Source organism: Pseudoalteromonas piscicida (assembly GCF_000238315.3).
GTDB lineage: Bacteria > Pseudomonadota > Gammaproteobacteria > Enterobacterales > Alteromonadaceae > Pseudoalteromonas > Pseudoalteromonas piscicida.
In genome coordinates this window covers 2,337,042-2,452,384 of record NZ_CP011924.1, presented here as the reverse complement: position 1 = coordinate 2,452,384, position 115,343 = coordinate 2,337,042, and the positions used below count along the sequence as shown (strand labels likewise).

Here is a 115,343-nt window from a genome sequence, read left to right as displayed (position 1 = left end):
GATTCTGGTCATATCTATAATGTTGGTGAAGGGCTATTAAAGGTTGAAAACAATGCATCAATTAATGCGCTAAAAGAGCAGCAACCTAGCTTACAAACGGTGATCGGTGTACTTGACGAGTTGACTATTGAGCAATTGAGTAGTGGCGTAAATTTAAGTGAAGACGGCTGGTTGGACTTAGATGTTAAAATTACAGGAATTAACAAACTCCAACAACAACCAGTAAACTTTAACTATACACACTCAGAAAATGTGTTTACCTTATTACGAGCCCTACGCTTGAGCGACGAGATCACGCGCGAAGTGGAAAATGCGTTAAATAAAGAGGAGCGTTAGTGAATGAAATGGATGCTAGTGATATCAGCTTTATTGGTATTGAGTGCTTGTACTCATAAGGTGCAAGTAGAAACCAAAGAGCCCATTACGATCAACTTAAATGTAAAAGTAGATCATGAGATCCGCGTGAAGGTGGATAAAGAACTCGACAATTTATTCAGCGAAGACAGCGAGCTATTCTAAGGAGGATTTATGAAGCTAAAAGCAATCTCTACCCTAATTATTGGGCTCAGTATGAGCTTCGCCGCATTCGCAATTTCCATTGACGATGCTAAATCACAGGGTTTAGTTGGTGAGACTACATCGGGCTATCTTGGCATAGTTAAAAATGGCCAGGGTGTACAGCAACTAGTTGATGAAGTGAATGAAAAGCGCAAAGAAAAATACCAACAATTAGCGAAAAAGAACGGTATTACCCTTGAGCAAGTGGAAGCTTTAGCCGCTAAAAAAGCGTATAACAAAACGCATTCAGGCCATTATATTCAAGTCAATGGCAGCTGGGTGAAAAAGTAATACTTCCAAAACCGTACAAGAAAAGGCTGGCTAAACCAGCCTTTTGACTGTTTATCCGAAGCTTAGGTTATTTAGCTCTGTGGCACTGCTGAAGCAAATGCTGCCAAAACGCTTCCCCTTTACGCCTTGTGAGGCGGATATTATTTTCTGGGATCTGTTCAGGATCGTCATACTCAGCTAACGCTTGAGCCATACTTTCTTCGCGGATCAAGTGGAGTGTTGGGTAGGGCGCGCGGTTAGTGTAGTTTGCTGCGTCATGCTCATCGCTATCAGCAAAAACATAATCTGGGTGAAAAGTGGCAATTTGATAGGTGCCTTCAAACCCTTGCGCTACCAATAAAGCGTTTGCTAGGTCGACGAGATCCAAAAAGTCGTCAAAATTGCTAAAACCCTTATCAAATATAACTAGTGTTGTTTCTCGCTCTGGCTCATGGTTTAACTCTGAGCACTGCTCTAACATATCCATCACGGCATCGTCGTGGCTTATCGCTTGAGACACGAAATAATGAATGCTGTTACTTTCAACTTCCTGTCGAGCAAACGGGCAAAAGTTGTATTTTACAATGACTTGGCTAACCCAGTTTTGCATTGTAGAGATGACTGTATTCATGAATTATTCCAAGCTCTTATTGATTAGTTTCATGGTTTTAGCAATAGCCCCGGTATTTTCAACTAGTACCGATTGAGCATTAGCACCGATTTGCGTTCGAAGCGATTTGTCTTCAAATAGCGTAATAATTTGAGCGGCAAGCTTGTCCTCATCATCGACTACGATGGCACCTTGTTGCGCGATAAGTTGAGGGTATATATGCGCAAAATTATAGGTATGTGGGCCGGTTAAAATTGGTACACCATGAGCCGCCGCTTCTAGTGGGTTATGACCGCCGCGCTCAATCAAGCTACCACCAATATAGGCGATATCGGCACTGCCAAATAGCCACTTTAATTCCCCTAAAGTATCCGCTAACAAGACCGAAGCTTCTGCGTTTATACCGTTACTGCTCTTTTTGGTAAAAGCGATCTCTTGCTCGTTGAGGTAGTCAGCAACCGCTTGAAACTGCTCAGGATGGCGAGGTGCGATAATGAGCAACGCATTGCTTACCTGCTTTAATACTCGCTGATGTGCAGCAATGACCTGCTCATGCTCCTTCGGATGCGTAGATCCTGCAAGCCAAATTACCCGCTCTGGGTAATTTTCTTGAAACTGTCTTGCCTTTGCAATTTCTTCTTCAGTGATTGAGATATCAAACTTGATTGAGCCGGTAATGTGAAGCTTAGATTGAACAAGCCCGAGCTTGATGAAACGCTCGCCGTCTTCCTCATTATGGGCTGCAAGCAGATCTATGTTGCTCATCAAGCCTTTGGTTAACCAAGCATGTTTTTTATAACCTTGGTATGACTTTTCAGAGAGTCTGGCATTGACTACCAAAGTTTTACATTGGTTTTGTTTGGCGTAATAAAAAAGATTGGGCCACAGCTCAGTTTCCATCACAATAAGGAGTTTGGGCTTCAGGGTAGTGAAAAATGTTCTGACCGAAAAAGCAAAATCGATAGGTAAATAACAGACATGTACTTGGACATTGCTGTGAAAAGCTTTTGTTATCTCTTCTCTACCTGTCGGGGTGTTACAAGTAACAATGATTGGAGTTGCAGCTTGTTCTTTAAGTACTGATTTGATGAGAGGTGTGGCTGCAAGCACTTCCCCTACGGAGGCGCAATGGATCACAACAGCATGTGGTGGAAGCTTGTTTAGGTTAAAGCCGAGGCGCTCTGTAAAATGAGTTCGATAGTCAGGATTTTTCCTACCTCGAATAAAATACAGATAACTCAATAAAATAGGTGCTAATACTAGCAATAATAAGGAATATAGTCGGCGCGCCATAGGAGTCGCTTAAGCTCAAAAATCAGTATTTTACCTTGTTCCAAGGCGAAATTGAATGAACAACACAATTTTACACAGTTCAACAGATGCCTATGGGCTTTTGGTTTGGTAGTATTTAGCGCATTAAAAAGTAATGGAATAACAAAATGAATTTAGCTCGAGTACTCGCTTGCTGTAGTTTATTGGCTTCGAATCTCGCTTTTGCGAGCCCCACAGCTTATTTACCCATTGGACAAGATCCGCTGTTGGAATATCAAATCGATAAAATGTTTGCTTTGACCGTTGGTACGCCTATGGCAAAGCCTTACCGTATCAGTGAAATCAAGATGCATTTGATGAAACTTAGGCATATTGACGCCACATTACAGCAGAGTATTAGTCAGGGGATTGCACCTTATCTGCAGGACGATGCGTTGACGCAAAGATCAATAACACTTCGTGTTGATAGCGGTGAAGAAAAGCAAATAGCCAACGACAGAGGTAATTACAGTGGTGAATATGCTGAATTGGGGCTCGGTGGTGTTTGGCGTGGAAGCGAATCAACCATTTTACAGATCGGTGCTGAGTATCGAGTAGATGCAAACAAACTTGTTCCATACAATACTTTTTATGGCATGTCCTACGGCAACTTGCAGCTTAATTTAGGATATAAAGAACATTGGTTTTCACCATTTAAGCATTCGGCTCAAGTATATTCTAATAACGCGAGACCTTCATTATCAGCTTCTTTGGGTTTAGTTGTGCCTATTCGAAATTGGTGGAACTTCGATTTTGAACTGTTTTATTCTGAACTTGAGAAAGTCCATGACGGAATTCGTTTTCAAGGCACGCTTCACGATGGAACACCTAAAATAGCGGGTAGTCACTTTAGTATAGAGCCATTAGCAGGATGGAAAATCGGTCTAAACAGAGTCATGCAATTCGGAGGCGGACCTAGGAAAGTAGATTTTAAGGACTTTATTAAGGCATATTTTGACCCTGTTGGAAACGATAATAAGATAGGTGATCTCACTCAAGATGATGAACTGGGCGATCAATGGGCAACTATCACGACCAGCTTTACCACAAATTACGGCACTCAAGCACAATGGTATTTAGAATACGGTGGTGAGGATAGCGATAACCATAAAAACTATTTGTTCGGTAATACGGTTGTTAATGTTGGTGTTTTTCTCCCTCAATTGACTTCAACGACTTCATTACGCTATGAGTTTACTGATATGGAAAGCTTATGGTATGTAAACGAAATTTACGATACTTATGGCAATACAATCGACGGATTTGGCATTGGGCATTTTGCTGCAAACCATCGCCAGTTCGATGATGGTGCACCGACGCAAATTCACGTTTTAGAAGGTACTTACCAATCAGATTACCGTTCTTTATGGCGAGCTAAGCTTTCAGTTATCGATAATGAGAGTAATTATTTGAATGAACTTGGAGAGCTTGGCGCTGAGTACGAACGTGGCTACGAGTTTGAGCTGGCACATATTGGTGAAGCCTATAGCAAGCAAGTCGAAACTAAATTAACCTTGGGTAAAGATGTCTTCGGTGAGAATTACACTTGGTTATCAGTCCATGTATACTGGTAGGTATCACGCGGGACAAGCATAGAATAGTTTAGGAACAAATATGTCATTGAATGAACAAGTAGCACAAAGCTACTTCGCAAGCTTACAGCGCCATGTTGATGTTTTTGAAACAATGGCAAACTATCACCAAGAATGTGTTGAGCTACTTGAAGCATGCCAAAGCACGTTAGCAGCTGGTGGTAAGGTCATTTGGTTTGGTAATGGTGGCAGCGCGGCAGATGCGCAGCACCTCGCTGCAGAATTTGTGGTGCGTTACAAATTAGAGCGTGGTCCTTTGGCTTCGATTGCATTAACTACCGACACCTCAATTTTGACCGCACACAGCAATGACTATCACTTTGACTCCGTATTTGAGCGTCAGGTTCAGGCTCTGTGTAAACCGGAAGATATGGTGATTGGTTTAACCACATCAGGTACGAGCCCTAATATCAATTTGGCACTTCAAGCCGCAAATGAAATTGGTGCCTTTACCGTGGCATTGACTGGTAGAACTGGTGGCAAAGTGAAGGACATTGCTAAATTACCGATTATTATCGCAAACGACGAGACAGCGCGTATTCAAGAAGCGCATATGTTTATTGGTCACTGGCTATGCGAAGCGGTCGATATGCTTGTTGCGGCGGAGCAAGAGGCATGAAGCTAGCGGCACTTCAACAGCTAAATCAAGCCAAGGTATTGGTGGTTGGCGATGTGATGTTGGATAGATACTGGCATGGAGATACCGGGCGTATTTCTCCTGAGGCTCCAGTACCTGTGGTGAAAGTCAGCGCGTTGGAAGACAAAGCTGGTGGTGCGGCGAACGTTGCCAAAAACATCGCTCACCTAGATGGTAAAGTGGGTTTGCTTGGGCTTATCGGCGAAGATGACAATGGTAAAACGCTTGAGGCTATCCTTACCAAGGAAAACATTGAATCTAGCTTAGTTAACGTCGTTGAGTTGCCGACTATCGCAAAAATGCGAGTGATCAGCCGTCATCAGCAAGTAGTCCGACTCGATTTAGAAGAGCCTTTTCAGTTATCTCACAGTCAACTACTGCTTGAGCGTCTAAAGCAAGAAGTTGATAAGTATGACTTTGTGTTGTTTAGCGACTACAACAAAGGCGCTTTGTGCGCCATTTCAGAAATGATTGCGGTGGCTAAAGCAGCTGGTAAAACGGTACTAATTGACCCTAAAAATAGTGACTTGAGCCTCTATCAAGGTGCTGATTTTATTACGCCTAACTTAAACGAATTTAAACTCGCTGGTGGAGACACAAGTAGCGAAGAGGCACTCACCTCTAGTGCGCGTGAGCTTCTGAAAACGTCAGGGATCGGCGCTATGTTGCTGACGCGCTCCGAGCAAGGCATGTCTTTAATAACCAGTACTGAAAAGTTTGATTTCCCAGCTCAAGTACAGGAAGTAAGTGATGTTACGGGAGCAGGTGATACTGTGATCGCCACACTGACGACTATGTTAGGTGCGGGAATGTCTGCCAAAGATGCAGTTGAAGTTGCAAATATTGCCGCAGGCATTGCCGTGAGTAAGTTAGGTGCTGCAACGGTGTCACCGGAAGAGTTGAGTCGCAAACTGGGTCAATATCTTAGAGAAACGGGCGAGCACTACCAAACGCCGTTTGAAGAAGTGCTTAAGCACATTACTTTTGCCAAGCAAAACGGCGAAACCATTGTGTTTACCAACGGCTGCTTTGATATTCTCCATGCAGGCCATGTGCGTTATTTAGCGCAAGCTAAAGCGATGGGCGACAGACTCGTCGTTGGATTAAATAATGATGAATCGATCTCGCGTCTCAAAGGACCTGAACGTCCAATCAATCCACTAAAAGAGCGGGCGATGGTGTTATCTGCACTTGCTTCTGTGGATTGGGTTATTCCGTTTGGCAGTGTTGAAGAAAGTGATACACCAGCTAAGTTGATAGAAATGGTCAGCCCTGACATTTTGGTCAAAGGTGGTGACTATAAAGTAGAAGAGATCGCAGGTGCAGAGCATGTGCTTAATCAAGGTGGAAAAGTCGAGGTGTTAGCGTTTTTGGATGGCTGCTCGACTTCCAATGTGATTAAAAAGGCACAGCTACAAAAAAGTTAACGTGCGCTGAGATAGGCTTGCATTAACACTTGCCACTGATTTTCATCAAAATAAAAGGTCGGCCATTTGCCGGCCTCTTTTTTAAATGAACGTTGCAAACGCTCCAGGTTTGCGTGCTGCCAACTTGAGTTTGGCTGCATGATTTTGCCCTTATCAAAATCAATTAGAAATACTTTGCCGTCGGCATCAAACAAAATATTGTTGATGTTCAAGTCATCATGATACGCACCGGCTTGATGAAACTGTGCAATGGTGTGGCCGATACTTTCCAGTTCATTTGTACTAAGCGTTCTTGCTTGCAAAATTTCGCAAACACTGGTGGCATCAGACACCGCTTCGGTCAAAATATCTGCACGATAAATACCAAAATGAAGCGATATTCTTGCGCCAAGTGGTGTTGGGACTGGTAAACCTTGTAGTTGTAGTTGCTCTAGCAAAGCAAACTCTTGATATACGCGCGTATTTTCTAGTTTGGTGAAAATATACTGATCACTCAACAGCTTGCCGATTAAGCCTCCACGATAGTAGTGCTTAAGTACCGCGATGCTTTGGTTAAATCGCACGAACCACGCCGTTGCTCGACCTTCTTTCGAGCCGACAATCGCATTATTTTTATGCCAATATTCAGGGTCAAACATTTCTTCTGAAACATCATAATCTAGGGTTGAAGGCGTTAGTAAATAGCTATGCGGTTGTTTGGTGATTTGCACAATATAGGATTCTTAAGAGTCAATTGTGACATTCTAACGATTTTTCATCCTCAGTGAAACTTGCAAACTTGTTTGATTAATTTAAGATCAAGCGCTTGTTACTTTCCATGAGAACTATTGTTTTGAGCAAATCCTTGACCTCTATTTGTATTTTGCGACTTTCAGCGATTGGCGACGTGTGCCATGCAGTAAGTGCTGTACAGGCGATCCAACGCGCACATCCGCAAGCGAAAATAACCTGGGTGATAGGTAAAGTGGAAGCCATGTTGCTGGCTGACTTACCCGGTGTTGAGCTCGTCGTATTTGACAAAAAACAGGGCAAAGCCGCGCTCAAGGCTTTAAAGGCAAAGTTCAAAGGGCAAAAGTTTGACGTATTACTACATATGCAGGTTGCGTTAAGAGCCAACCTTGTTGCGCGAGTTATTCCTGCAAAGCAAAAATTAGGCTTTGATAAAGGGCGCTCAAAAGAGTTACACAGTTTGTTTATTAATAAGCGGATCGCACCTCAAAAGTCGCCACATGTGCTCGAAGGTTTCCAAAACTTTGCCCGTGCAATTGGTGCTGAGTGCGGTGAGCCAACATGGCAGATGCCAGTGACGGCAGCTCATCAAGCTGCGGCAAAATCGCTATTGCCCGAAGGGAAAGTGTTTGTGATATCGCCTGCGGCAAGTAAAGCCGAGCGCAATTGGCTTCCTGAGCGTTATGCTAGGGTTGCAGATCATGCTGCTGCATTGGGGTTTCAGGTGGTGATAACGGGTGGTCCAACGGAGCTTGAGCAAAACTTAGCAGCCGAAATTCAAAAACACAGTCAAGCTGAGTTATTAAACTTAGTGGGAAAAACTGACTTGAAAACCCTACTTTGTGTGTTGGAGCAAGCCGAATTGGTGTTGGCACCTGATACCGGGCCTGCTCATATGGCTGTGACTGTTGGAACGCCGGTGATTGGTTTGTATGCGCACTCCAACCCAACTCGTACAGGGCCATACCTGTATCAAGACTATGTAGTTGAGGTTTATCATCAAAACCTCATTGCGCAAAAGGGTAAAACTGCAGAACAATTACCGTGGGGAACACGCGTAAAGGGTAGTGAACTCATGTCTCAAATTTCCGTTGATGCAGTAATTACGATGTTTGATCGGGTAATAAAAGAGCAGGAGATTGTGACCAATGCATAAGGCAGTATTTTTAGACAGAGACGGCGTTGTTAATAAAGATCACGCCTATGTTCATCAAATCGCGGATTTTGAGTTTATCGACGGGGTATTCAGTGCCTGCCAAGCATTTAGCAAAGCCGGTTATAAAATTGTGGTCGTGACGAATCAGTCGGGCATTGGCCGAGGTTACTATGATGAAGCACAATTTCACGCGTTAAGTGAGTGGATGTGCGCGCAGTTTATGGCGCATGGTGTTGACATCGCTGGTGTTTATTTTTGTCCTCACCACCCTGAAAAGGCACAAGGCCCATATAAAGTAGAGTGTAACTGTCGTAAGCCTGAACCTGGGATGCTGCTGCAAGCGATAGCCGAGCATGACTTGGATCCTGCGCAAAGTATTATGATTGGTGACAAAGTCTCAGACATCAAGGCTGCCCGCGCTGCTGGCGTAAAAACAGCCATTTTAGTTGAGTCTGGGCAGAGTTTTAGTCAAGAGCAACAACAGCTCGCGGATAAAGTATGTGCGTCGTTGGCGGAGGTACCAGCCGCACTATCTTTGTCTGAGTAAAATAAAGTTTGCTGCCAGTTGTCGCAAATCGTGCATTTATTGTGTGAACCTTTTAAAATAAAGATATCTTTTAATGTACCAGGTATGATTGAATTGGTACGTTCCAATTAACTTGAGCTAATTAATATAGAATAAGCGCAAGCGTTAACTTCTGATAGTGAGAATGACAACCGCCTATGGCGATACGTAGCTTACTATCACCGTGCAAAAAATGGAGACTCCCAGATGAGAGCATCGGCCTTCTACAGCCAGCTTCAGCAACAAATTGAAGAAGTAAAAGCTGAAGGATTATATAAAAAAGAGCGTATTATCACTTCTCAGCAGCAAGCTGAAATTGCAGTATCGACTGGCGAAAGTGTAATTAACTTCTGTGCAAACAACTATCTAGGTTTGGCGAATCACCCAGAGCTAATTAAAGCGGCGCAAGGCGGCCTTGATGACCATGGTTTTGGTGTCGCGTCGGTGCGCTTTATCTGTGGTACGCAAGATATTCACAAAACGCTTGAAGCAAAGATCAGTGAATTTCTAGAAACAGAAGATACTATCCTTTACTCTTCATGCTTTGATGCTAATGCAGGTTTATTCGAAACTATATTAGGCCCTGAAGATGCAATTATCTCGGACTCATTAAATCACGCTTCTATCATTGATGGTGTGCGTTTATGTAAAGCTAAGCGTTTCCGCTACGCAAACAACGATATGGCTGATCTTGAGCAGCAGTTAATAGCCGCTGATGAAGCTGGTGTGAAAACCAAGCTTATCGCGACCGATGGCGTATTCTCAATGGATGGCGTTATTTGTAACTTAAAAGCGGTTTGTGATTTAGCGGATAAGTACGACGCATTAGTGATGGTTGATGATTCACACGCAGTAGGTTTTGTTGGTGAAAATGGCCGCGGTACACCGGAATACTGTGGTGTATTAGACCGAGTGGATATCATTACAGGAACACTTGGTAAAGCACTTGGCGGTGCGTCGGGCGGTTATACCTCTGGCAAGAAAGAAATCGTAGAGTGGTTACGTCAGCGTTCACGTCCTTATTTATTCTCAAACTCGCTAGCGCCGTCAATTGTTACTGCTTCAATCAAAGTACTAGACATGATGAAAGAAGGCGATGCCTTACGTGCTAAACTATGGGATAACGCAGCCTACTTCCGTACTAAGATGGAAGCTGTTGGCTTTACTTGTGCGGGTAAAGATCACGCGATTATTCCGGTTATGTTAGGCGATGCCAAAGTGGCCTCAGAAATGGCTGACAGACTGCTGGCTGAAGGTATCTATGTGATCGGTTTCTCTTATCCTGTTGTGCCAAAAGGTCAAGCTAGGATCAGAACACAAATTTCAGCTGCGCATACGACTGAGCAGCTAGACAAAGCAATCGAAGCCTTTACCCGTATTGGTAAAGACCTAGGCGTCATTTAATTTTGCCACCGGCATTAAGCCGGTGCAGCTAACGAGCGAATACTATGAAAGCATTATCCAAGTTGAAAGCTGAAGAAGGAATTTGGATGGCGGATGTGCCAAAACCGGAAGTAGGGCACAACGATCTATTGATCAAAATCCGTAAAACAGCAATTTGTGGTACCGACGTACACATCTACAAATGGGATGAGTGGGCACAAAACACGATCCCAACTCCAATGGTTGTGGGACACGAATACGTAGGTGAAGTGGTCGATATGGGCCAAGAGGTGCGTGGTTTTAGCATTGGCGACCGAGTATCTGGTGAAGGTCATATCACCTGTGGTCACTGTCGTAATTGTCGTGCTGGTCGTGTTCACCTATGCCGCAACACTATTGGGGTAGGCGTTAATCGCGAAGGTTCATTTGCAGAATACCTAGTTATTCCTGCTTATAATGCGTTTAAGATCCCTGACAACATTTCTGACGAACTCGCTTCTATCTTCGACCCATTCGGTAATGCAGTGCACACCGCATTGTCGTTCGACTTAGTTGGTGAAGACGTACTCATTACTGGTGCGGGCCCAATCGGTATTATGGCTGCGGCAGTGGCGAAACACGTTGGTGCGCGTCATGTGGTGATCACAGACGTAAATGAATATCGCCTTGAACTTGCCACTAAAATGGGTGCTACGCGAGCAGTAAATGTTGCCAGTGAAAGCCTAGAAACGGTTATGAAAGATCTTGGTATGACAGAAGGCTTCGATGTTGGACTTGAAATGTCAGGTGTTCCTTCTGCATTTAAAGGCATGTTAAACAGCATGAACCATGGTGGTAAGATTGCAATGCTGGGCATTCCTCCTTCTGACATGGCGGTGGATTGGAACCAAGTGATCTTCAAAGGTTTAGTGATCAAGGGTATTTACGGCCGTGAAATGTTTGAAACTTGGTACAAAATGGCAAGTTTGATCCAGTCAGGCTTAAACCTTGATCCAATCATTACACATCAGTTCCATGTTGATGACTTCCAGACTGGCTTTGATACGATGATTTCAGGGCAATCAGGTAAAGTTATTCTGAATTGGGATTAATGCTCAACTTTGCTTAGTGCATGAATGAGTAGTTATAATAGAAAGACGGCTAGGTCGATAAGGCTTAAGCCGTCTTTTATTTTTTAGTTTTAAATGGGTAACACATGTCTTTTAAACATATTTCAGTAGCAGACACACAAGCGCTTTTAGGCAATGATGATGTTGTGGTAGCAGATATTCGCGATGAAAATACTTTTGCACAAGGGCATATTCCAGGCGCTGAACATTTATCTAATGCTAATCTTGCTCATTTCATGCAGGAGAAAGAGTTTGACCAACCAATCGTGGTTGTGTGTTATCACGGGATCTCCTCACAAGGCGCAGCTAACTACCTAGTTGAGCAAGGCTTTGAAGATGTTTACAGTATGGATGGCGGTTTTACGCAGTGGGCAAGTGAATTGCCAAACGAGATTGAAAAGTGAAGTTAATAGCCCATTATCACAATGCACGACTAGCTCAAGGTGCGGTCGATTATTTTAAGACGCAAGGGATTTATTGTGTTTTGCAAAGTCACGATGGGCAACAAGTTGAAGTTTGGCTAGAGCGTGGTGATGAAGCGCTTGCTATGCGTCTTTGGCAAACGTTTTTGGAGCAACCTGAGGCCGACTTATATCAAGCGGCTTCTTGGCAAACCGGAAGTACACAGGGGTTATTTAGCTATCAAGGCCAAAACTTAAACTTGGTGCGGCGCTTTGCGGGATTAAACTGGTTATTGCAGGGCGTTTTTGGTGTCAGTATTATTATTTTTGTCGCCATGCTGTTTGGTGACGCTAATGGCATCTTTTCTGCACTACGTTTTTCCCTAGATAAACCTTGGACTTGGATAGCACCTACACTCATACATTTTAGCGCCATACATTTGATTTTTAATTTAAGCTGGTGGTTACACCTTGGCGCACAAATTTCAGAGAAACTCGGGCTCTGGGCATTAGTTTGCATCTACTTTGTAACCGGCTTAACTAGTAACTTTATGCAGTTCCTATTCGTTGACGCTAATTTTGGTGGACTAAGTGGCGTGGTCTACGGACTACTAGGTTTCTGCTGGGTTATTGGTCATCGAAATCCCGCCGGAGCCGCTTTGGTCTCTAAACCTGTTATTGGCTTTATGCTGCTTTGGATGCTGTTTGGATTTACGGATATGTTTTTTATTAACATGGCTAACTGGGCGCATTTGTTTGGATTGCTATCAGGTATGTTGGTTGCGGTATTTTGGCCTATCAACAGGCAACTCAAAGAGAGTAGCTAGTTACGTCGAACTCGGGATCTAGTGCTTCCGAGTTCGTGTATGAGTTGATTCGGTTAGTGATATAAATATTTGGTAAAAAGCACATCACGAACAATTTCCTGCCCAGTTTCTTCTTTTAGCAGTGTCTTTAGCTTTTCAGCACAGCGTTTTCTGATTTCTTCTCTGCCAGTTAATGATTTAATGGTTTCTTCGTTTTCTTTACTCAGGATCTGTACGATAGCATCTCTTAGTAAAGGAGTATGGTGTTCAACCACGGCAATATTCGCAACGTCATTTAACATTAGGTCAACGGTAACACGGACATAACCGAGCTTTTTGTTGGACTGGCCTATGTAGTTTGTGATGATATCTGGCTCAAACCCGAAATACCCAATAGTTGAGTCCGCTTTTACAGGGAAAGCCGTGGTTAATGCAATGCATAATGTGAGTACAACAGCCAACAGTCTCATGTTTAATTAGGTATCCTAATACAAATTACTTTTTACTTAGTTTATACATAATTGCGTTGATTTTACAGGTAGCTTCAATACAAACATAAACTTTTTAGAAAGCCGCTGCTCTGCTATTATGACCGCGGATTTTTAAAACGGAAATAGAACGTTGCCTTTGCAATTACCCTTAGAGCTCCCTTGGCTGAAGAACACACAGTTGGTGGATGTTGAGCCAGCACTTTCTCCTTATTTACTAGAGGCTCAATCTCTAACCGCAAAATTGAAAGAAACTTGTGAAAGGTTTTCTGTGACTGTGCTTGCTAATGAGTTCAGGAGCGCTCCTGAAGCGTTACGTACGGATCTTTCTGAACAGGTTTGGTGCCGAGAAGTAACGTTAAATTGTAACGGTAAAGCAGCTGTATTTGGACAAAGTTGGCTCAATGAGGACGCATGTACTGTCGGAATGGATGCAATTGGTGAGACACCTTTGGGTGAGTTACTGTTTACTGATTCAAATTGGCAGCGCGGAACCCTTGAGTTTCTTCGTTTATCTACTGCCGACTATCCGGCGCTGATTGAACTTATTGCACCCACAACTGGCGTCGCCCCAGAGCGTTTATTTGCTAGAAGAAGCTGGTTTAAAAACGGCAAAGCAAAGATTTTAGTTTGTGAAGTCTTTATATCGGAAAGCTTTTATGATTGACCACCAGAAATGGCAGGCTTACAGCCAACTTATGCGATTAGATAAGCCAATCGGGACTTTACTATTATTGTGGCCAACGCTTTGGTCACTGTGGATTGCAGCTGAAGGTGTTCCAAGTATTTGGCTTATTGTTATCTTTGCTCTGGGTGTATTTATAATGCGCAGTGCCGGCTGTGTTATCAATGATTTTGCTGATCGCAAGGTTGATGGAGCTGTAAAGCGTACCGCGACAAGACCGCTTGCAAGAGGCGCTGTAACGAGTAAAGAGGCACTAGGCCTATTTGCTATTTTGGTCGCGGTGGCTTTTATTTTGGTACTTTTTTTAAACTGGCAAACCATTGTATTATCCTTTGGAGCACTAGCGTTAGCCTCTGTTTATCCTTTCATGAAACGTTATACAAACTTACCTCAACTCGTACTTGGGGCTGCCTTTAGCTGGGCAATACCGATGGCTTTTATGGCAGTAAATCAAAATGTGCCAGTGCTTGCTTGGGTATTGTTTGTTGCGAATTTAATATGGACGGTTGCTTATGACACTATGTACGCCATGGTAGATAGGGATGATGATTTGAAGATAGGGGTAAAGTCTACTGCGATTTTATTCGGCAAATGGGACCTCCATATTATTGCACTGCTCAACATCACATTTATCGCGATGATGGCGGCAGTTGGTGTAACGTTTGACTTGAATCTCGCTTTTTGGTGCGGCTTACTAGCAGCCTCTGTGCTGCTGATTAGGCAACAATATGCCATACGCTACAGAGATAGAGACAGATGTTTTTGGGCTTTTTTAAACAATAACTATGTGGGCTTGGCGATTTTTGTCGGGGTCGTGCTGGGCTTTTTACCGCTCTAAAGCGAGTAATTAAAAACGGGCAAGTAATACAGATTATTTGCCCGTCTGTTTAGCAACTAATAAGTTACTGTATGCTTGCTAGACGAAGATGCTGCATCCTCAATTAGCTCAAGCAGGTGATTTATATGTGCATTTGAGCCAACTTGGTGATTGGTTTGTACAATCAATTGTTCTCTATCCAAAGCCTTATTGGTTTTTAAGAAAACTAAGTTAGGATCTTGTGCGATAGTTTTTGAATGTTCGATACTCGCAATTGCAAAGCTATTACTATTCTTCAAACCATCAATTACTTGTTCAATATTGCCAATTTTAACGCTCGTTGATTTGTTTAACGAATCAACGGCTTCATTAAGCATACTTTGTACTTGCTTCGACTGTGAGAAACAGCCATACATAGGGTATTGCGTTAATTCGGCTTTTCTGATGCTGTCTTGATTTGCTAGAGGATGATTTCTCGAAACAAATAAAACTAACTGATCAGGCAGGTGAATATCACTCACTATGCTATTTGCACTTTGTAAATACACGCTGATATCAATCTCACCAAGTTGTAGCTTACGAGTAAGCTCCAACTCATCTTGCAACTGCATTTCGATCTTCACATTAAGGTACTGAGCTAAAAACTGACCGCAAGAAACTGGCACTATGCTGCTAGCTTGAGTCGTATAACCAATAATTAACTTTTGGTTATCACGGCCAAACAAACTTTGCTTAATGGTTTTCTTGGTTAGATCGAGTTCTGATAAGGTTGTTTTGCAATACTTTAAGAACAGCTCACCTTGTTCAGTCAGTTTTACTGAACGTGTTGAGCGTTTAACGAGTTCACAACCTATTTCATCTTCAAGGGTTTGGATGCTTCGAGTAAGCGCTGAAGTACTGATCTGGGTTTGTTCTGCGGCTTGTCTAAAATGTCTTAGATTACCTAATGCTACGAACTGCTCGAGTTGTTCAAATCTCATGTGAAATTCCTTTTAATTTCAACTAAAACACATTTATTACGTCTTTTCCCAATAATAATACACCAATCGGGAAAAAGAAAGTGAAGTTTTTACATTCTGATTACAAAGTTAGTCAGGATACCTGTCACGTATCTCAATAAATTGTTCCAGATTTTTTAGAAAAAGGTCAACCAATTTGGGTTCAAATTGTTTACCACTTTGAGTATTTAGCAAATCTATTACTTTATCTAGTGGCCAAGCGGGCTTATAACATCGCTCACTTCCTAGTGCATCAAAGACATCTGCCAGAGCAGTGATCCTGCCGACAATGTTAATTTGCTCTCCCTTTAAACCCCTAGGATAGCCTGAACCATCCCACTTTTCGTGATGTTGATGTGCGATTAATGCGCCACACTGCAAAATCTCATTTGTTGAATTTTTTAAGATTTCAAACCCTTGCTGCGCATGCGTCTGCATAATTATCCATTCTTCATCAGTGAGTTTTCCGGGTTTATTTAGGATTTGATCTGGAATACTGATTTTGCCAATGTCATGGAGCGGAGAGGCGAGTTTGATGATTTCTGCTTGGTAGTGAGAGAGTCCGTAAAGCTGAGCTAAAAGCATACTATAATGTGCCACGCGTTTTACGTGTGAGCCGGTTTCTTTCGAGCGTTTTTCGACGGCTTCACCCAAAATATAAGAAAGCTCTTTTTGAGAATCTTTGACGGTTTCACGCAACTTCAAGTTGTCGTAGGCTAGTGCAATATTGTTTGCAAAAAATTCAAGTAGCTGGAAGTCCATGCTATGAAGTTCGCTGTCCTTACTCACATAAATCATCGTTTCACTCCCTTCTCGCGAAGGGAAGTAGTCAATATATTCGTTACGGGTCTTTATCGATGCTTTTTTATTATGTGTTTCTATAAACAGATTTTGTACATTCTCGGGCAAGGTAACAATACTAGGTTCTACGCCTGCCCCTGAGGCTGCAAGTAGTTTAAATTTTGTCGGTTCGTTGGCTTGGTGGTTTACCGCAGCTGCACAATATATTTCCGAATCAGATAATCCCATTACTGCGGATACATGGGATAATATGGTTGATGCAAAATCCTGAATATTGCTACACTTCAAAAAGTTAGAGGATGCATCAATAATGCGTTCAAGTCCCATTTTGTACTTTTCGATGGTTTGAATATCCCGGTGAGCCCGTAAAGCAGAATAGAGTAGTGTTTTTAGCTTGACGGCAGTGAGCTCGGTTTTGTTCTTATAGTCATTAATATCGTAATCGCGAATGACCGATTCTTCCGGGGCTTCTCCTGGTTGACCTGTTCGCAATACAAGGCGAATATCAAAGTTTGCTAAGTCATCGCGGATATATCGTACTAAATCAAGCCCTGCATGATTACTTTCCATTACGACATCAATGAGGCCTACAGAGATATTCTGCTCCGTGTCCAAGATGGCTTTTGCTTCTTGTGCAGAGTAGGCGTGATGAAATCTCAGTGCTTTATTCTCAAATTTAAAGCCAGACAACACCAGTTTAGTCACTTGGTGAATGTCTTCTTCATCATCTACAACCAGAATATCCCAGTAGGTTTCGGCCATTTTATTTGTAGGGCTTTCTAGCACTTCATCTGAGAACAAAAATCCGCTCACAGATTGCTCCTCTTTTTATGCTGACTCAACATTAGTATAGTCGGCAGTAACAAGGCCGCTAATCTTGTTGAGGTTTTTTCTCGATATTTTGCAATTCTAGTTCGATTGCATCGCAAGAAATGTGGATTTCATAAAGAGAAAGTAGCAATGACAAGGTTAGGCTACACAGACTCGCACCAAACAATGTGACGCCAAGTAAGGATATTTCAAGAAACAGGGCAAACATTGAAGACGTGCAGAGTAAAAATGCGATTACACCCCATACTTGCATCCGTCTGATCAGTCTAATTCGTTTTCTTAAGTTTTCTATTTGTGCTTTAACCAAAGATCTTATGGTGTCGCCTTCTCGGGCGTTTAATTCACGGATCAATTGTGCGAGTACCAAAAAGCGATTGGTGTAAGCGAGTAGCAATAAAGAAATTGCTGGGAATAATAGGCCCGGTGTTGTTAGAGTCATAGTCGTATTTTAATGGAATAGCTTGATGTTTAAGTGTGATGATAATGAATGATTTTATCAAGAAACAAATGAGCACAATGAGTGCTAATTCAATAGTGAAGATAATGCAATGAGTGAACAGCCTTTTCATTGGGTGCAATTGTGCGCTATCAGTGGCTTTGTTGAAGCACATTTACTCAAAGGTCAACTAGAACAAGCGAATATTCAGGTTCGCTTACAAGGTGAGCATTTGTCAGGGGCTATTGGTGAAATTCCAGCAGAGCAAGCTGCCATTAAGCTCTTTGTTTATGCAATAAAGTTACCCGAGGCTCAGGAAATATTGGTAAACTATAACAAATCACGTCATCGCAGTGCCGCCGAGCTGTCGGATTGGCTATGTAACCACTGTGCAGAATTAAATGGACCAGCGTTTGAATATTGCTGGCAATGTGGAAATAAGCATGAGCAAAGCAAATAACTTTCAAAGAATTAGAGAGTTAAATTATCTTCAAAAGGCAGTCTTAGGCGCTGCTATTATAGAACGTATGTTGCCAAATTATTCACTATTTAGTGAGGCAACGGGTTTTGGCGACGAGCAAGTACTCAGAAATGCGCTGAATTTAATCTGGGAGAAAATATTACTGCCAAAGAGCAAAATTAGCTTAGAAAAGCTGGTTGAAAAGGTAGAACCAAATGTACCTGAGCTCAGTGAGTTTGATATGTTTGGTACCTATCCCGCAATCGACGTAGCGACAGCGTTGTTAGGCATGTTGCAAGGTCTGATGACAAAAGATGAACATGAGTTTGTAAGCGTTGCCAAAATTTCTCAGGCAACGGTAGCTAAATACATCGAGTTTATGTTGATGGCGGAAGATATATCTCCAACGAATGAGCTAGTGCGTGAGCACCCGCAGATGCAGTATGAAATTGAAATCCTCGCTGAGCTTATCGAACATGTGGAAAATATGGGGCGTATTAGCAGCGAATCAGTGAAGTCGCTGAAGGCCTTGGCACTGGCTGACGGCCAAACAAATATTGGTTTGGAACTTGAGTAGCTGATTTCGTATAATCAGCGGCTGCAGTAAAGAGTTTGGAGAAAGTAACTTGCGTATTTTGGGTATAGAATCCTCATGTGATGAGACGGGTATTGCTATTTATGATGATGAGCAAGGGCTGTTGGCACATCAATTATATTCTCAGGTAAAAGTACACGCCGATTATGGTGGGGTAGTGCCTGAACTTGCTTCTCGTGATCATGTACGCAAAACAATTCCTCTGATAGAAGGTGCTTTCGCCCAAGCGGGTTGCGGTCCTGAAGACCTTGATGGCATTGCTTATACCGCAGGGCCGGGTTTGGTCGGTGCTTTGTTGGTTGGCACCTCAATAGGTCGCTCGTTAGCGTTTGGTTGGGGGATCCCAGCTGTTGCCGTACATCATATGGAAGGCCATTTGCTTGCCCCTATGCTTGAAGACGATAAACCAGATTTCCCATTCGTCGCGCTGTTAGTATCTGGTGGCCATACTATGATGGTCAAAGTCTCAGGTATCGGTGAATATGAAGTACTTGGTGAGTCAGTGGATGATGCCGCTGGTGAAGCATTTGATAAAACTGCCAAGCTACTCGGTCTTGATTATCCTGGCGGCCCAATGCTTGCGAAAATGGCGACACAGGGTCAAGCAGGGCGATTTACTTTTCCAAAACCGATGACAGACAGACCTGGTCTGGATTTTAGTTTCAGTGGATTGAAAACCGCAGCGGCAAACACGATCCGTAATGAAGGCGATGATGAGCAAACGAAAGCAGATATTGCTCATGCCTTTCAAACAGCAGTCGTAGAAACGCTAGCGATTAAGTGTAAGCGAGCACTAAAAGAAACCGGCATTAAAAGCCTTGTGATTGCAGGTGGCGTCAGCGCCAATACTGAACTTAGGCAAAAGCTTGAGCGCATGATGCTTGGTATGAAAGGGCGGGTTTATTACCCGCGCACTGAGTTTTGTACAGACAATGGGGCGATGATAGCTTATGCAGGAATGCAGCGCCTAAAAGCAGGTCAGCATGCGCCACTTGATATGAAGACTAAACCGCGTTGGCCGCTGGATAGTCTAGAAAAAGTCTAGACCCTAGTCTTTAGACTTTTTCCCCACCTTGGGCTCTTTACCACTCAAGAGCCTTTTAATATTTGCCCTATGACGAATAATAATCACCACAGTTAAAAAGCTAACCGGCATCGTATAAAGCGGTTTTATCCACCATGTGTAAAGTGGAGCAGCTGCGACTGCGACAATCGCTGCGAGCGAAGAGTAGCGTGTTATCGCTAGCACCACGAGCCACGTACTAATCAATAGCCCACCCAATGACAAGCCGATAGGTAATAGCGCACCAAATGCCGTTGCTACTGCTTTACCACCGTTAAAGTGGAAGAATATAGGATAAATGTGACCTAGGCATGCGCTTACGGCTATTGCACCTAACCATACAGGCTCTATTTTCAGAAAGTAGGCTCCCCACACCGGGATGGTTCCCTTTAGAATATCGAAGACGAGCACCAGCGCAGCTGGGATCTTTCCTCCCAATCTTAATACATTGGTTGCGCCTGGATTATTAGAACCATTAAAGCGTGGATCTGGCAGGTTGAATAACCGACACACCAGAATCGCTGAGGAAATCGATCCCAATAAATAAGCACATACGCACATTAAACTGATTAACACTGTCTTCCTTATTTTTTATTGCGTTGTTTTGGGCTATGATCGGCGGTCTTAAGTCCTGCACAGATCGCGAATTGCGATTAGAAAATGCGGGTGAATTACAGCGATAAACATGTTTGGAGTTTACATGGATAAAGTCTATATCTCACAGCTACACGTCGAAGCCATAATAGGAGTGTACGACTTTGAAAAAGAAAGTAAACAAAGCCTTTACTTTGATGTTGAGATGTTGACCGATATTAGCGCTGCCGCTCGTCATGACGATATTAATTTGGCGGTTGATTATGCCAAAGTGAGTGAGTGTATTATTGCGCATACCCAAGCAAAACCAGTTGAGCTATTAGAAACCTTAGTTGAACAGCTTGCTACAATGATCCTAAATGAATTTAATGTACAACAAGTGCTTATAAAAGTGAGTAAACCTGCTGCCGTGCCACAAGCACAAACGGTTGGTGTAGAAATTGTGCGTAAGAAGTAGAATTATCATGGCACAAATTTTTATCAGTCTCGGCTCAAACATAGAAAAAGAAAAAAATTTGCTGAGTGGCTTGAGGGTATTGATAGAACACTTTCCGGATTTTCAACATTCGAGTGTTTTTGAGAGTGAAGCCGTCGGGTTTGCAGGAAATAACTTCTATAACTCGGTCTTTGCAGCACAAACACAGCTGTCTTTAGACGAAGTGTATAAACTGCTCAAATCGATAGAATACGATCATGGTCGTCGCTGTAGTGAAAAGAAGTTTAGTCCACGTACATTAGATCTCGATATTCTCTTTTATGACCACCTTATTTGTTCATCACCCGCTCAGTTGCCTCGGGATGAAATAACCAAAAATGCCTTCGTGCTTCAGCCATTAGCTGAACTAGCTCCTGATTTTATCCATCCTGTTGAGGGTAAAACCATTGCTCAGTTATGGCAGGAGTATCACAACCCAACTCAAAAATTATGGAAAGTGGAGTTTCCCAAGCAATGAGCTTTATTGAGATTGTCGTCCTTGCAATTATTCAAGGTCTCACTGAATTTTTACCTATTTCGAGTTCTGCCCACTTACTGCTACCTTCTCAGGTACTAGGTTGGCAAGATCAGGGTCTTGCCTTTGATGTTGCTGTTCATGTTGGTACTTTGCTGGCTGTCGTTATTTATTTTCGACAAGACATTGTCAGCCTACTGGCAGGATGGTTCAAGTCATTCTCAGGTACGCACTCAAAAGAAAGCCGGCTGACTTGGTGTATTGTGGTTGCCACTATACCATTCGTGATTTTAGCTCCACTACTTAAAGATATCGTAGAAGTTTATTTACGTAGCGCTTGGGTGATTGCAACATCGACGATAGTATTTGGTTTACTGCTTTGGTATGCCGACGTGAAAGCGAAACAAATCAAGGACGAATTTGCCTTAAACTGGAAAAGCGCATTGATACTGGGGCTTGCGCAAATTACAGCTGTCATTCCCGGCACATCGCGTTCAGGCATTACCATCACCGCAGGTTTATTACTCGGGCTTGATAAGAAAAGTGCGGCGCGCTTTTCGTTTTTAATGTCTATTCCAGTTATTTCGATGATGGGACTGTATTACAGTTTAGAGCTTGCTACCGGCGATGAAGTGGTTGATTGGAATGCGTTATTAAGTGGTGCGGTACTGTCGTTTATCTCAGCTTATGCCTGTATCTTCTTTTTCCTGAAAATCATAGAGCGCATGGGCATGATGCCATTTGTCATTTACCGCTTGTTACTTGGGGTGGGATTAATCGCTTTCTTGAGCCTAAGTTAATCTGAGCTTTGGATAATTCAGCAAGGTTAACAGAAAAGCCAGCTTGATGAAGCTGGCTATAGGGCCTGTTGGCCTTCGCTGTTTGATTTTTGTTCTTCTGAGTGTGTTTTGGTCGCGACGCTCGACTTGCCGCCTAGTAATCTAGGCAAAAGTTGAGCAACAATGAACAAAGCGCACTCAGGTGAACCCAAAGGGCAGCGCTTGATTGGCATTTCTACTATGTTATCGCCAGACTTACATAGAATGACTATGCTACGCAGGCTCTGCCTTGTATAAATACCAATCAAACTGCTGCAAAAACAAACTTGGAAGATCAACAGGCCCTAGACTGCATTAAGCAATTTGCTTTTCCGCAAGGCATAATTCCATGGTCGCCTTCAACAGCCTGTAAAGGTTTATCGACGCATCAATTTCTTCTTTGCGGTTTGTTAAGCTCTCAATATTTAAGCCAAGAGAAATATCTAGATGTGAGCAGCTTTTTAAGATTTGATCCAGATTTTCTCTACAAATACGAATTGACTCACTTAGTGTATTGTCTGCATCTAACATGCGCCATTTGGTTGCTTCTGGTACTGAAATCCCCAGCCATTCCATAAACTGCAAGGTTTTTTCCCCACCACATGGAGTAAAGGTAAGAATAATGCGTTTTGGTGTTTGCCCTTGCTGTTTACAGGTGCGAGCATAGCTCGTGATAAGATCTATGGTTGCTTGAGCATCATACACTGCTTGGGAAACAAAGAATTGGCAGCCTTGCTCTGTTTTATCTATCAGCCTTTCGTGTTCATTACGCTTACTGGCATGGCGCTCTGCAATCGTTACACCACCTAAGAAAAAGTCATCTTGATGATGCTTCAATACTTTATAGGCTTCGGAAAGCGGTAATTTAATATCGCCTTGTGAAGACGGGCTGCCCACTAATACTAGATTGTTTAACCCATATTGCTGTTTGGTGCTGCTTAACCAATCGCCAAAAGCTTCACTATCGCGCTGTGCCACACTTTTATACGTAATTACATCAAGGTGTGACAATTCGCGGATCAACTGGCTATATTCACACGGATCAACGGTGTGCTTAAAAGGAAATGGGCGTGGTACTTGAGTACGGCTGCTTTCATCTTGAATGTCATAGATGATCACGCCGTCGTATTCAATCTCATGTAAACGGCCTAAAAGTTTAGCGGCAATTGATTTTAGCTGCTCTGGGTCGGTGCCAATCTTAGGTGGTGTGGTACCAATTAAATATACCCCTTGGTTAGGGTCAATGATTTTCTCTTGAAGCGTTAAAGCCATAATCCTCATTCCACAAAAGCATTTCTGTATCTCTTTACTAATATAGCAGCCATTTAGACGTCTAGATAGATTTTTTTAATGAAAGAATTTCAATAATTATGAATTAATCTCAAGTGCTCAAATCAAAATTTCATATTTGTTTACACATTAGGGTGGAGCAACAATGAACAAAGCGCACTCAGGTGAACCCAAAGGGCAGCGCTTGATTGGCATTTCTACTATGTTATCGCCAGACTTACATAGAATGACTATGCTACGCAGGCTCTGCCTTGTATAAATACCAATCAAACTGCTGCAAAAACAAACTTGGAAGATCAACAGGCCCTAGACTGCATTAAGCAATTTGCTTTTCCGCAAGGCATAATTCCATGGTCGCCTTCAACAGCCTGTAAAGGTTTATCGACGCATCAATTTCTTCTTTGCGGTTTGTTAAGCTCTCAATATTTAAGCCAAGAGAAATATCTAGATGTGAGCAGCTTTTTAAGATTTGATCCAGATTTTCTCTACAAATACGAATTGACTCACTTAGTGTATTGTCTGCATCTAACATGCGCCATTTGGTTGCTTCTGGTACTGAAATCCCCAGCCATTCCATAAACTGCAAGGTTTTTTCCCCACCACATGGAGTAAAGGTAAGAATAATGCGTTTTGGTGTTTGCCCTTGCTGTTTACAGGTGCGAGCATAGCTCGTGATAAGATCTATGGTTGCTTGAGCATCATACACTGCTTGGGAAACAAAGAATTGGCAGCCTTGCTCTGTTTTATCTATCAGCCTTTCGTGTTCATTACGCTTACTGGCATGGCGCTCTGCAATCGTTACACCACCTAAGAAAAAGTCATCTTGATGATGCTTCAATACTTTATAGGCTTCGGAAAGCGGTAATTTAATATCGCCTTGTGAAGACGGGCTGCCCACTAATACTAGATTGTTTAACCCATATTGCTGTTTGGTGCTGCTTAACCAATCGCCAAAAGCTTCACTATCGCGCTGTGCCACACTTTTATACGTAATTACATCAAGGTGTGACAATTCGCGGATCAACTGGCTATATTCACACGGATCAACGGTGTGCTTAAAAGGAAATGGGCGTGGTACTTGAGTACGGCTGCTTTCATCTTGAATGTCATAGATGATCACGCCGTCGTATTCAATCTCATGTAAACGGCCTAAAAGTTTAGCGGCAATTGATTTTAGCTGCTCTGGGTCGGTGCCAATCTTAGGTGGTGTGGTACCAATTAAATATACCCCTTGGTTAGGGTCAATGATTTTCTCTTGAAGCGTTAAAGCCATAATCCTCATTCCACAAAAGCATTTCTGTATCTCTTTACTAATATAGCAGCCATTTAGACGTCTAGATAGATTTTTTTAATGAAAGAATTTCAATAATTATGAATTAATCTCAAGTGCTCAAATCAAAATTTCATATTTGTTTACACATTAGGGTGGTAAATCACCTTGGAAATTAGCGAATTAGTATGACTTTGGGGCATAATCAGGAGGTTTGCTAACGTAAGTGAACACGACTTACTTAGAATAAAAAATATGATTAGGACCAAATTCATGAAATTCAAATTACTAGCAACCAGCTTTGCCGTAAGCTTAGCGCTTAGTGGCTGCGCAGCGACGAATTCAGACCAAGCTCAACAATCAGCTGAAAGTACTCAAGCTGCCCAATCCAATAAAGTATTCGCCCAAGATTATGTTTTGGAAGAGCTAGAAAATGGCCTTCGCGTCATGGTAGTTAAAACTAACTATCCTGATGTGGTATCGCTTCAAATTCCGGTTTCTGTTGGTTCGCGTAATGAAGTAGAAGCGGGTAAAACCGGCTTTGCTCACTTCTTTGAGCATATGATGTTCAAAGGCTCAGAAAAGTATCCACAAGACGTTTATTCGGACATTTTGAAAAACTCAGGTGTTGATAATCGTGCCTACACGACCAACGACTACACTAACTACCACTTAAATTTCTCAAAGCAGCATTTAGATAAAGTATTAGAAATCGAAGCGGATATCTTTCAAAACCTGACATACAGTGAAGAACAGTTCCGCACCGAAGCACTAACTGTGAAAGGTGAATACCTTAAAAATAATGCCAGTCCGGTTCGAAAACTGCTTTCTGCGGTAAGAAAAGAAGCATTTGATAAACATACCTATAAACACACAACTATGGGCTTTTTTGAAGACATCGAAGCAATGCCAGATCAAATGGCCTATGGTAAAACCTTCTTTGAGCGTTTTTATAAGCCTGAGTATGTATCACTTGTGATCGTAGGTGATGTAGATCCTAAAGCAACTATGGCTATGGTGAAGAAGCATTGGGGTAATTGGAAAAAGGGTGACTACCAAGCCGATATTCCTGTTGAGCCAAAGCAAGATAAAGCGCGTTACGTTCACGAAAAATATGATGGCTTACCGGGTCACTGGTTGCTAGTTTCGTATAAAGGCGCTGCATGGGAGCCGAAGAAAAAAGACCGAGCGGCACTTGATCTGATCTCACAGCTTTATTTCTCTGAAAACTCAGCATTGTATCAAGAGTTAGTGGTAGACAAACAGCTTGCAAGCCAAATGTTTACCTATAACCCTGAAACCAAAGACCCTGGTCTTCTACATGTTTTCGTTAAAGTAGAAGATGAAAAAGATTTGGCGACAGTGCGTGATGCAATCAATAACACTTACGCAAAAGCACGCACAGAGCTGGTAGATGAAAATAAACTTGCTGCACTTAAATCAAACCTAAAGTACAGCTTTATTAACGGCCTTGACTCATCACAATCTATTGCTTCGACACTCGCGAGCTACATGCATTTTGAGCGTGATCCTGAAGTGGTGAATGCGCTATATGCAAGTGCTGATAAAGTCACTGCAAAAGATATTCGTGATATTGCCAATAAATACTTTGTGGACAGCAGCCGCACAACGGTGACTATGTCTGCACTTGAGTCTGTCTCTGGTTTTGATAAGGAAGTTAACTTAGACAAATTAGTGGCAAAAATGGACAAGCCAGTAACGCGTCATTTCAACGTATTAGACAAGACCAATAACTCACCGCTGGTAGATGTGAACTTTCTTTTTTACACAGGTGCTGCTGCCGATCCTGCAGGTAAAAAAGGTCTTGCTGCGCTTACTGCAGCTATGATTGCCAATGGTGGAAGTGAGTCACAATCATACAAAGAAATTCAAAAGGCGCTGTACCCGATTGCTGGTAGCTTTGGCTATCAAATCGATAAAGAAATGATTTCTTTACGTGGTCGTATTCATAAAGACAATGCTGATCAATGGTATGGCATTGTGAGTCAGCAGCTTTTGACCCCGGGGTTCAGAGAAGATGATTTTAAACGTCTGAAAAAAGAGCTAATCGACGGCATTAAGGCTGGTTTGAAAGCGTCAAATGATGAAGAGCTAGGTAAAGAAGTGCTTTATCACGAGCTGTACAAAGGCCACCCATACGAAAGCTATAACTTTGGTGATTTATCAGACTTAGAAGCAATCACTCTTGATGACGTTAAGGCTTTTTACGCTCAGCAATTTACTCAAGCTAAACTAAACGTGGGTATCACAGGTGCACTCGATAAACAGCTAAAAGAAGCGATGTTTAACGACCTTGCGGCTTTACCTAAAGGCGAAGAAGCGCGTTTACAAGTGCCTGATGCCCCTAAACTATCTGGCCATCACGCAACCATCGTAGAAAAGAATGCAAAATCAACAGCGGTCTCTTTTGGTTTCCCAATCGACACGGTTCGTAGCAGTAAAGACTGGGCCGCGCTTTGGTTAGTGCGTTCATACTTTGGTGAGCACCGCAGTTCAAACAGCCACTTGTACCAGCGTATCCGTCAGGTTCGTGGCATGAACTATGGTGATTATGCATATATCGAATACTTCCCTCGTGGTATGTTCCAAACTAAGCCGGATGCAAACTTAGGTCGTAGTGAGCAAATTTTCCAGGTGTGGTTACGCCCACTTCGTTCTAATAACGATGCCCATTTTGCAACGCGCACTGCATTGTTTGAACTCGATAAGCTGATCAAAGAAGGGATGAGCAAAGCAGACTTTGAAGCAACACGTAACTTCTTAATCAACTTTGTGCCGCAAATGGTGGCGAGCCAAGATAGACAGCTAGGTTATGCACTTGATAGCCAGTTCTACAACACCGATGAGTTTGTTGCTTATGTGACAAAGCAGCTAGCGTCGCTGTCTGTTGAAGATATCAATCGCGTTATCAAAGAGAATTTGCAGACCGAAGATATTCACTATGTGTTTATCACTGGTGATGCAAAAGATATGGCGAAGCGCCTAAGTGCTGAGCAGTCATCTCCTATGACTTATAACACGAAAAAGCCTGATATATTACTGGCAGAAGATGCTGAAATTGCTACATACCCGCTCAATATTCCAAGTAAGAATATTAAAACGTTGGATGTAGAAAAAGTGTTTGAATAACGATTATTCAGCTTAATAAAAAATGGCGGCTAAAAATTTAGCCGCCATTTTTTTGTGTCAAAACCACGCGTAATGTTAGGTTATAGTGTTGAACCACTCCACTGCAGCGGCTATCCAAATTAACGAGCTAATTAATAATGTCAGCGTAACGGCCGCTGATGCCATATCTTTTGCACGACCAGATAGTAAGTGGTGTTCGGTACTCACTCTATCTGTCAGCGCTTCGATTGCTGAGTTGATAAGTTCTATAACTAATATCAACAGCACACTACCAACCAATAAGGCCCACTGAGCAATACTTTGCGCCAATATGATTGATAAAGGAAGACTTGCCACCAGTAACCACGTTTCTTGTCTAAATGCCGACTCTTCTTTATAGGCTGCTTTCATTCCTTTCGCTGAGCAATGCGTTGCTTTGATTATCCGCGCAAGCCCTGTGCCATTTGGTTTGTTGGTATCCGTTGTCTTGATCTTTATCGACATATTAGCGATCCCGCGTTGGTAGTATTCAATGGGGCGTTATTATACGAAGATCTACTCAGTTCGACAGTGCTAAATTGTAAGAATCTTTGGTCCAACAGAGGGCATTTAAAACCGTACTAAAATATGTTGGTTGGTTATTAGATATAACCAAGTGTTTGAAGCCTGATTTTTTATAATACATGACACTTAATGACTCTAAGCGTTACACTATGAGAAGTATCAGTATTATCGGAAGTTCGTCACATGAGACATGAGATTTGGAATAAGTTACGCGAAGAGGCCAATGAGTTGGTTGCTCGCGAACCATTGCTTGCTAGTCACGTTTACTCGAGTATTTTAAATCACGAGTGTCTTGGTTCTGCATTAAGCTTTATCGTTGCGAATAAGCTAGCGGATGCGGTGGTGTCAGCATTTACAATTCGCGAGCTGTTCGATCAAGCCTTTGTGCACTGCGATACCATGCTGACTCATGTTGCACATGATATAAAAGCCGTTAAAGATCGCGACCCAGCTGCCGATAGTTATCTCAACGTAATTTTAAATCTGAAAGGTTTTCATGCAATCCAAGCACATCGATTGGCATACTGCTTATGGCGTCAGGATAGAAAAGAGCTGGCTCGCTTTATACAGAGCAGAACCTCTGAAGTATTCGGTGTTGACATCCATCCTGCTTGTAAAGTCGGTCATGGTATTATGTTTGACCATGCGACTGGTATAGTCATTGGTGAAACCGCGGTTATTGAAGATAATGTTTCTATTTTGCAATCAGTCACACTTGGTGGTACGGGTAACGAGCAGGGTGACCGTCACCCGAAAATCCGCGCTGGTGTATTGATTGGTGCGGGTGCCAAAGTACTTGGCAACATTGAAGTAGGAGAGGGCGCTCGAATTGGGGCAGGTTCCGTTGTACTCAGCCCTGTAGCACCGCACACTACTGTAGTGGGGATCCCAGCTAAGGTGGTTGGTAAGCCATCATGCCCATATCCTGCAGAGAGTATGAACCAAAACTTCCTAGAAGACGATGATAGGCTCGAAAATGAGTCTATCACTTCAGCGATGTTGTAAAGTTATTAGATTAAAAATGGGGAAATCGCTTCCCCATTTTTATATCCGCTTACTGGGTTGCTTTTACCATAGACACTACCTCCCCATCAGCCAGTTGCGTAATTATCGGCTTTTCTGGGTCCACATCCGCCACTGACTTAATCACTTTATCTTCCTGCTTGGCAATACTATAGCCCCGAGCTAACACTGCCAGTGGACTGACGCTATCTAGTTTTGCGCTTGATACCGCGAGTTGATGTCTTTGTGTGTTAAGCTTTTGCTCCATTGCATACTGCAACTTATCACCGAGTTGTGCGACCAGTTGTTTGAACTGAGCGATTCTTTGCTCTGGATGTAATCGATCAAATCTATGCTGCAGCAAATGAAATTGCGATTGCTTTTGACGTAAGTGATGGGCTTGAGCACGAATTAATCGCTGCTCTAATTCATCAACTCGCTGTGTTTGCTGCATTAGTTGATTTTTAGGGTGTTGTAACTGCAGTCGGGCTTCAAAATTTGCCAAACGCTGTGATGCACCTTCAAGGCGACGTTTAAAAGCTTGATTGAGATATTGTAGTAACTGCGAAGTACGTTGTTTTAACGCTTCTGAGTCTGGGCTCACTAATTCGGCGGCCGCCGATGGAGTTGGCGCTCTGACATCTGCAACATAGTCGGAAATGGTAGTATCTATTTCATGGCCCACTGCGCTTATCACCGGAATTGAGCTGGCAAAAATAGCCCTTGCGACTGATTCCTCGTTAAAGCTCCATAAGTCTTCTAATGAGCCGCCACCTCTGCCAACGATCAATACGTCTACCTCGCGTCTAGCATTCGCTTGAGCGATTTGTTTGCAAATCTGCTGTTTGGCGTCATCGCCTTGCACTAGGGCCGGATAAATAACGACCTGTAACTGCGGGGCACGGCGTTTGAGTACGGTCAAAATATCCTTGATGGCAGCGCCTGTCGCTGAGGTGACGACCCCCACGCGATTGATGACACTTGGCAAAGGCTTTTTGTGACTAGCTGAAAACAGGCCTTCTGCGGCTAGCTGCATTTTGAGGGCATCAAATTGCTGCTTGAGCAAACCTTCACCGGCAGGGGCCATATGTTCGACTATCAATTGATAGTCGCCTCGCGGTTCATACACTGACACTCTAGCTTGTACCATTACTTGCTGACCATTAGCCGGGCGGTGGTTACAATAACGATTATTACCTCGCCACATGGCCGCTTTTATCTGTGCTTTGTCATCTTTTAGAGAAAAATACCAATGCCCTGAGGCCGGAGCAACAAAGTTTGAAATTTCTCCGGTGAGTTGTACAGAGGCAAAACCTTGCTCTAAGAGCGAGCGTATTTCTCTGTTAAGTCTTGATACAGAATAGGTTTTATTATTATTGGGGTATCCCATGTTGGCCTCCATAAAAAATTCACAGTCACTTTATCACATTTTTTGCTAAATTTTATTTACTCCCATAAGGAACGCTGATAAAATTCGCACGCAATTCCTTATACTCAGTTCACTTGAGAGAAGCCGCGAACATGCTAAGAATTGCAAAAGAAGCCCTTACCTTTGACGACGTACTTTTAGTACCAGCTCATTCAACTGTTCTTCCTCACACAGCAAACCTGAAAACGCGTTTGACTCGTGGGATTGAATTAAACTTACCGCTTGTTTCCGCTTCAATGGATACAGTGACAGAAGCGCGCTTAGCGATCGCTCTGGCACAAGAAGGTGGTATTGGTTTTATCCACAAAAACATGACTATCGAAGAGCAAGCTCGCAACGTGCGTAAAGTTAAGACGTATGAAGCGGGTATTATCTCTTTCCCTGTGACGGTTACTTCTGATCTTACGATTGCAGAAGCTATGGAGCTTGCACAGGACAAAGGGTTTTCAGGTTTCCCGGTTGTTGGTGCAAACAACCAACTTGAAGGCATTGTAACTAGCCGTGATATGCGTTTCGAAACTAAGCTAGAAAAAGCAGTTTCAACGGTCATGACTAAGAAAGATGACTTAGTGACAGTAAAAGAAGGCGCATCTCGTGAAGAGATCCTTGGCCTAATGCACGAACACCGTATCGAAAAAATCTTAGTGGTTGATGATGCATTTGCACTAAAAGGCATGATCACTGTTAAGGATTACCAAAAAGCGCAAGATAAACCAAACGCATGTAAAGATGAACAAGGCCGTCTTCGTGTTGGTGCTGCTGTTGGTGTTGGTGCTGGTACTGATGAGCGTATTGCTGCTTTAGTTGAAGCGGGTGTTGATGTACTACTAATCGATACTTCTCACGGCCATTCTCAAGGTGTTATTGACCGTGTTAAAGCAACACGTGAAGTATATCCAGAACTACAAATCGTTGCAGGTAACGTAGCAACAGCTGAAGGTGCAATTGCATTGGCTGATGCTGGTGCAGATGCCGTTAAAGTGGGGATCGGCCCAGGCTCTATCTGTACTACTCGTATCGTGACGGGTTGTGGTGTACCGCAAATTACTGCTATCTCTGATGCAGTAGAAGGCCTAAAAGGTCGTGATATTCCAGTGATTGCTGACGGTGGTATCCGTTTCTCTGGTGATATCGTAAAAGCGCTAGTTGCTGGTGCTTCATGCGTAATGGTAGGTTCAATGCTGGCGGGTACTGAAGAGTCTCCTGGTGAAGTTGAACTATACCAAGGTCGTTACTACAAGTCTTACCGTGGTATGGGTTCACTTGGTGCGATGAACCAAAAAGAAGGTTCGTCTGACCGTTACTTCCAGAAGAGCGATGCTGCGGACAAACTAGTACCTGAAGGTATCGAAGGTCGCGTAGCATACAAAGGACCAATCGCAACGATTATCCATCAGCAAATCGGTGGTATTCGCAGTGCAATGGGTCTAACTGGATGTGCAACCATCACTGAATTAAATACTAAGCCGCAGTTTGTTCGTGTTACTTCTGCGGGTATGGGTGAGTCTCACGTACATGACGTGCAGATCACCAAAGAGGCGCCTAACTACCGTATGGGTTAAGCCTCAAGGCGTGTTTCTGGGCTAGCAAGTTGCTAGCCCTTATTACTTTTGATAGAGACGCAATGCGGCTTTATCCTGTTTAGTTCCTAACTAACGAGATTATCAATGAGCAAAGATATCCACGATTCCCGAATTTTGATCTTAGACTTTGGTTCGCAATACACTCAGCTAATTGCACGTCGTGTACGTGAAATTGGTGTTTACTGTGAACTTTGGGCTTGGGATGTGACAGAAGAGCAAATCCGTGAGTTCAATCCTCAAGGTATCATTCTATCAGGTGGCCCAGAGTCAACAACGCTTGAAGGTAGCCCAAAAGCACCAGATTACGTATTCGAAGCCGGTGTGCCTGTACTGGGTATCTGTTACGGTATGCAGACGATGGCAATGCAGCTTGGTGGTCAGGTACATAGCTCAGATAAAAAAGAATTCGGCTACGCAAAAGTAGAGAAAGTAGGTGACTGTAAGCTATTCGAAGCGATTGAAGATCACATCGAAGATGGTGCAGGTTTCCTAGACGTGTGGATGAGCCATGGCGATAAAGTTGCTAAAATTCCAGATACGTTCAAAACTTCAGCGAAAACGGATACTTGCCCTCATGCGGCAATGTCTTGGGAAGAAAAGCGTTTCTATGGTGTACAGTTCCATCCAGAAGTAACGCACACTCAGCAAGGTTTGCGTTTACTAGAGCGCTTTGCAATTGATATCTGTGGTTGTGAAAAACTATGGACGCCTGAGCAAATCATTGAAGATGCAATTGAGCGTATCAAAGAGAAAGTAGGGGATGACGAAGTTATCCTTGGCTTATCTGGTGGTGTTGATTCATCAGTGGTTGCAATGCTTATTCACCGTGCGATTGGCGATAAGCTAACCTGTGTATTTGTTGATAATGGCCTGCTGCGCTTGAACGAAGGCCAGCAAGTAATGGATATGTTCGGTGATAAGTTTGGTCTGAACATCATTAAGGTAGAAGCTGAAGAGCGTTTCCTTAACGCGCTTAACGGCTTAAACGACCCAGAAGACAAACGTAAAGCAATCGGTCACACCTTTATTGAAGTGTTCGATGAGCAAGCCAGCCAACGCCTAAATGCGAAATGGCTAGCACAAGGTACGATTTACCCTGATGTTATCGAATCGGCAGCATCAAAAACCGGTAAAGCGCATGTGATCAAATCTCACCACAACGTGGGTGGATTACCTGAAGATATGGAGCTTGGTCTGGTTGAGCCACTACGTGAACTATTTAAAGACGAAGTTCGCAAGATTGGTCTAGAGCTTGGTCTGCCTTATGACATGCTTTATCGTCACCCGTTCCCAGGTCCAGGTCTAGGTGTTCGTGTACTTGGTGAAATCAAGAAAGAATACTGTGACCTACTGCGCCGTGCTGACGCTATCTTCATTGAAGAGCTACATAAAGCGGATCTATACCACAAAGTATCTCAAGCATTCGCCGTGTTCCTACCGGTACGCTCTGTTGGCGTGATGGGCGATGCACGTAAATACGATTGGGTGATCTCACTACGTTGTGTTGAAACTATCGACTTTATGACGGCACGTTGGTCACACTTACCATACGAGCTACTAGGCCACGTTTCAAACCGTATCATCAATGAAATCGATGGTATTTCTCGCGTGGTTTACGATGTATCAGGTAAGCCGCCAGCGACAATCGAGTGGGAATAGGCTTGGTTGTAAAAACCTAACCTAGCTTTCGTTAGATTAATAAAAGGCCAGCCAGTATTTCTGACTGGCCTTTTTTATGAATTTTTACCTTCTTAAAAAACCTTGCGGAGGTATTTGGTTTCTTCGCAGTGATGTTTATAGTGATGCTGGCCTGCTATTTTTGGGGTATTGGCTACACAGCAACTCATTTCACATATATCAAACCGATTATGGTGAAGCTGTAACTTGTTTCTGGACAAAAGTGAGTTACAGAGCTTACTAAATTAGAAAAATACGGATAACAAAACGTACCTCGTTAAACCCATTCATAAATACATTTCAGTATTTATACTTCCCCCAATATTTCCAATACTAGAAACTCCTTCTTGACATAGGTAGAGCGATCCCTCTACCATATTAGGTAAAATAAACGTTCTACCTTGATAGGTTTCATTATGTTAAAAGACCAGATCGCTGCAAGTTTAGAGCAAGCGTTTAGCAAATATGGATTTGCTGAGCCTAGTGTAACTCAACTAAAAGTCGCCTGTGGTGTAAGCCTAAGAACCTTGTATAAACACTACCCGTCTAAGGAAGAGATGATTGTCGGAGCTTTGCAGCATCGCCACCAACGTTACCTAAAGTTTTTGTCAGAGCACTCTCCAGAAGCAGGGTTAGGCTCTATACAACATATATTCACCATGCTTGGGAACTGGATGGCTGAGAACGCGCCAAATGGTTGTATGTCTCTGAATGCTCTTGCTGCATTCCCTGAGAATGAGCTTATCTCTGATACGGTCACAAATCACAAACAGGAGGTTAAGATCTTCTTAGGTGTACAAAGCTTACGCGAAGACTTAGCTATTCCCTTGTATCTACTTCATGAGGGAGTATCTAGCGCGTGGCCGATAATAGGAAATGACGCGATTCAATCAGCACAACACACAATCTTGGCATTAATATCAGAGAACAAAGTATGACTAAAATACCGAAAACAATGAGATCTGTATTACTTAATGGTCACGGTGGTTATAATATGCTGGAATATCGTGACGATATTCCTGTCCCAACACCGAGAGACTTTGAAGTATTAATTCGTGTATCAGCGGCAGGAGTCAATAACACGGATATCAATACTCGTATTGGCTGGTACTCAAAAGGCGACCAAAACAGTGAAGATGCTAGCTGGAGTGGTAACGCACTGAGCTTTCCTAGAATCCAAGGAGCAGATGTTTGCGGTCAAATTGTTGCAGTTGGTCGCTCCGTTGATGTAGGTCGCATCGGAGAACGTGTTCTAGTTGAACCATGTATTGTCGATGTAAACGGTGAGAATAGGAATCCTCCGTGGTATTTTGGGTCTGAATGTGATGGTGGTTTTTCTGAGTATACTGTCGTTTCTTCAAAGCACGCCTATAAAATAAATTCAGAGTTGAATGATATAGAACTCGCATCATTTCCGTGTTCTTATTCTACCGCGGAAAACATGTTGACCCGTTCCAAAGTCAAAGAAGGCGATCATGTCTTGATTTCAGGCGCATCTGGAGGGGTCGGCTCAGCAGCAATTCAGCTTGCTAAAGCTCGTGGCGCGATAGTAATTGCTATCACAAGCTCGAATAAGCGTGAATTAGTTAGAGAGCCTGGCGCTGATATGGTGGTTAACAGAGACAGTAACCTCGTTGATACACTAGGAAAAAATAGTGTAGACGTGGTTATAGATCTAGTCGCTGGCAACCAATGGCATGAATTTTTAGACGTTCTACGCCCCAAAGGTCGCTACGCTGTATCTGGCGCAATAGGCGGGCCTTTGGTAGAGCTAGATGTACGTACACTGTACCTTAAGGATTTAAGCTTTTATGGTTGTACGGTACTTGAACCTAGTGTTTTTAGTAATCTAGTTCATCATATTGAACAAGGTAATATCAAGCCATTAATAGCTAAGACCTTCCCTTTAGAGGAAATCGTTAAAGCACAAATTGAATTTCAAGAAAAACAACATGTTGGGAAAATCATACTCACTATATGATCTTAACATTTTGGTTGTTTGCCCTTCGTAATTTAATTATGAAGGGTTATTACTGATACCACTTTTCTAAGTAGTGAATGAGTTCCTAAATATTATATTTTCTAATGAAAAATTGATTTACGGCGTTTAAATGGACTTCTCGCAAACTCATTTTGGGGCAGAAGCGGGTTTTAGCAACAAGAGTCAGTACCGCTTACACTGACCCGATATTGAGGTTGAGTTACTTGCTTGAGGATTTACTCGGCTTTAGGCCTGGAGTGTTTCCTGGCGTTTTTTTATTGTCACGTCGACGTTGATCTGGCTTGCCAGTCGATTTGGCTTTTGGTTTTGGTCCTGGTTTCAAACCCATGATTTGATCCTTTTATTTAACGAGGTTATTCCTCGTTGTGTGATCTTTGAGCAGTATTGATGGTTTTCAAGGTGTGTATGAAAAATAATCAAAAAAATATCCTCTAAGTTCTCTGCTGGTAATTCTCGTTTTGACGAACCACTTAAAATGTATGGTGACCAGTTGGAGGCACAAGATGCATAGAATTGCTTCGGGTTTGCGACGGCTGAGTATTGAAGAGAAAAAGAGCTTCGTAGTGATATACAAGAATCTTCGGCCTAGGCTAAAGCTAAACTATCAGCAAAAAATCAAAAAAGTTCTGCGCATGGTATAGATGATGCTATCGAGAACAGCTAGCTTTCTAACTAGCTGCTATGTAGATATATTTTTCTTCTGTGATCTTCGAGTGGGAGTCATGACTCTAAAATGAGTTAGCACCCAGGTTAAGAAAAGGGCGAATATGATAAATATTCGCCATTTTGCTTGTTTTAGAAGCAGTTGAATCAAAAAAGTGATTTTTTCACTTTACCTTTCAAAAAAGCGCTTTATAATGCGTCGACATTGCAGGGGCGTAGTTCCAATTGGTAGAACAGCGGTCTCCAAAACCGATGGTTGCGGGTTCGAGTCCTGCCGCCCCTGCCACTTCTTATTTTGCACTTCGCATATTTTCAAAGTAAACTCCCTTAAAAAATTAAACTGCTTAGCTATGAATCCGATTTACGCAGATATTCTTGATATTGTACCGCTAAAGCTAAATTCTACATTTGCACATCTTGATCCTAACGCTGTCGTTGCTACTGCTGCGAATGAGCTTCAGCAAATAGCTTTACCGACTGTTTTGTTGCAGGACTTTGAATTGGTCATGGGTAGAAAAATTGAGGTTATCATGGGTAACACGATTTCACTTGAGAATAACCAATTAAGTTTACCAAGTGCACAACTAAGTACGGCTCAAAAGCGTGAGTTGTGGCAATTAATCTGGAGTCAACAAGATGCAAGTTAAGCAAGGTGGTTTACTACAATTTCCACTTAATGAGATTATGCATGTAGAACAAGCCTGTCATGCTTTTCCTTGGAGTGAGAAAACCATGCAGTCTTGCCTTCATGGTCGTTACTTTAATACGGCTATTGTTGATGGTAATACGCTGGTGGGCTTTTACGTTGCAGAGCGTGCGGGCCCAGATTTAACCTTGATGGATATTTGTATTCGTCCTAATTATCAAGGTAAGGGCTGCGCGAAGCCATTAATGGAAGATTTGTTAGCGCAAGCGGAGAGTTTGCAAGCAGAAAATATCTTCCTTGAAGTTAGAGCGTCAAACACTGCAGCAATCGCGTTATATCATCGCTATGGTTTTGTCGAAATGGGCTTGAGAAAAAACTACTACCCAAGCACTCATGGCCATGAAGATGCAATGCTCATGGCTTTACCATTAGCCTAAGTGACTATTATCCGTTGGCTGGTCTATTGATAGGGTATAGCGCATAGCCTCAGTGAGCTTAAGCAAATAGTAATGGCGATTACTGTTTTGTGTTTTTTGCAAACTGGTTTCTAGTTCCCCTGCGGCTTCATGAATATTCATAAAGCCAAAGCAACCCGCGCTGCCTTTGATACTATGTGCCAGTGCCCTTAAAGATTCCCATTCTTGTTTATCGTAAAGCTTTTGCAGCTCAACTAGCTGTGACGGTAGCTTTTCGACATAATTACGACTTATTTGTAAGAACTTTTCGGTTTTTAATAAGGCATCCCATGAAGAGGATTTGTCATTTTGAAGTTCAAGGTACTCTAGTAGCAATTTACCTAGCAATTCTTTATCTATCGGCTTGCCAAGAGTAGCATCACACCCTGCTTTAATATGGTTGTCTATGTCGTGTTTCATTACGTTGGCGGTAAGCGCGATGATTGGTCCATCATAGGCGGCATGTCTGAGCATTTGCGTTGCTTCTTCACCACCCATGACTGGCATTTGCATATCCATTAATATCAGTTGATAGTCTTCAACCAGCGCCATCTCAACCGCTTCAGCACCGTTATTAGCAATATCAGGAACTATGCCCCAGTTAGACAGTAGCAGCGTAATAAGCTCTTGGTTATCGGGGTTGTCTTCCGCAACAAGCACTTTGGCATCAAGCTCTTTTACCGCCGCAATATGGGTTTTACTGTTATCTGGTTGTTTTGGTCGCTCAAGTGCGTTTAGCCAAGAGTACGAGCGCTCTTTGAAATTACCAGAGACCTCAACAGAAAATAAGCTTCCCGTGCCTTGTTGGCTTTGAACATGCACGTCACCACCAAGCAGTTGTGCTAAATTCTTTGAAATACAAAGGCCAAGCCCTGTGCCACCGAAGCGTCGAGTTGTTGTTGTGTCGGCTTGCTCAAAAGGCTTAAATGCGCGTTCTAGCTCATTTTGTGACATGCCAATTCCGGTGTCTTTGATGCTAAAGATAAACTTTTCAGATTCTGGTCTAAACTCCACCTTTAAATGAACGCCACCGTACTCAGTAAATTTCACCGCGTTTGTTGCGATGTTAAGCAAGATTTGTTTTAAGCGAGTGATGTCGGTGTAAAGCTTGTCAGGCAAGGGTAGAATAAATTCTGTGGAAAAGTTCAGTAGTTTTTCATTCGTCATCGGCTCAATGATGGATTCAATATCATTGATGAGTGGCATTACCAAGACCTCTGATTCTTCCACATCCAGTTTTTCAGCCTCAATTTTCGAAAGGTCTAAGATATTATTGATAAGTTCTAAAAGGTGTTTAGAGTTTCTTAAAATTGTGTCTAGGTGCTGTTTTGAGGTCGGAGAATTAGGATGCTGTATAAGCTGCTCGGTAAACCCCATAATAGCAGTCAGCGGGGTACGTATCTCATGACTCATGTTAGCTAAAAAGCGGCTTTTAAGCTGGTTTGCCTGCTCGGCTTCTACAATAGCAACTTCTAGCTTGCTATTGGTCTCTTCTAATTCTTTGGTTCTGTCTTCAACTTTTTCTTCCAAGTGCTCTTTGTAATCCTCAAGCTCTCGCTGAAAGGTACGAATTTGGCCGATCATATGGTTGAAATCTCGGAAAAGGATACCAACTTCGTCACTGTTATGCTCCGGTAGCGCCACCATTAGGTCACCATCTCCGACTCTATGGCTCGCTTCTCCCAGTAATTCTATGGGGTTGAGCAACAGGTTGCGGACCACGATAAAAATCAAAATGGGCAATGTAACGACAGATAGAATAACGATCAATGCTGTGATCAGACTAATAGTTTTACCAGAGCGGTAAAGTAGCGACTTAGGGATCGTTGAAATATAAAAGTAGCCTCCGCTTAGTTGCGCGCTGTAGGTCATCCTTTCCACATTATCAATACTATGAATAACGGTAGAGTCTAATTGGCCAAGGTCAGCAATATAGCCAATTTCTTCTATTTCACTGGCGCTTAAGTAGTGGCCAATGAGGTTCGTATCTGAGCTGAATAACACTTCACCATCAATGCTCACTAATAGGTTTAGCGTATTGTCGTACGGTGCTTCGAGAATACTGGTACTTAAAAGAGAAGGAGAGACTTGTACGACGATATAACCTTGTTGTCTAGGTTGCTTGAGTTCGTAATCTACGCTGTAGATTTGCTGGACAAAATACAGCTGTGTACCTGCACTTGAAGCAACCATAAATTGATGTTGGCGCAAGTTACTTTGCATGATTTGTTTGGCGAAAGGGTAGAGGTTTGGCGCTTCGCCTAAGTTACTGGAATAAAATGCAGAGCTTCTGCCATTGGGAGATAAAAGATTGATGCTGATAATATCTGGGTAGGCTTCACTATAACTGGCAAATACATCCATCAGCGCACCTAATCGCTTGGTTTTTTCCATCCTTTCAAGGTTGGCCGAATTAAGAAAGTCACTAAGTACTGGAGAGGTTGAGAGCAGTTTTGTTGTTGACTGGTAGATCTCAATATAATTGAACATCTTCTGCTGTTGTTGTTCAACGAAACGACTAACAATGAGCTTGGCTTGTTTTTGCGTTGAGCTAGTTACATTCGTGAGCGTAAATCCGCCAAGAAACAGCAAGGGTAATATCACAAGCGGGGTGATATACCAAAGGAGTCGAATACTTAACTTGCTTGTTTTCATGGATAACTAGCTGCCTTGCTACACGAAATCTTAATGACAAAAAAATTAACATGAGTATTAAATCATAAGCGGGGAGAGGTGAATACTCAAGTTTGTCCAATTGCGTCGAAAATACGATAAAAGGTGGGGGCTAAATAAAAAAGCCTCCAAAAAGGAGGCTTTCGGATCGTAATTTTACAGCAGATTAGAAGTTATACTTCATACCTAGTGATAGACGACGACCTTTAACATCGAAGAATTCACCGTCATCGTATGTATAAGGTGTACGAGGTGGCTCTTTATCAAATACGTTATTTACACCAACACGTAGTTGTAGATCTTCAACCAAGTTAGTTTTATACATGAAATCTACAGTAGTGTAAGAAGAAACCTCATTGAAGTTGTTATCTTCAGGTGTCCACTCGTTATCTTCAACAGTGCTGTGGCGATAGTTTACTGTTACTACGTATGCAGAATCATCATGCGTGTATAGCGCGCTGAAACGGCCTTTCCAGCGTGGTGCGTCATCCGTTTCACCCATATAGTTACGGAAGTCTTCCGCACGACCAGTTGAGTTTTGGTTATCTTCAATCAAATAAGTCGCAGTTAGTTTAAGTGCAAACTCACCGTTTAATGCGTCAAATTTGTATGCAGATTCAAAGTCCATGCCTTTTTTGGTGATTTGTGCAGCGTTAATTGGACGCGAGTAGTAGTTTTCAATTTCACCAGTTTCTTTATTACGTACAAAGTTACCACAGAAAGGGTTGTCTAAAGAAGACGCTTCGTAACAAAGCTTAATACTGTCACGACCAAAGTATTCAATTGCACCATCAATTTCAAATGACCAGTAATCAACAGTAAGATCCAAGCCTTCAACAAATTCAGGCGTGTAAATTACACCGATAGTGTAGTCATTAGATACTTCGTTTTTCAGCTCAGTATTACCTTGAATGTAACCAGGTAAGCTACCACCAGATAACCATTCATCAGAAGGCATCCAACCAGCAGCTAGACCAGCAGCTTGACAGTTGTTGATGATGTTATCTCTGTACTTGTAGTCACTGCTTAACTCTGCAATTGAATCTGCGCGACAAATGTCTGCACGGCCTGAGCTGTAAGTTTTAGAGTTTGGAGTAGACAGGTCACCTAGGTTTGGCGCACGTACCGATTTAGAACGGTTTACACGTACACGTAGTTCGTCAGTCACGCCCCAGTTTAGTGCTAGTTTCCAAGCATCGTCACCACCTGTTACAGAGTAATCCATGTAACGGTATGCACCTTCAAAAGTAAGGTCAGTAGCTAGGAACTCATCCATCAGTAGCGGTACAGAAACCTCTGCTGAGAATTCTTTAACTTCGATTTCGCCATCCATAGGTAGGCTTGAGTTACCTTTAATAAGGCCCTGCTCCATGTTTTCAGATGGACGGATCTTAGCAACTTCACGGCGGTGCTCAGCTGTAAACGCTGCACTTACGTAACCTGCAGGTAATTCAAATAATACACCATCAACCGTTGCACCAAATACTGCTTGGTCGTGTCTTGCAAAACGAGTTGCAGTCGTTGAAATGTAACCTAATTGTTCCTGAGTTGCGCTTGTTGCACCCATTGGATTGAATGGTACACAACCTTCACGTGCACCAGTCACGTTACCGTCAGCATCACGGGTAGCACACACAACTTGACCATCGATTAATACAGAGTCAATCGCATTAGCTAGGTTGTTTTTATAAACTTCACCAGTCCACAGCGTGTCTTGTTCGATACGACCGAATTGGAAGTATGTGCTGTAGCTCCAGTCATCGTTAATGATGCCTTCAGCACCAATTGATGAACGGAACACTTCACGCTCTTGGTTATACTTACGGTCACCCCATAAGTTTTCGTTTGCTTGATAAAGTGTTACAGAGTCTAGACCTGCGTCATCCATCACTTTACCCATGGCATCGTTTACAAATGCGCTATCGCGACGGATTGTGTGTGAGAAGAATGCAGGGCTACTTTCAGTCGTTGCTTCTGTCTTAGAATAAGTCGCATCAAATGTTAGTGCATGTTCATCATTCAGCTCATAAGTACCGTAAAGAGTACCGATCATTCGCTCAAGAGGTGTGCGGAAATAATCTTTATAACCATGTCTGAAGATGGCATCACCAGGGTTTGCTTCGTCGTACGTGTAACGGCCAGCAGCACGAACTGGCTTATTAGTAAGTTGAGCTGGATCGTCGATTAGACCAAGACCGTAATCGAATGGACGCATTGTACCGTCTTCATCGAAAGTGAAGTGGTGGTTCTCAAACGCTTCACGTGTCTTTGTACCAGTCCAAGCAAAGAAGTCACCACGCTCTGAGTAATAGCCAAGTGCTGTTGGGTGATTAAACTCGATATCAGCAGGAATACCGTCACTACCACCTGTATTTGCAGGGTTAGAGATAGATCTCATGCCGCGCTTGAAGAAGTCACGGTCTAGTTTCGCGTAGCTTTCATTTTTGGTGTAGTTTAAAGAGGTAATGAAAGAGAGCTTTTCTAGTTCTTGGCCACCTGTAATAGAGAAGAAATATTCCTCACCACCGCTTTGTTCAGGCTTTACTGTAGACACATCAACTTCTACACCATCGAATGACTTTTTCGTGATGATGTTTACAACACCAGCCACAGCGTCAGCACCGTATACTGCTGCTGCACCACCCGTTGCGATTTCTACGCGCTCAATAATAGAGGTAGGGATGTTGTTTAAATCTACAGCAGTATCACCAACAGAGCCTGGTACAAAACGACGACCATTAACTAGTACCAATGTACGCTCTGAACCTAAACCACGTAGGTCAGTTGTATTTAAGCCTGATGCATAGATATAGCTAGTAGTATTCTCTGGAGATAGGCCAACTGTTGCTTGAGGCATTTCAGCTAAAAGGTCATTTACGTTTGTGATGCCTTGGTTTTCAAGCTCCACACCACCGATAACGGTAACTGGAGTCGGCGAAGTTAGGTTTACACGTTTAATTCGAGAACCTGTAACTTGAATACGCTCTACTGATTTTGCTTCTGTCTGTTCGTTTGCAACAGCTACTGAACTACTTACGGCACCAGCCACTAAAGCAACTTGGATACCTGCGGTAACTAGATTTAACTTCTTCAACATTTTGACCCTTATTTACTTTGTTTATAACGACGGTCAACTCTTTCCATACATTTGAAAGAGGAGATATCGCAATATAGGTGCAGCGTTTTTACCATAAACAATTGTTAAATATGGCTTTTGTCTAAATGTGTATGGTGTTTATAAAAGGTGTAATATGTGATTTTGCTGTTCCTGTTTTGATTTTATTCTTATTAATCATATGGTTGTGTTGAGTCTTTGTGTCATCTTTTATTTACGGTTAGTGAGTGTTTACAAATGCTGTTATTGTTTTGAAAACAATAATTTTATATTTGATAGGAATGGTATAAGTTTTAGCGGTAATTTTGAGCGTATTTGTAGCTGGATTTGTAATTTTTATGTAGTATTTGCTGTGTTAAAAATGAGCGTTTGATATTGTGGAGCTCATTTTTGTGGGAACTTTTAAAGATAGGCTGAAAATCAACCTATCTTTTCACGGTAGATGGCTAGTTTTGTATAGCTTTTAGGCGTCTGAGTTTGAGCTGTTCTTGAATAGCCTTTCCCTGATAGCCCATTGCGATGATCTCTTGAACGTCTATGTTGCGAGTTGCTAAAAAGTTCTGTGTAAGTTTGTCACAAAGCACGCGGAAATTATCACTTACCTTGCTACAAATATAACAAAAACGCGCTAATTTCTCAGGTCTGCGCCATGCGTCAATATTTTGTAATATAATAAGCCAATCATCCGGCGTTTTATTTTCCTTGCTCAATAAATCGAGATTTGTGATGAGCTCTTTGCTGCTTTCTATGTAAATATTAGGGACTTTGAATCGTTTTGCTTGCGCTAACTGAATCAAGCTAGTACCCGAAAAGTAACAGGCAAGGCTGAATTGTGCTAACCCATCTAACTCATCATTTTTTTCAAGTCTAGAGAGTGCGCTTTGGAATTTGTCATAGGCTGCTTCATCCCATTTTGGGATATATGGAGTGACATCATCAAGCGCACTGAGCCTCCAAATGGTATGTAGAAAGTGCCCCAAACCTTTATCTTGGGTTGTCTTTTCTATTTCTAACCAAATACGCTCTTTGGTTAAGGTTTTTAATTCACCGTTAGCAACCATGGTTTGCATAAGGTGCCAAGTTTCAGCGGCAATGGTGAAGTTGTATTCTTTATAGCGAGCTGCAAAGCGCGCTACTCGCAGCACTCTAAGTGGATCTTCACTAAAAGCACTGCTGACATGGCGTAAAATTCTGCTTGCTAAATCTTTTTGGCCGTCATAAGGGTCGATAAGTGAACCATCATCATCTTTAGCAATTGCATTAACGGTAAGATCTCGGCGAAGTAAATCTTCTTCCAGTGTGATTTCAGGGCCGAAGTCGCAAATAAATCCGGTATATCCTTGACCACTCTTACGCTCAGTGCGCGCAAGTGCGTGCTCATCTTTGGTCGTTGGATGTAAAAACACAGGAAAATCATTACCAACCTGCTGATAACCCAGTTTGCTCATTTGCTCGAGTGTGCTGCCAACGACGACATAATCTCTTTCTTTTATTGGGCGTCCTAGCAGTTCGTCTCTAACTGCACCGCCGACGAGGTAGATTTTCATTTTCTATGTTCCATTTTCTGCGATTCGAGGTTTTATCTTGAACCGGATTTTGCCATTATAGAGCGCATCATAACAATAAAGAGACAAGTCGTGTATTTACGCTATTTTGGGTTAACTGAAAAACCCTTTTCGATTGCTCCAAATCCTGAGTTTTTATTCCTTAGCGAACGTCACAAGGAAGCACTTGCACATTTAACCTATGGGTTGGGTGACGCGGGTGGTTTTGTGCTACTGACAGGTGAAGTGGGAACGGGCAAAACCACAGTAACACGAAGCATGTTGGCTCAGCTGCCAGAATCAACGAAGGTTGCTTTTATACTTAATCCATCACTATCAGAGCTTGAACTGCTTGCGACGATTTGTGATGAGTTGGAAATTGACTATGACAGCAACAACGCCACGTTAAAATCGCTTACCGATGTGATTAAGCATAGATTGTTAGAGAACCATCATAGTGGTGGTCATACTATGTTGATCATTGATGAAGCTCAGCATTTAGCACCAGAGGTGCTTGAACAGCTTAGGCTGCTGACTAATCTGGAAACAGATCATAAAAAATTGCTACAAATTGTATTGGTAGGTCAGCCCGAGCTACAGCATTTGTTACAGCGCAACGAGCTACGTCAATTGGCACAAAGGATCACTGCGCGTTATCACTTGCTACCACTTAGCGAATCGCAAGTGTTTGCTTATATACAGCACCGACTGCAAAAAGCAGGTTGTCAGCAAGCGTTGTTCCACCACGATGCAGTAGCCTATGTACATCAAGTGACAGCTGGGATCCCAAGATTAATAAATTTATTAGCTGACAGATGTTTATTAGGTGCTTACTCGGCATCGCAAACTCAGGTAACGAAAGCAATCGCTGTTCAAGCTGCAAAAGAGGCGCTACCCACTAATTTAGTGCCAGTTACAAGCCAAGAAAAAGATCGCGTGCCATTATTGTTTACGGCTTGGCTTGGTGTGTTATTTGTTGCAGGCTTTGGCTTGGCAAAATTGGTGTAGAGGGAAACATGTCGTATTTAACAAGTGCAATGAAACAGTCGCAACAAGGCGCAGATGCAGAGCAGGATTATTTGAGTCAACGTCAAGACGCCCAACTCATTTTCTATAAAAAGCTCGTTACCTATGCCGGTGCGGGTCTCTTGTCTCTGTCTTCACTTGGGGCGGGCTATTATATTGGTAAGATAACGACCCCCGCGGAAGTGCAACCAGCAGCAACGTCTAAAGTGGAGCCGAAAAAAGAAGAGCAAGCTGAGCTTTCTACAGATCTTGCGGTGGAGAATAATCAGCAGGTGAAAAAGGCTAATGTTGCTAGTCAAGAAGTGAGTACACCAACCACTACTTCAGCGACAAACAACACTGTTAATCCTAATCTAGCGGCGCAAACTGCTGAGCCTGAGCAGCATTTCCAGTGGGTGTCTGTGCAAATTGGTGTTGATAACCAAGGCAAGCCCTTATATCAACAACAATTGGTACCGGTAGATTCTGTTAAAGCTGTAGCAGTTGTTCCAGCCCCTGTCCCTACATCGGATGCCATTCAACCTAATCAAGTTACTCAAGACTTATCTCCCGGAGAAATCCAAACGGCTGGTGAATATGCGGGTTATCGCGTATTTGGTGCTAAGCCAAAACCACAAGATGATGAACTTGCCGGGGTATCAGAAGAACTTAAAAAAGCCTTTGCTGAGGCGGTAAAAGAAACGGCACCGCATGAAGAGCCTGAGGTGCTTTCTACGACTAAGGACTCTGCTTCAGCTACGCCCATCGCGCTGCTGCCTGCCCAATTGCAAAATAGTATTCCAAGCTTACGTTATCAAGCGCATATTTATGCTACCGACTCTCATGAGCGGTGGATAAAAATAAACAATAGGCCTTTATATGAGGGGGATAGTCTAGGTGCTTTGACCGTTGTAGAAATTACACCAGAGCAAACACGTTTTGATTTCGACGGTATTGAATTCAGCCTCGAAGCAATGGAGGACTGGCTGCCTTAATATCAAGGCAGCATTGAGTGTTTAAAAAACCGGATAAGATCAAGCTTGAATTCTTCAGGCTTGATCGCTGACTCTAGCTCATCGTTTGCTTTTTTCGCGCTTAAATCTATATCTTGAACTTCAATGTAATGCATGTGCTTAGCGTGATAAAACACTTTCACGACGGGCTTTAAAGGTGTTTTGGGGTTACTTTGGGCAATAACACCGACCTTACCACTAGTGAGTTTTACTAAGGTGCCTACAGGGTATACGCCAATGCAAGCAATAAACCGGCTTAGGAGTTGTTCGTCAAAATGGTGAGGGCAGCCTTCACGCATTAACTTAAAAGCTTTAATTGGTGTCATGCCCTCTTTATAGACGCGCTCGGCGGTCAATGCGTCATACACATCTACAATAGCGGCCATTCTCACATGCTGTGGTAGTTCGTCAGCGGTTTTGCCATAAGGATACCCTGTGCCATCTAGGCGCTCGTGGTGATAACCCGCAATTTCGCATGCAACTCGTCCAAGACCCGCATTGAGCAAAATATCAAAGCTATATTTTGCGTGTGATTTCATAATGCCGTATTCATCTAAGCTCAACTTTCCAGGCTTATGTAAAATATCGTCGGGAATTTCTATCTTACCAATGTCATGGAGTAGCGCCCCTGTGGTCATCTCTTCGGTTAATTCTCTAGAGTAGCCAAGGTGCTTACAGAAAATAGCTATTAAGATAGAAACATTAATAGAGTGCTCCAATAGATAGGCGTCTTTTTCTCTGATCCGAGCAATGCAGGAAAGCGCATCTTGATTGCGAAATACGGAGTCAATAAAGCCGCTCGCTGTTGCTTTAAAAGCCTCTATTTCTATCGTTTTACCTGCTTTAATATCCGCAAACGCTTTGCTTTGAATTGCCTTTGCTTCGTCGTAAAGTGTCACTGCGTGTTGCATTTCTGCGTCAACACTACACTTGGTTTGCCAAGGGTCATGCTCTGGTTTATGCGGCTCTTCTATATTTTCATCATGAGGAGGTTCATCGTGAGGGTCGTGTTCTGAAAGGCGCTTACTGGGATCAACCGTTACCTCTAAAACACCACTCTTTTGTAGCTTTGTAATGCTTGTTTTCGTTCTCACCCAGCCCTTGGTTTTAATCGCAACTGAGCCTGTCTGCTTTGTCACACCGACAACAAACATACCTGGCTCTAAATCACTGATATTAATATTAATCTCTGGCATGAGGATTCCTTTAGTTGTGTCTTTAAGCGTAGCAAAACTTGGTAAAATAGAAAGGATTAAAATATAAATATGATTGATTTTCCCCCAATAAACCCGCATCCTGAAAGAAACAAAAAGGAGTCTATCTTATGCGCTTATCTCCCTTGGCATTAGGTCTCATTGCCACTTTGTCTTGGCATGCGAATGCTAATTTGAAACAACAAGTTGCAGAGTCTATGCCTGAACTTGAATCTTTGTACCTACATTTACATCAAAACCCTGAGCTTTCGTATAAAGAAGAAAAAACAGCAGGGCGTTTGGCGGATGAAATGCGCAGACTTGGTTATGACGTGACTGAAAATGTGGGTGGCTTTGGTGTTGTTGGCATGCTGAAAAATGGTGATGGTCCAACGGTGATGATCCGAGCCGATACCGATGGTTTGCCAATTATTGAAGAAACAGGAAAGTCGTACGCGTCAAAAGTTAAAGTGAAAGATGATGCGGGGAATTTGGTTGGTGTGATGCACGGTTGTGGTCACGACATCCATATGACCAGTTTAATCGGTACAGCAAAACAGCTAATGGCTAACAAGGAAAAGTGGCAAGGTACATTGATGTTAGTTGCTCAACCCGCTGAAGAAGTGGGTGGCGGCGCAAAAGCCATGTTAAAGGAAGGGCTATATACTCAATTTGCTAAACCCGATCATGTTATTGGTTTGCATGTAAGTGCTGCTGTTCCTGCCGGTAAAGTGGCGATCGCACCGGGTTATGCACTGGCTAATGTTGACTCAGTTGACATCATTGTCAAGGGTAAAGGGGGGCATGGAGCCTATCCACATACTACCATCGACCCTGTGGTACTGGCATCGCGGATTGTTTTGGGGCTACAGACCATTACATCACGAGAGATCTCTCCGTTAGAGCCGTCGGTGATCACAGTAGGCTCTATTCACGGTGGTTCTAAGCACAACATTATTTCAAACGAAGTGAAGCTACAATTGACGCTACGTTCTTATAATCCCAATGTACGTGAGCAACAAATTGCGGCGATCAAACGCCTGACTGCAGGCATTGCACACAGTGCAGGGTTGGAGGACAGTCTTGTGCCTGAGGTTATCGTTCATGAAAGCGAAAGCATTCCATCTACGTATAATAATCCGGAGTTGGCTGAGTTTGTAACTAGCGCCATTAAGCAGGAAATTGGTGCAGAAAATGTTGAACAATCTCAGCCGGTGATGGCTGGTGAAGATTTCGGCTTATATGGCCGTACGGATGACAATGTACCAATTACCATTTTTTGGCTAGGTGGTGTTAATCAAGCGGTATTCGATGCAGCACAAAAAAGCGGTGAGCCTTTACCTTCATTGCATTCTAGTAAATTTGCGCCAGATTATCCTATTGCCATCGCAACTGGAGTAAGAGCGATGAGCAATAGTGCACTTGCTTTGTTTAATCAAAAATAAGCTTTATCTAGCATTTTTATCTCGCATAGTAAAAAGGTAGCCTCGGCTACCTTTTTAGTTTTTAGTCTTTATTTGCTGCTGCAAGCATTAACTCTCTATTGCGCTCTAGTTTTACCAGCATCGCATCTGCAATGGGTTTGAACTTAGCGAGCTCAGACTGAGGTAATGGCTCAGACTTCGGCAGTTTTACCGTTTTAGGATTTCGGTGTACGCCGTTCACCAAAAACTCATAATGAAGGTGAGGACCTGTCACGCGGCCAGTTGAGCCGACAGTACCAATTTTCTGTCCTTGCTTCACTTTTTGACCTGTCTTCACTGCACGTTTATTCAAGTGTAAGTACTTAGTCACATACTTGCTACCGTGCTGAATAAACACATAGTTACCATTGAGTTTATTGTAACCTGACTTGAGTACTTTACCGTTACCAGAGGAAACCACCGGCGTGCCTACGCGTGCCGCATAGTCTATACCATTGTGAGACGATACTCGGCCAGTCACAGGGTGAAGACGACGCGGATTGAAGCTGGAGCTGATATATTTGAAGTTAACTGGTGCTCTTAAGAAGGCTTTTTTCATGCTACGGCCTTCAGGGGTATAGAACTCGTCATCAGTATGACGAACCGCGCTGTAACGCTCGCCTTGGTTAATGAATTCTGCGGCAATAATTTTACCATTACCGATTTCTTCACCGTCTACATAGTGCTTCTCAAACACTAATGCGAAAGAGTCGCCCTTACGAATATCATTTGCAAAGTCGACATCCCAACCAAAAATATCGGCGAAGTTCATTATTTGACGTTCGCTAAGGCCCGCTGAAATACCGGCGCTCCAGAAGCTGGAACTGATCTCGCCACCCGCTGATTTTTCGCGACTTTCGATTTCTTTGCTTTCGATTTTGGTTTCGTAACTACCCTCGTCGTTTAGGGTGACCAATAAGGTATCCGTTTTTGACAAGATGTATTTTAATTGAGCTAATTCACCACCATCATTGCTAGCAAAGCTAAGCACTTCTCCCGGGTGGATTTTAGTCAGCTTACGGGTTTCTGCGTTGGTATTGACCAGATTGTGTAACGTTTTGGCAGAATAACCTGCGCGTTTAAAAATCACGGCTAGGCTGTCGCCAGACTTCACTTCGTGGTCTTTAAATTCAAATACAGGTTGCTTAGGGGCAGACTCAGGCGTGATGACTGGCGCTGCATCTAATTCAGTAAGTTGCTCTGTTTTTTCTGATATTTTTACTGGCAACTCGTAACGTTTCCCAACTTCTAAAGCTTTTCCGTCATTGTCTTTTGAAGCCGTTGCTTTTTCAGAGGGGATCAGGGCAATTCCGACCATCGCAGATAGGAAGCCGATGATGAGCACTTTGTGCTTTTTGGGGAGCTTATGAACCACATGAACCATAATGCGCCTTTTCTGCTGTCAAGAATTATTGTAGATAATATTGCAGGATATACGTAATAAACCCGTAATACCAGCGTTTTGTGCATTTAAACTCGGATAAATATAGGCTAGAATCGAGCGATTACAAGTTATAGCTGTTGGAGTGAGAATAGTGGATTTAGAAACTGCATTTGCAGAGATTAGCCGTGGTGCAGAAGAAATTCTGTTGCAGGATGAATTAAAAGAAAAGCTGAAGTCAGGTAAAAAACTACGTATTAAAGCGGGTTTCGATCCAACAGCGCCTGATTTGCATTTAGGACACACAGTGCTAATCAATAAAATGAAAACCTTTCAAGACTTAGGCCATGAGGTGATTTTCTTGATTGGTGATTTCACCGGTATGATTGGCGACCCAACGGGCAAAAATGTAACTCGTAAGCCACTCACTCGTGAAGATGTACTGGCAAATGCAGAAACATACAAAGAACAGGTTTTCAAAATCCTTGATCCTGCCAAAACCACAGTTGCATTCAACTCTGAGTGGATGGAAAAGCTTGGCACAGCTGGTATGATCAAGCTTGCTGCACGTCAAACTGTGGCACGTATGCTTGAGCGCGACGACTTTAAAAAGCGTTATGCAAATGGTCAAGCAATCGCAATCCACGAATTTTTATATCCACTGGTTCAAGGTTGGGACTCGGTTGCACTAGAGGCAGATGTTGAGCTGGGTGGTACCGATCAGCGCTTCAACCTATTAATGGGTCGTGAGCTACAAAAAGACGAAAGGCAAAAACCGCAAACAGTACTGATGATGCCGCTACTTGAAGGCACCGACGGTGTGCAGAAAATGTCTAAGTCATTAGGTAACTACATCGGTATTACTGATGCGCCAAACGACATGTTCGGTAAAGTGATGTCGATTTCTGACGATTTAATGTGGCGTTACTACGAGTTGCTAAGTGCGAAAACATTGGATGATATCGCTGCACTTAAAGAAGAAGTTGTGGGTGGCCGTAACCCTCGTGACATTAAGATTGAATTTGCAAAAGAAATGATTGCTCGATTCCACAGTGAAGCTGACGCTGAAGCGGCACATCAAGACTTTATCAAGCGTTTCCAAAAAAATGCCTTACCTGATGAGATCCCTGAAGTCACCGTAACTATTGAGGGCGAAAGCACGTTTATCACTAACTTGCTAAAAGAAGCGGGTTTAGTGGCAAGTACTTCAGAGGCGATGCGCATGATCAAGCAAGGCGCAGTAAAACTTAACGGCGAAGACAAAGTTACGGATACTAAATTAGAAGTTACCAAAGGTTCTTGCGAAATCTATCAAGTAGGTAAGCGTAAGTTTGCGAAAGTAACGGTAAACTAAATTAGTTTGCCTACACTTCATCTTAAAAAGGCTAGCGAGTGACTAGCCTTTTTAATTTGAGATATAAAAGAGCGGTTATCGCTCTTTTTCAAGACAAGTCAATTCCTGCTTCAATTTCGCTTATTCCCAAGCAAACTTTATTCTTAATTAAGCTGCAAAAATCGCCTTCAAACGTTGATTGATTTTGATCATGAACGTTATTTGAGTGTTGTTGAATGCAAGCAAGCTTATCAGAATTACACCTTGGCAGAGTTTCCCCTAGCCAGTATGCTTAGGTTAGGGTTAGTGGTGTAGCACATACATGGAACAAATTGAGATATTCGAGATCCCAAGTCCGTGTAAGGGGATCTGTCAGGTAAATAATCGCGGTTATTGTAAAGGTTGCTATCGCAGTCGCGAGGAGCGCTTTGAGTGGAATAATTTGAATAACGAGCAAGAGCGTAAAGTTATCTCGTTGTGTCAGCAACGTTATAAAAGGTACCTGCAACGAAAGTCAAAATCAGAGCATATGGATGATGATCAAAAAGGGGAAAACTTCAAATTTGATATTTAGCTTTAAGCATTTTTATTATTCCTTGTCGCTCAAACTCCTCTAACTTTGCTTTGATAAGTGGAACTAGCTGTTCGTTACGCTTATGTACAAAGTGGAAACTTTCAACAACGGCTAAGTTTTTTATCTGCAATGTTTCTTCATTTATGTTCTTTAGATGTGGCTTTAAGTGAAAGTCGAGTATCAATGCGCCTTCAACCTGTTTCTGCATGACTAAGTTAAGCTGTGCCACCGCGCTTTTAACGCCAATAACATAGGCTGTGGTATGGTGTTCAGCCAAATAAGTAGTTGCGACGGGATAGCCGCTGCGGACCGTTAATGATTTGATTTCGTTAAGCTCGCAGTGAGCACATAGGGTGAATAACTGTAAATTAAACTGAAATAAGGGATAGTCAATACGGCGCAGGTTTGGATACTCATTCTCCACACTGGCAACTCGAGCTAGCTGTCCGTCTAAGTTTCCTGCGTTGGCTGCAATTAAAGAGCCTTTATGATTAAACTCCTCAAGGCGTAACTCTATTCCGAGAGATTGATAAACCATTTCCATCAGCTCTATCACATAGAGCGCTTGTGGAGTTTGCGGTGGTTTATTGAAGCGCATAACTTTTGGCAGTTCATTAGTAGCGTGTGCAACAGTTGAAATAATCATTAGTAAACACAGTAATACGGTTTTCAATCCAACTCCTTCGGTGGGTCACTCAGCGATTTTCATGCATTTAAGTATACATAATTTTTACAATAAAGGGCACGCTATCGCGCTTTAATCAAAACTAGATTTTGCTGCAATAGACAGACAGCCTTGTGATACACTTGAGCTTTCCTTTGCTTAAAATTGAATGATGCGTAATGAGCTATAACCTGTGTTTACTACCTAGACAAGAAAAATACCAAATTCAACTTGAGTATGAGGCGTCGTTTTGGGCCTACCAAATAAAACGGGGCAAAAAAAGTAGAGAAGCGATTTATGACACCATCAATCAAAGGCCGTTGTCTGAGCAGGACACGCTAAAGCAAAAGTTTGAGTATTACCTGAGTCTAATGCTTGCTTGATGCTGACAATTGAATTGCTCCCAGCCGTAATGACGCCGCTTGTGAATAAGTTTTATGCAGCAAACAAAGCGCGGGGGCGAGCAGCAAAACACGACAAAGTGTGGGTTGCAAAAAATAGCAATGAAATTATCGCGGCTTGTCGTTTGCAACCGGTAGACGGATATTGGTTGCTGGTGGGCGTTTATGTTGCATCACAACATAGAAAACAAGGCATTGCGAAGAAACTAATTGAAGCTGTGATTGCACAGTTTCGTAGTCAGCAGCCACAGCAGATAATTTATACTTTTGCTTACTGTCATCTTCATGACTTTTACAGCGCACTTGGGTTTCAAAGCAATTCACGAGAGCTACCACCTGAACTTGCTTCTCGCTTATCTAGTTATCTTGGACAAAATCGTCAACTCGTGGCAATGTATTACGTCTAGTTAACAACCTCGGCTTTTTATGTTTCGCCTGTGTTTTATATTTTGCATTTGCCTATTTACTGCATTGGTAAATGCTGCACAAATTTCTCGACTTTCTCCCGCGGAAGGATTATCACAAAGTTACGTAAATACGTTGCTCATAGATGAGCAGGGCTATTTGTGGCTTTCTACCGAAGGAGGACTTAACCGTTACGACGGTTACCAAGTGCTGGATGTGAATGGGCCAGATGGTGTGCTTGATAAAGTGCAAGTGAATTATATTTATCAGGACAACCTTGGTGGCATTTGGATCACCACGGGGATCGCGGGATTATTGCGATACGACCCGATGAAAGACGAGTATAGAAAGTACATAGAACCCCCCTCCACAGAGGACGAGTTTTATTCCAATTTGGTCAATATCGTTTTGACCAAAGATGATGACCATATGTGGGTTGTGCGCACCAATGATGTTGCTATCCTCAATATCCATACAGGCAAACTTGAGAGTGAAGTGACTTTACCGCTAGATGAAGAAAGCGGTTTTATACGTGCTGTTTATCAACATCAAGACATCTTGTTTATCGCCACTTCAGAGCGCTTGTTTGCATATCATTTAACAACGAAAAAACTAAGACCCCTTGACCACCTTGCTCCCATTGCACATCCCTATCAAACAAATACTAAATCACTATTTATTTTAGACCAAGATACCTTGCTCGTGGGAGCGGTTCAGGGGATGTACGAGCTAGATATTTCTCAACTCCTAAAAGATTTTGACGCAGAGGTACCGTTTAAAACGCTACTTCCTGAGCTAAACATATGGAAAATGCTCAGACATGATGAACACACCTTGCTACTTGGTACCGATAAAGGTCTTGTTTATTACACGATTGAAGATGGTAATGCGGTTCGTGATAAGCGCTTGTCTACAAGCGTTTTTTTACCATCAAATACCAGCGTTATCGATATTGTCAAAGACAACTATGGTGGGCTTTGGGTTGCGACCAAAGAAGATGGCGCATTTTACTTACCAGACAGCACGCTGGCGTTTGATAACGTTAGCGATCTTACCGTTGAAGGTGAGGGTTTTTCTCACAGTAATGTTTGGGCAATGCATGAATCTAATCAGTTCTTGTGGCTAGCAACGAATGACGGCCTAACACGATATAATCCAAAAACCAGAGAGACCAAACAGTTTCTAAAGGGTTACTTAGGTGACGAAATTCTCTCAGAGTTTATTATCTGGAAGATTGCGGAGTATAACAATAAGCTTTGGCTAACAACCGTGAAAGGATTGTTTGTCTTTGACCCTATTACTCATGAAGTGACAAGACCCAAGGCTAATAACCCAGAAGATAAAGAGATACTGACCTCCTTTGTGAAAGGAGGGGAGTTGTTAGCTGACGGTAAGTTTTATTTCGTCAATAGTGACGTGGGGATGTTCGTTTATGATATTAATACAGCAGAGCTGACACATCTGACAAAGTCATTTGAAAATGTCGATCCGTTTCTTACTTATGGCTTCTACCCACCACTTCCAAACGAACCGCTTAAACCCCTTTACTACTACGCTGGTGTATTGCTGCAATATGATCCGCAGTTGGAAACGCTAACTGAGATCTATAAAGCGCCAAAGGCAAATAAGCATTTAGCGGTTGATATCACCACCTATACCATAGATAAAAATAATATCTTGTGGTTGTCGTTATCATCATTCGGCTTGATTGGTCTGACGCTAGACGGTTATGAGCCGATTTATAACATCGATTTAAAAGCCCATAAAATAGATACTTTGATGTATGAAATGCGCCAAGACAAAGAAGGAATGATTTGGATGTCATCTCACAAGGGAATTTGGCGTCTAGATCCGGATAATTTGCACTTACAACAATTCACCACCGAGGATGGCATACTTTCTAATGAATTTAATGGTGGTGCTTCCGTGATGTTGGAAGATGGTCGCATTGCGTATGGTATGTTAAAAGGGTTTGTGGTGTTTTCTCCTGATGACAATCGGCCTAAAAAGCCATTACTTGATCATGTTAATATCACCAGCGTGGATTTAATTTCTCGGCCAAATCAAAAAGCTGGATTAAAGCAATTTGATCACATTGAACTTGAACATGACGATATTGGACTCGAAGTGTCATTCTCTGCGATGGCATTTAGCTATCAGGATCGGATCATTTATGAGTATCAAATATCTGGTGGTCAGAAGATCTTGAGCCGCAATCAAAATCGTGTGGTATTTCCTAAACTTAATCCCGGTGAATATGCGTTAAAAGTGTGGGCCAAAGACCCATTAACGGGCGATTATACGCCGCCTGCAAAATTAACCATTAATGTAAACTATCCCGCGTGGCGTTCACCCGTTGCGATTGCTGGATATGTGTTTCTCACGCTCTTACTACTGTCTCTTTGGAGCTATCGAAAGTATCGTGTTGAGCAACTTATTCTTGCCGCTCATAAGGAAACACAAGACCGCGAAGCTAGGTTGAAAATGGCGCTAGAGGGAAGTAACTCCGGCGTATGGGAGTGGCATGCGGGTAGTACGTTAATCTATCAGCCTCGATTAGTTACGGAGCTCGACTACGAGCTTGAGAGTGTCGGCTTGGACGATTACCTGCAAAAGATACATCCCTCGGATAGAGCCATGTTCCGTTTACAGTGGCTTGAGTTCGTCACAACGAACAAAGGGTTTATCGACTGTACTTATCGATTAAAAGACAGCAAAGGCCAGTGGCGTTGGTATAAGGATTTTGGCAAGGTACTCGAGTGGGATGAAGGTAATCCCACACAAGTGGCTGGCACCTATACCAACTTAACGCGTGAACGTTTATTTGAAGAGCGTGCCGCATTATTTGGGGCTGCGTTTGAGCAGACCCGTGACTGGGTTATGATCTTAGACAAAAGACTACGTATCCAGGCTTGTAATCGTGCGATGCAAAATGCCTTTAACCTTGACTCTATCCCGTCATCAAGCACTGCGGTAAAACTTGGGATGTCGAGACAAAAGCGGATGATGTATTTACGCCAAACGTTGGCGTTGGCAGTACATCAGCACTTGAGTTCAGAGGAAGTCGTTAGTCTGCCTAATGGTGACGAAAGAGACGTATTGATTAAGATTAGTGCCGTGGCAAATGGTGATGGCGAACTATACAGTTATGTCGTGGTGCTAACCGATATTAGCCAACAAAAGCGTACTGAAAAAGAGCTATATCAGCTCGCTAACTACGATTTACAGACGAAGTTGCCGAATAAAGCGTTATTGATGGATAGAGTGCAGCATGCAATCAAGCAGTCGCAGGCTCAAGAGACACATTTTGCGTTATTGGTAATCAAATTCAATCGCTTACAGAATCTATACGATATTTATGGTGCAGACTTTGTGGCCGAGCTGCTTCCACTTCTTGCAACAAAGCTACGCTGTTGCTTCCGAGAATTAGACAGTTTAGTAACGGGGCATGATAAGTCGTTTTATGTGCTGATGGAGCATCTCGATAACCCTGAAAAGGTGCATCAATATGTAGAGTGTTTAGTTCACTCATTTAGCACACCTTTGGAGGCTGCTGGACATACTGTGCAGATGCAACCAACGATAGGTATTGCAATGTACCCGGATGATGCGTCCGACGCTTTTGAGCTCAATCAAGCGGCTAAGGCGGCCCTTGAGCATGTCAATGTACAACAAATTTCTAGTTATCAGTTTTTCCGCGAAGAGATGAATGGCAAGGTTAGACGTTCTCGTGAAGTCGAACAAGCGCTTATGCGAGCACTCAAAAATGGTGAATTTAGTAATCATTATCAGCCAATTGTCGATGTACAAAGCGATACCTTGCTTGGCTTTGAAGCGCTATTACGTTGGCCTGAAAATAGTGAGTTTTGCGCTCAGGAGTATGCGCTAGCAGCTGAACATGCAGGCGTAGTTACTGAGCTTACCCTGCAAACGTTATCTCGGGCATTGGTTGAATTGAGACACTGGCAAACCATTGAGCGCGATTTGTATATATCTATTAATCTATCTGCCATTGATTTTGAATCCTCGAGCTTGGTCGATAATATTCAACAAGCGCTGAGTCGCAGTAAAGTGTCTGGTCACTCAGTAGCTTTTGAGATAACGGAAACCGCATTGCTTTCTAACGTTGATAGCGCGGTGAAAGTGATGAAAGAAATAAAAGCACTAGGCTGTCGTATCTATATGGATGACTTTGGGACGGGGTACGCCTCTTTGACCTATCTGCAACAATTGCCTATTGATGTCATCAAGATAGATAAAAGCTTTGTACAACAAATTGCTGAGGATCCTGAAAGCTATTTAATCATTCGCTCATGTGTAAATTTAGCGCATGGACTGGGATTAAAATGTGTCGCTGAAGGGGTGGAAAACGACCTACAGTATCAGCGAATTAAAGCTGAGCAAGTTGATTATTATCAAGGCTATCGCTTCAGCTCGGCGATTAGTGGTGAACAGGTAGCGCAATTACTCTTTGAAACATCGCTGTAGCCTCTTTGGCTACAGCTTTTTACCGCAGTGGCGACAGTACATATGATGGACGCGTTGACTGCTCATTAGTTTAATTGCTTGGTTCGCTTCCAATTGGCTTAAGCCAAGCTCAATACGAAGCGCTTCTAAATGGGCTCTTTCACTTTTGTCGACATCGCCATCGACTAATGCATGCAGCACAGCCTCATTGAACGCATCTCGACGTTTGCGCATTTGGTCCGCAAAGCTTGAAGCCAAGAGGCCTGTGGGGATCGCGACCATACCCATACTGAGTAAAGTGATAAGACCACCAAAAAATTGCCCGAGCGGGGTGATTGGTACAACATCGCCGTAGCCCACGGTGGTTAGAGTGGCCATCGCCCACCACATGGCTTTGGGAATGGAGCCAAACTTATCCGGTTGCACATCGTGTTCAATAAGATAAATCCCGCAAGAGGCCATGATAAGCACCACACTCATAATGAAAAAGGCAGCAAGTAATGAGCTTGACTCTTCTTTAAATGCTGCGAGCAGCAACTGCATGGCTCGAGAGTAGCGCGTCAGCTTAAAGATCCTGAGTAATCGAATAACACGTAAAAAGCGCAGATCAAAAGTGATAAAGGCCATTAATATGGTTGGTAAAATAGCGATGAGATCAATCACCGCCAGCGGTGATATCAGATACTTTAGGCGCTTTTTCCAATTAGGTATATCCAAATGGCGGTAATCAAGTTTATCGACACAGCACCAAAATCTCAGTAAGTATTCGATGGCGAAGATGGTCACACTTACTAACTCTAGGGTTAGAAAATAGTGATGGTAAACTGTTGCTAAGTCGCGCTCAGATTCCAACACGATAGCGACGACATTGGTTAAAATCAGGGTGATGAGGAAGATATCAACTGCCCGCCCAAGTTTTCGATACTGCCCTGTAGCCTCGAGCACCGCAGCCGTTTTTTCTCTGATGTGAAGTTGCATCAAGTTGCCAGCATCCCTTATCTTTTTTGTGTTTAGTTTAAGTGTAACACCATCTGAATGGTGCCTTCCTCAAAATCTCGAGATACGGTAAATCCAAGCTTTTTGGCAAGTCCTATCATACCGCTGTTTTCTGGCAGGGTGATCCCCTCTATGCTTTGCACGCCCTGTTTACGACAGTGCTTTATAGCGGCTTCCATGAGTATGCGTCCAAGCCCAAGGCCTTGGCAATCTGAGCGTACCACTACGGCAAATTCAGCCACTTGGTTATCTGGGTCCATCAATACGCGTGATACTCCAAGCGTTTGGTAGCTAGATTTATTAGGCACAGTGACGATAAACGCCATTTCTCGGTCGTAATCAATCTGCGTCATTTTGGCGAGCTGTTTATGATTAAATTGTGGCAACTCACCAAAAAAGCGGCGATATCTATCTTCTTTACTTAAAGACTGGTCAAACTCTTGGTGCGCTCTTTCATCCTCAGGACGAATAGGTCTCAAGGTTGCGGGGCGGCCATCTTTTAACGTCACGGTTTTTACCAGCTCTCTGGGGTAAGGTCGGATGGCCAAGCGCTTACGGCCAGATACCGGCTCGTATCGTCTTAGCGTAATACTGGCGTCGAGCACCTGGAACTGACCCGAGCAGGCCAAAATAGGATTGAGCTCCATATCAATGATATCGGGTTGGTCGACTACCATTTGAGACACTCGAGTGAGTAGGGCGCATAGACGATATTTATCGACCTTTTCAGGTAGTGCTCGCTCTTTGATAAAGCCTTTATCATGGGCGGCTGCAATTAGGTACTTTGCAAGGTTCATATTCAGTGGCGGCAATGCCACCGCAGCTTGCGAGAAATTAAGCCCGGTGCCCGCTTCACCCAGTAAAATAACAGGGCCAACACCGGGTTCGGTTTTTACCGCTATCCGTAATTCTTGTCCACCAGCGCGTTTTGCCATGCGTTGCAAAGAGAAACCTTCTATTTCAGCTTCGGGTGCCGCCTCACGGATCCGTAGTAACATCGAAAATGCGGTTTGTTCTACTTCTTCGGCATCGTTGAGGTTGAGTGCAACCCCACCCACTTCCGATTTAGAGGGAATGTCATGACTTATCAGTTTAAGTGCAACGGGAAAGCCAAGCTGCTGAGCTTGCTCTTTCGCTTCTGAGGGGGTGAGTGCGATTTGCGTCTCTATACATTCTATATCGTAATTAGCCAGCACCTGAGAAGCCAAATGGGTCGCGAGTTTATTGGCACCTGAATTTAAAAAGTCATTGATTAAACGTTTGCTTTGCAGGTGTTGCAGCTGGCCTTCATCACTGTAGGACTCAGGTGTTTGCGTGAGATGTTTTTGGTTTCGACGGTAGCTCACCAAGTGCATAAAGGCGCCAACGGCACCTTCTGGGGTGCGATAAGTTGGGATCTTAGCATTTGCGCATACAAGCCTTGCGGCGTAGGCCGCTTCTTCACCCATAAAGTTTGTCATCACATAAGGGCGTGCCATTTTTGGAATTTTGGCTAGGGTCTGTGCAATGATCTCGGCATAAGCGGTACTTGGCGCAAGCGCTGAAGGAGTATGAATTATCAATAAGTTTTTGACTTCGTCAGCCTTTAATAAAATTTCTAGTGCTTGTTGGTAACGTTTTGGCGAGGAATCACCAAAAATATCTATAGGGTTACAAGCATGATCCGTTTGTGGGATCAGGGCGCTGAGCGCTTGCTTGGTCTGCTCGCTTAGCACCGCCAGTTTGCCTGAGTTCTGTAGTAAGGTATCGACGGCCATAATGCCTGGGCCGCCGCCATTGGTTAAAATGGTCAGCTGTTCTACTTGCAGCAATTTGGGGTGTAAAGCAAGGGTTTGAGTGGCAGCAAATAGTTCCCTAAGATCGTTTACCCTCAGCATACCAGCACGCTGGAACATAGTATCATAAACCGCGTCATCGGAGGTATTGCCGCCGGTGTGATTCAGCACAGCGATTGCGCCAGCCTTGGTTTTTCCGGTTTTTATGGCGATGACAGGCTTACTAAATGCAGCGGCTCGAGCTGCAGAAATAAAGCGCCTAACATCGTCGATATTATCAATGTAAAGCAAAATAGCTTGGGTTTTTGGATCCCGTCCAAGGAAATCAAGTAGTTCGTCGAAATCGATATCAAGGCAGTCCCCAACGGAAACAAAGTAAGAAAAGCCGATTTTTTTATGTTGTGCCCAGTCCAGTATGGTTGAACATACCGCCGCCGATTGTGAAATAAAAGCAAGCTTACCGGGCGCTGCAACGGTATGAGAAAAGCTGGCATTAATACCCAAGTGAGGAATGAGTAAACCGAGACAATTAGGACCAAGTAAAGTGACTTTCGCTATTTTGGCAGCTTCTTTTAATTGTTGTTTGTGCTGATTATCAAGCCCCGCCGCGATGATGATTGCATGTTGACAGCCAATATCACCAAGTTCATTGATGATTTGCACTAAGGTTTGTTTGTTGGTACAAATAACAGCGAGATCAGGGACTTTGGGGAGCTGCTTGATGGCGCTGTAGGCGAGCACCCCATGCACGGCGGTATGCTTTGGACTGACGGGCATAATGGGCCCTTTAAAGCCGCCTTGTAGCAAGTTACGCATTACGATAAAGCCGGCGCGATCAGGATTGTTAGAGGCGCCAATCACCGCGATGGATTGGGGGTTAAAAAATTGGCTAATACGCTTTACGCTCATACTGTTTCCTAGTTCAGCCGCAGCTCATAAGCACCACTCTACCATTTTGCTCGCGGTTTTCGAGTGCAATTAAGGTAGACTTTGATCTATCCCCTTAATAATTGTTTGAAAACTATGACTGAGGCGTAACGTTGAGGACAGAGATATGTCTACTATGAGTAAATATTTGGCTCCTGCAGCTTTGCTATCACTAGCGGTGGTAGTGAGCGGTTGGATGGTAAAATCGACCATTCTAGAAGTAAAAGGAATGGAGCGAACGGTAAGTGTAAAAGGCTTATCGGAAAAGGAAGTAACAGCAGACACGGTGATTTGGCCCGTATTTTATCGTGATGCAGATAACGATCTGGAAGCCTTGGTGGAGCGCACGGAAAAGAAAAATGCGGCGATCCGCGCGTTCTTAACCTTGCATGGCTTTGATGCTTCAGAGCTTTCGATATCAGCGCCTTCCATTACGGATAAATACGCCCAAGAGTACGGTCAAAACAATCAAGGGTTTCGCTATGTGGCAAAAGCCGGTGTGACTGTGTACTCCAATAATCCAGATAAAGTCTCGCAAGCACTAGGGCAGTTAAGTGAGCTGGCCAAACAAGGTATTGCTATCACCAAAGACGACTATCAAAATCGGGTTGAATATTTGTTTACTGGTCTTAATGATATTAAACCTGAAATGGTGCAAGAAGCCACACAAAAAGCTCGAGAAGTGGCGGTCAAATTTGCTAAAGATTCCGACTCTGTGCTTGGCAAAATAAAATCGGCAAGGCAAGGACAATTTAGTATTCGCGACAGAGACAGTAATACGCCACAGATAAAAATCGTGCGTGTTGTGACGAGCGTGGAATATTACTTATCGGATTAAAACGCGTGTATTGCACAACCAAGCAATCAAAAGTGACGAATTCGTCAACAAGCAAAGCCGCTGCTATCAAGGAGCTTTGCTTTTTTATTTCTTGCCAATCAACAATTCGTTTTCGATTGGTATAAACTCACTGGCGGCACGGATCAGTGAAGCGGCAGTAAGCTGCGGCACGCCGTAAACTTCGACTCGGGTATGGTATTTATCTCTGAGCTTATTCGCGAGTAAATCAAAATCACCATCGCCAGTAACTAGAATTATCACATCGGATCCTGACGCGCATTCCATGGCATCAATGGTAATGCCAACATCCCAATCACATTTTGCGGAGCCATCGGCACGTTGAATATAAGGCTTTAACTTCACCTCAAAGCCAATCGCTCGCAAGATATTTTGGAACTGTCTTTGCTTGTCGTCACCCCGTTCGCTGGAATAGGCAATGGCTTGATATACCTCGCGATTAGCCGTCGCTTTGCGCCAAAACGCATTATAGTCGAAGCCTGTTTGGTAGGCTTGCTTGGTGGTGTAATAAACATTTTGGGCGTCAACTAAAATGGTGACTTTTTCCATAATGGACTCTTCGCAATAGATTTGCTTTATGATAGCAAGATTAGCGTTTGTTTAGCCATTTACTCATTGCGGCGTCATAGGCTTTTTTAATGGCACCGCCATCGCAAGGGCGAGGCGCAGTACGCCAATTCTTATTTAATCCTTCCGGTGTAGGAATGCTTGGGTCGGGCCTAACTTCAGCGTAACACAGGCCATTTTCCCGGTAGACTGTGTATTGAGACGTAGACTCGAGTTGCTCTCTTTGCATGCTCGCAGCAGTGGTTTGATGCGTTTTAGGCACGGTGATCCGCTGCGGCTTTTCTTGGCTTTGGCTGAGTACAACGTCACTCGGAACGCGCTCTAAAAGTTGCTGACGAAATTGAGAGATTGCTTTGCGATGGTCTAATTTTTTAGGTTGCGTGACGACCGCTGCTTTGGTTATGTGCTTAGTTGTACTTTCAACCGTAGGCTTTTTTTGTTCTGCTTGCGCAGTTTTTAGTACTTCAACTGTATCGTCCGGCAGCGTCGGTTTTAACTCCTCTACTGGCTTATCTTCAGTTATCGTCGGTGTCTCAATACGCTCCATCTTGGGCTTGGCAGGCTCAATAACCAAATAGGTTTTCATTGCCTTAATTTCTACAGGCTTTGAGGGGATATAAATACTTTGCTGCAGATACCAGCCGAGCAGTAGATGCAGCACAATAGAGGCGATAATGGTGAAACTAATCAGGTTGTGTTGGAGCAGCCGCATTATTCTTATTAAATCCTTGAGTCATGCGGAGTTAGAGCTTAATAAAGACTTAATTGTTCCCTCAATAGGCAAATTAATCTGTGACTAATTGCGCGGAAATGTGTTTTAGCAAAGTGAGTTCACGTAAAACGGACATCCCTTTGTTATTTGCATCATTGAGTTTTGCTTCGTTATGCGCGATGGCTTGGTTTATGTTGATCCACACCGGCTTCATACCATTGGCGTGTTCATAATCCTCCATAGCTGGCGCATCAAATTCGCCACAAATCTCACAAACGTAGCAATAAGAAATAATATGCACATTGTCATGATCGGGTTTATACCAAGGGCGGTACTCTTCGTAGCGACCAAAAGGAGTCAAACCTGTGATGGATACGGCACCCGTTTCTTCTTTTAGCTCGCGCTCCAATGCCGCTTCTAAGCTTTCACCCTCGTCGACGCCGCCACCTGGCAAGGTGTAATCGTCATAACGTTTGGTGTAAAGCATAAGGATGTCGTTGTCTCTAAGGACAATGGCGCGAGTAGTTTTTCTGGTAAAGCAGCTACCTTGAAGTGGAGTGACTGGATTGTTGTTTAAGCTTTGCATGGGGGTTTTAACTTCGATCTAGGTAACAAAAATGGGTTTACAAAGCGATACGCCTGCATAAAAGCGGCGTATCGCGAATGAAGACATTAAAACGGAGCTGGGTACGCTTTAAATACCGTATCAATCTCGGCTAAAGATTCTGCACATAGCGGCTGTTCAAACGCTTGAATATTTTCTTTAAGCTGTGCCATGGTTGTCGCGCCAATAATAGTTGAAGTCACGCCATCGACTTGATTGCACCAAGCTAGCGACAGTTGCGCTGCAGTCATATTAAATTCTTTGGCGATCTCTAAATATTTTGCAACGGCTTCTTGCGCTAGTTGCGTGTCTCTAAATAGGCCTTGTCTTTGCACTAAGGTAAAGCGGCTGCCTTCAGGTCTTGCGCCCCCTAAATATTTACCGCTCAGCATCCCACCAGCCAGCGGCGACCAAGGTAAATAGGCAATATCTTCGTTTACGCAGCTCTCAATTAAGTAAGGCCAATCTTTGGCATGTAGCAAGCTAAACTCATTTTGAATTGAAACCGGCTTAGGTAGATTGTGCTGCATCGCCAAATTAAGGTAAGTGTGAATACCCCAAGGCGTATCATCAGAAAGACCCCAATGGCGAATTTTACCTGCTTTAATACAGCTCGCTAGGCCCTCTAAAATATCTAGCATGCCAGCGCGTTCTTCGTCGCGGTCAAGCGCACTCAAAGGCACCATACCTGGCCATTGTTTACCAAAGTGCGGTGAAGTACGGTTTGGCCAATGTAGTTGGTAGAGGTCGATATAGTCGGTATTCAGGCGCGCTAAAGAATCGTCCACCGCTTGGATCACTGATTGTCCCGTAATAGGGCCGCCTTCACGGATCCAAGGCAAACCGCTTCCCGCAATCTTGGTTGCAAGCACGAGCTTTTCGCGCTTTTCTTGGTGGCGCTTTAGCCAATTGCCAATGGTGGCTTCGGTTTTACCATAGGTTTCAGGTGAGGGAGGGACCGCGTACATTTCAGCGGTATCAATGAAGTTAATACCACGGCTTAGTGCATAATTGATTTGCTCGTCGGCATCATGCTGGTTGTTTTGTACGCCCCAAGTCATGCTTCCTAAACAAATGCGCGAAACTTCTAATGGGCTACTACCAAGTCGTGAGTACTTCATGCAGGCTCCTGATTGATTGCTGAATGATTAAATATAGCCAAAGTAACGGATTTAGTACTTTGAACTGTATTGATATTGTTAGCATTATCTCTGTTTTGCAGTGCAACTTGCAACAGACATCCACACAAGTATAGCCCAGAACACTAAGGCTTATGTTCAAGATTGCAACAGTTGGAAAATTAGCACATAATAAACACTGTTTATTTAGACAGTGTTTTAACGTGCGTAAATTTATTCATATTGATATGGACACGTTCTATGCATCGGTAGAAATGCGCGATAACCCCGAGCTTGCAACAGTGCCGATGGCGATTGGTGGGCGGAGTCATCGTGGGGTGCTATCCACGGCTAACTATATTGCTCGGCAATATGGCGTGCGCTCGGCCATGTCGAATTATCAAGCGAAAAAACTCTGCCCTCAGCTGGTGATTGTACCGGGGAGAATGGAGGTATATAAGGCAATATCGCAACAAATTAGAACTATTTTTGCCCGCTATACTGAGCTAATTGAGCCACTGTCTTTGGATGAAGCCTATCTAGACGTCACTGAGTGTCAGCAATGTAATGGCAGTGCAACGCTTATCGCCGAGCAGATCCGAGCGGATATAGTTGCAGAAACGGGCCTTACAGCTTCAGCGGGAATTGCGCCAATCAAGTTTTTAGCCAAAATTGCCAGCGATGAAAACAAGCCTAATGGTCAGTGTGTTATCCCGCCTCACCAAGTGAGCGCTTTTATTGATGCGTTACCCCTTAAAAAAATTCCAGGTGTAGGTAAAGTGACTCAACAACGTTTGCTAGCCATGGGACTTGAGTATGGCCGAGATATTAAGGCACTGTCTGAAATTCAGTTACGCCAATCATTTGGCAAGTTTGGCGCTGTATTATGGCGGCGTTGTCAAGGTATTGATGAGCGCCGAGTTGAGACCGACAGAGTGCGTAAATCGATAGGCGTTGAAACCACATTTGCAGAAGACACGCTCGACCTTGATACCTTAAAACAAGTCATAAAAGAAAAGTTGTTACCTGAACTGACTCGCCGAGCACAGCCTTATTTACAGCGCGGCTTTAATAAGCTTGGCGTTAAAGTGAAGTTTTACGATTTCACCCAAACCACCAAAGAATGCCAATACCAGCATATTGATTTGCCCGTTTTCGAGGAATTATTGATTGAGGCGATGTCACGGCAAAAGTTTAAACCTGTGCGCCTCGTGGGCTTGCACTTAGGACTAAATGAAAAGTCTAACACGCAAGCTCAATTGGGACTTTTTGATGGCTAATTCTGACCTACCTAGACTAAAAGATAACTGCAATTAGTTTAATTTGTGCTAGCTTCGAAGTTGTCGTGCAACAAACTAATCACGCCAACTGCGTGTAATTAAAACAACAACAAGAGGTAAGCATTATGCAATCCATAATGATCGTACTCTTCGGCATCATAGGGATGTTATTTGGATGGTTTGTCTATTCCAAATTTATTGCTGAAAAAATATTTAAAATGGATGACAACTTTGTCACGCCGGCTCATGAGCTTGAGGACGGCGTAGATTATGTTCCTACCAACAAAGTGGTATTGTGGGGGCATCACTTTACTTCAGTCGCGGGCGCTGCACCAATTGTAGGTCCAGCTATCGCTGTGTATTGGGGCTGGGTGCCAGCAGTACTTTGGGTTGTATTCGGTACCATATTCTTTGCGGGTGTCCATGATATGGGCGCGTTGTGGGCAAGTGCTCGCCATAAAGGCAAGTCGATGGGCGCGTTGTCTGAAAGCGTGATTGGCAAGCGCACGCGTTCATTGTTTATGATAGTGGTCTTCCTTGTACTGCTCATGGTAAATGCCGTGTTCGGCGTGGTGATCGCAAACTCCTTCGTGGGTAACCCAAATGCGGTATTCCCCGCTTGGTCTGCTATCGTCGTGGCGCTTATTATCGGGCAATTGCTGAAACGAAAAGTGCCGCTAGTACCACTCTGTATTATCGGGGTTATTGTGCTCTACGCGACCATTTATATGGGCAGTAGTATGCCGATCACCTTACCAACCGAAATGTTTGGTCTAAGCGACAAAGCCAATTGGATCATCATTTTGTTTATCTATGCTGCCGTAGCGTCATTGTTACCGGTTTGGATGCTATTACAACCTCGTGACTTTATTAATGGCATGCAGCTGTTAGTGGGATTGATCCTGCTTTATGGTGCAGTATTTGTGGTGATGCCAGATATCACCGCGCCTGCGTTTAATACCCAAACGGTAGAAAACACCCCAAGTATTATACCCCTGTTATTCGTGACCATCGCTTGTGGTGCGGTATCTGGTTTCCACGGTATTGTTTCGTCGGGAACGAGTTCAAAACAACTAGACAAAGAAAAAGACGGCCGTTTTGTCGGCTACTTAGGTGCAGTTGGTGAAGGCTCACTTGCACTTATCACTTTGGTCGCCGTGAGTGGTGTGATGCTAGCTGTATCACCTGAAGAGTGGCACGAAATTTATAGTCATCTTGGTGCTGGCAGCGTATCAGCCTTTATTAACGGTGGCTCTAACCTGATTAGTACAGGCTGGGGACTACCAGTCGAAATCGCATCAACTCTACTTGCCGTTATGGTTGTACTTTTTGCAGGTACCACTATGGATTCTGGCGTTAGACTTCAGCGTTATATTATTCAAGAGTGGGGCGAGATCTATAACATCAAGTTCCTGAACAACGGTATCATCGCGACTTTATTGGCCGTTGCATGTTGCTTGCTACTCGCCTTTGGCGCGGGCGGCGCATCGGGTAGTGGTGGTATGGTGATTTGGCCGCTGTTTGGTTCAACCAACCAAATCTTGGCAAGCTTAACCTTGTTAGTTATCTCAGTGTATCTTATCAAACTCGGGCGTCCGGCAAAGTACACCTTGATCCCTATGGTATTTGTGCTGGTGATGGCGTTTTTTGCCGGAGTGATCAAGCTAGGTGAATACTATCAAAAAGGCAATTGGCTGTTGGTTGTGCTTGACGTTATCGTGCTGGTGGTCAGTATTTTGGTGATGTTAGAAGCTTGGTCTGTGATCAGCAAAACCAAAGCGAAACCAGATGAAGCCCGTGATATGTCGTAGTTCCCTTGGAACTTGACTACAAATCACCTATAGTCGGCCCTAATTCTAATATAGAAAAGGGCCGTTTTTATGTCTTTTCCAATCGCATTACCTTGTAACACCCTATTTGAAAGCGATGCAGATGCTATCGTTGTTGTTACTCATGATATTCAAAACCTTGGCAGTGCAGAGATCGACGACGTTGCTGCGCCATTTTTAGCTGTGGATGCGCGCATTGCGCAAAAGGCAAGTCTGCTTGTTTCAGACAAAGTACCAGGCAAGCGTTTGGTGATTGCGCCAACCGGACCACTCGACAGAGATTACGATGACGTTCGCCGTTACTTTGAAGCGGCAAAAGCTGGTATTTTAGAAGCGAAAGCGGCTGGTGCAGTAAAGCCGGTACTCGCTGTCGTTAATGTGCCAGCCGATGCTCGTTACGAAAATGCGCGTGCAGTCAGCTTTTTAGGTGCTTGCCAAGGCTTATGGCAGCCATTAGAAGCACGTGAGTACCGTGGCGAAGCGATTGAACCAATCGAGGCTATTTATGTTTTTGAAGCATCAGCACAAAGCTGCGATCAACTGAGCGCAATCGCGGCTGGTCAGTATGCTGCACGCGATTTATGTGGTACCGAGCCTGAGCGCATGGCACCCCCTCGTTTTGCTGACTACTGTGTTGAGCTATTTCAAGGTTCTTCGGTAAGCGTTGAGGTTATCGCCGATCGCAAAGTTATGGATCAGCAGTATCCTCTACTCAGTACTGTGGCGCGTGCGTCTTACGCCGTTGAGCGTCACCATCCTCGTGTTGTAAAAATGGCATACGAGCCAGAAGGTGACGTTGAACGTACCCTTATCTTTGTTGGTAAAGGTCTTGTGTACGATACCGGCGGTGCAGACTTGAAAGTGGGCGGTTTTATGGCAGGCATGAGCCGTGATAAAGGCGGTGCGGCGTCAGTGGTTGGCTTTATGGAAGCAGTTGCTAAGTACCAACCAAAAGGTATTAAGGTAATTGCTTACCTTGCCGTGGTTCGTAACTCGATTGGTTCTGACTGTTTCGTGCCGGATGAAATCATTGAGAGCAGAGAAGGCGTTCGCGTTCGTATTGGTAACACTGATGCGGAAGGTCGCTTGGCGATGGGGGATTTACTCAGCGAAGCGAAAGACTTAGCTCTGGGTGAGAAAAACCCTGAGATCTTTACAGTTGCAACACTGACAGGTCATGCGGCGCGCGCCATGGGTCCTTACAGTGCTTATGTTGAGAATGGTCCAGCACGAGCAGCACAAGTATCTCGCAAGATTGCAGATATGGGCGACCTATGGGCTGACTGCGCGGAAGTATCGCGTAGCCGACGCGAAGACTATGACTTTGTAAAACCACGCACCCTTGCGGATGATGTGCTTTCGAGCAACAACGCACCATCGGCGGTTACCGCTCGTGGTCACCAATTCCCTATGGCATTTTTGGCAATTGTTGGTGGCTTAGACAAGCATGGTTGTAATGCAGAATTGCCAATTCCGTATGTACATATGGATATTGCGGGTAGCGGCGTTGAAGGTGGCGACTGGCAGCATGGCAAACCAACCGCTGCAACCGTTGCAAGCTTGTTTGCTCGGTATTGTATTTAATACCAATTGAATTAATTCTCTAATCAATTTGAAGGGTGAAATAGCATATTAGCTTCGTTAAAAATTTCTCATTTAGAACAACTAAATAGCAAAATTTTTGCCTTGCTACTAAAGCTATTTTCCCGCTTCAAGATAGATCATTTACTTAATACAACTGGTATAAGATTGATAAAAGGGAAGCATTGCAGCTTCCCTTTTTGGCTGGGTAAACTAAATAACCTGAGCTGCGGATAATTAATGCCTTTCTAGCAGCTAGTTTTAGCGCTAACTGCGTTGAATTCACTTCCAATAGCCAGCTATTGGTGCGTAAATTCGCCTTGTTTTCCCTAAAACTCTCTGGCTAGACAAGGAAAAAACTAAGTTGTGCTTTAGCAACAATGAGTTGGAACATTCCTTATCCAAACCTCAGGTTAAATAGTGTGTTATTTAGGGGCTAGTCCTCTGCGTTTTAATAGCGCTTCAGTCGTTGGCTCTTTTCCGCGGAATGCTTTGTAAGAGTCCATTACAGGTCTTGAGTTACCAACCGATAAAATATGTTTACGATATTTTTCGCCATTTTCAAGTTTAAGTCCACCGAGCTTTTGCACGTATGCATAGGCGTCGGCTGCTAATATTTCACTCCACATATAAGCATAGTAACCAGCAGAATAGCCGCCTCCCATAGAGTGCGCAAAAAATGCTGATTTATAACGCGGTGGAACGTAATCGAGGGCGACTCCATGCTTCTTCAGTGCCGCTTGTTCAAATTCATTGATATCGGTGGGTGCATGCTCAGGTGAAATTGTATGCCACTCCATATCTAAGAGCGCAGATGCCATGTACTCCAATGTATCGTAGCCCATATTAAAAGTTCGTGAGCGGATCACTTTATCAAGCAGTGTTTTTGGGATAGGCTCCCCGGTTTGGTAATGCTTTGCATAGTTACTGATAACTTCTGGGTGTGCAGCCCAGTCTTCCTCAAAGGTTGAGGGAAACTCAACAAAATCACGAGAAACAGCGGTTCCAGCAAGACTCGGATATTTTACGTCAGAAAACATCCCATGTAAGCCATGTCCCATTTCGTGAAACATAGTTGTCACTTCACTGTAGCTCACAAAGGTTGGTTCACCATCAGGTGCCTTTGCAATATTCATGACATTGATAACCACAGGCTTTTGGTTTAATAACTTAGATTGCCCTACAAATGAATTCATCCAAGCTCCACCACGTTTACCTTCTCTTGCAAAATAGTCGGCAAAGAATATCGCGAGGCTTTCACCATTGTTATCGATCAGTTCATAAGCCTTAACATCTGGATGATACACAGGTAAGTCAGGGCGAGCTTTGAAACTTACGCCGTACAGCTTATTCATGGTATAAAAAACACCATTTTCTAAGACGTTATTAAATTCGAAGTACTTTTTCACTTCTGTTTCGTCCAGATCATAACGAGATTGACGAACTTTTTCAGCGTAGTATGCCCAGTCCCAAGGTTTGATGTCGAACGAGTGCCCTTCGCTTTGAATAAGCGTTTTAATATCTGCAGCTTCCTTTTCCACGTTGGAAACAACGGCCGGCACCATGCTGCCAAGCATGTTGTAAACTGCTTTAGGGTTTCCAGCCATTTGCTTTTCTAGGCCGTAGTCTGCCCAGCTTTTATACCCTAACAGCGCTGCTTTTTCGGCCCTTAGCTGTGCCAGCCGGATGATAATTTGAGTGTTGTCATTATCACCTGACTGAGCACGATAAGCAGAAGCTTGCCAAATCTGTTGCCTAAGTGCTCGGTTGGTTAAAGACGCTAAAATAGGTTGACGAGTGGTGTTGGTAATACCGATTAAGTACTTGTCTTTATGTCCTGCAGCTTCAGCCGCACGTTTAGTGGCAAGAATTTGTCTTTCTGTTAAACCGTCTAATGCGGCTTTATCATCAATAATCACTGATATGGCAGACGTTTCTGCTAATAGGTTTTGTGAAAACTGGGTAGTCAGAGAGGAATGCTCTTCATTGATTTTGCGAATTTTCTCCTTATCTTCAGCACTTAGTTTTGCGCCAGCTCGCACAAAGTTGGTGTAGTAAACATCCAATAAACGCTTTGATTCAGAGTCCAGTTCGAGTGTGTTGCGATTATCATAAAGCGACTTTATACGGTCAAATAATGCGGCGTTCAAATTGATGTTATCGCGGTGTTCTGCGAGCATTGGGGCTAGCTCTTTTTGTAATTGACGACGCTTTACTGAGCTATCTGTGCCTATTAAGTTAAAAAACACGCTACTGGTTCGCTTTAGCAGTGCACCACTTTTTTCCATTGCAATTAAGGTGTTTTCAAACGTAGGCGTTGCAGGGTTAGTTGCAATACGCTCGATTTCTTTGAGGTGCTCTGCCATACCCAGCTTAAATGCAGGCATAAAATGTTCATCTTTGATCTGGTCAAACATTGGGGTTTGGTAGATTAAAGTACTGGCTTTGAACAGTGGATTGTGACGGACTGATTCACTTTTCTTAGGCACGGTAGATGCCACCTCCGTTGTATAATTTGAACAACCAGAGACAAAAAGCGTGGAGTAAATCGTAACGGCGATGATGGTTTTTTTCATAAACTTCTCAGTATTTGATGTAACGTTATAGTGTATCTAGTGTGTGATTTTAGTTGTGTTTTATCGCATAATAATGGCGGTATCATGATTCTTGCATCTTAGGCAGATAAGTGTTTCTTAAGTCAGTTTTTGGGCCGGAAACTTATTATCAATGGCGACAGCATTGTGAGCATGCAAACTTTCTTGGTGTTCAATTTTGAACCAATAATCAACAAACTGTGTGTTTTGCTCTAAAAATTGTTTGACTCGTCGTGCGGCATCTTCACAAAACATTAGATTTTCTGCATTTAGCTTCGCAAATGCTTGTTCATCTTCACGTTTTACCGCAGTTTGAATTGGCGTGCCAATGGCTTGTTCTAGCGCTTTTATAAGGCTTGGAATGAGTGGCAACGTCCGTTCAGTTAGTTTTACCGTTACGTAAGCGAAAGAGCGCTGGCTATGAGGTGTGGCAATGCTTCCTTGTAGAGAGGTTATCCACGTCATTAGTTCGTGTTTTGAAATCATCTGTTGGGAAAACTGTTCTTCGATCTCTTCACTTAATGCTTGTCTAGAAAGTGCCGCTGAACAAGGGCAGGTACTTGAATAGGCAATAGTAAGTGATAACTCGTAGCTAAGCTCTGAGTTTATATACTCACAATTAAGCGTGATAGGGTAACTTTGATAGCCGAATTGATCGCTCAACAATGCTGGTTTATCTATGGTTACTTCAAACTGTAACTCAAGCTTGGCTGCTTTGCTCAATCCTTGTTGAGATTGAACCGACTCTTTTAATAACGCTTCAATCGTTTTAATATTCAAAGGAGTCGTACTTAGTATCTCTCTCAAGCGAATGTATAACCGGGACATATGGATCCCTTTCGCCTCAGGTTTATCAAGGCTAACAAAAATATTTGCAAGAGCGTTAACTCTTTGGCAGGAGGAGCTTGATATTTCCACCTCTAAAGGTATGGCAATTTTTTCCATACCCACCCACTTTAGCGGTAAGGCTGTTGTTGCAAGCTGCCCAGAGGCAACATCAGGTAAAGATACTGTCATATTTATTTCCGACGAGGTTTCTAGCGATTAAAAATTAGTGGCATAGCGGCTGTGGGTGTATTAAGCGGTTGTTGGCCGTCATAAACGAGACTGCCATTCACCCAAGTTTTTAAAACTTTTGCTGAAAAACGGTGACCGTCGAACGGGGTCCAGCCACAGTGATAGTGTGTTTTCTGATGGCAAGTGAGCGTTTCGTGATGAGGGTTCACGAGTACCAAGTCAGCATAGTATCCTTCACGAATAAAGCCTCTATCTACAATGTGATATCTTAACGCTGGATTATGTGCCACCTTCTCAACGAGCTGCTCTATAGATAAACGCTGATGATGCACATGGTCGAGCAAGCTTAACAATGCATGTTCAACTAAAGGTAAACCCGCAGGTGCTTGCTGGTAGGGGAGTTGCTTTTCTTGCCAAGTATGAGGTGCGTGATCAGTAGCGATAATATCTATTTGATTATTTCGTACCGCTGCTAACAAAGCATCACGATCGCTTTTCGCTTTAATCGCTGGGTTGCATTTTATTAGGTTACCCTGCAGTGCATAATCTTCTTGACTGAACCACAAATGATGAACACATGCTTCTGCCGTAATATGTTTGTCGCGAATATCGCCTGAAGGGAATAAGCTCAATTCTTTTTCTGTTGTGATATGCAGTACATGTAAATCGCTACGATATTGTTTCGCTAAAGATACAGCGTACGAAGAGGATGAATAACACGCTTCGACGTCACGAATGATGGGGTGATCTTGAATTATTAAACTGCCACTGCGTCCGATGCACATGGATAAATTCTTTTCAATCACTCTTCCATCTTCACAGTGGGTGACAATTAGGGTTGGACTTTCTCTGAAAATTGCGTCGAGTGCTTGTGGATGCTCAACGAGTAGATCGCCTGTTGATGCCCCCATAAAAACTTTAACACCGCAGTACTTCTTCGCATCTAAACGTTTTATTTGTTCTAAATTATCTTCGGTTGCCCCTAAGTAAAAACTATAGTTTGCCAGCGAGCTTCTAGACGCAATCGCGTATTTCTGTTCAAGAGCTTCAATGGTTGTAGTCGCAGGGCTTACGTTTGGCATTTCCATATAGCTGGTGATACCACCTGCCACAGCAGCTCTGGATTCTGAGGCTATATTCCCCTTCTGTGTTAAGCCGGGCTCACGGAAATGTACTTGGTCGTCTATCATTCCAGGGAGTAGAAAATAACCTGTCGCATCCACAATATTGTCATTTGGCTGCGCAGTTATTGAGCTTGCAATTTTGTTTATTCTGTTATCAACGATAAGTACATCACATTCTTGTGATTGATTCTCGTTGACCACAATTGCATTTTTTATCAGTGTGTTTTTCATATTGTAGGGACCTATTTGTCAAGTTTGGCTTTGCAAAGGTTACATAAGCCAGGCAACTCTAAGCGTGCATTTGCAGCTGAAAATCCAGTGCTTTCTACCGCTTCAAATAGATGCTTGGCAGCCTCTTGAACAGAATCTATTTCTTCTATTTGATGGCAGGATTTGCAGACTAAGATCACGGATAGATGGTGATGGCACGCACCATCTAGACTCTTACAGGCTATATATTTATTTGCAGAATGGATCCGGTGTGCCAGATTGACTGATTCTAAGAATTCAAGAATGCGGTACACGGACATTGCTAGAATAGGAGAGCTGGTGCTTTTATTGTATTTGTCAGTAAGTTCATACGCTGATAGCGGCTCGACTGTTTGCAATAATATTTCTAGCACGCCCTGTCGTTTTTCAGTTAAACGCAGCCCTAACGATTGGCATTTTGCTTGAGCCTGTTTGAGAATAAAATTTCGTTGAGTTTTGTTCACGGCAATGACGACATAATCCATCCAACTATTGATACAATATAACATATCGAGCATAATTGATACAATATAACATTTATTGGAGTCGTTATGTCTAAACTATCAACAATATCCTTGCTCGTTGCTGCACTGTTACCACCAAGCCTTGTAGCAAAGTCTATAGAAGGTACAGTCGTCAATAAAGCTGGTAAAGGGATTGCAAATGCATCAATTGAGGTCGAAGGAACTGATATTCGCGTACTCACAGATAACAATGGTCATTTTCAAATTTCGGGCGTTGGGCTTGGAAATAAACAAATCCATGTAAGAGCATCTGGTTTTGCTCACCTGCATAAGGCGCTCACTCTGGAGCAAGGTGGCGTTAAAAACGCAATGCTAATGTTAAATCGTTCTCCAATAGAAGTTATAGATATTGTTGCTACTCCTGTACATATGTCGGCGATGGAATCTGCGGTTCCAGTTAGTGTTTTGTCAGGTGAAACATTGCGTCGACAGCAAACCGCTACGCTAGGGGATAGTTTAGAAAAATTGCCTGGCGTCAACACAAACTTCCACGCCAAAGTAGCGAGTACACCAATTATTCGAGGTTTGAGTGGCCCGCGAGTGTTGGTGACGCAAAATGGATTAGATGTCAGTGATGTATCTAGAGTTGGTCCTGATCACTCAGTCGCCTCCGAAGCCTCAACGGCTCAACAAATCGAGGTGTTGCGGGGACCTGCAACTCTTTTTTATGGTAGTGGTGCGATTGGGGGAGTGGTTAACGTTGTCGATACAAGAGTGCCAACCGATAATACAACTCGCGGAGAATGGAATCTGGAAAGTAACTCTGTTGATGACCAAAATACAGCTTCGTTTAATGCGACATCGGGTATTGGCTCTGTGGCTTTATATGTTGATGCATTCTGGCGAGAATCTAATGATTACGAAGTACCTGTTCCTGCTGAAATTCATGAGCATAGTGAAGGGAATGACAATGATGAACATCACTATAAAGTAGCAAATAGTGCTGAAGAGTCTGATGGTTTTACTGTTGGCTCTAGTTACTTATTTGACCAAGGTTATGTCGGTGTGGCTGTTGAGAAATTTAACCGAAAATACGGCATTCCGGGACATACACATGGTGATGAAGAAGCACATCATGAGGCTGAAGAGCAGGTTTTTGCCGACTTAGCACAAACAAAAGTGCAACTATTAAGCGAGTACAAGTTTAACAAAGGTTGGCTTGATAAAGTGAATGTGCGTGCTGGTTTTACAGAGTATGAACATGCTGAAGTTGAGCACGGCATGGTTGGAACAACATTTAAGAATGATACCAATGAGTTAAAAGTTGATTTACTACATCAGCCTCTGTCCGCTTGGACTGGTGGCGTAAGCTTACATTACAAACACAGTGATGTTGAGGCTCAAGGTAGTGAGGCGTTTACGCCACCATCTGATACCCAAACACTTGCGATAGGGGTAATGGAGGAAAGGCGGTTTGGTGATTTTTTAGTGCAGTTAGGTGGTCGTATTGAGCAAGTGGAGATCACCGCAAGTAATGTGCCTTTACCGAGTATTGATGCCCACTCGCACGATACTGAAATGCATGACCACATTGGTCACGATTCAGAAGCAACAAAGGTATATGCGGTTGAGCATCAGTTTACCCCTGTCAGTTTATCTTCGGGTCTTGTATGGGACTTTGCGCAAAATTATAACCTTGGGTTATCTGTTTCACACTCTGAACGCGCTCCTTCTTCATCGGAGTTATTTTCCTTTGGTCCTCACATAGGAACTGGCACTTACGAGGTAGGGGCGTTGTTCAAAATGGATGAGCACGGTCATTTTGAACTTGATGAGCAAGGCATAGCGCTAGAAAAGTCGCACAATATTGATATTACACTGCGAAAAACCCAAGGTGATATAGGCTTTATTTTTAACGCTTTTTACAACCAAGTAGATAACTACTACTATCAAATAGAAACTGGGTTGTACGCCCAGAGCGGCCATAGTCACGACCACAATCATGAACATGAGCACGATCATACTTCCGAATTACCTATTTATTTATTCAAGACAGATGATGTGGTTTTGCACGGTTTTGAAGCGCAAGTTGCTTGGCAATTGACCGACGAGTTGAAAGTTGATGTTTTCTCTGACTTTGTGCGCGCCAGATTAGAAGAAGGCGGAGATTTACCTCGTACACCACCTCTGCGCTTTGGGTCACAGCTAAGCTATCAGACGGATAATCTCAGTGCACATATCCACATTACTCGATATCAAGAGCAGGACCGGATTGCACCAGAAGAAACCATGACCGACGGTTATACCTTAGTTGATGCTAGCATCTCTTATGATCTTTCTGTGTTAAATCAAGATCTCTCTATTTATCTTAGAGGGAGTAATCTGACGGATACAGAAGCACGAGTACATAGTTCATTCTTAAAAGATATAGGCCCTCGTCCGGGACGCAGTTTCGCGCTTGGTATTCGCGGCTATTTTTAGCAGGTTAAACCATTGTGTACCTGCTGGTTAAAGCCACACAGGTACACAAGTCACTGAGTTGTACAACAACATAAATCTTATCTATATGTAGCACGAGATTATTACCGACACGACTACGATCAGCAGGAGAAATTATGGTTTCACGTCGAGGGTTTTTAAGGGGGGCTGGCACCCTCGCATTTATCGGCCTTTCTAAAAGCGCATTTGGCAGAGTGTCACTATTAGACTTTAACACAATGATAGCTGGGTATGGGCCGTTGATCACCGACCCCAATGGTTTACTCGATTTGCCCCAAGGTTTCAGTTATCAAATAGTATCAAGCCTTGGAGATAAAATGTCCGATGGTTTTACTGTACCTGACAAAGCCGATGGTATGGGTTGTATTGCTTTAGATGAAGAGCGGGTTGCATTGATCCGCAATCATGAATTGAAACCAACAGATTTAGCAAAAGCCGAGAACAGTATTCGCCACCATAAAAGTGAGCTTGCTTTTGATACAAATGGCTCAGGCATCGCGCTTCCAGGTGGCACAAGTCATATTGTCTATAACCTAAAAACACGCCAAAAAGAACAAGAATATTTATCCTTGGTTGGCACTATTCGTAACTGCTCTGGTGGAATAACGCCTTGGGGGAGTTGGCTTACTTGTGAAGAAACAACTGCAACTAAAAATGATGGTTTTACACAAGATCACGGATATATTTTTGAAGTACCAGCGACTGCAAAGGGTTTAATTAAGCCACAACCTCTAAAAGCAATGGGGCGGTTTAATCATGAAGCTGCTGCTGTTGATCCCAAAACAGGTATTGTTTATCTCACGGAAGACCGGGGAGACAGTGTGTTTTACCGCTTTATTCCAAACGAAAAAGCAAAGCTCCACAAAGGCGGGAAACTACAAGCGTTGGCTGTGAAAGAAAGCCCGCAATTTGATAGTCGAAATTGGAATAAAAAAGCGATGCCACTTCATCAGGAGTTTATCGTTGAGTGGATAGATTTGGACGACCCGCAAAGTGCTAAAGACGATTTACGGATCCGTGCTTATCGAAGTGGAGCTGCGCTATTTGCTCGAGGTGAAGGGATCCATTGGGGGGAAAATGAGCTGTATTTTTGTTGTACCAATGGCGGAAAAAAGCAGCTAGGGCAAATCATGAAGTATCAGCCATCTGATTTTGAGGGAACAGAAAAAGAACGTCTCAATCCAGGAAAGTTGTCTTTATTCGTGGAAAGCGCTAGCCAGTCTCTCTATAACTTTGGTGACAATCTTACCGTGTCGCCACAAGGACATTTAATTGTTTGTGAGGATCAGTATTTCGATGTTGTAGATAACTATCTAAGAGGCGTAACACCAGAGGGAGAACTCTATAATTTTGCACGGCTAGCTAAGCAAACTGAGCTCGCCGGTGCTTGTTTTTCACCAGACGGCAAGACTTTATTTGTTAATGTGTACTCACCAACGACAACATTGGCGATTGTGGGGCCATGGGAGCACTTTAATCAAGCAAAAAATAAAGAGCCTCTCTAATTTTAATTTGTTGAATTAGGGCTTGTTGAGCTTTTCGCTATTTGGTTTATGTTCTCATAAGTGTATTTTGGTCGCGACGCTCAACTTGCTGCTGAGTAATCTAAGCAAAATTTAAATCGTGCAAGTGAGCTATTGATATTGATGCTATTATCAATGAGGCTCCTTTTCTTTACGTTGTCTTGTCGTCAAATTATCAGCCACAAATGCGCCTCGTTGTCCTCTCTCTTTCTCAGGGCCAACGGTACTATCTTTTAAAGTTTGTAGCTCAGTACTGGCGTTTAATGCGGCACCAAAAATAATGATGTATGCGCTTAAGTATAACCACATCATCATAATGACAACGCCTCCCAATGAGCCATAAGTTTCATTGTAAGAAGCGAATTGCGCGACATAATATGAGAACCCCAATGACGCCAAGATCCATAAACTGGTTGCGGTAAACGAACCGAGTGTTATCCAGCGCCATTTTGCGGCTCTGCGGTGAGGTGCATAACGATAAACAAACGCCAAAGAAAAGTGAAATAGCGCTGCTAAAATAGACCAAGTGATTAGCTGGATTATCGAATCGAGTGCTGTGGTAAATCCTACGAGGTTAAGCACAATCGGTAAAATTCCGATAATAGACAACGCCACAATCGCGACGAAAATCGCCCCCACAGAAAACAAAAAACGTACCACTAGCGCTTGCAAAAACTGTCTTTTATTGTGCTCATGATACGTAATGTTGCAGGCTGTAATAAGTGCTTGGCAGCCTTTACTGCTACTCCAGATTGTTAAAAGGAGGGTAAAAATAGCACCTAGACTTAGGCTTGCCTGCGATTTTTGAGTGAGCGCTTTGAGTTGTTGTAACATAATTTCTTGACTGGATGGTGGTAAGAGATCAATGAGTGGCAGCAGCTGATCAACCATTTCAGCAGGAGAAGAAAAATAGGCATAGATAGCAACAATGGCCGCCAACGCGGGAAATATTGCCAACAGGGCATAAAATGCCACTCCAGCGGCAACCAGAGATAAATTATCTTGGGATAAGCTATGGTAAAGCCGTTTACTGACATCCCACCAACCGAGTGCTGGAATATCACTTGGTCTGTCTGCATTAAAGCCATGTTTATGAGCTGCCATTGGTCTTTCCTAAATCAATTCTGAGCCTGTTGATCTAAAGTGATATACAGCAAAAGGTCTGCCAATCTCGTTTGGCGTTATATTTGCTACTAATCAACTCGTGATCTTGTCAATAAAAAACTGAAGAGTGCAATATGGAAATTAATAATCTTATTAAAAATCAAATGACTAATATGATTCAGGCGGCAGCTTCTCGCGAAGCGACTGAAGCCGTGAGCACATCAGATACGCTAAGTTTAAGCGCACAGGTTGTGCACTTTTTACAAACCGCATGGCAATTATTACCCGCTCTAGCGTTGGGGGTTGTGGTTATTGTGCTTTGTTATTATTTAGCACGGCCAATCTCTTATCTTTTGATTAAACCCATAGGTTATGTCAGTAAAAGTCGGTTATTGCATCTCGTCACTCGCCGTTTTATCAGCGTGTTAGTCATATTCTTTGGTATTTATATCTTTTTGCGCTTGGCTGGGTTGAGTGAGTTTGCCGTCGCAGTCATGAGTGGTACCGGACTTGTTGGTCTTATTCTTGGGTTTGCGTTTCGTGATATCGCCGAGAACTTTATTTCGAGTATGTTACTTAGTGTCCAGCGCCCGTTTAGAATTGATGACGTTATTGAAGTGGATAACCGTTTGGGGATCGTTAAAAAGGTCACAGCCCGCGCAACGACCTTAGTTGATTATGATGGCAATCACATTCAAATACCCAATGCTACCGTCTACAAGAATGTAATTAAAAACTTTACTGCCAATCCAAAAACACGTGGACACTTTAAGATTGGTATTGGTTATGACAACGATATTCGTCTGACGCAGCAAATTGCAATTGACTTACTTAAAGAACAAAGCGCGGTTTTAAACGACCCGCCACCTCAGGTTCTACTTGAGGCATTAGGCTCTGCGACTATCAACCTTACGATTTATTTTTGGGTCAATAGCGAACAACATAGCCCGATAAAAGTGGCGTCTCAACTCATGCGAGAAACTGTTAATTGCTTTACAGAACACGGTATAAGTATGCCTGACGATGCTAGAGAGCGGATAATCATAGCTGCAAATAGTGAAACGCAAGGAGCAACTAAAGAAGTGACTAGTAATTCGAGTAGCAGAACACCTGTGAAACAAAGGAATAAAACCACGACAAGTGCAGTAGATGCGGATATTGACGATGTGAGTAGCGATGCGGATGAGATCAGAGAACAAGCAGAGCGCGCTCGAAGCCCAGAAGAAGGGGACAGTATTATTTAGCAGTAAATTAGGGCCTGTTGAGCTTTAGTTTATTTTGGACAATCGATTCACTTCCCCCTAATCTAAGCGCTATCGGGCCTTACGTACTTGATAGCAAAATACTGGTTTCACTATTTAAAATGCCATCAATCTCTCTAACTTGTCTCAGTACACCATCGAATTCACTGAGGTTAGCGGCTTGTACTTCAGCGATTAAATCCCATGCCCCGTTCGTGGTATGAATTTTATTGAGTTCGGGGAGCCCTCGCAGTGCATTAATCACTTGCGTGGTGGATTTACCAATTACTTCTATCATCATAATAGCGCGCACTAGCTCGGACTCGATATGTTCATGAACCCGCACAGTAAAGCCTTGAATTGCACCACTGGAAACGAGTCTATCTAAACGGTTTTGTACGGTGCCGCGAGACACATCTAGCGTCGTGGCTAAGGTTGAAATGGCTGCTCGGCCATCTTTGCGCAATTCAGCAATCAAGGCTTTATCAAGCGCATCATATAGGTAAGGAGTCATAGTACATCTTTGTGGTCTTTGTCTATTTGTATAATTTAACTTAGCAAAGTGATAGAAAATTGCACGAATTGTATAAGATTTTGGCATTTAAATTGTCTTATGGTGTGGTTACACTGATATTGAGTATGACAACGCCCAAATGATGAGTGCAGTATGACAACGATATTCCAAGCACCTCGAGCGGTGGTGATGATCCGTCCACACCATTTCACTTCGAATCCGCAAACCATGCAAGATAACGCGTTTCAGCAAGCTTGCAGTGAAAAAAATCCTAACAACAGAGCCTATGTTGAGGTCAGTAACGCCGTGCAAGCGTTAGAATTGGCTGGCGTGAAAGTGCACTTATTTGAAGATACTTCCACAGATACGCCAGATTCGGTCTTTCCAAATAACTGGTTTTCGACGCATAGCGATGGTCAATTAATTATTTATCCCATGTACGCCTCGAATCGACGATTGGAGATCCGTCGCGATATTATCGATTTTCTGAGTGCTCACTATCAGGTAACAAACATCAATGATTATAGTCATCTAACCGCTGAAGAAATATTCCTTGAAGGCACCGGCTCTATGGTTATCGATCATCAAGCAAAAGTGGTCTATGCGGTAGAATCCAAGCGCACCAACGCCGTGTTAGTTAATCAAGTTTGCGAGCAGTTGGGACTAGAGGCAGAGATATTTAATGCCTATGATAAAAATAAAGTGCCTGTTTATCACACCAATGTCTTAATGTGTGTCGCCACCGATTTCGCCATGATATGCCTAGATATGGTGCCAGAATATCAGCGGGCACAGCTTATTAATCGTTTTACGCAAAGCGGCCACACCCTGATTGCGCTATCTTATCAGCAGATCCAACATTTTTGCGGCAACGCGATTGAGCTGCAAGGCAGTATGGGACGCATACTCGCGCTTTCCACAACGGCTTATCAGGCGTTGTTGCCTGAGCAAATTGCTGTCATTGAAAAGTCAGCTAAGCTAGTTGCTATTGATATACCAACAATTGAAGCAGCAGGTGGCTCGGTGCGTTGTATGATTGCTGGAGTCCATTTAAATAACCGTTAAATAATACTAGGGCCTGTTTATCCTTCAAGAAGTTCAACAGGCCCTAGATAAACGGCAAATAATAATAAAACAGGAATCGCCTATGTTTGAAAGCGCAGTTAAGAGTATTAATGGGCTCCTATGGGGAGAGGGCCAGATACTTATTTATATCCTGCTATTTGCAGGGTTTTGGTTCACTATTCTTTTGCGAGGAATACAAGTTGTAAAGTTTCGTCACATGTTTAGCCTGTTACGGGGTAGTAGTCAGGGTGATGACAATACGATTAGCTCTTTTCAAGCGTTATGCACGGGGCTATCAGCTCGAGTTGGAACGGGTAACCTTGCAGGTGTTGCGGTTGCTATCTCTCTTGGTGGCAGTGGTGCGATATTTTGGATGTGGATGATAGCCATTTTGGGGATGGCAACAGGCTTTGCCGAAAGTGTACTTGGGCAAGTCTATAAAGTGCGAGATAGCCAAGGTGAGTTTAGAGGTGGTCCTGCTTATTATATTCACATGGGATTGGGAAGTCGGGCGTTTGCAGTATGCTTCGCCTTTTGCTTGTTTTTGGGATATGGATTTACCTTTAGCGCGATGCAAACCAATACCATAACCGATGCGCTCAATAATGCGTTTGATATTCCAACCTTATATTCAGGTATTGTGATCACTGTCCTTGCCGGCTCTATTATTCTTGGTGGCTTCAAAGCGATTGCGCGATTTGCTGAAAAGGTAGTGCCAGTAATGGGATTAGTCTTTGTCCTTGCGGCCATTATTATTACCGTGATGAATTACTCGCAAGTCCCTGCCATGGTCAAAGATATTTTGCTTTCGGCTTTTGGCTTGCAAGAAGCGGGCGCTGGCGCACTTGGCGCAGCTATCAAAAATGGTATTCAGCACGGGCTCTATTCTAACGAGGCGGGAGCGGGTAGTGTGCCGCACGCATCGGCAAGTGCGTCGCCAATTCCCAATCACCCCGTGACCCAAGGTTATATCCAAATGTTGGGCGTATTCTTTGATACCATCGTTTTGTGTAGTTGTACTGCTGTCATAATTCTATTGGCAGATATAGATATTGGCAGAGAGATGGAAGGCATACGGCTAACACAATCTGCGATGACCGCGCATTTAGCAACTGGGGGCGTTTACTTTGTCGCGGCGGCGATTACTTTGTTTGCTTTCACCTCTGTAGTGGCTAATTACGCCTATGCTGAAAGTAACTTACACTTATTCCATCTGGATAATAAAGTTGGCCGTTCAATTTATACCGCATGCTACTTATCTATGATGTTGTGGGGCGCTTCGGCAACGCTAAAACAGGTATGGGATCTTGCCGACATAGCATTAGGTTTAATGACGGTGGTGAATGTTATTGCCATAGTGCGTCTTACACCCACTATCTTGGCGGTTACGGCCGACTATCATCAGCAAAGAGCAAAAGGGAAAGAACCTGTATTCGAAGTCGATAAGGTCAAAGTGCAAGGAGTTACTGAGTCTGGCATTTGGGGTAATATTAATGCGAAGAATTCAGCCTAATACGTTTTAGATGGAATAAATAAAGGCCGAATTTTTCCGGCCTTTATTTATTCTTTAACTTTTTAAATTAAAAAGTATCGCCAAGCTTTCAATCATACACCTTGTTTAAATTTTTTATATTCAGTGTATACTTCCGCCCGCTTTTTACTTCAATATTTCAAGCTAAATATTGCTTCCTTTTTAATCTTTAAACACCGATGTGATAATGAAAAAACAATTATTTGGACTGGCAGTACTATCGTTGCCTATGTACGCGAAGGCTGATATTGCCATATTTTCAGAAGTACTTTTTGGTAAAGCCAATAATGAATTTTACGCCGAGCAAGAATCTGATTTAGGATATAAGCGTGCGTCATCCGCTAATTCAGATTCATGGGGGCTGAGGCTAGGTGTTGGGCTTACAGATCATTTAGCACTTGAAATCGCGCAGCATTTTCATGGAGAGTCACTAGCTGAATATTCCGTTCACGTTTCTAATACATTCCCAGAAAGCTATCAAAACCCGTATGACTACTCATATAAAGCCAGGTTTCCTATTGATACTGAATCTCTGAGATTGGGGATTAAAGGAGAGATTGAGTTGTCTACCAATATTAATGCAAATATAAGAGTTGGAATGGCACATTGGCAATACAAAGATGTGACCCCTGCACAGTTGGTTCCTACAGGCAGCACTAGTTCAGGTGATAGCGGTAATGATACTTATACCTCGATAGGTGTTGAGTATCGACTAACAGATAATCTCTATGTTGGTTTGGAATACTCTCTTGTGAATATTAAAGAATCAAAAGAATATGACTACACAGGCGTAGTTCAATATGAGCATAATTTGCACGATATATCCATGTTACTTGGTTGGGCTTTTTAATACGCTGATATTCGTAGTTGAGAAAGGTTATTTTCAGAACTGCATTTAGAATGGGACGAATTGAAAAATTCACCCCATTAATTTTGACAAGAAAGTTTAGATGCCCCATCAGTGACGAAGTTATCTAACCTCAATAGGTATATAACTAGTTACCAGCCGTCGTAACGCTTTCTACGAGATAAAAATAGCGTCAGGATCACACCGATAATAATGCCACTGATCCCGATGATGCCACCGTAAGTGAGCAACTGGTGTTGTTCTTTTTGGACTTTTTGCTGCTGTGCTAAACGCTCATCTTGTAGCTGCTTTTCAAGCCCTGAAATAGTGTCTTGAAGTGAAGCATTCTCCGCTAGTAAATTGGTATTGTTTTGCTGCAGCATTGGAAGCTGTTGCTGGGCATCGTTCAGCGCCTCTTGGGTCTCCACTAAAGTTTGGTTAACCGCCTCTAATTGTTGCTTTAAACCTGGCTCCGTGGTGACAAATTTACTTTCTACCCAACCTTCTCTTGCTTTGTCGTCTTTAATTTGGACAAACTCGTCATTAGCGCCACTCAAAATAGTGATTGGCGTACCAGCATCAACAGAACCTAAAATTCGATAATTTTTACTTGGACCTGTGTGCATGAAAATAAAAAGATTGTCACTAATATAGCCGTTTGGTGTTGCGGCGTTTACTGTGCTATTTTCGTCTGGCTCTTCGGCAAAGCTTACAAAGCTGGTGAAGAGCAGGCTCGCAATGATAAATTGCTTAAAGTTGAACATGCGTGGGCCTTTTATTCTTTGGGTCGTAAAGTTTACAAAATAGTAGGGATTTCGCGGCCTAATAGCAAGGCTTTGTTTATTTTGAATGGCGCGAAATAATTGATTACATAATGAAAATTGCAGCATTTAACGCAATGATTCAGTGTTATTGATCCGTTGATGTTCAGCGAAATTAGCCTGACTATCTATTGATTTAGCGCATATTTGGTGCACTTCTCATCGGATAAAAAGATTGCAAACTTAGCCTCCTTTGTATATTTTGATCCTCCCTTAGACAAATAGGTAAAACACTGCCCTAATGGACACTGAAATAGAACTGAAATTTTTGGTTTCAGATAATGAAGTTCCGCTGATCCCTGCACTCATCACACAGTTTGCAAAAACGGTCACTAACAAGCCTGCTAAAAACTTAACTAACGCCTACTTTGACACGCCAAATCGTGAATTGCGTGCGCTAGATATCGGTCTAAGAACGCGTTGTTGCAATGATGAATGCGAGCAAACGATTAAGCTTGCGGGAGAAGTTGTAGGAGGGTTACATCAACGACCTGAGTACAATTTACCTATTCAGTCAGGACGTCCTGACTTGTTAGCGTTTGACGCGAATATTTGGCCTCACGGTATGCAACTTGAGTCTATTGCAGAAAACATATTCCCGATCTTCAGTACGAATTTTATTCGTCGTACTTGGTTAATCGAAACGGATTCAGGAACCAAAATCGAAGTCGTGTTGGATAAAGGGGAAATATCAGCACAAGGGAAGATGGAGCCAATCAATGAGCTTGAAATAGAGTTGATTGAGGGAAACAAAGAAGATCTTTTCTTATTAGCCGATCACCTAATTAAACAAGCTGGTATGCGCTTGGGACTATACTCAAAGGCCGCCAGAGGATATCGAATTGCCGATGATAAACCTCTAAAACCAAATAAGTTTATAGGGTTTGTACCGCTCAAGTCTCAGGTAACGCAAGAACAAGCGCTAATTGCGACAGTCAGTTATGGTATTCAGTTCGTCCAAAAACATGAGCAGTGCTATTTTAATAAACCAAGTCTCAAGACATTAAAACGAGTTATTGATGGAGTTTCGCTTATCCGCCACGCATTTTGGTTGTTCGATGACATCGTTGATAAAAGCTCGACTGAGAGTATTCGCAATGAGTTAAAATGGTTGTTGTCAGAACTTGCTTGGGTCGAAAATGCAATTCATTTAAAAACCTATACCTCAAAGCGTCATGCTTATTATAAGAAACTTAATCAGTTTCCTGAATTGGCGCAGGTCATTACCGATTTACAAGATGTTCAGCCGACACCGACAGACATTGAAGATTTATTTCATTGCACTCGTTATAACCGTTTGATCCTTTCACTTACTCGTTGGCTTGTTGATAGAGCGTGGCGTAAAAACTGGGATCAAAAAGCGTTGAGTGCAGCAGAGCTACCGGTCACAGAAATCGCAAGCCAATTATTTGATAAAGACTGGCAAGAGTTGAAAAACTTGCTTCCACAGGATAAATCGCTTTCTGAAAGAGATTATCTACATGTCAGAATAAAGCTAGAAAACACACTACTAAGCGGTAACTGTCTGGGCAAGCTTTACGATAAAGAAGCACGCAAAGCGTTTAGAACGCCTTGGATTGATATCGTTTATGGTATTTATGAGCTAGAAACACTGGCGTATCTATATCAGCTTTGCCAAAGCCAAAACGCAGATGAACTGCAAGAAGTGCAGGCATGGCTCAAGCAAAAATCAGACTTTTTGATAAGTGCTATGGAGCAAAGTCGACAATCTTCCATGCATAGCGAGCCATATTGGTTTTAACCAAATTAAGCGGGGTTTTATCCCGCTTTTTTGTACCACTTCATAACAATCAATACTGCAAATATCAGGCGATGAACTAAACTTGGGTGTATCAATTCTGAGGTAGCCCAATGATCGATATAGACGATAAAGTGCTGAATGATTTGCGCGGCGGATTTAACTTACCTGCTAAGCCTGAAATATTACAAGCCTTACAAAATGAATTATCACAACCTGAGCCTGAGTTATTTACCGTGGCGGATATTATTGCGGCAGATGTTGGTGCGTCAGCTGCGGTGTTAAAGGTAATTAATTCACCTGCTTATGGTCTTGCCCGTACAATCACAGATATAAAACAAGCAGTGATGTTTTTGGGCGTTACCTGTATTACGCAGCTAGTGACAGGGTATTTGCTTAAAAATGCGTTTGAGCAGTCAAAGTGCTGTATTTCACTGCAGCAGTTTTGGGATAACGCTGCGGATATTTCAAAAGCAGCGATGGTGGTTGGACATCATTTAAAGGCATCATTACCGATGGAGAATTTGCAGCTGCTGGGACTGTTTCACGATGCCGGGATCCCTGCAATGGCCGTAAAATATCCTGACTACGCAGAGGTAATAAAGCAGTCTATAGAGCGGCCTGAGCAAACACTGATTTACTATGAGCAGCAAAAGTACCCAGTGCCTCACACTGTGATAGGCTACTTCCTTGCGACGTCTTGGCACTTACCCAAAGAAATATGCCAGATGATTTTACGCCACCATGACGTTAGCTATCTTGAAGAGCAAAAAAATGCACAACATGTGCAAACCTTTGCGGCACTTAAACTGGCTGAAAACCTCTGTTTCGAAGCAAAACATTTTAGAAGCGCAGCGGATTGGTATCTATTTAAAGATAAGGTGATGATTGAGCTAAATCTACATGAAGATGAGTATCAAAACTTAAAAGATGATGTCGACGAAGTATTTATTGGGTAGGGGATTATTTACGGGCATTAAAAAAGGCGCATTTGGCGCCTTTTTTACTTTTTGCAGCAGGGGATTATAGGCCTGCAGCTGCACGTAGTGCGTCAGCTTTATCAGTTGCTTCCCAAGGGAACTCTTCACGACCAAAGTGGCCGTAAGCAGCAGTAGGCTGATAAATTGGACGCTCAAGGTCTAGCATAGTGATTAGACCGTAAGGACGTAAGTCGAAGTGCGCGCGGATAAGTTCGATTAAACGCGACTCATCAAGCTTAGCTGTACCGAAAGTTTCTACGCTGATAGAAGTTGGCTCAGCAACACCGATTGCGTAAGACACTTGGATCTCACACTTGTCAGCAAGGCCAGCTGCAACAATGTTCTTTGCAACGTAACGTGCTGCGTAAGCCGCAGAACGGTCAACTTTTGATGGATCTTTACCAGAGAACGCACCACCACCGTGACGAGCCATACCGCCGTATGTATCTACGATGATTTTACGACCAGTTAGACCACAGTCACCCATAGGACCACCGATAACGAAACGGCCAGTTGGGTTGATGAAGAACTTAGTTGCTTCAGTGATAAGTTCTGCAGGTAATGTAGGCTTAATGATAGTTTCCATCACCGCTTCTACAAGGTCAGCTTGTGATACAGAATCACAGTGCTGGGTAGATAATACGACTGCGTCGATACCTACTGCTTTACCGTTTTCGTACGCGAATGTTACCTGAGACTTAGCGTCTGGACGTAACCAAGGTAGCGTACCGTCTTTACGAACTTGCGCTTGTCGCTGAACTAGACGGTGTGAGTAAGTGATAGGCGCAGGCATAAGTACGTCAGTTTCGTTACACGCGTAACCAAACATTAGACCTTGGTCACCAGCACCTTGTTCTTCTGGACGAGAACGATCAACACCTTGGTTGATATCAGGTGATTGCTTACCAATGGTGTTAAGGATTGCACATGAATCAGCGTCAAAGCCCATGTCAGAGTGTGTGTAACCAATTTCACGCACGGTCTTACGAGTTAATTCCTCGATATCAACCCAAGCGCTAGTTGTGATTTCACCACCAACCATAACCATACCGGTTTTAACGTAAGTTTCACACGCAACACGTGCTTTTGGATCTTGCTCAAGGATGGCATCTAGAACCGCATCAGAGATCTGATCGGCGATTTTATCTGGATGGCCCTCAGAAACAGATTCAGAAGTAAATAAATGTTTAGCCATTGTATTTATGCTCACAAATATTGCGCTTCACAAACATCAGGGACAGCGCGAAAAATTAAGGGGCGTATTCTAACCAAAAAACCTAGGCATTGACTAGTTATTTTACGCCTAGACGTCCAAAATTGTGCAAACTTTTTTAATGGTCGGAAAAAGTCCGTCTGTACCCGTTTTTTTATGGCCTTTGCCGTTGCAGTTAGCCATATAAATAAGTAAGAATGGGCTCAAACCCCCGCGAAACACATTTAAAGGTAGGAGAATTCATGCCATCTCGCAAAGAACTTGCTAATGCAATTCGCGTTCTTTCCATGGACGCTGTACAAAAGGCCAAGTCTGGCCACCCAGGAGCCCCTATGGGCATGGCGGACATCGCAGAAGTACTTTGGCGCGATTTTTTAAAGCACAACCCAAGTAATCCTGAGTGGTTCGACAGAGATCGCTTCGTATTATCAAACGGTCATGGCTCGATGTTAATTTATTCATTGTTGCATTTGTCGGGTTATGACTTATCAATTGATGACATCAAAAACTTCCGTCAGCTACACTCAAAAACACCAGGCCACCCAGAATATGGTTACGCACCAGGTATTGAAACTACCACTGGCCCATTAGGTCAGGGTATTACTAATGCGGTAGGTATGGCGATTGCTGAAAAAGCATTGGCTGCACAGTTTAACCGTGAAGATTACGACATCGTTAATCACTATGCCTATGCATTCTTAGGTGATGGTTGTTTGATGGAAGGTATCTCACACGAAGCTTGTTCACTAGCGGGTACTCTTGGTCTTGGCAAACTGATTGCGTTTTGGGATGACAACGGTATTTCAATCGACGGTGAAGTTGAAGGTTGGTTTAGCGACGATACACCTAAACGTTTTGAGTCTTATGGTTGGCATGTTATCGCCGGTGTTGATGGCCACGATAGCGATGCGATTAAAGCCGCTATCGAAGCGGCGCAAGCAGAGTCTGGTAAGCCAACTCTTATTTGTTGTAAAACGGTTATCGGTTATGGTTCACCAAACAAATCAGGTAGCCATGATTGTCACGGTGCACCGCTAGGTGATGATGAAATCAAAGCAGCACGTGAATTCCTTGGTTGGGAACACGGCGCATTTGAAGTACCAGAAGATGTGTACGCAAAATGGGACGCAACAGCGCGTGGTCAAAATCAACAGAGTGACTGGTTGATTAAGTTCACTGAATACCAAATGCATTACCCTGAGCTTGCTGCTGAATTTGAGCGTCGCATGAAAGGCGAGCTTCCAGCAGACTGGTCAGAGAAAACAGAAGCGTATATCGCAGAGCTTCAAGCGAATCCTGCAAACCCTGCAACTCGTAAAGCATCACAAAATGCATTGAATGCTTATGGTCCAATTCTACCTGAGTTTATGGGTGGCTCTGCTGACCTTGCGGGTTCTAACTTAACACTTTGGGATCAATCTAAAGGCTTAACGGCAGAAGATGCTGCGGGTAACTATATTTTCTACGGTGTGCGTGAATTTGGTATGTCTGCCATCATGAACGGTATTGCACTGCACAGAGGCTTTATCCCTTACGGTGCGACGTTCCTGATGTTTATGGAATATGCGCGTAATGCCGTACGTATGGCTGCATTGATGAAGCAAAGAAGCATCTTTGTGTATACCCATGATTCAATCGGTCTTGGTGAAGATGGTCCAACACATCAGCCAGTAGAACAAATGGCGAACTTACGGACTACGCCAAACCTAGCGAGCTGGCGTCCATGTGACCAAGTTGAGTCAGCAGTTGCTTGGCAGCAAGCGGTTGAACGCGCTGATGGCCCATCTGCACTGGTATTTACCCGTCAAGGTCTTGCGCAGCAGCCACGTACCGCTGAGCAAGTTGCAGCGATTAAGCAAGGTGGTTATGTACTATCTTGTGATGGTGAGCCTGAAATCATCCTTATTGCAACCGGTTCTGAAGTGCAACTTGCGGTGGAGTCTGCGGATAAGCTTCGTGCAGAAGGTAAAAAGGTACGTGTTGTGTCTATGCCTTCAACGGACATTTTTGATGCGCAATCTCCAGCATACAAAGAAAGCGTACTACCAAGCTCAGTAACGCGTCGCGTCGCTATCGAAGCGGGTATTGAGGACTTCTGGTATAAATATGTAGGCCTAAATGGTGCTATCGTTGGTATGACAACGTTTGGTGAGTCAGCGCCTGCTGATGAGCTATTCAAGCTATTCGGCTTTACGGTAGAAAATATCGTTGAGAAGGCAAACGCATTGTTTGCATAATCAAAGAAAAGAAACAAAAAACCCATGCCATGCATGGGTTTTTTATGCTTGGTGGTTTTGATAAACCCCCTAAAGCTTTGAGACTGTTTCCAGCTCAAAGCTCAGGTTAGATCGTTAAACCTTAAACTGCTCTACTGATAAGCGTAACTCTTCGGCGAGTTTAGCAACCTCAGAACTAGAGATTGAGGTTTGGCTCGCGCCTTCAGCTGTTTGCTCTGCGATTGTTACAATCGATTCCAAACGTTCACTGATTTCCTGCGCTACCTGCTGTTGCTCATTCGCCGCGTTTGCAATCTCTTCACTCACATCATGAGCCTGAGAAACAGCTGCAGTGATAGAGTTTAGCGCTTCGTTAGCAAGGTCGCTCTGAGTTACGCACGACTCCGCCTGCTGTTTGCCTTTCGACATTGCGCCTACCGCTTCTTCGGCACCGGCTTGTAAGGATTCAATCATTGCTTGAATTTCTTGAGTTGACTCTTGAGTCTTACTTGCAAGCGAGCGCACTTCGTCTGCCACTACCGCGAAGCCACGACCCTGTTCTCCTGCACGCGCGGCTTCGATTGCAGCGTTTAGCGCAAGGAGGTTAGTTTGCTCGGCAATGCCACGGATAACATCCAAAATACTGCCTATCGACGCGCTGTCTTGGTGCAGTTTGTTAATCACGCGAGAGGCTTCATCCACTTCCCTTGCGAGTTGCTCAATAGTGTGTTTGTTCTCATGTGAAATACCTTTAACACGCTCCGCTTCTTTATCAGCATTTTTAATTTCTTGTAATGCTTGATGCGCGCTGTTACTAACACCGTGAGAGGTGCTACTCATCTCAGTTGTAGCGGTAGCTGCTTGCTCTACTTGTGCCTGCTGATTCTTAATTGCTTGGCTGGATTCTGTAGTAATAGTCGATGTTTCTTCGGACGCTGCAGCAAGCTGTGTCGAACGAGAAATAATGCCAGTGATAAGTTCACGTAAGCTAGAGATTAGGGTGTTACAGCTTCTAGATAATTCACCAAATTCATCTTTTGCCGTGTCATCTAAGCGCTGTGTCATATCACCACTGGCGACAATGTTTAAAACTCGGTTTACTTCCGATAGTGGTTTTGTGATTCGGCTAACGGTAATGTAAGCTACGCCGACTGCCATTAGCGTTGCTACTATCATTCCAATCCAAGTCCATAGGTTTGCTGTGCCTACATCGGCACGTACACCTTGTTGTAAGTTAAAGGCGACTTGGCTTGCTTCGGAGAGTAAGTCATCTAGCTGAGACAGAGCGGCTTTTGTGGTTTTCTCGGCGTCGGATAATTCCTTACGCGTTTCAGCTAATGCGTTGATCAAGCGTTTTTGATTTTCCGCGATGCTGTTGCTGCCGGTAACTGCACCTTTTAAATTAGTGTAATAGCCTTCGAGATCAGCAAACAAACTGCTATCAAGCGCGCTAACGGGGCCACACATTAAATCAATATTACGACCTAGCTCTTCAACGAGATAGCTTTGATCTCTACTTACAATTTCCAATGTATTGATGTCTTCAACAGTAACAATATCGTTGGCGCTAGTCACAACAGAAGAAAAGTTATTTTCTAAGTTATTTGCAGCTTGAAAAGCGCGTTTGTCAGCATCTTCTAAGCCATCCAAATCAATGATATCAACCGTCACCATAGTCGCATCTTCTGCGGCAACATCAATAGTTGATAACTGCTCTTTTAATTTGTCCCGTAACGAAAGCTCAGTTGTTTTCTCGTTTACCAAGCTGTTCATGGCTTTTACGAACGCATCATAACTTTTGCCAACATCACGACTGCTTGAGGACAATTTATTATTAGCGGCAACGACCTGCTGCAGCTCTGAATAGGTTTTGTCAAAGATCTTCTGGCGCTCTGCAAATTGCTGTTTTAGCGTCGCTAGTTCAGTCTCCGAACGTGCATAAAAACTTCCCTGAGCCATTTTGCTCATTAAAGTGAACTCTACTTGTAGAGCAGAGCTTTTAGAGAGTGCTGGTAAAGAGAGGTTATTAACCTGTTGAGTTGAGTTGTCAATGTTCGCAATTCTAAATAAAGAATTGCCCCCGATAAGAAGAAGCAACAAGGTGATGGTAATAAAACCACCCCAAATACGTTGGCTAACAGTCAAATTCATAGCTGTCCTACAAAATTTACAAAGCAATACGGATACTTATCGGATTTATTGCGGATAAGTTAAGTATTTTATAGCAGATGTGACAAAAAATTTCAGTAAAAAAGGTCGGATTACAAAAAATAGCAGCTCAACGGATAAAAAGTATAAGCTTCACGTTTTCTTCGAGTGTAGCCTAGTTTAATAAAAGTTAAAGTGGGTGATTACCCTAGATTCGACTTAGGAAAGTTAAATAGCCTAATTGTGCTGGTACTTTTCGCCACTGTCGATATTTATCATCGTCATAGGACCTCCCCACACGCAGCCAGTGTCTAAGGCAATAATATTTTTCTTGTTGGTTTCGCCTTCCAAAGCAGCCCAGTGGCCGAAAAGTAGGGTTGTGTCGGTTGGTGTTTGGCTGAGCTCAAACCACGGAGTGAGACCTGCCGCATCTTTTAGGCCAGACTTGTTCTTAAGATCCAGTTCGCCATTTTGTTTTAGAAAGCGCATTCGAGTGAAGACGTTAACAATGGCTTTAAACTTATCTTGTTCACTGAGCTTATCGAGCTCAAGTCCTGGGTGAGCGCCGTACATATTGGCGTAAAACTCAGGGGCTTTTGTCGATTGATAAATGGCTTCGGCAAAGCGCGCATATTCTAGCGCTTGCGTAATATTCCAGCTTGGATGAATACCAGCATGAGAAATAAAAGTCTGCTGTGTTTCAAGCCAAATAGCCAGTGGCTGTGCACGTAATAAATCTGCATATTTCTGACGTTTAGGGCTGGCAAAAACCGCGTCTAATTGATCTTTTGGGTTTGGAGCGACTCCCAAAGCAAGACAGGCTAAAAAGTGGAGATCGTGATTGCCGAGTGTAATGCTAATAGAGCCTGCGTGTTGATAGAGGAACTCTAAGCAAGCAAGCGAATCTGGGCCTCTGGCGATGATGTCACCGACAAAGTATAAATGGTCTTGGCTTGGGTTAAAGTTGACTTGATCGAGTAGCCCGATGAGTGGAGTGAAGCAGCCTTGCAGGTCTCCAATTGCGTATTTTGCCATTTATTACCTGTGGTTTTTTATAACTCAATGTTTTTATTCTGATGTCTAGCACGTATGAGGAACGCGGGGTAAACCCGCTTCCGCAAAATAAAAACGGTATCAATGCAAAATATTTGGACAGGAGAGTCTAAATACATTGATTGGCGCTTTAAACTCGGTGCCAAACTCATTACGCATTAAATAATACCCTTCCATCGTACCAACTGGGGTATCGAGCACCGCGCCGCTGGTGTACTGATAGCTCTCGCCAGGACGAATAGTGGGCTGCTCACCGACAACACCATCACCTTCTACTTCGGTCTCTTTGCCATTAGCATCGGTAATGAGCCAATAACGACTATGTAGCTTAGCGTTACATAAGCTATGGTTTTTGATGGTAATGGTGTAGGCAAACACATATTTGTCCTTTTCAGGCTGTGATTGCGCTTCAACGTAAAAGGTCTCTACCGATACTTTGATCGGTGAGCCAATATTAGTTTGAGTTGTCATATATCCAATTTGCAATTTCAATAAACTGGTTAAGCGACAGGTTTTCAGCGCGAAGCGTAGGGTCGATACCCAAGTTTCGCAACTGCTCTTCGGTTAACAGGTTCGATAAGCTATTTATTAGTGTCTTACGACGTTGGTTGAACGCTTCTAAGCAAACAGTATTCAAAAGTTTAGTGCTTTTGGCTGTACGTTGTGACGGATCTTTTGGGATCAATCGAACCACTGCCGAGTCAACTTTTGGTGCCGGTTTAAAGCAATGTGGTGGTACTTCAATCACGGGAATAGCGTGACAATAGTACTGCGTCATTACGCTTAAGCGACCAAAGGCTTTACTGCCAGGGCCTGCAACCATACGGTTAACCACTTCTTTTTGCAGCATAAAGTGCATATGCTCGACCTGGTCGGCAAATTCAAATAAGTGAAATAGCAAAGGGGTTGATACGTTGTAAGGTAAGTTACCAAAGATCTTCAGCTTTTCCCCTTCTTTGATTAAAGAAGAGAAGTCAAACTTCATCGCGTCACCTTGGTGAACCGTTAATTTAGGTCCCAAGAATGGATGATGGATCAAGCGCTCGGCAAGATCTTTATCGAGTTCTACAACGGTTAGGTGACCACTTAAATCACAAACAGGCTCAGTGATAGCACCTAAACCAGGACCAATTTCAACCAGATTATCTTCTGGTTTAGGATCGATAGCGGTTACTATCTTGTCGATAATATTGTTGTCATTTAAGAAGTTTTGACCAAAGCGTTTACGCGCTCTGTGTCCGAGATGTACTTTATCTGTCATGCATTCTGTGCTTTTTTGGTTGCGAGCTTAATTGCTTCGCGGATCGCTAATTCAAAACTACCCACTTCAACATCACCAGAGCCGGCTAAATCAAGCGCTGTACCGTGATCAACCGATGTGCGAACAAAGGGTAATCCTAGGGTGATGTTTACTGAGTTTCCAAAACCTTTATATTTTAACACAGGTAAGCCCTGATCGTGATACATTGCGAGCACAGCATCAGCATTATCTAAATATTTAGCTTGGAAAAGGGTGTCAGCTGGCAGCGGTCCAACCAAGTTCATGCCTTGTTTATTCAGCATTTCCAGTGTTGGTTCAATGGTTTCTATTTCTTCACGACCAAGGTGACCACTTTCTCCAGCATGCGGATTTAATCCACAAACTAATACTCTGGGTTGTTCAATACCGAACTTGGTTTGTAGGTCGTGATGTAAAATATGAATGACTTTGCTGAGACGCTCAGGCGTAATCGCCTTTGATACATACGCCAGTGGGATATGCGTAGTAACTAGCGCTACACGCAGCCCTTCGGTAGCGAGTAGCATAACGACATCGGCGGTATCAGACTGCTGCGCAAAGTACTCAGTATGGCCGCTAAACGAGATCCCAGCTTGGTTAATAATGCCTTTATGAACAGGACCCGTGACTACCGCTGCGAATGTCCCATCCATATTCTTTTCAGAGGCAATGCGCAAGGTTTCGAGCACATAATGGCCATTAGCTTCATCTAATTGACCAGCTACCACTTCAGCACCTTTGTCTACTTGAAGGTAGTAAATGGCACCAGCAGGTGCCGCTTCAGGCGCAGCATCACTGTCAAAAGGCAGTAACTTGATTTGTTCACCAAGTTCTTTGGCGCGTTTTTCTAGAATACTTTTATCAGCCACCGCAACTAACTGAGCAGGCCATGCATGCTGAGCCAGTTTGATAACAAGATCTGGGCCAATACCTGCAGGCTCACCTGGTGTAATTGCGATTCTGAGTGTCATAGCCGTTATTCCGCTTCGATAATTTCAATATGCGCTTGGTCACGCATTTCTTTAATCCATTTAAAGCTTTCTTCTTTAAATTTACGGTTAAACAGCAGACGGTGTGCGCGATTTAACTTGGCTTGTTCTGTTTTATCGGCCACGCGTTTATCTAGCAGTTGTACAATGTGCCAGCCAAATGTACTTCTAAATGGTTCACTGATCTGATCTTTTTCTAGCGACAACAGAGTGTCTCTAAACGCTGATACGTATGTAGTTGGATCTGTCCAATCGTACTCACCGCCTTTAAGTGCAGAGCCCGGATCTTCAGAATATTCTTTAGCTAGCGCAGCAAAGTCAGCGGTACCTGCGCGCAAGTCTTTTACAAAACCTGTTAGCATTGAGCGTGCTTTTTCTTCACTTAGGATAATAGACGGTTTGATTAAGATATGACGTGAACGCACCTCAACAGTTTCAACAACTTCACGACCACGAATATCTTGTACTTTTAGAATGTGGAAACCCGCGCCTGAGCGCAGTGGACCAACGATGTCGTCTTTTTTTGCACCTTTAATGGCCTCAGCGAACAAGGTTGGCATTTCGTTAATGCCCATCCAGCCTAATTGACCACCATCTAGCGCTTTTGAGCCGCTTGAAGAGGCAATTGCGATGCGCTTGAACTCTTTACCTTCGTTCAAAAACTTAATCACGTTATCAGCGCGCTCACGAGCATCTTCAATTTCTTCTGGAGTTGCTTTATTTGGGATCTTAATCAAGATATGGCCAATATCATACTCTTCCGAGTTACCCGTTTGCTCACTCAAGATCTTTTGCAGGTTAGTCACCTCTTGAGGGCTAATATAAATACGGCGATCAACACTGGCACGGCGCACTTGGCTTGTGGTTATTTCTTTTCGGATCTCTTCTCGATATGCCTGAAAGCTTTCGCCACTCGCTTCAACTGAACGACGTAAGTCAGCGATAGTACCGCCTTGATCTTGGGCAATATTTGCAATGGTCTGGTATAATTGAGCATCAGAAATTTGCATACCCATGCGATCACCCAATTGCAACATTAAAGATTGCTCAATGAGTTTATCGATGGCTTGTAAGCGTAGTGTTTTATCACTAGGAAGCTCTGTGCCTTGCTGCTCAGCCTGTTCTTTAACACGATTTATTATTTGATCGACTTCGCTTTGTAAAATTACACCATCATTAACCGTGGCAACAACAGTATCTAGCTTTACACGCTCAGCATGTGCTTGAGTAAACAGGCCTGCACTTAATGAGGCCACTAATAACAACTTTTTTAAATTCATACGGCTTTCTAAATTCTATTTATTCAAAAAATACGGTCTACGGTAACCAAAAATACCCTGTTGAAGGAGTTTACTCGCATCACCACTGCTTTGGCTTCCAAGCCCTGTAAGGACAAATTTCAGGCTGAAGCCAGAATCAAACACTGCTTCATCATTTGTAAGTGTTTGGTTTAAGTTTGTTTCAATTTGACGATTCGCAGTCACCTGAATAGCCCAACAACAAGACTGGTATTGAACACCAACAAAGGATTCAACACTTCTATTTGCCGTCATATCTCGGTGATAGCTTGCTACAAATTGCCAGTTATCGTCAATTGGTAAACTTGTAAAGAGACCGACTTGGTCAATTTCATAGTCTGAGACATCATTAACATAACGATGGTTCAATTGCACTAACTGCTTGTCGTCTCCTTTATAGTCCAAAGTAAAGTGAGACTGCACTAACTCTTTGCTATCCACATCATATTGCACCCCACCTGAGAGGTACCAGCGCTTATGCCAATGTAACATGGATTCAGCGGCAAATAGTGCATTATAGTTGGTATCATCAGTAAATAGCTGTTCAGAAGGCTTTACAGATGACTCAAGATAAATGATCTGACCTGCACTGAAGTTAAAGCGTTCGACATTACTGCTATCGAATACACGCGTGGTTGCACCCACGGTGAATTGATTGGCTTCTGCAATACGGTCATAACCTGAGTAACGGCGTGCTCTAAACAGACCAATAAAGTCATCTTGTAACTTAGCCGTATCGTACCAGCCAATTTGGCTTTGCTCTCTGTGTGGTGTGTAAAGGTACTGAATTTGTGGCTCAAGCGTTTGTGTACCTTGTTCAAAAAAGAACTCGGTACTGCGCTCAAAATTCAGTTGTCCATGTACCCGTAAACTTGGCAATGTACGCGTGACAGACTCCTCATACTCTGTATCCGGCACATCTATATTTTGTTCATAGCGCGTGTGAAGTAGGCGTGCCTCGGAGGTAAATGACCAAGCGTAGTCGCTGCGAGAAAAAGACACGCGAGGTTCTAGATGTAATCGCGACGCCTCTGAGATTGGCAAAGCATCATTTTGAAAATAGGCAAACTCACCTTCAAAGTCCCAATCAAGGCCAACAAGTTCATAACTGTCACGTGTACGGAAGCTAATTTGCGGTAGTGCAGTGTAGGATTCTCTGTGATCGCCCAACACTTCAAAATCTTGCAACTTTAAGTCAACCAGCCAGTCGTCGCCTAGATAACTCAAGCTGCCAGTACGGTACAATTGAGTGTCGGTTTCGTTGGCGTATTCGGATGTTAAGTCAGTGAGGTAGTTATCGTCACTGACATTTGTGACATCAACAAATGCGCGCCATTTATCACTTAAATAACTTTTTTGTTGCCAATGTACTAAATAGCGATCGTCTAGCTGCGGCTCAGAATCATCCTTACTGAGATATTCTACGCCAATTTTACCTTGATGTTGTTCAGTTAAATATCTGAACTCGGTAATAAGCTGAAATCCTTTATTGGCCATGTATCTTGGCGTTAAGGTCGCGTCGTAGTTGGGGGCTAGGTTGAGATAATAAGGAGTGATTAGCTCCAAACCAAACTTATTTGAGCTGGAAATTGTCGGCGTCAGCAGGCCTGATTTTCGTCTATCATCGATTGGAAACGTAAAATAGGGTAAATAGATAATTGGCGTGTCCATAATTTTGAACACCGTATTATAGGTCTCACCCCAACCGTCTTCTCGAGAAAGTACAATGCTGCTTGCCTCGATACTCCAAAATGGGTCATCAGCAGGACACGTGGTAAAGCTGGAGTTGTCGAGTGAAATTTTGCTGCCAGAGGCATGCAACTTCTCAGCACCACCGCGGCCCTGCTGGTCCGTTAATTCATATTCAGCACCAAGCAAGCTCACGGTGTTAGCATTTAAATCCGCGAATAGCCCATTACTGTGAACTTTGGTAAATTGGTCACGATAGAGTAGTGGTCCAGAAGCGCTGAGCAGGCCTTCTTTTTTATCGATTAGCGCACGTCTAGCTTCTAAGCTCATGGTTTCAGTGTTAATCACCACATTACCCGAAAACTCAGCACTATCAGTACCTTGTAGTTCTAAGTCATCGGCAACGATATCAATGGCATGTTTGGGCAGCGAGGCTAACGGCTTCCAGTTTTCTGGCTGCATATAGTCTTTACATTGTGCGGCGACAATGTTCGTATTAGCAAAAGCTGTAGAATGAATCGCGGATAATACAGCCAAGCCCCAAATTTTGCGCATTTAATAACCTATTAGCTGAGCATTTAATAATAAGCTCATCATGATAAATGAAAACTGTCGGAAATACAGTAGCATTTAAATATTTACAAGTAGAAGGTGTAATAGTAAATCCATGAATAGTCAAAACCAGCGCGTCGAGTTTATACAGCAGGCAATACATAGCGACGATTTTACGTGTGAGGCTATCACCTCGGATGCCAGCTTCCGGCGTTATTATCGCGTTAAACGACAAACGATGTCGTGGATCTTAATGGAAACACCAGTCGATAAACTCGATAATGCCCCTTTTATTGGTTTAAATACGGTGTTTGCAGAGCAGGGGCTTAATGTTCCACAAATCCTTGCGAGTAATGAAGAGCTAGGGCTGTTACTGTTACAAGATTTAGGCTCAGAGCATTTGGCCGATAGGTTGGCATTGCCTTCTCGGCTAGAGGATTATCGTGCGCTGATAGCGCTTATTCCAGAAATCGCCAAAACACCAAAGAGTGAATGGATGAAGCCCTATGATGCTGAGTTCGTTGATATGGAACTTCATATTTTTTACGAGTGGCTTGTAACAAAATGGCTTGGTTTAACGCCTACCGAATATCAACAAGTGCAGTGGCATAATGTGAAGTTGAAACTCGTTGATGCGATGATTCGCCAGCCGCAGGTTACGATGCATCGAGATTTTCATAGTCGCAACCTGATATGTCATCAGTCTCAGTGGTATCTCATTGATTATCAGGATGCGGTACAAGGACCTGTCACTTATGATGCGGTTTCTCTATTGCGGGATTGTTATACTCGCCTTGATGCTCATGAGTTTACTGAGCTTAAGCAATATAGCTTTGATTGTTTAAAAGCGGCTAATTTATTAGACGGTATGGATTTTAGCACCTATCAACATTACTTTGACTTAACAGGGATGCAAAGGCACCTTAAAGCTGCCGGGATTTTTACTCGCCTATTGCAGCGAGACGGCAAAGGCGGGTACTTAGAAAATATTTTGCCAACGTTACGCTACCTCGTTGAAGTAGCGAATAAGTATAAAGAATTTCAGTGGCTTGCAAGCTGGCTGGAGAATGACATAATGCCTCAAGCGCAGGCTAAATTAGGCACAAAATAGAAGTAACAATGAAAGCGATAATTTTATCTGCTGGTCGTGGTAAACGCATGATGCCACTGACCGCGAACCAACCAAAACCTATGCTTAACGTCGCAGGAAAGCCACTACTTGAGCATCATATCGAGCGCTTAAAAGCGGCTGGGATCTGCGATATCGTGATAAATCTTGCATGGCAAGGTCAGGTGATAAAAGACTATTTCGGCAATGGTAGTCATTTCGGTGTCAATATTGAGTACAGTGATGAACCTGAAGGTGGATTAGAAACCGCAGGTGGCATCATTCAAGCATTGCCGATGTTATGTGAACAGGATGATAGCTTTATTGTACTCAATGGCGATATTTTTACGGACTACGATGTCAGCAGCTTAATGCAGTTACAGCTCGGCAGCACAGCAGAGGGCCATTGCGAGGCGCACATTATGTTGGTAGAAAATCCCGAACATAATCCTGAAGGCGATTTTTGCCTTGCCCATCAGCCGCTCAATCAGCAAAAGTATACCTTGTCTGGTATTGGCAAATATCACCAAAGTTTTTTTACCGAGCTTGGGACTGGCTTTATAAAACTAGGGCCGTTGCTGCGTAGTGGGCTTGAGCAGCATAAAGTTTCTACTGAACTGTATTTGGGCGCATGGGATGACATTGGCACGCCAGAGCGACTAAAAATGATCAACGAAAAGTTAGGGTATAGCGATGTGGGGTAAATTATTAGGCACAATTTTCGGCTTTTTATTTGGTCGTTGGTTAGGCGCTATTTTAGGTTTTTATCTCGGCCATTTATTTGATAAAAGTTTGCGTCAGGATTTTGATAAAGTCGGTGGCTTTCAAGGTTTCATGAAAGGTGAAGATCTGCATGAGCGCCAAGCCTTGTTCTTTTCCAGCTGTTTTTCTGTGATGGGACATATCGCCAAGTCTAATGGTCGAGTCAGTGAAATCCACATTCAAGCTGCGTCTGCGTTTATGAGCGAAATGGGCTTGCAGGGTGAAGAGCGAAAAGAAGCGCAACATGCGTTTACTGCGGGAAAAAGCAGCGACTTTTCGATAAAAGAAGCGGTTACCGATTTTAAAGAAGCTTTTGCTAGACGCTATGACTTGAGGCAGCTGTTTTTAGAGATTCAAATTCAAATGGCATTTTGTGATGGGCATGTGTCTGATGCGGAGAAGGCCTTACTTAAACAGGTGAGTAAGTATTTAGGCTTCGCAGAAACCCACTTTTTGTTCTTGCTTAAGCGCTATCAAGCAGAATTTGAGTTTCGTCGCTCTCAGGCGTCTGGGAGATCGCAACATCAACACCAGCAACAGGGCGGCCGTCAACCAACATCACAAGATAACGGCTTAAACCGTGCTAAAGCGTTGGCTGTACTGGGATTGAGTGAAGGGGCGAATGAACGTGAAATCAAAAAAGCATACCGCAAACTGATGTCGCAGCATCACCCTGACAAATTGGTGTCTCAGGGATTACCTAAGCATATGATGGAAGTGGCAAAGCGCAAAAGCCAAGACATTCAGTCTGCCTATGAATATTTAAAAAAGAGCTAACTTGAAACACTATAAAACGCGCAAAAAACCGAGTAACTCTTTTCTGAGTCTTTGATGTTGGAGCGGATCGGTTTTTTCTCCAAAAAGCTCTCGTTGGCGATAATCAAATTTACTGTTTTTTCTCGCCCAGCGCGCTCTGTCTGGCGTATTGTCGACCACAATCGGATTGTCAAAACTGTAGTAAACATCCAGTAGAGCAGGGCTTATCAGAGAAAGGTTGGATGCCAAGTGCTTTTGCCGCGTTGCATTAGGCAGTTGTGGGCTAACAACGGCAAAGGCATCGATACGTAGATTGGGCAGGGTTGCTAAGTGCTCTCCAAACAAGCCTGCGCTATTACCAAATGCGACAATCACCAACTTTTCTGTTTGAGTCATGGACAGCGTGTTGTAAAGCACCTCAAAGCGGCTGATCAAGGCCATTTTATATTCGTCGAGATTAGATTCTGAAATAGGTGCAAGTGTTTGCTGAGCCGGTTTTTCAGCATCAGGGAGCGCGATGTCTTGCTCTAGCAGACTCGGTGCATAAGAAAGGTCCGGCGGAGTAAGGGTATAGGTGTCGTAGCCATCATCGCTTAAGCGTTTTGCAAGAAAGCTTATGCCGCTGTTATTGAGAGGCGGAGTTTGCATGTCTGGTAATAAGATCACGATGCCTTCGCGAGCGGCTGCCATATATTCTTGATGAAATACATAAAAGCTTTCGTTTTCGCTTTCCAGTTTTACCAATTGCGATGGCTCGTAGAAACGATTAGCGTCTTGCTGATAAAGAGAACCAAGCGGTGCTGCATCAATATGTTCAGCTGCAAAAGTCGTCGCGGGTAAAGCGGCAATAAGTAATAAAAGCGTTCTGATGATCATGGTACAAGCGCGTAAAATATCATAATTGGTTATCGACCAGTTAAGCGAAAGCTTTAGCTGTCGCTATTTTTTAGCGTTTTAAGTTAAACTGCTCGGCAGTGGAAATGAAAGGAGAAATTTGTGCAGTATAAAGATAGCAAACGAGACTATCTCTTTATGTTTTTAAAAGGGGCCGGAATGGGGGCTGCGGATGTTGTCCCGGGTGTTTCTGGCGGCACCATTGCTTTTATTACTGGCATCTATGCACGTTTTTTAAATGCCATCAAAAGTGTGAACTTACAGGCTTTGAGTACATTGCGCCGTGATGGCCTAAAAGCAACTTGGCAGTACATTGATGGTAGCTTTTTACTGGCGGTATTTTCTGGTTTGCTCATCAGTGCAGCGTCTTTGGCGAAGGTGATCACTTATTTATTGGAAGCACACCAAACACTGGTATGGTCATTTTTCTTTGGTCTTATCGTCGCTTCTTTTGTTTATGTTGCAAAACAGGTCTCTCATTGGAGTGGCCAAAATATTATTGCCTGCGCAGTTGGCGCTATCGTAGCCTTTGCTATTACTTCCCTTTCACCAGCTGAAGCGCAAGCATCTCATTGGATGTTTTTTATCTCAGGTGCTATCGCCATTTGCGCGATGATCTTACCTGGGATCTCAGGGAGCTTTATCCTACTGTTACTGGGTATGTATGGCCATGTACTTAGTGCGGTGAACCAGCTTGAATTTGGCTTAGTGAGTTTATTCTTACTAGGTTGTATTGTAGGGTTAATGTCGTTTTCGCGCCTACTCAGCTGGCTATTGGCGCACTATCAACAAGTAACGTTTTCGCTACTCGCTGGCTTTTTGCTGGGCTCGCTTAATTTATTGTGGCCTTGGAAACAAGTGCTTACGACTTACGTGAATTCCAGTGGTATAGAAAAGCCATTGAGTCAGGCCAATATTTTGCCTGCGCAATACAGTACGCTGTATGGTCAAGACCCAAATACGCTGGCATGTATTGCACTTGCCATCGCTGGCCTTGCGCTGATCTTAACCATTGAAAAGATAAGCGAAAAATATTAATAAAATAGACACCTAGAACAATAGACACGGGTTGAGCTTATATGTCTATTGTTCTAAACCACCCCGTTACAGAAAGTCGCGGCGCTTTTGCAAATGGCGCGACGTAAGTCACAGAATGAATTTTACTTACATCAAAAACCACCAGTGAATTGAACTTAGGTGCATAACTTTTAGTGGGTGTGCCATCGCGTTCAAAAAATTGCAGTAGCCCGCCCCAGTCAGGGTGCCAACTTTTGCTTAGGCTGAGTACATAAGCATAAACCCGGCCCTCAGCTTCAACAATGTCATTATGTCGAGTTAAATACTGACCACCAATAAATCGTGTTGCTTGGGCAGAGGTACGGATAATGTTCTGTCCAGAGATAGCAGAAAAACAGGACTGTACATCGCTACTATTGAGGTTATTGTATAGCCTTTGCAGAGCGTCAGGGCTTGTGGAGTCTATGGAGTGGCGGCCATACATAAAACCAACACCACGTGATGCATAGCTATGTATATCTTCAAGCAAGGCTTGCTGCTCTTGCGGTGTTAAGGCAAGAATATCACTGTCTTTGACTGACTTGGCTGCTCCGTTATGAAACAGTGCGAGCTGGTAGTCGAGGTTACAGAGGCACTCATGTAGTTGTTGAGCGTTTGTATCGTCTAGAATATTTTCAATCCGTGCAAACCCATCGTTGCTCAATTTTTGCTGTAATTCTGTTTGTTGTTGCTGCGAAAGTTGAAGCATAAATACCTACTGCTGATTATGGCCTGTTTGTACTAGTGTAAACAGGATGCCTTAGACTTCAGTCCAATGCTGATTACTTTTTATCTATGCTAAAGTGAGTTTGGCTGAAATGCCATCCCTCTGCACTCATCGATAGGCAAAAAAATGAAAATCAATGGACTACTGCTATTCTGTTGCGCATGGGTCATATCCGTGATCCCATCACCAGCCTTGGCGGCTCAAGGCACCTTAGATCTTACCAGCTCGACACTCGGCTTGGTTTGTATTGTTGTCTTCGTTTTAGCATACGCACTTGTAATGCTCGAAGAAAAACTTCATATGCGAAAATCAAAACCAGTGCTTGTGGCGGCAGGCATCATTTGGCTCATGATTGGGGCGTATTACGTTAATCAGGGACAACCCGATGTTACCGAGCACGCATTTCGGCATAATTTGTTAGAATTTGCGGAGTTGATGTTGTTCTTGCTCGTTGCGATGACTTATATCAACGCGCTAGAGGAGCGCCGCCTTTTTGATTCACTACGAGCGTGGATGATCCAAAAAGGCTTTAGCTATAAGAATCTATTTTGGATCACTGGATTCTTATCCTTTTTTATCTCTCCAATTGCAGACAATCTAACAACAGCCTTACTCATGTGTGCCGTGGTGATGAAGGTGGCTGATGGTGACAAAGAGTTTATCAATCTGAGCTGTATCAATATCGTGATAGCAGCCAATGCTGGCGGTGCATTCAGTCCCTTCGGTGACATTACCACTTTGATGGTATGGCAAGCCGGTATGGTACATTTCAGTGAGTTCTTAGCGCTATTTGTTCCTTCGCTGGTCAATTACATCGTACCAGCACTCGTAATGAGTTATTTTGTGGCGGATAGAAAGCCGAGTGCAGTTTACGAAAGAGTAGAGCTTAAACGCGGCGCTTTAAGAATTTTAACTTTATTCCTTCTGACTGTCGCAACCGCTGTGCTCTCACATAGTTTGCTGCATTTACCACCGGTCCTTGGCATGATGATGGGCCTCGGTTACCTACAGTTTTTTGGTTACTTCCTAAGAATGACATTACCGGGGTCATTAGCAAGAAAGCGAGCGATGGCGGAAAGAGAAGGGGATCAAGAGCGTCTCGAGAAGTTAGGAAGTGTTGTGCCATTCGATGTCTTTAGCAAAGTTTCACGCGCTGAGTGGGATACCTTATTATTCTTCTACGGTATCGTTATGTGTGTAGGAGGTCTTGGGTTTCTCGGTTATTTAAGTTTAATGTCAGAGATATTATATGGTGAGTGGTCTGCAACCTATGCCAACGTATTCTTAGGGATTATTTCCGCGGTCATCGATAACATTCCTGTGATGTTTGCTGTGCTGTCAATGCAACCTGAAATGTCACACGGTCATTGGTTGTTGATCACGCTCACGGCTGGGGTAGGGGGGAGTTTACTTTCTATTGGCTCTGCGGCAGGTGTTGCGCTCATGGGACAAGCTAGAGGCTATTATACTTTTATGGGGCACTTAAAATGGGCACCCGTGATTTTGCTTGGTTATATCGCGAGTATTTTATGTCACCTGTGGCTTAACGAATCTGCTTTTAGCGTGTTTGGCTAGCGCTTACGCAAGACGTAGTGAGAGTGAATAATTAATATGCGCTTCACTCTCACTACGTTTATTGCTCGGCGAGGTAGTGCTGATATCGTTGTACCCACTCCTGTGATACTGGTTTATCCATATTCAGCACCTTCTCGACTTTAGTAATTACAATTACACCATGTATTTTTCCTACCATAATGGGCGTCGTAATATCAGTGTTTGGTTTGATGCTACCATTAATCACTTCCACTGCCGCTACTCCTAATTCCGTGGCGAGCATTCTATCTTCAACAGATGGTGCCCCACCTCGTTGAATATGGCCTAACACGCAAAGTGCACAATTGATATCGGCATTGCTATTTAACTCTGTTTTAAGCGCTTGAGCGCCGCCTGGCCATAAATTTTCGGCCAGTATAATCAAAAAGCTACCGTGTTGATGTTGCTGCTCTATGGCATTTTTGAGATGAGCTAAGACCTGAGAGGTATTCTCTACCGTGCAGTTTTCAAATGAAATGATAGCCTCAGCACCTGTCGCAATGCCCACATGGTAAGCAATATGCCCGTTATGACGACCCATCACCTCGGTGATAAAAACTCGCTCAAAGGCATTTGCGGTATCGCGGATTTTATCTATTGCGGAGGTGGCAGTATTGATGGCTGTGGAGAAACCAATGGTGTTGTCACACCCTGAAAGGTCGTTATCTATAGTACCGGGAATACCAATTAGCTGACCTTGCCAGTGAGCTGCCAGCGCCTGCATTCCTCTAAACGAACCATCACCACCAATCACAATAAGTACGTCGATATGAAGCTTTCTCAGGGCGTTTGCGGCTTGAAGTACGCCTGAAGGTTCTAGCATCGCAGGGCAGCGGGCGCTTTTTAGAATTGTGCCACCAAGTTGGGTGATATCGGTGACGGAAATCGCACTTAGCTCGGTGTACTCTTGATTAATTAGACCATTGTAACCATGAAAAAAGCCAAAGCACTGAAATCCAGATCTCAAGGCACTTAACGTGATAGCCCTAATCGCTGAGTTCATACCCGGCGCATCGCCGCCACTTGTCAGTACTGCTATCCTTTTCGTCATGTCGTCACTCTATTATTGCTAGGTTATTCTTTTTGTATACTACCAGAGTGATTTGAAGACAAGTTGATCGACATTAAAGATAGAGATTAATACGAGGATATAGAAAGGTAAAACGGCATTTAGGTCTACCTAAATGCCGTTTTAATTAACGTTGCGTGACTTTGCTAGCAAGTTCTTCACGTTGTGCGGTCGGTAGGTTATCTACGACGATTTGATAAGAATCATCGATCATTTTCTTTATTTCGTCTTCTGGAATAGTGCCATCTAAGATGACTGTGTTCCAAAGACGCTTATTCATGTGATAACCAGGCACAACAGACGAATACTTGTCTCTAAGCAATAATGCTTCGTCAGGGTCGCATTTTACATTTAACCACCAAACAGGTTCACCATTTTCATCTACTTGCCCCTCTTTCCCCTCAGTTAGAGTTGCAAACATTTTATGCTGAACTTTGTACACATCTACGTCTTGCGCAAAAGGCTTAGTGATAAAGGTTGCAGGCTTGGCCTGCAAATATTCATGTACGCTTTTCTGATCCATAGCCCGTGTCCTTGAAGTAACAGTTAATACTACATGAGAGTAAGTTTAGCAGCTCTTGTGATAATACTGTAATCGTCTATCAGTAAAAACTATCAGAAAGTCTATACTATGGCGTTATAACGCAGACAATTATTGAATAACTGACCGTTTTATATCGGTTTAACTCACAGTTGACGATTAAAATAAGTACAGTGTGTAAAAGCACTAAAATTTCAGTCGTCTACAATATTAGAAAAGCTAACTTTTAATTTCCAGTTAAGGACTAAGTTGGCTTCACAAATTATGCTAAAAATACACTCATAACCTAAGTGGACTAAGCTAGGAAATCATTGCCAGTTGACCGTAAAAAATTTCCCACTTCTCTCTGTTTCCCAAATTAGGAAAAGTTACGGCATAACATCCCTTGTGCAATGCTATACCTCTAAACAGTCCGCTATTAAATTAAATAATACAAAAATATGCAACAATAATTTCTTCATTGATTAAATATTAAACGTTGTGTAGACTCATCGGCCGCATTAGTAAATAGTATCGAAATGTGATGTTTCTTTCCTAATAAAGAATGTTTTAGTTTTCTTATTGAATTAAAAAACCGAGGAGTATCAGTGGCTTTTGGAATAATTTCAGCTTTATGTGCGATGGTAATGTATCTTCAAACTCTATGGACTGGAATGCCAAGAAAACGCTGGTTAAGTTTGGCTGTAGTAACAGGTCCCGCGGCGTTAATTCTGTTTCGAGTGCACTATCGCAGAGCGTGGATGCGTCGCTGCGCAAATTTAGTTAGTTGGAAAGCGTAAAGTGGTTAGGTCAAATTAAGCTAGGCTATTGCACGAGTTGTAGGTTTGGCTTTTCACTTGGGATATGTTGCTTTAAAAATTGTTCAAATTCACTGCTTGAAAGCGGCTTTGAATAGTAATAGCCCTGAACTGTTTGGCAATTTAGCTGTTCTAAAATATTGAGTTGTTCTTCATTTTCAACCCCTTCCGCAACAACGTGAAGATCCAAGTTATGCGCGATCGTGACAATAGAGTCAACCATGTTTCTACCGCGCTCGTTACCCATATCATCGATAAATGCCTTATCGACCTTGAGTGTATTTAGCGGAAATTGCTTGAGATAAGCCAGTGACGAATAACCAGTACCAAAGTCATCCATGGCTAAGTGTATCCCTCTAGCACTAAGTGAGCGCATTATCGAAATTGCTTCTTTTGGATCGTCCATCACCGTTCCTTCTGTGATTTCTAACTCAAGAAAATAAGAAGGAAGTTGATTTTTTTGCAAGATAATGTCGATACGAGTGGTGAGATCCGGTAAACTAAACTGTTTTGCTGATAAATTAACCGCAACTCTACCATTGAACAGTCCTTTATCAATCCAGCGCTTTACATCACGGCATGCTTTGTCTAAAACGACTTCACCAATTTCGATGATCTGTCCGGTTTCTTCTGCGATAGGGATGAATACACCAGGACTTATCACCCCCTTTTTTGGGGTAATGAAACGGACAAGCGCTTCCATGCCAACCAGCTCGCCAGTTTTAATATTCATTTTTGGCTGATAGTAGACAACGAAGTGATCCTCTTTGAGGCCATAGCGCATCAGGTTTTCAATTTGCAGACGCTTAACCGCTTGCTCGTTCATGGAATCATTAAAGAATAAATAATGGTTACCCTTTTGTTTGGCATGATACATAGCGGTATCTGCATTTTTCAGCAGACTTTCAGGAGACTTACCATCTTCAGGGCACAGTACAATTCCAACAGAAGAGGTGATCACTAACTCGTGATTAGCAATTTTAAAAGGTGTCGCAATCGCTGCTAGAAATTGTTTTGCTGTACGTGTAATCGTGTGAATATCATTGGTGCCTGAAATCACCAGCGCAAATTCGTCACCACCTAGTCGGTAGAAGGTATCTTGTTGGCGAGCAAGTTTATTTAGCCGCATTGCCAGTTTCGCAAGTAGCGTATCACCTAACTGGTGACCTAGCGAATCGTTGATCTTTTTAAAGTTATCTAAGTCAAAGACAAGTAGGGCATGGTGCGTCCCTTGTAATGACAACTTTTGTAAATTGGTAAAGAACAAGTTGCGATTGGGAAGACCTGTCGTACGATCGCGATTAGATAAATTGTGGAGTTGAGACTCTGCTTTTTTACGCTCGGTTAAATCAGAGTACACAACCACATAGTTACTGATCTGACCGTGGTTATTTTTAATTTCATCAATCGTAATTTCGATAGGTAAGAGTACATCTGCCGCATTACGCAGTTTGAGCTCTTCTTGCCAATGCTCTGTTTGTTTAAGCTGAGCCTTTACTTGAGCAACAAACTTATTGTCATAGCCTGGTAAGCTAAAATGTTTATTCAGATAGTGTTCCCGTTGACCACCAAATAATTTAAGGTAGCTTGGATTTAGGTCGACTTGATTATAGTGCTTGTCGTAAATTGCGATTGCGTCAGTCAGCGACTCTACGCATTTTGCAAACAGGTTTAGCCTTTCCTCGGTGCTTTTAAAGTGGCTGATATCGCGAACCGTACCTGTCATTCTTAGCGGGTTAAGATTGGCATCTTTCTCGATAATTTTGCCTCGGTCTAACACCCAGTGATACTGGCCTAGTTCATCTTTAATACGATAGCTTGCTTCGAAGAATGGTGTCTTTTCTGCGAAGTGCTGTTTCATCAGCTTTTCTACGATTAATAGGTCTTGTGGATGGATCCTATGCTGGTTGGGGATGACGCTGCCAGGCTTCGCAGAGTTCATGCCGTATTTGTCGTTGATCCGAACAATTTCACCTGACTGAATATTCCAGTCCCACAGCGTATCGCCACTGCCTTCAATGGTACTTTTAAATCGTTGTTCTGAGTGCTTAAGTTGAAGAGTGGATTTTTTGAGTTGGTGATTTGACCAAACTAAGTAAGGAATGCTGAGCAGAGCAATCACGCATGGTACGAGCCAAGCTAACTGTGCACCTGTTAATACACTTGCGTCACTGGCGTAAATTACATGCGGAGTCAGTGATAAAAGTAGTGCATTGATTGTTATTGTTTTTATTTTTAGGCTCATATAATGCGTAATTCATAACTGCAATCTCTAATCTAAATCAAGCCATTGTAGTAGTCAAAAGGAAAACGTTGATTAAGGGGAAATTCAGGTTAATTGCGGTTTTTCACAACAGCGAAACAAAGTTTCAGATGAAATTCATTATGCTAAAGAGTGTGATTGCGTATTTTTTGAACTTTGATTAGGTTTCAAATGAATGGACTAGGTGAGAAAAGTCTTATTAGTCATTCAAAAGTTTGATAAGCACTCCTTGCTTACACTAAAACGCTAATTACACTTTAAAATCAGTCGCGGAGCATTTGGCTCTAACATTTTATCTATATAAGTAAGGATGTCTTCTAATTCCAAGTCGGCCAAAGCTTGGATTAATCTTTGCTGCATATCAAACTGGTGGAAGTCATTGGTAATTGAAATCCACAAACGCTGCGCCCTTAGCCTTAGATTTTTGTCTTGCTCCGATATATGTAGCAACAAGCTTTCTTTCGAACGTTGCCAACTCACTTCATCGAGCTGATGCAATTGTTTGGCAAAGTGCTTAAGAAATTGGTTGTGTCGTGCAAGTAGGTGTCCACTATCAAAGTTGGGAGATTGAATATAAAAAGCGATACCTGCACGTGTATTGAATGGTGCATACCCAGCGCCAACTAAATAACCAAGTTGTTCCTTCGTTCTTAATTGCTCAAAATAATCTTGATTAACGAGATTATTAATCGCCATCATGGTGACTTTTTCTTTAACGGAATCGGTACGTGA

Annotated in this window: 100 protein-coding genes, 1 tRNA gene and 1 pseudogene (2 of these 102 cut by a window edge); 56 read left to right on the top strand and 46 right to left on the bottom strand. The window is 43.2% G+C overall.

Going from position 1 to position 115,343, the window contains the following annotated elements:
- The 3 genes in view from PPIS_RS11315 to PPIS_RS11305 are tightly spaced (at most 9 nt apart) and all read left to right on the top strand, a layout consistent with a single transcriptional unit that may run on beyond the window.
- Positions 1-336: the 3' end of an intermembrane phospholipid transport protein YdbH family protein gene (locus tag PPIS_RS11315; protein ID WP_010374600.1), read on the top strand. The gene continues 2,217 nt to the left of window position 1, outside the view; 336 of the gene's 2,553 nt are visible here — the last part of the coding sequence; its start codon lies off the left edge, out of view; its stop codon occupies positions 334-336.
- Positions 337-339: 3 nt separating this feature from the next.
- Entirely contained in the window at positions 340-519 is a 180-nt protein-coding gene (locus PPIS_RS11310; RefSeq protein ID WP_010374602.1) for a YnbE family lipoprotein, read from the top strand.
- Positions 520-528: 9 nt separating this feature from the next.
- The gene (locus PPIS_RS11305) at positions 529-849 is read left to right on the top strand and encodes a YdbL family probable chaperone protein (RefSeq protein ID WP_010374603.1); all 321 of its coding nucleotides are present in this window, start codon (positions 529-531) and stop codon (positions 847-849) included.
- 67 nt (positions 850-916) lie between these two features.
- Here the strand turns inward: PPIS_RS11305 and PPIS_RS11300 are convergent, their stop codons facing one another.
- Both PPIS_RS11300 and waaA read right to left on the bottom strand, forming a co-directional pair.
- Entirely contained in the window at positions 917-1,459 is a 543-nt protein-coding gene (locus PPIS_RS11300; RefSeq protein ID WP_010374605.1) for a DUF1415 domain-containing protein, read from the bottom strand.
- Between the two features lie 3 nt (positions 1,460-1,462).
- Positions 1,463-2,731, bottom strand: a complete 1,269-nt coding sequence (waaA, locus tag PPIS_RS11295) for a lipid IV(A) 3-deoxy-D-manno-octulosonic acid transferase (protein ID WP_010374609.1) — start codon at positions 2,729-2,731, stop codon at positions 1,463-1,465.
- 146 nt (positions 2,732-2,877) lie between these two features.
- Here waaA and PPIS_RS11290 point away from each other — a divergent pair, with 146 nt between their 5' ends.
- The 3 genes from PPIS_RS11290 to hldE are packed head-to-tail and all read left to right on the top strand — an operon-like array spanning position 2,878 to position 6,405.
- Entirely contained in the window at positions 2,878-4,323 is a 1,446-nt protein-coding gene (locus PPIS_RS11290; protein WP_010374611.1) for a capsule assembly Wzi family protein, read from the top strand.
- Positions 4,324-4,363: 40 nt separating this feature from the next.
- Positions 4,364-4,960, top strand: coding sequence for an SIS domain-containing protein (locus PPIS_RS11285; protein WP_010374612.1), 597 nt, complete (start codon positions 4,364-4,366; stop codon positions 4,958-4,960).
- The gene (gene hldE / locus PPIS_RS11280) at positions 4,957-6,405 is read left to right on the top strand and encodes a bifunctional D-glycero-beta-D-manno-heptose-7-phosphate kinase/D-glycero-beta-D-manno-heptose 1-phosphate adenylyltransferase HldE (RefSeq protein ID WP_010374613.1); all 1,449 of its coding nucleotides are present in this window, start codon (positions 4,957-4,959) and stop codon (positions 6,403-6,405) included. The genes PPIS_RS11285 and hldE overlap by 4 nt, the downstream gene beginning before the upstream one ends.
- Here hldE and PPIS_RS11275 read toward each other — a convergent pair.
- Positions 6,402-7,115, bottom strand: coding sequence for a 3-deoxy-D-manno-octulosonic acid kinase (locus tag PPIS_RS11275; protein WP_010374614.1), 714 nt, complete (start codon positions 7,113-7,115; stop codon positions 6,402-6,404). The genes hldE and PPIS_RS11275 overlap by 4 nt on opposite strands.
- Before the next feature lie 107 nt (positions 7,116-7,222).
- Here PPIS_RS11275 and PPIS_RS11270 point away from each other — a divergent pair, with 107 nt between their 5' ends.
- From PPIS_RS11270 to glpG, 6 genes are all read left to right on the top strand, one after another.
- The gene (locus tag PPIS_RS11270) at positions 7,223-8,290 is read left to right on the top strand and encodes a glycosyltransferase family 9 protein (protein WP_010374615.1); all 1,068 of its coding nucleotides are present in this window, start codon (positions 7,223-7,225) and stop codon (positions 8,288-8,290) included.
- A complete protein-coding gene (gmhB, locus tag PPIS_RS11265; protein ID WP_010374616.1) occupies positions 8,283-8,837 on the top strand; it encodes a D-glycero-beta-D-manno-heptose 1,7-bisphosphate 7-phosphatase in 555 nt (184 codons plus the stop codon). Before PPIS_RS11270 ends, gmhB begins: the two co-directional genes overlap by 8 nt.
- Before the next feature lie 225 nt (positions 8,838-9,062).
- A complete protein-coding gene (locus PPIS_RS11260) occupies positions 9,063-10,259 on the top strand; it encodes a glycine C-acetyltransferase (RefSeq protein ID WP_010374617.1) in 1,197 nt (398 codons plus the stop codon).
- A gap of 44 nt (positions 10,260-10,303) precedes the next feature.
- A complete protein-coding gene (gene tdh, locus PPIS_RS11255) occupies positions 10,304-11,329 on the top strand; it encodes an L-threonine 3-dehydrogenase (RefSeq protein WP_010374618.1) in 1,026 nt (341 codons plus the stop codon).
- A gap of 104 nt (positions 11,330-11,433) precedes the next feature.
- Positions 11,434-11,751, top strand: a complete 318-nt coding sequence (glpE, locus tag PPIS_RS11250) for a thiosulfate sulfurtransferase GlpE (protein WP_010374619.1) — start codon at positions 11,434-11,436, stop codon at positions 11,749-11,751.
- Positions 11,748-12,575 (top strand): rhomboid family intramembrane serine protease GlpG, encoded by an 828-nt coding sequence (glpG, locus tag PPIS_RS11245; RefSeq protein WP_010374620.1) that lies wholly within the window; start codon positions 11,748-11,750, stop codon positions 12,573-12,575. Before glpE ends, glpG begins: the two co-directional genes overlap by 4 nt.
- A 53-nt stretch (positions 12,576-12,628) precedes the next feature.
- On the opposite strand, the gene PPIS_RS11240 is transcribed toward glpG, so the two are convergent.
- Positions 12,629-13,024 carry a flagellar basal body-associated protein FliL gene (locus PPIS_RS11240; protein WP_010374621.1) on the bottom strand — a complete coding sequence of 132 codons (396 nt, stop codon included), beginning with the start codon at positions 13,022-13,024 and terminating at the stop codon, positions 12,629-12,631.
- 157 nt (positions 13,025-13,181) lie between these two features.
- Here PPIS_RS11240 and PPIS_RS11235 point away from each other — a divergent pair, with 157 nt between their 5' ends.
- Together PPIS_RS11235 and ubiA are read left to right on the top strand one after the other, a co-directional pair.
- Entirely contained in the window at positions 13,182-13,709 is a 528-nt protein-coding gene (locus tag PPIS_RS11235) for a chorismate--pyruvate lyase family protein (protein WP_248694171.1), read from the top strand.
- Positions 13,702-14,565 (top strand): 4-hydroxybenzoate octaprenyltransferase, encoded by an 864-nt coding sequence (ubiA, locus tag PPIS_RS11230; RefSeq protein ID WP_010374623.1) that lies wholly within the window; start codon positions 13,702-13,704, stop codon positions 14,563-14,565. The genes PPIS_RS11235 and ubiA overlap by 8 nt, the downstream gene beginning before the upstream one ends.
- Positions 14,566-14,621: 56 nt before the next feature.
- Here ubiA and PPIS_RS11225 read toward each other — a convergent pair whose 3' ends face one another.
- The 3 genes from PPIS_RS11225 to PPIS_RS11215 all read right to left on the bottom strand — a co-directional run bounded on the left by PPIS_RS11225 (position 14,622) and on the right by PPIS_RS11215 (position 17,613).
- A complete protein-coding gene (locus tag PPIS_RS11225; protein ID WP_010374624.1) occupies positions 14,622-15,524 on the bottom strand; it encodes a LysR family transcriptional regulator in 903 nt (300 codons plus the stop codon).
- 108 nt (positions 15,525-15,632) lie between these two features.
- Positions 15,633-17,156 carry a DUF3369 domain-containing protein gene (locus PPIS_RS11220; protein ID WP_010374625.1) on the bottom strand — a complete coding sequence of 508 codons (1,524 nt, stop codon included), beginning with the start codon at positions 17,154-17,156 and terminating at the stop codon, positions 15,633-15,635.
- A 58-nt stretch (positions 17,157-17,214) separates the two neighbouring features.
- Positions 17,215-17,613, bottom strand: a complete 399-nt coding sequence (locus PPIS_RS11215) for a DUF2721 domain-containing protein (protein WP_010374626.1) — start codon at positions 17,611-17,613, stop codon at positions 17,215-17,217.
- Positions 17,614-17,722: 109 nt separating this feature from the next.
- Here PPIS_RS11215 and PPIS_RS11210 point away from each other — a divergent pair, with 109 nt between their 5' ends.
- The 3 genes from PPIS_RS11210 to tsaD are packed head-to-tail and all read left to right on the top strand — an operon-like array spanning position 17,723 to position 19,710.
- Complete coding sequence (locus tag PPIS_RS11210) at positions 17,723-18,070, top strand: putative signal transducing protein (RefSeq protein WP_010374627.1); 348 nt, start codon at positions 17,723-17,725, stop codon at positions 18,068-18,070.
- Positions 18,054-18,647, top strand: coding sequence for a YjaG family protein (locus tag PPIS_RS11205; protein ID WP_010374628.1), 594 nt, complete (start codon positions 18,054-18,056; stop codon positions 18,645-18,647). Before PPIS_RS11210 ends, PPIS_RS11205 begins: the two co-directional genes overlap by 17 nt.
- Positions 18,648-18,696: 49 nt before the next feature.
- On the top strand, positions 18,697-19,710 hold the full coding sequence (gene tsaD / locus PPIS_RS11200; protein WP_010374629.1) for a tRNA (adenosine(37)-N6)-threonylcarbamoyltransferase complex transferase subunit TsaD: 1,014 nt from the start codon (positions 18,697-18,699) through the stop codon (positions 19,708-19,710).
- A 3-nt stretch (positions 19,711-19,713) separates the two neighbouring features.
- Here tsaD and plsY read toward each other — a convergent pair whose 3' ends face one another.
- The gene (gene plsY / locus PPIS_RS11195) at positions 19,714-20,304 is read right to left on the bottom strand and encodes a glycerol-3-phosphate 1-O-acyltransferase PlsY (protein WP_026345588.1); all 591 of its coding nucleotides are present in this window, start codon (positions 20,302-20,304) and stop codon (positions 19,714-19,716) included.
- A gap of 124 nt (positions 20,305-20,428) precedes the next feature.
- On the opposite strand from plsY, the gene folB reads away from it, so the two are divergent.
- The 3 genes from folB to PPIS_RS11180 are packed head-to-tail and all read left to right on the top strand — an operon-like array spanning position 20,429 to position 22,072.
- Positions 20,429-20,779, top strand: a complete 351-nt coding sequence (folB, locus tag PPIS_RS11190; protein WP_010374631.1) for a dihydroneopterin aldolase — start codon at positions 20,429-20,431, stop codon at positions 20,777-20,779.
- A gap of 7 nt (positions 20,780-20,786) precedes the next feature.
- A complete protein-coding gene (gene folK / locus PPIS_RS11185) occupies positions 20,787-21,275 on the top strand; it encodes a 2-amino-4-hydroxy-6-hydroxymethyldihydropteridine diphosphokinase (protein WP_010374632.1) in 489 nt (162 codons plus the stop codon).
- On the top strand, positions 21,272-22,072 hold the full coding sequence (locus tag PPIS_RS11180) for an undecaprenyl-diphosphate phosphatase (RefSeq protein ID WP_010374633.1): 801 nt from the start codon (positions 21,272-21,274) through the stop codon (positions 22,070-22,072). Before folK ends, PPIS_RS11180 begins: the two co-directional genes overlap by 4 nt.
- 333 nt (positions 22,073-22,405) lie before the next feature.
- Here the strand turns inward: PPIS_RS11180 and PPIS_RS11175 are convergent, their stop codons facing one another.
- Both PPIS_RS11175 and PPIS_RS11170 read right to left on the bottom strand, forming a co-directional pair.
- Positions 22,406-23,362 carry a methylenetetrahydrofolate reductase gene (locus PPIS_RS11175; RefSeq protein ID WP_010374634.1) on the bottom strand — a complete coding sequence of 319 codons (957 nt, stop codon included), beginning with the start codon at positions 23,360-23,362 and terminating at the stop codon, positions 22,406-22,408.
- 334 nt (positions 23,363-23,696) lie between these two features.
- Entirely contained in the window at positions 23,697-24,653 is a 957-nt protein-coding gene (locus PPIS_RS11170) for a methylenetetrahydrofolate reductase (protein ID WP_010374634.1), read from the bottom strand.
- A 270-nt stretch (positions 24,654-24,923) separates the two neighbouring features.
- Here PPIS_RS11170 and PPIS_RS11165 point away from each other — a divergent pair, with 270 nt between their 5' ends.
- Positions 24,924-27,800 (top strand): M16 family metallopeptidase, encoded by a 2,877-nt coding sequence (locus PPIS_RS11165; RefSeq protein ID WP_010374635.1) that lies wholly within the window; start codon positions 24,924-24,926, stop codon positions 27,798-27,800.
- Positions 27,801-27,875: 75 nt separating this feature from the next.
- Here the strand turns inward: PPIS_RS11165 and PPIS_RS11160 are convergent, their stop codons facing one another.
- A complete protein-coding gene (locus PPIS_RS11160) occupies positions 27,876-28,283 on the bottom strand; it encodes a diacylglycerol kinase (RefSeq protein ID WP_010374636.1) in 408 nt (135 codons plus the stop codon).
- 243 nt (positions 28,284-28,526) lie between these two features.
- On the opposite strand from PPIS_RS11160, the gene cysE reads away from it, so the two are divergent.
- On the top strand, positions 28,527-29,348 hold the full coding sequence (gene cysE / locus PPIS_RS11155) for a serine O-acetyltransferase (protein WP_010374637.1): 822 nt from the start codon (positions 28,527-28,529) through the stop codon (positions 29,346-29,348).
- Positions 29,349-29,397: 49 nt separating this feature from the next.
- Here cysE and xseA read toward each other — a convergent pair whose 3' ends face one another.
- Positions 29,398-30,735, bottom strand: coding sequence for an exodeoxyribonuclease VII large subunit (gene xseA / locus PPIS_RS11150; protein ID WP_010374638.1), 1,338 nt, complete (start codon positions 30,733-30,735; stop codon positions 29,398-29,400).
- Positions 30,736-30,866: 131 nt separating this feature from the next.
- On the opposite strand from xseA, the gene guaB reads away from it, so the two are divergent.
- The 4 genes from guaB to PPIS_RS11130 all read left to right on the top strand — a co-directional run bounded on the left by guaB (position 30,867) and on the right by PPIS_RS11130 (position 36,015).
- Positions 30,867-32,336 (top strand): IMP dehydrogenase, encoded by a 1,470-nt coding sequence (gene guaB / locus PPIS_RS11145; RefSeq protein WP_010374639.1) that lies wholly within the window; start codon positions 30,867-30,869, stop codon positions 32,334-32,336.
- A 105-nt stretch (positions 32,337-32,441) separates the two neighbouring features.
- The gene (gene guaA, locus PPIS_RS11140) at positions 32,442-34,016 is read left to right on the top strand and encodes a glutamine-hydrolyzing GMP synthase (protein ID WP_010374640.1); all 1,575 of its coding nucleotides are present in this window, start codon (positions 32,442-32,444) and stop codon (positions 34,014-34,016) included.
- A gap of 434 nt (positions 34,017-34,450) precedes the next feature.
- Complete coding sequence (locus PPIS_RS11135) at positions 34,451-34,972, top strand: TetR/AcrR family transcriptional regulator (RefSeq protein WP_010374641.1); 522 nt, start codon at positions 34,451-34,453, stop codon at positions 34,970-34,972.
- Positions 34,969-36,015 (top strand): alcohol dehydrogenase family protein, encoded by a 1,047-nt coding sequence (locus PPIS_RS11130; RefSeq protein ID WP_010374642.1) that lies wholly within the window; start codon positions 34,969-34,971, stop codon positions 36,013-36,015. The genes PPIS_RS11135 and PPIS_RS11130 overlap by 4 nt, the downstream gene beginning before the upstream one ends.
- A gap of 220 nt (positions 36,016-36,235) precedes the next feature.
- On the opposite strand, the gene PPIS_RS25620 is transcribed toward PPIS_RS11130, so the two are convergent.
- Complete coding sequence (locus PPIS_RS25620) at positions 36,236-36,364, bottom strand: hypothetical protein (protein WP_010374643.1); 129 nt, start codon at positions 36,362-36,364, stop codon at positions 36,236-36,238.
- Between the two features lie 544 nt (positions 36,365-36,908).
- On the opposite strand from PPIS_RS25620, the gene PPIS_RS11125 reads away from it, so the two are divergent.
- The 3 genes from PPIS_RS11125 to rimI all read left to right on the top strand — a co-directional run bounded on the left by PPIS_RS11125 (position 36,909) and on the right by rimI (position 37,782).
- Positions 36,909-36,985: transfer RNA gene (locus PPIS_RS11125), tRNA-Trp, on the top strand.
- Between the two features lie 64 nt (positions 36,986-37,049).
- Positions 37,050-37,346: a hypothetical protein gene (locus PPIS_RS11120; protein ID WP_010374644.1), complete on the top strand. Its 297-nt coding sequence runs from the start codon at positions 37,050-37,052 to the stop codon at positions 37,344-37,346.
- Positions 37,336-37,782 (top strand): ribosomal protein S18-alanine N-acetyltransferase, encoded by a 447-nt coding sequence (rimI, locus tag PPIS_RS11115; protein WP_010374645.1) that lies wholly within the window; start codon positions 37,336-37,338, stop codon positions 37,780-37,782. The genes PPIS_RS11120 and rimI overlap by 11 nt, the downstream gene beginning before the upstream one ends.
- Here rimI and PPIS_RS11110 read toward each other — a convergent pair.
- The 3 genes from PPIS_RS11110 to PPIS_RS11100 all read right to left on the bottom strand — a co-directional run bounded on the left by PPIS_RS11110 (position 37,774) and on the right by PPIS_RS11100 (position 45,135).
- Positions 37,774-40,455, bottom strand: coding sequence for an ATP-binding protein (locus tag PPIS_RS11110; protein ID WP_010374646.1), 2,682 nt, complete (start codon positions 40,453-40,455; stop codon positions 37,774-37,776). The genes rimI and PPIS_RS11110 overlap by 9 nt on opposite strands.
- 184 nt (positions 40,456-40,639) lie before the next feature.
- Positions 40,640-43,570 (bottom strand): TonB-dependent receptor domain-containing protein, encoded by a 2,931-nt coding sequence (locus tag PPIS_RS11105; RefSeq protein ID WP_010374647.1) that lies wholly within the window; start codon positions 43,568-43,570, stop codon positions 40,640-40,642.
- A gap of 464 nt (positions 43,571-44,034) precedes the next feature.
- Positions 44,035-45,135, bottom strand: a complete 1,101-nt coding sequence (locus tag PPIS_RS11100; protein ID WP_010374649.1) for a tRNA nucleotidyltransferase — start codon at positions 45,133-45,135, stop codon at positions 44,035-44,037.
- Positions 45,136-45,225: 90 nt separating this feature from the next.
- Between PPIS_RS11100 and PPIS_RS11095 the strand changes: the two genes are divergently transcribed.
- Together PPIS_RS11095 and PPIS_RS11090 are read left to right on the top strand one after the other, a co-directional pair.
- Positions 45,226-46,140 (top strand): ExeA family protein, encoded by a 915-nt coding sequence (locus PPIS_RS11095; protein ID WP_010374651.1) that lies wholly within the window; start codon positions 45,226-45,228, stop codon positions 46,138-46,140.
- 8 nt (positions 46,141-46,148) lie between these two features.
- On the top strand, positions 46,149-47,132 hold the full coding sequence (locus PPIS_RS11090) for a general secretion pathway protein GspB (protein ID WP_010374653.1): 984 nt from the start codon (positions 46,149-46,151) through the stop codon (positions 47,130-47,132).
- 2 nt (positions 47,133-47,134) lie between these two features.
- Here the strand turns inward: PPIS_RS11090 and PPIS_RS11085 are convergent, their stop codons facing one another.
- Entirely contained in the window at positions 47,135-48,346 is a 1,212-nt protein-coding gene (locus tag PPIS_RS11085; RefSeq protein WP_010374655.1) for a cyclic di-GMP phosphodiesterase, read from the bottom strand.
- Between the two features lie 128 nt (positions 48,347-48,474).
- Between PPIS_RS11085 and PPIS_RS11080 the strand changes: the two genes are divergently transcribed.
- Positions 48,475-49,788 (top strand): M20 metallopeptidase family protein, encoded by a 1,314-nt coding sequence (locus PPIS_RS11080; protein ID WP_010374657.1) that lies wholly within the window; start codon positions 48,475-48,477, stop codon positions 49,786-49,788.
- A 61-nt stretch (positions 49,789-49,849) separates the two neighbouring features.
- On the opposite strand, the gene PPIS_RS11075 is transcribed toward PPIS_RS11080, so the two are convergent.
- Complete coding sequence (locus PPIS_RS11075) at positions 49,850-51,190, bottom strand: peptidoglycan DD-metalloendopeptidase family protein (RefSeq protein WP_010374659.1); 1,341 nt, start codon at positions 51,188-51,190, stop codon at positions 49,850-49,852.
- Between the two features lie 151 nt (positions 51,191-51,341).
- Between PPIS_RS11075 and tyrS the strand changes: the two genes are divergently transcribed.
- Positions 51,342-52,541, top strand: coding sequence for a tyrosine--tRNA ligase (gene tyrS / locus PPIS_RS11070; protein ID WP_010374661.1), 1,200 nt, complete (start codon positions 51,342-51,344; stop codon positions 52,539-52,541).
- 301 nt (positions 52,542-52,842) lie between these two features.
- Entirely contained in the window at positions 52,843-53,094 is a 252-nt protein-coding gene (locus PPIS_RS11065) for a DUF1289 domain-containing protein (RefSeq protein ID WP_010374663.1), read from the top strand.
- Here PPIS_RS11065 and PPIS_RS11060 read toward each other — a convergent pair.
- Positions 53,078-53,767 carry a type 2 periplasmic-binding domain-containing protein gene (locus tag PPIS_RS11060; RefSeq protein ID WP_010374665.1) on the bottom strand — a complete coding sequence of 230 codons (690 nt, stop codon included), beginning with the start codon at positions 53,765-53,767 and terminating at the stop codon, positions 53,078-53,080. The two genes, PPIS_RS11065 and PPIS_RS11060, sit on opposite strands and share 17 nt — an antisense overlap.
- Before the next feature lie 170 nt (positions 53,768-53,937).
- Between PPIS_RS11060 and PPIS_RS11055 the strand changes: the two genes are divergently transcribed.
- From PPIS_RS11055 to PPIS_RS11045, 3 genes are read left to right on the top strand one after another with little or no spacing between them, the layout of a single operon-like run.
- Positions 53,938-54,141, top strand: coding sequence for a DUF3283 family protein (locus PPIS_RS11055; protein ID WP_010374667.1), 204 nt, complete (start codon positions 53,938-53,940; stop codon positions 54,139-54,141).
- A complete protein-coding gene (locus tag PPIS_RS11050; protein ID WP_010374669.1) occupies positions 54,141-54,566 on the top strand; it encodes a GNAT family N-acetyltransferase in 426 nt (141 codons plus the stop codon). Before PPIS_RS11055 ends, PPIS_RS11050 begins: the two co-directional genes overlap by 1 nt.
- Before the next feature lie 19 nt (positions 54,567-54,585).
- Positions 54,586-59,052 carry an EAL domain-containing protein gene (locus PPIS_RS11045; RefSeq protein ID WP_026345587.1) on the top strand — a complete coding sequence of 1,489 codons (4,467 nt, stop codon included), beginning with the start codon at positions 54,586-54,588 and terminating at the stop codon, positions 59,050-59,052.
- A 9-nt stretch (positions 59,053-59,061) separates the two neighbouring features.
- Here PPIS_RS11045 and PPIS_RS11040 read toward each other — a convergent pair whose 3' ends face one another.
- Positions 59,062-60,009, bottom strand: a complete 948-nt coding sequence (locus PPIS_RS11040) for an ion transporter (protein ID WP_010374674.1) — start codon at positions 60,007-60,009, stop codon at positions 59,062-59,064.
- A gap of 32 nt (positions 60,010-60,041) precedes the next feature.
- A complete protein-coding gene (locus tag PPIS_RS11035; protein WP_010374676.1) occupies positions 60,042-62,711 on the bottom strand; it encodes a bifunctional acetate--CoA ligase family protein/GNAT family N-acetyltransferase in 2,670 nt (889 codons plus the stop codon).
- A gap of 145 nt (positions 62,712-62,856) precedes the next feature.
- On the opposite strand from PPIS_RS11035, the gene PPIS_RS11030 reads away from it, so the two are divergent.
- On the top strand, positions 62,857-63,567 hold the full coding sequence (locus tag PPIS_RS11030) for an SIMPL domain-containing protein (protein ID WP_010374677.1): 711 nt from the start codon (positions 62,857-62,859) through the stop codon (positions 63,565-63,567).
- Between the two features lie 84 nt (positions 63,568-63,651).
- Here PPIS_RS11030 and PPIS_RS11025 read toward each other — a convergent pair whose 3' ends face one another.
- The 4 genes from PPIS_RS11025 to PPIS_RS11010 form a co-directional block, all read right to left on the bottom strand.
- Entirely contained in the window at positions 63,652-64,134 is a 483-nt protein-coding gene (locus PPIS_RS11025; protein ID WP_010374680.1) for a LabA-like NYN domain-containing protein, read from the bottom strand.
- A 40-nt stretch (positions 64,135-64,174) separates the two neighbouring features.
- The gene (locus tag PPIS_RS11020) at positions 64,175-64,864 is read right to left on the bottom strand and encodes a hypothetical protein (RefSeq protein ID WP_010374681.1); all 690 of its coding nucleotides are present in this window, start codon (positions 64,862-64,864) and stop codon (positions 64,175-64,177) included.
- A 73-nt stretch (positions 64,865-64,937) separates the two neighbouring features.
- Positions 64,938-65,450, bottom strand: coding sequence for an NUDIX hydrolase (locus PPIS_RS11015; RefSeq protein ID WP_010374683.1), 513 nt, complete (start codon positions 65,448-65,450; stop codon positions 64,938-64,940).
- 86 nt (positions 65,451-65,536) lie between these two features.
- Entirely contained in the window at positions 65,537-66,589 is a 1,053-nt protein-coding gene (locus tag PPIS_RS11010) for an aldo/keto reductase (RefSeq protein WP_010374684.1), read from the bottom strand.
- 221 nt (positions 66,590-66,810) lie between these two features.
- On the opposite strand from PPIS_RS11010, the gene dinB reads away from it, so the two are divergent.
- The 3 genes from dinB (at position 66,811) to PPIS_RS10995 (ending at position 71,279) form a co-directional block, all read left to right on the top strand.
- Positions 66,811-67,866 carry a DNA polymerase IV gene (gene dinB / locus PPIS_RS11005; RefSeq protein WP_456320055.1) on the top strand — a complete coding sequence of 352 codons (1,056 nt, stop codon included), beginning with the start codon at positions 66,811-66,813 and terminating at the stop codon, positions 67,864-67,866.
- Between the two features lie 125 nt (positions 67,867-67,991).
- On the top strand, positions 67,992-69,677 hold the full coding sequence (locus PPIS_RS11000) for a carbon starvation CstA family protein (RefSeq protein ID WP_010374688.1): 1,686 nt from the start codon (positions 67,992-67,994) through the stop codon (positions 69,675-69,677).
- A gap of 69 nt (positions 69,678-69,746) precedes the next feature.
- Positions 69,747-71,279, top strand: coding sequence for a M17 family metallopeptidase (locus PPIS_RS10995; RefSeq protein WP_010374690.1), 1,533 nt, complete (start codon positions 69,747-69,749; stop codon positions 71,277-71,279).
- Between the two features lie 422 nt (positions 71,280-71,701).
- On the opposite strand, the gene PPIS_RS10990 is transcribed toward PPIS_RS10995, so the two are convergent.
- From PPIS_RS10990 to PPIS_RS10975, 4 genes are all read right to left on the bottom strand, one after another.
- Positions 71,702-73,852, bottom strand: a complete 2,151-nt coding sequence (locus PPIS_RS10990; RefSeq protein ID WP_010374691.1) for a M3 family metallopeptidase — start codon at positions 73,850-73,852, stop codon at positions 71,702-71,704.
- 117 nt (positions 73,853-73,969) lie between these two features.
- Positions 73,970-74,887, bottom strand: coding sequence for a GTP cyclohydrolase FolE2 (folE2, locus tag PPIS_RS10985; RefSeq protein ID WP_010374693.1), 918 nt, complete (start codon positions 74,885-74,887; stop codon positions 73,970-73,972).
- Between the two features lie 20 nt (positions 74,888-74,907).
- Complete coding sequence (locus PPIS_RS10980; RefSeq protein ID WP_010374694.1) at positions 74,908-76,242, bottom strand: dihydroorotase; 1,335 nt, start codon at positions 76,240-76,242, stop codon at positions 74,908-74,910.
- A gap of 11 nt (positions 76,243-76,253) precedes the next feature.
- On the bottom strand, positions 76,254-76,778 hold the full coding sequence (locus PPIS_RS10975; protein WP_010374696.1) for a Fur family transcriptional regulator: 525 nt from the start codon (positions 76,776-76,778) through the stop codon (positions 76,254-76,256).
- A gap of 33 nt (positions 76,779-76,811) precedes the next feature.
- On the opposite strand from PPIS_RS10975, the gene PPIS_RS10970 reads away from it, so the two are divergent.
- Positions 76,812-79,205: a TonB-dependent receptor gene (locus PPIS_RS10970; RefSeq protein ID WP_010374698.1), complete on the top strand. Its 2,394-nt coding sequence runs from the start codon at positions 76,812-76,814 to the stop codon at positions 79,203-79,205.
- Positions 79,206-79,339: 134 nt separating this feature from the next.
- The gene (locus PPIS_RS10965; protein ID WP_010374700.1) at positions 79,340-80,728 is read left to right on the top strand and encodes an alkaline phosphatase PhoX; all 1,389 of its coding nucleotides are present in this window, start codon (positions 79,340-79,342) and stop codon (positions 80,726-80,728) included.
- Positions 80,729-80,878: 150 nt separating this feature from the next.
- On the opposite strand, the gene PPIS_RS10960 is transcribed toward PPIS_RS10965, so the two are convergent.
- On the bottom strand, positions 80,879-81,850 hold the full coding sequence (locus PPIS_RS10960) for a YihY/virulence factor BrkB family protein (RefSeq protein WP_010374701.1): 972 nt from the start codon (positions 81,848-81,850) through the stop codon (positions 80,879-80,881).
- Between the two features lie 134 nt (positions 81,851-81,984).
- Between PPIS_RS10960 and PPIS_RS10955 the strand changes: the two genes are divergently transcribed.
- Positions 81,985-83,094: a mechanosensitive ion channel family protein gene (locus tag PPIS_RS10955; protein ID WP_010374702.1), complete on the top strand. Its 1,110-nt coding sequence runs from the start codon at positions 81,985-81,987 to the stop codon at positions 83,092-83,094.
- 79 nt (positions 83,095-83,173) lie between these two features.
- Here the strand turns inward: PPIS_RS10955 and PPIS_RS10950 are convergent, their stop codons facing one another.
- Positions 83,174-83,605 (bottom strand): Lrp/AsnC family transcriptional regulator, encoded by a 432-nt coding sequence (locus PPIS_RS10950; protein WP_010374703.1) that lies wholly within the window; start codon positions 83,603-83,605, stop codon positions 83,174-83,176.
- 153 nt (positions 83,606-83,758) lie between these two features.
- Between PPIS_RS10950 and ctlX the strand changes: the two genes are divergently transcribed.
- The 3 genes from ctlX (at position 83,759) to PPIS_RS10935 (ending at position 87,051) form a co-directional block, all read left to right on the top strand.
- A complete protein-coding gene (gene ctlX / locus PPIS_RS10945) occupies positions 83,759-84,670 on the top strand; it encodes a citrulline utilization hydrolase CtlX (RefSeq protein ID WP_010374704.1) in 912 nt (303 codons plus the stop codon).
- An 82-nt stretch (positions 84,671-84,752) separates the two neighbouring features.
- Positions 84,753-86,183 (top strand): alanine/glycine:cation symporter family protein, encoded by a 1,431-nt coding sequence (locus PPIS_RS10940; protein WP_010374705.1) that lies wholly within the window; start codon positions 84,753-84,755, stop codon positions 86,181-86,183.
- Positions 86,184-86,388: 205 nt separating this feature from the next.
- Positions 86,389-87,051, top strand: a complete 663-nt coding sequence (locus tag PPIS_RS10935; protein WP_010374706.1) for an outer membrane beta-barrel protein — start codon at positions 86,389-86,391, stop codon at positions 87,049-87,051.
- A 149-nt stretch (positions 87,052-87,200) separates the two neighbouring features.
- Here the strand turns inward: PPIS_RS10935 and PPIS_RS10930 are convergent, their stop codons facing one another.
- Positions 87,201-87,938, bottom strand: coding sequence for a TIGR04211 family SH3 domain-containing protein (locus PPIS_RS10930; RefSeq protein ID WP_017216479.1), 738 nt, complete (start codon positions 87,936-87,938; stop codon positions 87,201-87,203).
- Between the two features lie 172 nt (positions 87,939-88,110).
- On the opposite strand from PPIS_RS10930, the gene PPIS_RS10925 reads away from it, so the two are divergent.
- The gene (locus tag PPIS_RS10925; protein WP_010374710.1) at positions 88,111-89,631 is read left to right on the top strand and encodes a CYTH and CHAD domain-containing protein; all 1,521 of its coding nucleotides are present in this window, start codon (positions 88,111-88,113) and stop codon (positions 89,629-89,631) included.
- Positions 89,632-89,741: 110 nt separating this feature from the next.
- Positions 89,742-90,587 carry an HDOD domain-containing protein gene (locus PPIS_RS10920; RefSeq protein ID WP_010374711.1) on the top strand — a complete coding sequence of 282 codons (846 nt, stop codon included), beginning with the start codon at positions 89,742-89,744 and terminating at the stop codon, positions 90,585-90,587.
- 64 nt (positions 90,588-90,651) lie between these two features.
- Here PPIS_RS10920 and metK read toward each other — a convergent pair whose 3' ends face one another.
- Complete coding sequence (gene metK, locus PPIS_RS10915; protein WP_010374713.1) at positions 90,652-91,803, bottom strand: methionine adenosyltransferase; 1,152 nt, start codon at positions 91,801-91,803, stop codon at positions 90,652-90,654.
- Positions 91,804-92,063: 260 nt separating this feature from the next.
- Between metK and tkt the strand changes: the two genes are divergently transcribed.
- A complete protein-coding gene (gene tkt / locus PPIS_RS10910; RefSeq protein ID WP_010374715.1) occupies positions 92,064-94,058 on the top strand; it encodes a transketolase in 1,995 nt (664 codons plus the stop codon).
- 114 nt (positions 94,059-94,172) lie between these two features.
- Here tkt and PPIS_RS10905 read toward each other — a convergent pair whose 3' ends face one another.
- The 7 genes from PPIS_RS10905 to lptD form a co-directional block, all read right to left on the bottom strand.
- Entirely contained in the window at positions 94,173-96,188 is a 2,016-nt protein-coding gene (locus tag PPIS_RS10905; protein WP_010374717.1) for a methyl-accepting chemotaxis protein, read from the bottom strand.
- A gap of 234 nt (positions 96,189-96,422) precedes the next feature.
- Positions 96,423-97,220: a symmetrical bis(5'-nucleosyl)-tetraphosphatase gene (locus PPIS_RS10900; protein ID WP_010374719.1), complete on the bottom strand. Its 798-nt coding sequence runs from the start codon at positions 97,218-97,220 to the stop codon at positions 96,423-96,425.
- A gap of 99 nt (positions 97,221-97,319) precedes the next feature.
- Positions 97,320-97,709, bottom strand: coding sequence for a Co2+/Mg2+ efflux protein ApaG (apaG, locus tag PPIS_RS10895; protein WP_010374721.1), 390 nt, complete (start codon positions 97,707-97,709; stop codon positions 97,320-97,322).
- Positions 97,693-98,499 (bottom strand): 16S rRNA (adenine(1518)-N(6)/adenine(1519)-N(6))-dimethyltransferase RsmA, encoded by an 807-nt coding sequence (gene rsmA, locus PPIS_RS10890; protein WP_010374723.1) that lies wholly within the window; start codon positions 98,497-98,499, stop codon positions 97,693-97,695. Before rsmA ends, apaG begins: the two co-directional genes overlap by 17 nt.
- A complete protein-coding gene (gene pdxA / locus PPIS_RS10885; RefSeq protein ID WP_010374725.1) occupies positions 98,496-99,488 on the bottom strand; it encodes a 4-hydroxythreonine-4-phosphate dehydrogenase PdxA in 993 nt (330 codons plus the stop codon). The genes rsmA and pdxA overlap by 4 nt, the downstream gene beginning before the upstream one ends.
- A gap of 5 nt (positions 99,489-99,493) precedes the next feature.
- Positions 99,494-100,786, bottom strand: a complete 1,293-nt coding sequence (gene surA, locus PPIS_RS10880) for a peptidylprolyl isomerase SurA (RefSeq protein ID WP_010374726.1) — start codon at positions 100,784-100,786, stop codon at positions 99,494-99,496.
- 15 nt (positions 100,787-100,801) lie between these two features.
- Positions 100,802-103,048 carry an LPS assembly protein LptD gene (lptD, locus tag PPIS_RS10875; RefSeq protein ID WP_010374728.1) on the bottom strand — a complete coding sequence of 749 codons (2,247 nt, stop codon included), beginning with the start codon at positions 103,046-103,048 and terminating at the stop codon, positions 100,802-100,804.
- A 112-nt stretch (positions 103,049-103,160) separates the two neighbouring features.
- Here lptD and PPIS_RS10870 point away from each other — a divergent pair, with 112 nt between their 5' ends.
- Genes PPIS_RS10870 through djlA form a run of 3 tightly spaced genes read left to right on the top strand, consistent with a single transcriptional unit; the run spans position 103,161 to position 105,692 of the window.
- Positions 103,161-104,156 carry an aminoglycoside phosphotransferase family protein gene (locus tag PPIS_RS10870; RefSeq protein ID WP_010374729.1) on the top strand — a complete coding sequence of 332 codons (996 nt, stop codon included), beginning with the start codon at positions 103,161-103,163 and terminating at the stop codon, positions 104,154-104,156.
- 8 nt (positions 104,157-104,164) lie between these two features.
- Positions 104,165-104,857, top strand: coding sequence for an N-acetylmuramate alpha-1-phosphate uridylyltransferase MurU (murU, locus tag PPIS_RS10865; protein WP_010374730.1), 693 nt, complete (start codon positions 104,165-104,167; stop codon positions 104,855-104,857).
- Complete coding sequence (djlA, locus tag PPIS_RS10860) at positions 104,847-105,692, top strand: co-chaperone DjlA (RefSeq protein ID WP_010374731.1); 846 nt, start codon at positions 104,847-104,849, stop codon at positions 105,690-105,692. The genes murU and djlA overlap by 11 nt, the downstream gene beginning before the upstream one ends.
- Positions 105,693-105,701: 9 nt before the next feature.
- Here djlA and PPIS_RS10855 read toward each other — a convergent pair whose 3' ends face one another.
- Positions 105,702-106,547: a DUF3530 family protein gene (locus PPIS_RS10855; protein WP_010374732.1), complete on the bottom strand. Its 846-nt coding sequence runs from the start codon at positions 106,545-106,547 to the stop codon at positions 105,702-105,704.
- 120 nt (positions 106,548-106,667) lie between these two features.
- On the opposite strand from PPIS_RS10855, the gene PPIS_RS10850 reads away from it, so the two are divergent.
- Complete coding sequence (locus PPIS_RS10850) at positions 106,668-107,603, top strand: polyprenyl-phosphate transporter (RefSeq protein WP_010374734.1); 936 nt, start codon at positions 106,668-106,670, stop codon at positions 107,601-107,603.
- A 37-nt stretch (positions 107,604-107,640) separates the two neighbouring features.
- On the opposite strand, the gene PPIS_RS10845 is transcribed toward PPIS_RS10850, so the two are convergent.
- Positions 107,641-108,330, bottom strand: a complete 690-nt coding sequence (locus PPIS_RS10845) for a 2OG-Fe(II) oxygenase (RefSeq protein WP_010374737.1) — start codon at positions 108,328-108,330, stop codon at positions 107,641-107,643.
- A 144-nt stretch (positions 108,331-108,474) separates the two neighbouring features.
- Here PPIS_RS10845 and nhaD point away from each other — a divergent pair, with 144 nt between their 5' ends.
- Complete coding sequence (nhaD, locus tag PPIS_RS10840) at positions 108,475-109,923, top strand: sodium:proton antiporter NhaD (protein ID WP_017216469.1); 1,449 nt, start codon at positions 108,475-108,477, stop codon at positions 109,921-109,923.
- Positions 109,924-109,981: 58 nt separating this feature from the next.
- Here nhaD and PPIS_RS10835 read toward each other — a convergent pair whose 3' ends face one another.
- Positions 109,982-110,992: an ATP-dependent 6-phosphofructokinase gene (locus PPIS_RS10835; RefSeq protein ID WP_010374740.1), complete on the bottom strand. Its 1,011-nt coding sequence runs from the start codon at positions 110,990-110,992 to the stop codon at positions 109,982-109,984.
- A 145-nt stretch (positions 110,993-111,137) separates the two neighbouring features.
- Positions 111,138-111,533, bottom strand: coding sequence for an MmcQ/YjbR family DNA-binding protein (locus PPIS_RS10830; RefSeq protein WP_010374742.1), 396 nt, complete (start codon positions 111,531-111,533; stop codon positions 111,138-111,140).
- 605 nt (positions 111,534-112,138) lie between these two features.
- Here PPIS_RS10830 and PPIS_RS10825 point away from each other — a divergent pair.
- Positions 112,139-112,330, top strand: a complete 192-nt coding sequence (locus PPIS_RS10825; RefSeq protein ID WP_081629149.1) for a hypothetical protein — start codon at positions 112,139-112,141, stop codon at positions 112,328-112,330.
- 25 nt (positions 112,331-112,355) lie between these two features.
- Here the strand turns inward: PPIS_RS10825 and PPIS_RS10820 are convergent, their stop codons facing one another.
- Together PPIS_RS10820 and PPIS_RS10815 are read right to left on the bottom strand one after the other, a co-directional pair.
- Positions 112,356-114,593, bottom strand: coding sequence for a putative bifunctional diguanylate cyclase/phosphodiesterase (locus PPIS_RS10820; protein ID WP_010374743.1), 2,238 nt, complete (start codon positions 114,591-114,593; stop codon positions 112,356-112,358).
- A gap of 264 nt (positions 114,594-114,857) precedes the next feature.
- Positions 114,858-115,343, bottom strand: a pseudogene (locus tag PPIS_RS10815) (insulinase family protein) (it continues 2,184 nt past the right edge of the window).

Excerpts from the sequence above, each read along its gene's own strand:
- pdxA (WP_010374725.1), bottom strand. The coding sequence starts at position 99,488 with ATGACACTCAGAATCGCAATTACACCAGGTGAGCCTGCAGGTATTGGC.
- PPIS_RS11085 (WP_010374655.1), bottom strand. The coding sequence starts at position 48,346 with ATGCCAGAGATTAATATTAATATCAGTGATTTAGAGCCAGGTATGTTT.
- rsmA (WP_010374723.1), bottom strand. The coding sequence starts at position 98,499 with ATGACAGATAAAGTACATCTCGGACACAGAGCGCGTAAACGCTTTGGT.
- xseA (WP_010374638.1), bottom strand. The coding sequence starts at position 30,735 with ATGGGATACCCCAATAATAATAAAACCTATTCTGTATCAAGACTTAAC.
- PPIS_RS11000 (WP_010374688.1), top strand. The coding sequence starts at position 67,992 with ATGCAATCCATAATGATCGTACTCTTCGGCATCATAGGGATGTTATTT.
- PPIS_RS11050 (WP_010374669.1), top strand. The coding sequence starts at position 54,141 with ATGCTGACAATTGAATTGCTCCCAGCCGTAATGACGCCGCTTGTGAAT.
- murU (WP_010374730.1), top strand. The coding sequence starts at position 104,165 with ATGAAAGCGATAATTTTATCTGCTGGTCGTGGTAAACGCATGATGCCA.
- PPIS_RS10970 (WP_010374698.1), top strand. The coding sequence starts at position 76,812 with ATGTCTAAACTATCAACAATATCCTTGCTCGTTGCTGCACTGTTACCA.
- PPIS_RS11110 (WP_010374646.1), bottom strand. The coding sequence starts at position 40,455 with ATGAAAACAAGCAAGTTAAGTATTCGACTCCTTTGGTATATCACCCCG.
- PPIS_RS10855 (WP_010374732.1), bottom strand. The coding sequence starts at position 106,547 with ATGATCATCAGAACGCTTTTATTACTTATTGCCGCTTTACCCGCGACG.
- PPIS_RS11120 (WP_010374644.1), top strand. The coding sequence starts at position 37,050 with ATGAATCCGATTTACGCAGATATTCTTGATATTGTACCGCTAAAGCTA.
- PPIS_RS11045 (WP_026345587.1), top strand. The coding sequence starts at position 54,586 with ATGTTTCGCCTGTGTTTTATATTTTGCATTTGCCTATTTACTGCATTG.
- cysE (WP_010374637.1), top strand. The coding sequence starts at position 28,527 with ATGAGACATGAGATTTGGAATAAGTTACGCGAAGAGGCCAATGAGTTG.
- ctlX (WP_010374704.1), top strand. The coding sequence starts at position 83,759 with ATGACAACGATATTCCAAGCACCTCGAGCGGTGGTGATGATCCGTCCA.
- PPIS_RS11090 (WP_010374653.1), top strand. The coding sequence starts at position 46,149 with ATGTCGTATTTAACAAGTGCAATGAAACAGTCGCAACAAGGCGCAGAT.
- PPIS_RS10820 (WP_010374743.1), bottom strand. The coding sequence starts at position 114,593 with ATGAGCCTAAAAATAAAAACAATAACAATCAATGCACTACTTTTATCA.
- PPIS_RS10940 (WP_010374705.1), top strand. The coding sequence starts at position 84,753 with ATGTTTGAAAGCGCAGTTAAGAGTATTAATGGGCTCCTATGGGGAGAG.
- PPIS_RS11080 (WP_010374657.1), top strand. The coding sequence starts at position 48,475 with ATGCGCTTATCTCCCTTGGCATTAGGTCTCATTGCCACTTTGTCTTGG.
- waaA (WP_010374609.1), bottom strand. The coding sequence starts at position 2,731 with ATGGCGCGCCGACTATATTCCTTATTATTGCTAGTATTAGCACCTATT.
- PPIS_RS10900 (WP_010374719.1), bottom strand. The coding sequence starts at position 97,220 with ATGGCAAAATACGCAATTGGAGACCTGCAAGGCTGCTTCACTCCACTC.
- PPIS_RS10830 (WP_010374742.1), bottom strand. The coding sequence starts at position 111,533 with ATGGATCAGAAAAGCGTACATGAATATTTGCAGGCCAAGCCTGCAACC.
- PPIS_RS10950 (WP_010374703.1), bottom strand. The coding sequence starts at position 83,605 with ATGACTCCTTACCTATATGATGCGCTTGATAAAGCCTTGATTGCTGAA.
- PPIS_RS10870 (WP_010374729.1), top strand. The coding sequence starts at position 103,161 with ATGAATAGTCAAAACCAGCGCGTCGAGTTTATACAGCAGGCAATACAT.
- PPIS_RS10935 (WP_010374706.1), top strand. The coding sequence starts at position 86,389 with ATGAAAAAACAATTATTTGGACTGGCAGTACTATCGTTGCCTATGTAC.
- PPIS_RS11175 (WP_010374634.1), bottom strand. The coding sequence starts at position 23,362 with ATGGCTTTAACGCTTCAAGAGAAAATCATTGACCCTAACCAAGGGGTA.
- PPIS_RS11205 (WP_010374628.1), top strand. The coding sequence starts at position 18,054 with ATGAGCAAAGCAAATAACTTTCAAAGAATTAGAGAGTTAAATTATCTT.
- PPIS_RS11240 (WP_010374621.1), bottom strand. The coding sequence starts at position 13,024 with ATGAGACTGTTGGCTGTTGTACTCACATTATGCATTGCATTAACCACG.
- PPIS_RS10920 (WP_010374711.1), top strand. The coding sequence starts at position 89,742 with ATGATCGATATAGACGATAAAGTGCTGAATGATTTGCGCGGCGGATTT.
- PPIS_RS11040 (WP_010374674.1), bottom strand. The coding sequence starts at position 60,009 with ATGCAACTTCACATCAGAGAAAAAACGGCTGCGGTGCTCGAGGCTACA.
- nhaD (WP_017216469.1), top strand. The coding sequence starts at position 108,475 with ATGAAAATCAATGGACTACTGCTATTCTGTTGCGCATGGGTCATATCC.
- PPIS_RS11300 (WP_010374605.1), bottom strand. The coding sequence starts at position 1,459 with ATGAATACAGTCATCTCTACAATGCAAAACTGGGTTAGCCAAGTCATT.
- PPIS_RS11105 (WP_010374647.1), bottom strand. The coding sequence starts at position 43,570 with ATGTTGAAGAAGTTAAATCTAGTTACCGCAGGTATCCAAGTTGCTTTA.
- PPIS_RS25620 (WP_010374643.1), bottom strand. The coding sequence starts at position 36,364 with ATGGGTTTGAAACCAGGACCAAAACCAAAAGCCAAATCGACTGGCAAG.
- gmhB (WP_010374616.1), top strand. The coding sequence starts at position 8,283 with ATGCATAAGGCAGTATTTTTAGACAGAGACGGCGTTGTTAATAAAGAT.
- ubiA (WP_010374623.1), top strand. The coding sequence starts at position 13,702 with ATGATTGACCACCAGAAATGGCAGGCTTACAGCCAACTTATGCGATTA.
- PPIS_RS10995 (WP_010374690.1), top strand. The coding sequence starts at position 69,747 with ATGTCTTTTCCAATCGCATTACCTTGTAACACCCTATTTGAAAGCGAT.
- PPIS_RS10845 (WP_010374737.1), bottom strand. The coding sequence starts at position 108,330 with ATGCTTCAACTTTCGCAGCAACAACAAACAGAATTACAGCAAAAATTG.
- PPIS_RS11215 (WP_010374626.1), bottom strand. The coding sequence starts at position 17,613 with ATGACTCTAACAACACCGGGCCTATTATTCCCAGCAATTTCTTTATTG.
- PPIS_RS11260 (WP_010374617.1), top strand. The coding sequence starts at position 9,063 with ATGAGAGCATCGGCCTTCTACAGCCAGCTTCAGCAACAAATTGAAGAA.
- folE2 (WP_010374693.1), bottom strand. The coding sequence starts at position 74,887 with ATGACAGTATCTTTACCTGATGTTGCCTCTGGGCAGCTTGCAACAACA.
- rimI (WP_010374645.1), top strand. The coding sequence starts at position 37,336 with ATGCAAGTTAAGCAAGGTGGTTTACTACAATTTCCACTTAATGAGATT.
- PPIS_RS11100 (WP_010374649.1), bottom strand. The coding sequence starts at position 45,135 with ATGAAAATCTACCTCGTCGGCGGTGCAGTTAGAGACGAACTGCTAGGA.
- PPIS_RS10990 (WP_010374691.1), bottom strand. The coding sequence starts at position 73,852 with ATGAAAAAAACCATCATCGCCGTTACGATTTACTCCACGCTTTTTGTC.
- PPIS_RS10835 (WP_010374740.1), bottom strand. The coding sequence starts at position 110,992 with ATGACGAAAAGGATAGCAGTACTGACAAGTGGCGGCGATGCGCCGGGT.
- PPIS_RS11130 (WP_010374642.1), top strand. The coding sequence starts at position 34,969 with ATGACTAAAATACCGAAAACAATGAGATCTGTATTACTTAATGGTCAC.
- PPIS_RS10975 (WP_010374696.1), bottom strand. The coding sequence starts at position 76,778 with ATGCTCGATATGTTATATTGTATCAATAGTTGGATGGATTATGTCGTC.
- PPIS_RS11030 (WP_010374677.1), top strand. The coding sequence starts at position 62,857 with ATGTCTACTATGAGTAAATATTTGGCTCCTGCAGCTTTGCTATCACTA.
- PPIS_RS11055 (WP_010374667.1), top strand. The coding sequence starts at position 53,938 with ATGAGCTATAACCTGTGTTTACTACCTAGACAAGAAAAATACCAAATT.
- djlA (WP_010374731.1), top strand. The coding sequence starts at position 104,847 with ATGTGGGGTAAATTATTAGGCACAATTTTCGGCTTTTTATTTGGTCGT.
- PPIS_RS10980 (WP_010374694.1), bottom strand. The coding sequence starts at position 76,242 with ATGAAAAACACACTGATAAAAAATGCAATTGTGGTCAACGAGAATCAA.
- PPIS_RS11035 (WP_010374676.1), bottom strand. The coding sequence starts at position 62,711 with ATGAGCGTAAAGCGTATTAGCCAATTTTTTAACCCCCAATCCATCGCG.
- PPIS_RS11285 (WP_010374612.1), top strand. The coding sequence starts at position 4,364 with ATGTCATTGAATGAACAAGTAGCACAAAGCTACTTCGCAAGCTTACAG.
- PPIS_RS11015 (WP_010374683.1), bottom strand. The coding sequence starts at position 65,450 with ATGCAAAGCTTAAACAACAATCCAGTCACTCCACTTCAAGGTAGCTGC.
- PPIS_RS11075 (WP_010374659.1), bottom strand. The coding sequence starts at position 51,190 with ATGGTTCATGTGGTTCATAAGCTCCCCAAAAAGCACAAAGTGCTCATC.
- apaG (WP_010374721.1), bottom strand. The coding sequence starts at position 97,709 with ATGACAACTCAAACTAATATTGGCTCACCGATCAAAGTATCGGTAGAG.
- PPIS_RS11180 (WP_010374633.1), top strand. The coding sequence starts at position 21,272 with ATGAGCTTTATTGAGATTGTCGTCCTTGCAATTATTCAAGGTCTCACT.
- PPIS_RS11210 (WP_010374627.1), top strand. The coding sequence starts at position 17,723 with ATGAGTGAACAGCCTTTTCATTGGGTGCAATTGTGCGCTATCAGTGGC.
- PPIS_RS11290 (WP_010374611.1), top strand. The coding sequence starts at position 2,878 with ATGAATTTAGCTCGAGTACTCGCTTGCTGTAGTTTATTGGCTTCGAAT.
- hldE (WP_010374613.1), top strand. The coding sequence starts at position 4,957 with ATGAAGCTAGCGGCACTTCAACAGCTAAATCAAGCCAAGGTATTGGTG.
- tkt (WP_010374715.1), top strand. The coding sequence starts at position 92,064 with ATGCCATCTCGCAAAGAACTTGCTAATGCAATTCGCGTTCTTTCCATG.
- surA (WP_010374726.1), bottom strand. The coding sequence starts at position 100,786 with ATGAATTTAAAAAAGTTGTTATTAGTGGCCTCATTAAGTGCAGGCCTG.
- tdh (WP_010374618.1), top strand. The coding sequence starts at position 10,304 with ATGAAAGCATTATCCAAGTTGAAAGCTGAAGAAGGAATTTGGATGGCG.
- metK (WP_010374713.1), bottom strand. The coding sequence starts at position 91,803 with ATGGCTAAACATTTATTTACTTCTGAATCTGTTTCTGAGGGCCATCCA.
- PPIS_RS11135 (WP_010374641.1), top strand. The coding sequence starts at position 34,451 with ATGTTAAAAGACCAGATCGCTGCAAGTTTAGAGCAAGCGTTTAGCAAA.
- guaB (WP_010374639.1), top strand. The coding sequence starts at position 30,867 with ATGCTAAGAATTGCAAAAGAAGCCCTTACCTTTGACGACGTACTTTTA.
- folK (WP_010374632.1), top strand. The coding sequence starts at position 20,787 with ATGGCACAAATTTTTATCAGTCTCGGCTCAAACATAGAAAAAGAAAAA.
- folB (WP_010374631.1), top strand. The coding sequence starts at position 20,429 with ATGGATAAAGTCTATATCTCACAGCTACACGTCGAAGCCATAATAGGA.
- PPIS_RS11160 (WP_010374636.1), bottom strand. The coding sequence starts at position 28,283 with ATGTCGATAAAGATCAAGACAACGGATACCAACAAACCAAATGGCACA.
- PPIS_RS11165 (WP_010374635.1), top strand. The coding sequence starts at position 24,924 with ATGAAATTCAAATTACTAGCAACCAGCTTTGCCGTAAGCTTAGCGCTT.
- PPIS_RS11225 (WP_010374624.1), bottom strand. The coding sequence starts at position 15,524 with ATGAGATTTGAACAACTCGAGCAGTTCGTAGCATTAGGTAATCTAAGA.
- PPIS_RS11270 (WP_010374615.1), top strand. The coding sequence starts at position 7,223 with ATGAGAACTATTGTTTTGAGCAAATCCTTGACCTCTATTTGTATTTTG.
- PPIS_RS11305 (WP_010374603.1), top strand. The coding sequence starts at position 529 with ATGAAGCTAAAAGCAATCTCTACCCTAATTATTGGGCTCAGTATGAGC.
- PPIS_RS10955 (WP_010374702.1), top strand. The coding sequence starts at position 81,985 with ATGGAAATTAATAATCTTATTAAAAATCAAATGACTAATATGATTCAG.
- PPIS_RS11170 (WP_010374634.1), bottom strand. The coding sequence starts at position 24,653 with ATGGCTTTAACGCTTCAAGAGAAAATCATTGACCCTAACCAAGGGGTA.
- lptD (WP_010374728.1), bottom strand. The coding sequence starts at position 103,048 with ATGCGCAAAATTTGGGGCTTGGCTGTATTATCCGCGATTCATTCTACA.
- PPIS_RS10930 (WP_017216479.1), bottom strand. The coding sequence starts at position 87,938 with ATGCTGCAATTTTCATTATGTAATCAATTATTTCGCGCCATTCAAAAT.
- glpE (WP_010374619.1), top strand. The coding sequence starts at position 11,434 with ATGTCTTTTAAACATATTTCAGTAGCAGACACACAAGCGCTTTTAGGC.
- PPIS_RS11065 (WP_010374663.1), top strand. The coding sequence starts at position 52,843 with ATGGAACAAATTGAGATATTCGAGATCCCAAGTCCGTGTAAGGGGATC.
- PPIS_RS10965 (WP_010374700.1), top strand. The coding sequence starts at position 79,340 with ATGGTTTCACGTCGAGGGTTTTTAAGGGGGGCTGGCACCCTCGCATTT.
- PPIS_RS11010 (WP_010374684.1), bottom strand. The coding sequence starts at position 66,589 with ATGAAGTACTCACGACTTGGTAGTAGCCCATTAGAAGTTTCGCGCATT.
- PPIS_RS10905 (WP_010374717.1), bottom strand. The coding sequence starts at position 96,188 with ATGAATTTGACTGTTAGCCAACGTATTTGGGGTGGTTTTATTACCATC.
- PPIS_RS11310 (WP_010374602.1), top strand. The coding sequence starts at position 340 with ATGAAATGGATGCTAGTGATATCAGCTTTATTGGTATTGAGTGCTTGT.
- PPIS_RS11020 (WP_010374681.1), bottom strand. The coding sequence starts at position 64,864 with ATGCGGCTGCTCCAACACAACCTGATTAGTTTCACCATTATCGCCTCT.
- guaA (WP_010374640.1), top strand. The coding sequence starts at position 32,442 with ATGAGCAAAGATATCCACGATTCCCGAATTTTGATCTTAGACTTTGGT.
- PPIS_RS10925 (WP_010374710.1), top strand. The coding sequence starts at position 88,111 with ATGGACACTGAAATAGAACTGAAATTTTTGGTTTCAGATAATGAAGTT.
- PPIS_RS11025 (WP_010374680.1), bottom strand. The coding sequence starts at position 64,134 with ATGGAAAAAGTCACCATTTTAGTTGACGCCCAAAATGTTTATTACACC.
- PPIS_RS10960 (WP_010374701.1), bottom strand. The coding sequence starts at position 81,850 with ATGGCAGCTCATAAACATGGCTTTAATGCAGACAGACCAAGTGATATT.